This window comes from Mucilaginibacter sp. KACC 22773, assembly GCF_028736215.1.
GTDB lineage: Bacteria > Bacteroidota > Bacteroidia > Sphingobacteriales > Sphingobacteriaceae > Mucilaginibacter.
In genome coordinates this window covers 4,729,065-4,844,407 of sequence record NZ_CP117883.1, presented here as the reverse complement: position 1 = coordinate 4,844,407, position 115,343 = coordinate 4,729,065, and the positions used below count along the sequence as shown (strand labels likewise).

Genomic DNA, 115,343 nt, shown 5'->3' with positions numbered 1-115,343 from the left:
GAGAAACCAGGACGATATTAAAAATTGACCAATCGGATGTTTTAACAATTAAATATATTTTGGCGATTAAAAAGAATGAGATAAAAATGACAAACCCCACCAGGAGTTGAAAAACTAATTTTGATTCTAAAATATCACTCATTTTTATTTAAGATTTAATTTAATTTTTTTGTCCCCGGTGACGTTTCCTTCCCGTCCCCGAAGGGGCTCTCGTAGAGGGGCTGGCGGGTGTACAAAGCCGGTTGTAATCCCAAAGCCGCGTTTATGGAGGGTGTTCGGGTAATTAGTTTAAAAGTTTATCGGTTTCATCAAATTCGTATCTGTCCAAAAGTCGCGATAATCTGTTATCTTCACAAAATCATGCGGTTTTTTTAAAGTAATAGAATAAGAATAGCCGGTGCCTGAATGTTGCCGGTAGCTAAATCGATTTTTAGCTGCTCCTATAATTTACCACGATGTTGTGTTATAACCGTTTTCGCGTTAAGGACTGCAATGGATACCGGCCGCGGGAGAGGGCCTGAGTGTCGGACGCGCCTAATGCCTTGTGCGCGTATGAATGCAAGGCCTGGCCCCAACTTCTACCGGTTGGGGAAACGCCCGTAGTTTTTTTGTATGATTTTTTGCAAAATACTAAGTAAAAAATTGATCTTTTTACCTGTTTTTGTGCAGTAATTTGATGTTTTTACCATCATTCCCGCATAGGAGAATGAAAAAACAAAAGTGTTCGGGGAAGAGATTTGTAGTTGATTTTTTCGCTCCCCGAACACCCGAACAGGCTCGCCCAAAAGCGAACACCTGTACAAGCCGTTTTATTATTTTACACGCTCGATATATTCGCCGGTGCGGGTATCAACTTTTACTTTATCGCCCTGGTTGATGAACAATGGTACTTTTATTTCCACACCATTTTCGGTAGTTGCGGCCTTTAATGCACCCGATGATGTATCGCCTTTAACGGCCGGTTCAGAGTAGGTAATCTCCAGCTCAACAAAGTTGGGCGCCTGGGCCATAATAGGTTCTTCGCTCTCGATAGAAACGATAACATTCATCCCCTCCTTTAAAAACCTTGCCGATGGGCCAAATAACGATTTGGGGATGCTTAGCTGATCGTAAGTGGTATTGTCCATGATCACCATATAATCGCCTTCCTCGTAAAGGTATTGGTAATCATTGGTTTCTACACGGCAAATTTCAACCTGTTCGTCGGTTGCTAAACGGGCCTCTACAATTTTTCCGGTTTTTATGTTACGAAATTTATCTAAGTAGAAAGCTCCGCCTTTACCCGGTGTACGATGCAGTACTTCGGTAACCGTTACCAATTCGCCGTTGTAGCGTAAAATGTTTCCTACTTTAATTTCAGATGCCTTTGCCATGAAAATATAATTATAAAATTTGTGCGCAAAGATATACGCTTTTTTGGGTTTCGCTGTTTCTTAATTTTTGCATAGGTAATTGCGATATATAAAATACCCAATCGCGCCCTTATTACACAATAATAGTAGAAGTATTTCCACAAGCTGTTGCGTAAATAAAATTAAAGTGCTGTTTTATTTATTTTAATCAACATGTAACTTTTGGTACTGTAATTGAGTATAAATTAATATCCTTCTCAAAGGATTGTTTTTCATAGGTAGATGTAGGGCCGATCAAAAAACTGCGAGAGTTTTTCGGCCCTTTTTTATGAAACAAGGTTTTTGAAAAGATATCGGCCGAATTGTTATTAACTATTTGATTGTATCAACGCCGTTACCGCTGCCCGGTAAGCTTCGCCTATAGGAATCTCTTTTTCGTTAATAATAACCGCCGTTTTATTGATAGCTTCAATTTTTTGCGCATTAATAAAAAAAGATTTGTGAATGCGCATAAAATGCGATGGCCATTTTTGTTCTACATTTTTGAAGCTGAGCCGCACAATGGCCGGCTTTTTATGGCCTGTAAAGTATATTTTAACATAATCGCGTAAACCTTCCAGGTATAGCACTTCGTCAAAAGTAATTTTAACAACGGTGTACCCTGCATTTATATAAGTGTAGTTTAAGGCAGGCGGGTTCAGAGCGTATTTTAACGCCTTAAGTTCGGCAAGCTCTTTTGCTTTGTTACAGGCCTGCATAAACCTATCCATGGGTACCGGTTTGGTAAGGTAATCAACCACATTTAACGCAAAACCATCTAAAGCATATTGCTTGTAGGCCGATACAATGATAACCAACGGTTTTTTAATTAGGCTGTTTATAAACTGAAGCCCCGTCATCCCGGGCATCTGGATATCTACAAATATTAAATCGATGTCGTTTTCCTGCATGGCTTTATTGGCCGAAAATCCATCGTCGCAAGCTGCTTGCAGGTTTAAAAACGGAATTTTGCTTATGTTATCGGCAAGTAAACTTAAGGCAAGCGGCTCATCATCAATTGCAATACAATTTATCATGCATCTAATTTTAGTATCAGGTTAACTTCAAAGCAATTGTTTTCGCTTTTGATGCTTAACTGATGTTTGTTTTCATACAACAGGTTTATTCTGCGGCTCACGTTGGCTATGCCTATGCCCGACGATTCGTCTTTCGGCGCGGTATTTAAAGCATTATATTTGTTGATAACCGTAAAATTTAAAAATCGTTCATCGGTAACTAACTCAATGATAATACGCGGGTCATCAATGGAACCAACCCCATGCTTAAAGGCATTTTCAACAAACGGGATTAACAGCATCGGTTCAATCAGCTGGTTTTTATTCAGGATGGTAAATGAAGTCTCTACCTTAACTTTTTTGCCAAACCGCTGCTTTTGCAAATCAATATAATGGTTAAGGTATTCTTCTTCAACCTTAATGTTCACTTTCTCTTCATCGGTATGGTAAAGCATGTATTTCATTAATCCCGAAAGTTTCATTACCGTAGGCTCCAGCTCGGTGCTATTTAACCTTACCAGCGATACGATGTTGTTAAGTACATTAAATATAAAGTGGGGGCTTATTTGCGACCGTAAGAAAGACAACTCGGTTTTTAATTTCTCTTTATCCTTTTCGCGCAGCTTTTCCTGATAGTCAAGCAAGCCGTTTATGGTAGTGTAGGCCAGGCTTGCCGCCATGGTGAGTAAAAACGCGGGCAGCCGCAGCCAGCTGGTGCGCAGCAGCCCATAAGGCAGGTCTATCTCCAGCCAGTTATAAATATGATGGTATACAAACAGGTAAATGGCATAAATTGAAAGTACAGCCAGCACATAGTAAGGGTATTTACCCTTCATGAACAAATGAGGGATAAGAATTAAGCTGTTGAAATAAAAAGCGGCTATCCAATAAATATAACCCACATAATCAAGCTTAATAAACCCGCTCATTTCTTTGCCTGTAAACGTGCGGGAAGGCAATACGTTGATTGAATGCATGATGTATGGTAAAGCCATCAGAACAAGCCAAACGCATACATGCGCCCAAATCCTGAATTTTTTATTGTACAAATTCAAACCTATTATATTGTTTTTATCATGCATGGCTAAAGTACATTTATAAAAGGTTTAATGAAATTATATACATAAATGCAGTATTATTTTTACAATACAAATAGTAACAAACAGGGGACAATCGATTGTTGATGTTTAAACATGTGATTGCCTGGCTGGTACATACTAATTCATTGCGAAATATCCACGCAAAAGCTGTTGTTTTTAAAATTGTCCAGATTTTATACGTGAAACTGGTTTTAAATCGGTTTTATGGCAGTCTTTTAAACTCTTGCTAATATATAATATCCCCGCAAGTTCTGCTATTCCAGCGCGTCAAAAAGCGAAAATATTTTTGTCGCATTATTTACCTGTTTGGTCTTACAATAGGTATGTTTTGTCGATTTATTAAAATCTATAATTCTATTATTTTATTATTTGTGAACAATTATAATAAACCGGGGCATTTACCTGGGGCGCGCAAATCGTGTGGCCTCTTTACATAAGTAAACATTTTTAACAGGCGCCTTTTGTGCTCCTGGTGATCGGGATAAGGAATTAGCGATACACGTGTATTGACGAACTGATTTTACGGTTTTGCGCAGCTAAAACTGTAAATCAACAAGGTTGATAATATCGGTATCTGAAGAGCTTAAATGATTTAGTAAACGTGTCATTTGAGAATTAGTTGATCAATATCACTTGAGAAATGATATTGGATTTGCGTTCCGGGGTGAGATCCGGAACGCATTATTTAACAGCTGATTAATAGGTGATTACACGTTCTGTTTGCAATCAATAAATAACCAAATATATATCAATTAAATCTCAAATTCATGTTTAAAAGTTTACTCCTAAAAGGGAGATTCCTGGGTGTGCTGTTATGCTGCCTGGTTTCTTCGGTGGTAGTTACTGCCCAAACAAAGTACAAGGGAAAGGTTATCGCCAGCGATGACAAATTACCTATCATTGGCGCCTCGGTACGGGTAAAAGGCGCCGCAACCGGTGCCATTACCGACGTTAACGGCGATTTTACCCTCTCGTTAAGTCCGGGTAACACGCTGGTCATATCCTATATAGGCTATGTTACTAAAGAAATAACCGTTGGTGCTGATGTTAATTTGAACATTACCCTGATTGCCGGTAACAATACCTTAAACGAGGTGGTAGTAACAGGTTACGGCAGCCAGCGAAAAAAAGACCTGGTAGGTGCGGTAGCCGTAGTTGATGTAGCCGCCGCCAACAGGCAGCCAACATCATCAGTAGAAAACCAGTTGCAGGGCCAGGCAGCGGGTGTAACCGTTATTGCATCGGGGCAGCCGGGCGAAAACCCTTCAGTAAAAATTCGTGGCGCCAATACGTTTGGCAACAACCAGCCGCTGTATGTTGTTGATGGTGTACCCACTACAAACGTAAGCGACATTAACCCCAATGATGTGGCCAGCATGCAGGTATTAAAAGATGCAAGTTCGGCATCAATATACGGTGCGCGCGCTGCCAATGGTGTAATTGTTATCACCACTAAAAAAGGTACCGGTAAGGTAAGCGTATCTTATGATGCTTATTACGGCACCCAGGTACCTAAAGGCGGCAATGTGTTTAACTTGTTAAATCCGCAGGAAATGACCAGCCTCAGAACGCTGGCCATTCAAAATACCGCTGCTTTAAAAGGAATACCGGTTGATTTAAGCAGCAACCTGTATGGCCCCAACGGCAATGTATTGCCCGATTATATTAGCGCGGGTAGTACAGGCCCTTATGGCGTACATGACGGCGATCCGGCTGTCGATCCATCAAAGTATTACGTTAACCCGTTTTATACCTCCGGCGATCCATCTGGCTTTTACCGTATTACAAAGGCCAACAAAGCAGGCACCGACTGGTATCATGAAATATTTAAATCGGCCCCTATACAAAGCCATAACCTGGCTTTAAGCGGCAGTTCAGACCTGGCCACTTACTTGTTCTCCATGAACTATTACAACCAGAAGGGCACCCTGATAGATACTTATGATAAGCGTTATACCGTAAGGGCAAATACCAGCTTTAATGTATCTAAACACATCAGGGTAGGCGAAAACTTATCATACTCGGTAACAGAAAATCCGCTGATCAATGAAAATGACGAGGGTTCTGGTATTGGTATGGCTTTCCGCGAGCAGCCTATTATTCCTGTATATGATATTGCAGGTAACTATGCCGGCTCAAATACAGCAAACTTAGGTAACGCCCGTAACCCGGTGGCTGTACAACAACGTACCGGCAATAATTATGGAGCTTATAACCGGCTGTTTGGTAATGCCTTTGCCGAGGTTGATTTCCTGAAATACTTTACCTTACGCACCCAGTTTGGCGGCGAGTATTATTCTGATTATAACCACTCGTTTACTTTCCCTGAATACGAGAACTCTGAAAACAACACAACCAACTCATACTCAGAGAACTCATTTAACGGGTACAATTACACCTGGACAAATACTTTAACCTATCACCAAACCATTCGTAAACACGATATTAAATTACTGGTAGGTACAGAGAACTATAAAAACCGGTACGAAACCCTGGGTGCTACCAATACCGGTTACTTTACTTTTGATAAAAATTATACCACTATAACAACAGGTACCGGTACGCCAACTGCTTATAGCACCATCCAAAGAGATAAGCTACAATCGCTGATTGCGCGTTTAGATTATACTTTTAATGATGAGTTCCTGTTAAATGCAACGCTCCGTCGTGATGGTTCATCAAGGTTTTTAACTTACCAATATGGATGGTTCCCGGCAGTAAGTGCAGGCTGGCGCATATCGCAGGAAAGTTTCCTGAAAAAAGCAGCATGGATAAGCGATTTGAAGATCCGCGGTGGATACGGTGTAATGGGTAACCAGATCAATGTGGACCCATCCAACGCATTTACCACATTTGGCGCAATTAAAACCAATTCATATTATGATATTGCCGGTACATCAACCAGTACAGTTGCCGGTTTTACCCAAACCAGGATAGGTAACCCCGATGCTAAATGGGAGCTTGATAAAAACTTAAATATTGGTTTTGATGGTTCGTTTTTTAACCAGAAGTGGGACATATCCGCCGATTATTACAAAAAGATCATCACCGGCTTGCTATTCAATCCAAACCTGCCAGGTACTGCGGGCTCTGCAACAGCGCCATACAGCAACGTTGGAGCTATGAATAATACGGGTTTGGATATTGCCATTGGCACGCATCAAACACTGGGTCATGATCTGAAAATGAATGCTTCATTAACGTTTACTACTTATCATAACGTTATTAAGGCCGTTACTGTAGGGCAGCCTTATTTCGACCAAAACTCGGGCCGTTTTAATGGCAGCTCCATTATACGCAACCAGGTAGGCGGCCCTGTGGGCGGTTTCTTTGGTTACAAAACTGATGGTTTCTGGAATTCGCAGGCCGAAATTGATGCAGCCAATACAAAAGCAGGGGGTACTTATCAAACCGATGCCGCTGTTGGCCGCTTTAAATATGCCGATGTAAACGGCGATGGTAAAGTAGATGCCAGTGACCGTACATTGCTTGGAAACCCTAACCCTAAATTTACCGGCGGTTTAAATCTCGATTTTACCTATAAAAACTTCGATCTGAATATGTTCTGGTATGGCTCGTACGGCAACAAGATTTGGAATGATGTAAGATGGTGGACAGATTTTTACGCCAATTTTGCGGGTGCAAAAAGCAAAACAGCTTTGTATGATTCATGGACGCCTACCCATATGAATGCCAAAGCACCTATCCAGGAAATTGATGGCTCATTTAGTACCAATACTGTACCCAACTCTTATTATGTAGAAAACGGCTCATATCTGCGTTTAAGAAACCTGCAGATAGGTTACAAGTTTGCACCTAACCTGATCAAAGCAATTGGTTTAAGCAGCGCACGTATTTACTTATCAGGAGCTAATTTAATTACCATAACCAAGTACTCCGGCGTTGATCCCGAGATTGTGGGTGGCGGTACCACCAGTAACACCAATAGCAGCACCAACTTTGGTGTTGATAGGGGTAACTACTCGCCAAGCCGTACTTATTTATTAGGTGTACAAGTTAAATTTTAATTAAAGATTTTATGAAAAATATCATACGTTTATCAGTTTGTACTTTAGTTATAGCTGGTATAGTTCAAAGTTCATGCAAAAAGTCGTCTCTTGACCAGCCTGCATTGGGTGCGTTAAGTACGGCGCAAATAACAACGGCGGCAGGTGTAGATGGCCTTTTGATTGGCGCATATTCGGCGCTCGATGGCCAAAAAGGCGGCAACGTTGCTTTTGGTGGCGGTAATCCCTGGGAAGCATCACCCGATAACTGGATATATGGCAGCGTGGCCGGTGGCGATGCTCACAAAGGCAGTTCCGGTATCGATCAGCCTGCTATCAACTCTATAGCAACATTTACGGTTGATGCCAGTAACGGTTTTTTAAATACAAAATGGATCGCCGATTATGAAGGTGTAACAAGGGCAAACAACGTGTTAAAAGCGGTAGCAGCGGTTACAAGCATATCTGCTGCCGATAAAGCAAATATTATTGGGCAGGCCAGGTTTTTACGCGGTCATTATTATTTCGACTTGAAAAAGATGTTTGGCAATGTGCCCTATATCGATGAAACCACAACCAATTTTGTGCAGCCCAATACCACAGATATATGGCCAAAAATAGTTGCCGATTTTGCATTTGCCTACGCAAACTTACCGGCAACGCAAACACAGGTTGGCAGGGTGAACAAATGGGCGGCAGGTGCTTACCTGGCTAAAACCTATCTGTACCAAAAAGACTATACTAATGCCGATAAAACATTTACCGAAGTTATTACCGGCGGAACAAACTCGGCAGGTGTTGCTTATGGTTTAACAGATAATTACGAGGATAACTTTAACGCGGCAACCAAAAACAATAAGGAAACCGTTTTCGCAATTCAGCAGGCAGCAAATGACGGTACAGGGACTATCAGTGAAGCTAATAACGGCGATATGCTGAACTACCCGTACAACAGCCCTTTTGGATGCTGCGGATTTTTTCAGCCTACTGAAGATCTGGCTAACTCTTTCCGTACCGATGCTACCGGCTTACCTTATTTAGATGACTACAACAGCCACGCTGTAGTTAACGACCAGGGCATTGCATCAACTGCTGCTTTTACACTTGATGCCGGCAACCTTGACCCACGTTTAGACTGGACAGTTGGCCGCCGTGGTATTCCGTATCTTGACTGGGGTAATCACCCTGGTCAAAACTGGATTCGCGAACAAAGTTCGGCTGGTCCGTACTCGCCTAAAAAGAATGTTTATTACCAGGCTACGAAGGGTACTTTAGGCGATAGCCATACCTGGGCACCGGGTAATGCAAACCAGGTTAATATTATCCGCTTTGCCGATGTATTGTTAATGGCAGCCGAAGCAAAAGCACAATTAGGCACCGGCGATTTGGGTTTATCATACGTAAACCTAGTACGTGCAAGGGCGGCTAAACCGGCAAGTATCGTGTATACTTATAAAGATGCTGCCAATCCAATGGGTGGTTATACTACCACACCGGCTGCAAAGTATGTAGTAAGCCAGTATCCTGCCGGTTATTTTTCGGGCAAAGCAGTGGCTTTAAAAGCTATTTATTTTGAACGGAAGCTGGAGTTAGGTATGGAAGGCCATCGCTTTTTTGATATCGTTCGCTGGGGTACAGCCCAGCAGTCGTTGGCTACCTATTTTGGCTATGATGGCAAAAACATAACCGATGTTACCGGCGCGCATTTTACAGTGGGTAAAAATGAGGTTTATCCAATTCCGCAGGCACAAATCGACCTGGAATCAACCGGATCATCATCTGCCCTGAAACAAAACCCTGGTTATTAATATTGTTTATTTTTGATAAAACAGAAAGAGGTGGCATTAGCTGCCTCTTTTTGTATGTAAAAATATACTAAGATCTTTAAAAATAACTTAAGCACTTTAAATGTCGGGGCGGCAAATGTTTTGCCGGTCTCGAAGTTAAAGTCTCCCCTACCGGGGGAGATTTAGAGGGGGCTTATATTCATCAACAAACTTTAGCAGCCGGTTATGAGGTTTGGCAAACATTACATTTTAACATCAACCTTATTTTTATTTACAGCAGTAGTTTGCTTCGTCTCTTCTAATTGTAACAGCCCCCAACCGCATGTGGTTGCAACAGATGGGAAAAGTATGTCGGTTACCTATTGCAAAAGCTGCCATCAATATCCCGAACCTCAGCTGCTTGACCAGGAAACCTGGGCAAAACATGTATTGCCCGCAATGGCCCCCCGTTTGGGCATAAAAGTGTATGCCGATGACCAGTATGTAAACGACCTGTCGGCAAAATCGGCGGTATCCTATGACGATTGGTTAAAAATTGTTGATTACTATACCAAAGCATCACCAAAGAAATTGATGCCCGCAAGGGTTCCTGTTACCCCGTTAAAAGATTGGGCCAATTTCAGTTTAATAAAGCCTGCCCATGATGTGCCTTTGGCAACAACTACCATGGTGGCATTTGATACTGCGGGGCAGCGTATTTATTCCAGCGACAGGATGAATAGCAGTATTTTCCAGTGGTCAAACCAGCTAAAGCTGTTGTCAACCGTTAAATACCATTCGCCCGCGGTTGATGTGCAATTTGGTAAAGATGATAAAGGCGGCGAGCAAAGCGTTTTTACTTTCATCGGTTCGATGGATGCCGTTGATATAACCAACGGTTTTGTAAAACAGGTGGATTTAAAATCCATAAACTATCAAAAAGAAATTCAGATTGCCGATAAATTGCCAAGGCCAATACAATCCGTACCGGCCGATATTAATAAAGACGGTTTGCAGGATTGGGTGGTATGCGGATTTGGCCATAATTTGGGGGGCTTGTACTGGTATAAGCAATTGGCCGGAAACCAGTTTGAAAAACACATCATCAGCAACATGCCCGGTGCCGAGCACGCCGTTATTGGCGATTTTAACCACGATGGCTGGCCCGATGTAGCTTGTTTATTTGCCCAGGCCGATGAAGGTGTCTGGTTGTTTTTGAATGACCATAAAGGAGGTTTTACAAGCAGGAACATTTTGAGGTTTCCGCCGATGTATGGCTCAAGCAGTTTTCAGCTGGTTGATTTTAATAACGACGGGCTACCGGATGTTTTATACACCAGCGGCGATAATAGCGACTATTCAAAAATATTGAAGCCCTTCCACGGCGTTTATATATACCTTAACCAGGGCAATTTTAAATTTAAGCAAGCCTATTTTTATCCCGTAAACGGAGCCACCAAAGCCATAGCCGCCGATTTTAACGGTGATGGCAAGCTGGACATAGCGCTGATTGCCTTTTTTTCGGATCTGAAGAGGAATCCCGGCGAAGGCTTTACCTATTTTGAACAGGACAGCCCCATGCATTTTATACCCCACAACCTCCCTATATACAACCAGGGGCGCTGGATTTGTATGGATGTTAACGATTATAATGGCGACGGCAGCCCGGATATTATTTTAGGCAATTTTTCGATGGGTTTTATTAATGATGCAACTGTAAACCCAAGTTGGGATATTCACACACCGTTTATTGTATTAAAAAACAATAATAAATTTTTAAGCAGACATTAGGACAACTTGTCTGCTGTTCTTATATAAAATGATTGATTCTTAAACAGCTTCAATCACCCTAATCCCATCCTCACCGGCAATAATGGCTTTAGTGGCCATCCTATAAAACAAAGAATGCTCAACGATACCCGGTGTCATTTTTACCTTGATGTTTAACTCATCCAGCGGTAAAAGCTCCGCGAAAAATACATCAACCAGCATGTTACCGTTATCTGATACCACCGCGCCATCCTTCTGGCTGCTAATACGCTGATTAATTTTGGCACCCGGAAAATCTGCCGCCAGGCGTTTTAATACGATTTGCAACGCGGCGGGCAAAACTTCAATAACCAGGGGGTAGGTGGTATCCAGCTTATCTGCATATTTTCCAGCATCGCCAATCAGCATAAATTCATCGGCCATTGATGCCAGGATCTTTTCGGTGGTATGGATGCCCCCACCGCTTTTAAGGGCATTCAGTTGTTTATCAAACTGGTCGCATCCGTCAAAATAAATATCAAGCTGATTTAACAATGCAGGCGACATTACCCTTAAACCGTTTTGGGCAAGCGTAGCTGTAGTTTTAAAAGATGACGATGTGAAGGTAACCGACGCTGTAAGTTCATCATCAGCGGCAGCCAGGGTAACCAGGTGGGCAATGGTACTGCCCGCTCCTAAACCTATGGTTTGGTGGGGTTTAATGAATTTTACGGCTGCTTTTGCCGCCTCAAGTTTTAAATCGTTCATAAGTGTAAGCTAAACAGAGATTTTGAATTAAAAAAAATATATTTGGATCGCTTTCCAAAGCTTTAATATATCCTTAAATTTAAATTAATATCATTGGCGTTACTTTACCCCTATAAAAAAGGCTTGTGAAACAGTATTCGGATGCTCAACTTTTATTGGAACTGCAAAGCGGGAATGATAGTGCATTTCAGGAAATTTATGAGCGTTACGCCGATAAACTGATAGCCTTTGCTCTTAAAAAAACGCAGAATGAAGACGAGGCGATGGATATGGTGCAGGAACTCTTCCTATCGGTATGGAAAAACCGCTACACCATACAGGTAAACGGCCCGCTGGAGGCTTACCTGATTGTATCGGTAAATTACATGGCCTACAAGTGGTTCAAAAAGCAAAGTAAACAACCACAATCATTAAATGATTTTATGGAGTTGCCGGATATGGCCGAGGACAGTACCGCCCAAAAATTATCATTTGCCGAACTAAGCTTTTTAATAAACCGCGAAATTGCCGATATGCCCGAAAAAATGCGCCAGGTTTACCTGTGCAGCCGCGAGCAGGATATGAACGGGCAGCAAATAGCTGCAGAATTAGGCATATCGCACCAAACCGTGCGTAACCAGATTAGCAGTGCCCTGGGCCGGTTAAAAAAAGCAGTTCATCATTATTATAACGTCATCCCGCCCGATAAGCTCAGCGAATTTTTGCTGCTGATAATTTTTTTACGGTTGTTATAGTACATAGCCCCTCCTGCAGTCACTTGGTAAGTATAAAGGCTTATAAGTGAAAGAAAAGGAAATAAAAAAACTACTTGATAAATTTAACGAAGGCAAATGCACCGATGAAGAGTTAGCGTATTTGCAAATGCTGATGCAGGATTTAAACCGCCGGCAGGATACGCCGCAACCTGTGGGGCGTTTAAAGCAGGCCCTTTGGGATAAAATACAAGCGCAAACCGTTAACCAGCCCCGCATAAGCCGTTTAAACACTGCCTGGTTAAAAGTAGCCGCGGTTATTCTAATAGCCCTTTTTGCGGGCATTTTGGGTTACCGCATGTTTACAGGCCCTAAACCAGCTGAGGTAATTGCCTACCAGGTGATCACCGCGCCTAAAGGTCAAATGAAAAAAGTATTGCTGCCCGATAATACCCTTGTGCAACTAAACGCGGGCAGCGCCATCAGGTGCCCGGTTAAATTCGGCGCTGCTGTAAGGGAGGTAACTTTGCTAAACGGCGAAGCCTTTTTTGATGTAAAGCACGATGCCACAAAACCTTTCCTGGTTCACACGGCGGGTGTTACCACACAGGTGTTGGGTACCTCATTTAATGTTAAGTTTTACCGCGAGCTGCCAACCATACAAGTGTTTGTAAACAGCGGTAAGGTTGAAGTGCATGACAGACAGCATACCTTAGGGATGTACACACCGCAGCAGCAGGTAACCTACAACAAACAAAACCAAAATTTTTCAAGACAAACCATTATTGGCGACCACGCGCTAAGCTGGATGCATGACGACCTGATTTTAGATAACGTTGAATTTAAGGAGGTGGCTGTTTACCTGCAAAACAGGTACAACGTCAATTTTAAATACGCGGGTAAAAGATTGAGCAGGCAGCATTATTCGGTCAGGTTTTCAAATAAGTTAACCATTAACCAGGTGCTTGATATTTTGCAGTTTATTGATGGCCGTAAATACCGGCTTAACGAAGATGTAGTAACTATTAAATAATAGATATAAAAGAAAACCAATGCCTGCTACTAACAAGCACTGGCTTATTAAGTGTAACTGCCAAAACTAAACCCAGATCGGCGGTTACTAATCACTTTTAAAAACAAATGTATGGAAAAATCTTTATCCCAGATTTCAAGAAAGTTAATGACCGCAATTTTATTGCTCTTAACAATTTTCGCAACGTTGATGCCGGGCCAATCCCTGGCCGAGCGTAAAGCATCATTGATTGACCAGCCGGTAACTGTAAAGTTTGCCGATGAGACGATGGATGCATCGCTCGAAAAATTAAAAAAGGCCATGAACAACGTGGCCTTCAATTACAAATTAGATGATGTGGCGGCAGTTAAAGTAAAAGCGAGCACTTTTATTGGCAAACCTTTAAAGGATGTATTGAATGCTTTAACCATTAATACCCAGCTGGAGTACCGCGAGAAATATAATACTATTATTATTTCGCGTAAAAAAGTGGTAAAAGTGCCGGCAAAAGTAGTGATAACCGGTACCGTGAGCGACAAAGACGGTCCTCTTGCAGGTGTTGCCATCCGCAGCAAAACATCGCAGGCCGGCACCTCAACAGATGTTAACGGTGCTTTTAAAATATCGGTTGAGCAGGGCGAGGTACTGGTTTTTTCTTTTATCGGCTACAAAACCCAGGAGGTAGTTGCCGATCATTCACCGCTTGATGTTATTTTAAGTGCAGATATAACCGGGTTGTCGGCGGTAGTGGTGGTAGGTTATGGTACGCAAAAAAAATCGGATGTAACCGGTGCTATAGGCTCATTAAAAGTATCAAATGTTAAGGATCGTTCGGTAGGTTCGGTTACCGAAATGCTGCAGGGGCAAATAGCCGGTGTTACCGTTTTAAATGAAGGTGGCGACCCAACATCCGGGCCTAGCATCAGGTTACGTGGACGAAGTTCAGTAAATAGCGAAGGTCCTTTGACCGTAGTTGATGGTACCATTTATAACGGTGGACCAATTGATCCTAATGATATCGAATCTATCGATGTTTTGAAAGATTCATATGCCGCTATTTATGGTGCCCAGGCAGCGGGCGGTGTAATTTTAATAACTACCAAACGCGGTAAACAAGGCAAAACCAATCTGGATATTTCGGTAAAAGGAGGCGAACAAAATGCACTTAAAATATTGCAGGCTTTAAATGCTGCCGAGTATGCCGACGCTATAAATACGGCATATGACAATGCTGGTAAAACGCGTCTGCCGGCTTTTGATGCCACTGTAAACCCCGATTCGCGCATTACCCGCACAAACTGGACTGATGCATTGTTCAGGACCGGCCATGTACAGGATTATAGCCTTAATATCAGTGGAGGTAACGAAAAATCAACATTCTTTGTGTCTGGAGGGTATCGTAAAAACGATGCAATTCTTTTAAACACTAATTCGCTTCGCTACAATTTCAGGGTGAATTCTGATCACCAGATAAAAGACTGGCTAAAAATGGGCGAAAGCATGTCGTTCTCCTACAATAACGGCCAGGGGGCCAATACAACAAGCGCTTATACAGGTGCTATATTATCAGCCATATTTTATCCGCCCAACGCCTCAATTTATAATGCCGATGGCAGCTTTGGTGGTGTGCCTGCTGCTTATGCAGGTTCATATGGTGATGTTATAAATCCGGTTGCTTACTTAAAACGCCTGGATAACAGCGATGCGGTTACCAGCTTTACCATAAACCCGTATATAGAAGTAAGCATAATTAAAGGGTTAAAATTCCGCTCGAACCTGGCAGTTACCAAAAACATGGAGACTATCAAAAATTTCAGCACCAGGATACTGGAGCCGGGAAAAAAGTTTTTTGATAACTTCCTTTTCCAGGAACAAAATAATTCAAGGACGATACTTGCCGAGCAAACCTTAAACTTTGACAGGACATTTGGTCGTGATCATCACGTAACTGCTTTGGCAGGTTATACTTACCAGGATGATACGCAGGATTTTTTTAGTGTAAATACTGATAATTATTTGAGCGAAGATCCGGCATACCGGTACATTATAAATGGGACATTGAATCCAACAGGTGTTCCTTTGCAGGGCAATAAAAACGAAACGGCCCTCATCTCTTATTTAGGTAGGGTAGGGTACGATTATAAAGGAAAATACTTTGTGAACGGCATCATAAGGCGTGATGCTACTTCGAAGTTGAGCAGTAAAAACCGTACAGAAACGTACCCTGGAATATCTGCAGGATGGTTGATTAGTAAGGAATCATTTTTTCCGGCCGATGGTTTAGTGTCATTTGCAAAATTGCGGGCAAGTTATGGCCAGTCAGGTAATCTTGCTGGTTTGCCTTACTTTCCTACGTCGGTATCCTTAACCAAAACTGCGGGCTATTTGGGCAGCCCTGCCGCAGCAATAACAGGATCAGCAATTGATGGCCTGGCCAACCTTGACCTCAAATGGGAAAAAGCAACCCAAACAGATATCGGTTTCGATTTAGGTTTGTTAAACGGCCAGCTAAATGTTACCGGCGATGTATTTGTGAAAAAAAACACTCAATTTTTATTTCAACCACCGGTAGCGGCCGTTTTTGGTGTATCTAACCCGCCATTTGTAAACGGCGGCGAAATTCAGAATAAAGGTATCGAGTTATCGGTTAAGTACCAGAACAGTATTGGCCAGTTGCATTATAACTTTGCTGCCAATGGATCATATATAAAGAATAAGATCCAGGATATTTTACCAGGCCAGCAAACAATTTTATCAAGTCCAACGGTGAGGGATAACCTGGTTCCGGTTCAATTGCAGCAGGGATACTCGCTGTACTCTTTCTTCGGTTACAAAACCGCGGGTTTATTCCAAACCCAGGATGAGGTAAACAACTATAAAGGTTCGTCGGGCGCACTTATCCAGCCAAATGCAAAACCGGGCGATATTAAATTTCTTGATTTAAATGGCGATGGTAAGCTTAGCGATGCCGATAAAACCTATTTAGGCACGCCGTTTCCTAAATTCAACTACGGCTTTACAGCCAACTTTAACTATGGCAACTTTGACCTGAGCGTGTTTTTACAGGGTATTGCCGGCAATAAAATTTTCAACGCCGTTAAATACACAGGTTTAAACGCGTCAATCCAAAACTATAACCTGCTGGCCGATGCCAAAAATGCCTGGAGCCCTACACATACCAACACCAGCATACCAAGGCTTTCGGCAAGTGATGCCAATGGCAACTTTGGTAACGTATCTGATTTTTATGTCGAAAATGGCTCTTACATGCGCATCAAAAATGTAACACTTGGTTACACCCTGCCAAAAACATTGATGACCAAAATAGGGGTACGTAGTGCAAGGGTTTTTGCCAACGCGCAAAACCTGGCCACATTTACCAAATACTCGGGCCTTGACCCGGAAGTTGGTATCAACCAAAACGGGGTCGATTTAGGTTTGTACCCACAATCGAGGATCATTTTAATAGGTATTAACGTAGGCTTATAACAACAAGGTATTAGAGAATTAAGGAGACAATTAAGATGAAATTTAAAAATATAGTTAAAGGCTTGTTAGGTGTAATGGTAATTATACTTGCGCAAAGCTGTAAAAAAAGCACGTTAGATAATATTAAGCCTACAGGTACGCCAACAAGCACCAACTTTTGGAAAAATGCAAGTGATGCCCAGGCGGCAGCTAATGGTCTTTACGAAAAACAAAGCAACAGCGAGGATTTGTACGGCCGCGGCTTCTTTTGGTTTATAAACGCCAGTGATGATATGGTAGTTGGCCGTACATCTGCCGATAGGGAAAATATCAAAAACTTTGTTTGTACCGGTAACGAAAGCAGTATTTATGCGCCATGGTCGTTACATTTTGTGGTAATGAAAAGGGCAAATGATGTTATAGCTAATGTGCCCGGCATCACTATGGATCAGGCTACCAAAAACTTTATATTGGGGCAGGCCTACTTTGTACACGCGGTTATGCACCTGGAAATTGCCGATTTATATGGTACCGATAAACAGGGAGCTCCCCTTCAAAACCGGTCTAATCCAATCGCGTTTCCTGTACAATTAGCTTCAGTTAAAGATAATTACGCTTACATAGAAGCCGATTTAAAGAAAGCGGCATCGCTGTTACCTTATTTTGATCAGCTTGCTGCCGCTGATAAGGGTAGGGCGCACAAAACAGCCGCATGGGCATACCTGGCCAAAACCTACCTGCACGCTAAGGATTATGCCAATGCCGAAAAATATGCCGATTCAGTTATTCTAAGTGGCAAACATGCTTTGTTAGCAAATTATGCCGATGTATTTAAAATAGCCAATAACTATAGTTCCGAGTACATTTGGTCGGTAGCCAGCAATTTAAACGGGCAAAGCATTTTGCCTGGTGCTATGCTGGAGAATAAAGGCTGGGGTTTATACAATGGTTTTGGCTACTATCAGCCCACAAAAGAATTGGTTGACGAATTTGAAACCGGCGATAAAAGGCTGGCAACAACTATTCTTAAAAACGGTGATACTTTCCAGTATTTTGGCCAAACGTATACTTACCCAATTGGTGGCAAAAGCAACAGCTTAACCGGTTACCAGTTTAATAAATACATGGAGCCGTTTAGCTATGCCGGCGGCATTCACGTAAGCCCTAATGGCGATGAGCCGTCGACAGATTTAAACGTTCCGTTATTACGCTATGCCGAAATTTTGCTCATTAAAGCCGAGGCTCAAATTATGCAGGGTAAAAACGGAGATGCAGCTTTAAACCTGGTACGTGTAAGGGCTGGGCTGGCACCAAAATCGGGTGCTACCATGGCTGATTTAAAACACGAACGCCGTGTAGAACTGGCAGGTGAGTGGAGCGACCGCAACTTTGACCTGGTGCGTTGGGGCGATGCACAGGCTACTTACGCCAAACCATTGCATGGAGCTAATGGATCTGTAGTGTGGAAAGCGCGTAATTTTGACCCGGCAAGGGATAATGTATGGCCTATACCGCCAAAAGATATCCAGATAAGCCAGGGACAGCTAAAACAAAATGCAGGCTGGTAAATAAATTTATATCTTTAAAACCGGGCAACGCCCGGTTTTTTACATTGAACTAAAAAATGAAAAACAGTACTACAATTATCTTGCTTACCGCTTTGCTGCTGAGTATAAACTTGTGCGTGAGCGCACAAATTAAAGAGTATACCGTTGCCGATGCACACTCCCACAATGATTACAAAAACAACATTCCATTTTATCGGGCCTATGAAAAAGGTTTTGGGTCAATTGAGGCCGATGTGTATGCGGTAAACGGCCAACTGATGGTGGCGCATGATAAAAAGGAGATCAGCGCCAAACGCTCGTTGAAAATCTTCTATATCGATCCGCTAATCGAGAAACTTAACCGCGATCCGCAAAGACACCTGCGGCTGCTTATCGAAATAAAAGAAGATTATAAAGCCATATTACCCTTGGTAATCAGCGAACTTAAACCGTTAGAAAAATATTTTGCCTATGATGGGCATCCCGGCAGGTTATCTATCGTAATGACGGGGGCGGTACCTCCGGCAGCTGTAATGCCAAACTACCCGGATTGGATATCTTTTGATGTTGATCATTTAGATGGGTTTACGCCCGCTCAATGGAAAAAAATTGGATTGGTGAGCTTTCCGTTAAGCAAATATGTGCATTGGAATGGCAAAGGCGTATTTAATGCCGATGAAATTAAAAGAATAAAAGGTGGCATCGACAGCGTTCATCATGCCGGCAAAAAAGTACGTTTTTACGAAACTCCCGATACCAAAAGCAGCTGGCTGGCTATGTTGCGCTTGGGCGTTGATGTTATAGGAACCGATGACATAGAAGGGCTCGGCAATTTTTTAAACAGGAAAGAGAAATCTGAATACATTGCTCCAGAACCTTACGTTATTTATCACCCAACTTATAAATCAGATGGTGAGGTAAAAAAGGTTAAAAATATCATTTTATGTATAGGCGATGGCATGGGCTTATCGCAACTATACGCCACTTATAGTGCCAACAGGGGGCAGCTTAATATATTCCAGATGCTTAACATGGGCTTTTCGGTTACTTACTCGGCCGATGCCTACATCACTGATTCAGCTGCCGGCGCAACAGCTTTTGCGTCGGGACAAAAAACAAATGATAGGGCAGTGGGGGTTGATCCGGAAGGTAAGCCATTAAAATCGTTGGCCGATTACAGCGCCGAAGCAGGAAAAAAAACGGCCGACATTGTGGTATGCGAACTTACCGATGCAACACCCGCAGCCTTTTACGCTCATAATGCCGAAAGGAGTAATGCCACCGATATTGCCGGTCAAATAGTATCATCGCCGGTTGATATATTTTTAGGGTCGGCTTATAAAGATTTTACCCAGCCGGTAAATGGACAAACGCCCATCGATAAAATGAAACAACGCGGGTATACCATTATCCGCACTTTTGATGATTTTATAAATACACCTGCAACAAAGATCCTGGCATTAATGGACGATAGTGTAACCAGGCCCAAAATGGATGGCCGGGGAAACTATTTGCCGCTGGCATTAAAAAAAGTAACCCAAACTTTTAAAAATGCGCCAAACGGATTTTTTATGATGATTGAAGGATCGCAGATTGATCACGGTGGCCACAACAATAATCTTAAACAGGTAATTACCGAGAACAGCGATTTTGACCGGATGGTTGGCGATGCCCTGCGCTTTGCCGACGAAGATGGCGAAACACTGGTTATTGTTACTGCCGATCATGAAACAGGTGGGTTAACGCTGTTGGATGGCAATATCGGCAAAGGATACGTTTGGGGCGATTTTAGTACTAACGACCATACCGGGACACCTGTGCCCTTATTTGCCTACGGCCCGCACTCGCTTGATTTTAGGGGCATTTTTAACAACAACGAAATTTTTAATAAGCTGAAGGCGTTGCTGAAATAGGGGATTAGTTACAAGAAAAAAAGCCGCTGTATATGTTGTTATGCGGCGGCTTTTTTTATGGTTTAAAATTATTTGGCAAATGTTAAACAGTAGCTGTTTGCGTCTGGGTATCACTTTCATTAGTTTCTGCAACAACGTTAACCGGCGGTACTTCACAATTGAAGCCAAATAAGCACCGGTTTTTTATCATGGCGGCTACCTCGTTAGGTACATATTCCTCCCATCCTGCAGAGCCTTGTTTTATGAGCTGGAGCACGTTGTCGGTATCAACATGCAGGTTACCTTCGTTATAGTGCCTGATATCTTCAATCTTGTTGTTGGCAATAAGGTAGCGGTACAAATCGATAAGATGTGGCGGTGGGTAAAATTTAAGGCAGTTCCAGATTACGCCATCGCGCAGGGTAGGGTATATGAACAGTTTTACCTTACGGCTAAATAGCGTAGCGAATGATTCCAGAATACCGCCGGGAAGATCTTTGTAATGTTCTTCCGAAAAGATGTACTCCAAATTAGGGAAGCCCAGCACCATCCCTATTTTTAACCTGGTGATTTTTGAAAGGTAAGCCACCAGTTTATAATACTCATGAAAATTACTAATCATAACCGTTTGCCCAAGCGAGCACAGGATATCTACCCGGTCAAGAAAGTCTTTTTCATCAATATCGGCATTCAGGTCGGCGTTTCGCTCTTTTAAAGCCTGCAGGGTAAGTTCGGTAACTACTACCACTTTGGTGTTATCAACATCGGGTTCCTGTAAAAATTGCTTAACGCCATTATTCAGCATATCCAAATGCACGTTAATAATCGGTCGGAAACGGCCGCGGATCACCACAATGTGTTTTTTATAAAGCGCTTCGGTAGGCTGCATGTTTTTGCCATCGGGCCCAAATACGGCAGCGTCAGAAAAACCATATTTTACAAGGTGCAGGCTCATCAGTCTGTTGTCTACCTTGGTAAAATCGGGCCCTTCAAAGCGGATCATGTCAATTTGAATCCTGTCTCTTGATAGGTTATCCATTAGCGACAACAAAAATACCGGAGGAATTTCGTTGTAGTAAAAGCAGGCATACATCAGGTTTACCCCCAAAATGCCCACAGCCTGCTGCTGCAGGTTAGTATCGTTATCCAGCAGTTTTACGTGAATAACTACATCATTAAACGCGCCGTTTGGCTGTAGCTGAAAGCGTACCCCCATCCAGCCGTGGCCGTCGTTGGTTTTATTGTAATTTAAAGCTGAAACGGTATCAGAGAAAGCGAAAAACGTTGTGGAATCGCCACGTTGTACGGCCAAACGTTCAATCAGCAGCCCGTATTCATGGTCAAGCATTGATATTAAGCGGGCTTCGCTTACGTAGCGCCTTGATTGTTGTACGCCATAAATGGCATCGGAGAAAACCATATCATAAGCCGACATGGTTTTGGCTATAGTGCCCGATGATGCGCCGGCCTTAAAAAAGTTGGCTGCAACATCCTGTCCTGCGCCAATTTCGGCGAATGAACCGTATATTTTAGGATCAAGGTTAATGGCAAGTGCCTTTTGTTTGGTCCCTATATCCTTGTTGTGAATGGCATTCATACCCTTAGTTAATTATAGTTTATTGTTGCCAATATGATGATCTGAAAAGACGCCTTAAAAATACGGTTTTTTAATTTACTTAAGATCATGTATTAGTAAAAAGGCAAGGAAACCGCATTTGTTTTTTGATTTAGATAGTAAGCGTGGCGTAAGGTTTAATAAATTGTTAACAAATGCTAAATTCGCTCATTTGAAGATCATGATATTATTCCCGATGCTTTTTTCGTATTTTATGTTACATAAACGCATCCATCTGTTTTATTTTGGTTAGATACGGCGCCTGTCGAAAGATTGTCCGAAACAAGCGGCTTAAGGAAAAATTATTTTACATGGGCTGTTGGCAGTTCCCCGAAAAAGATTGAAACAGTTGTTCATTTCAGGAATAAATGATTTTTGAAAAGGATTTATCCCTTTGTGTTGATAAACTGTGTGTACCGCTTCGGGGCGAGACAGGGTGAAACGCCCTGAAACACCCTGGTACGGGGTGAAACACCCTGGTACGGGGTGGTACACCTGGCAAATACTAATCCGGCAACTACTTTACTGGTTGGGCCTGTTTTAAAGCTAACCGGGCATATCCAAGCAATATCCCCAGTTTACCGTAAGTACCTGGAAATTTGATGGAGGCATTAATGGCCCGGGTTATTGTTTTATTGCCCGGTGTAAATTTTTCACACTTATTTCGCCTGCTTTTTATAACTTACAGCTTTGTAAATAAACCTCGATGCTTAAGAAAGCAGTAACTTTTTGTGGCAAACCTTATTCATACCTTAAGCTAATCATAAAAGGCTTTTTTAGTACTGTAATTTTGTTTTTATTGCCGGTTGCAGGTTTATATGCCGAGGGCAGTAAAGAACTTACCGCCAATGGCGGATACCGTGCTTATCTGTTTTCGAGCACCGTAATTACCAATACATCCTTCCCGTTCCCCACGTTAGGTACTGTTAAGGTTTACGTTAAAGCCGGCGAAAGTATTTACGTAGGCTCAAGCGCCCAGGGGATTGCCGGCGGTACCATTAACCTTCGGGCGCCCGACGGTAACAATTATACCAGCGGTACAAATGCCAATACCGGTAATATTCATAGCCGCGCCCAGGAAGTTGCAGGCCCGTTGCCTAATGCAGGTGGATTTACGCCGTTTATTAAAACAGTAGGCGCAGGCCAGGATGGGGTTTGGGAAATTGATTTTGTGGCCGAAAACCCCGGAACGGTATTAAACGGTAATCCGCCTACCATTCCGGCCAATGCCAACTGGACACAGCCGCAAGCCGAATATATTACCGCCTTTGATGTATCGGTACGCAATGCTTCAAATTCGGGCTTTATAAATGGCAGGGTGTATACGCAGGTATTTTCGGGAATACTGGGTACGTTTAATGTGGGCTTTAACGCCATATTCCACATCCTGACAAAAGACGGATATCAATACATATTAAACAACAATGGCCAGGCCGGTAATGGCTTTACCTTTTTTGTAAATAACAAGGGCTTTAGGGGCGCGGATGGAAAGGCATCGTACAAAAGTATCGACGGGCTTAGCGCCAGCGTTAACGTTCAGGACCCACGCGTGGCCGATACTCAAACCGATATAACCCAAAAAATATTTTTTAATATTCCGGCTACCGATATGCCGGCTGTAGCCAATACGCCGGGCGCGGCAACAACCTGGCTTTTAAATACTCCGGTAGTACCGGCAATAACTAACGTTACTTTCACAGGCGCCGAAGGAACTATTGGTAAAGCAGGAACCAATCCGCTGGGCGGCAATTTTAATTTTAATATAACGGGCAACGGTAATTATGTAATAGGGATTGATATAAACCAAAACGGTTTGTACACCGACGCTATCGACCGTAAATTAACCGGCCAGGCAACCACAGGAGGTAACCAGGTTTATTGGGATGGACTTGATGGCCTGGGTACCAAAGTAGCCGGCAACAGCAGCTTATCGTTGCAGGTAAATATAACTATAGCCACTACTGCCGGCGAAGTCCATTTTCCGTTTTTTGATGTGGAACGCAATGTAAACGGCCTTTTACTTACGCGCACAAATGGCACCTACGCCCCGGACGATTCCTTGTATTGGGACGATACGCCTATCAGTATAGTAGGCACATCATCAAACCCGGTAAAGAACCTTACGGGATTAAGCAGCGCCATAAACGGGCATAAATGGGGTACCACTACCAGCATATCCACCAATGATGCCGATTTTGGCAACAATAAATCTATCGATACCTGGAGTTATATAAAAAGTAAACCGGTAACTACTTCGCTAAGCTTTGTAATGCAGGAAGCCGATCTTTCTGTTGAAAGTATAACGGCTGCGGCGGCTTGTTCAGGCCAGCCGGTTATATATAAAGTGGTGGTAAAAAATAACGGCCCCGACGATGTTAAGGGAGGCGGTTTCAGCTTTAGTTTTCCTAATGATATCAGCGGGGTGGTAGTAACAAGTGCTGCTACAACCGGCAGTTCGGCAACCTCAGGCGGCGCTGTTGTGGCAAATGCCTACCATGCTAACCTCGATATAGCAAATGGGGCTGTGCGCACATTTACCATTGCAGGGAATGTAGCACTGGCAACAAACGGTAACCTTACGGTTGAGGCCGCTGTGTTAAGGCCGGCGGATGTAACAGACCCGGATGCCACCAATCCGGATGCTGCTGTACCTGCCGACCCAAATAACGAATGTGATGCTTCCCCATCCGGTGCAGGTTGTAATAATGTTAAAACCAACACGGTAAACATTGCGCCGGGCCCAAATGCAGGTGCCGATCAAACCGTATTTGAGTATGCTCCGGCCACTATGGCGGCAACCGGTACCGGTGTATTTACCCAGGTTGCCGGAGATCCGCTGCCGGCGACTATCACTACCCCCGCAAGCAATACAACTACCATAACCGGGTTGGATAAAGTTGGCTTATATCATTTTGTATTTACCAACATTAATGGTTGTGCCGATACGGTGGTGTTGAAAGTGATCCCGGCCGATTTGCAGATCCCCAATGTAATAACACCCAACAATGACGGCAAAAACGATGCTTTTAAAATTGTTGGGTTAGAGAGCTATCCCGGTTCGCAGCTCAGGGTGTTTAACCGATGGGGCAACGAGGTTTACCGTTCTGATAATTACAAAAACGATTGGAGCGGCAGCGGCCTTGCCGAGGCTACCTATTTTTATGTATTGAACCGGAAGGAGCATACAGGCGAATTTACCCCGGTTAAGGGCTGGGTGTTTTTAAAATTGAGTAAATGATGCGGGGCTTTAAACTATATATCCTGGTAGCCGGCCTGGTTTTACTCACCGTAAAATTGCAGGCCCAGCAAAGCATACAATTTAGCCAGTATATGTTCAATGGCCTGGCGGTAAACCCGGCCTATGCAGGCTATAAGCAGGACTGGACACTTAACTTAAGCAGCCGTATCCAATGGGTGGGTATTAATGATGCGCCTAAAACAGGCACGGTATCTGTTGATGGCCTAACCAACAGCACCAACCAGAATATGGGCTTAGGGTTGATAGCTACTTTTGACAAGCTTGGGCCCGAGAGTACATCATCGGTATATGTAAACTATGCCTACAGGCTAAGGCTTGATGAGGATGATACCAAACGGCTGAGTTTTGGCCTCGGCTTTGGCGCCATACAGTATCGCCTGGATGGCACTAAATTTAACGCTACTGATGACGGGGATACTAACATACCCGCCGGAACGCAAAGCAATGTTACGCCCGATTTTCGTTTCGGGGTTTATTATTACTCGCCAACTGTATATGTTGGCGCATCAGTGTTTAACTTGCTTTCGGGTTTGGGTAACACTATCGATCATTTGCAACAGTATAAGCAGGCCCGTACAGTTTACTTAACCGGCGGAGCAATGGTGCCGTTAAATGAAGGCATGGATATTAAACCATCGTTTTTGATAAAAGAGGACTTTAAAGGCCCCACCAACCTTGATGTAAGCAATTACATAGTATTTAACAAAACCATTTGGGTAGGTGCATCATACCGGACCGGGATAAAGCTGTGGAAAAAAAGTAACCTGCAAAGCGGACTTGATAAAACTGACGCCGTAGCGGCGATGGTACAATTTTATGTAAGCGAAAACTTCAGGATTGGCTATTCATATGATTTTACTACAAGCAGGCTGGCAAGTTCGCAAAGTGGGTCGCATGAATTGTCGTTGAGTATAAGTTTTCCGGGCAAAAGCCCAAGAGTGGTTAGTCCGAGATATTTTTAGGCAGATGAAAAAGTTAATATTGATTGGTTTATTGATGACTTTGCTGGCAAAGATTACTTTGGCGCAGGAACAATTGTCGGTACAACAACGGGCCGATAAACTTTTCGATCAGTATGAATATTTCAAAAGCCTTAAATTTTACCTGAAACTGGTTGGCCACAAGCCCGATATTAAATTGGTTGAGCGTATTGCCACCTGTTACCGCTACATTAACCAATACCAGGATGCCGAAGATTGGTATGCCAAAGCCCTGAATGATCCCAAAGCCGCCAAACTCGATCATTATTTTTATGCCGAAGTATTGTTTCGCAACCAAAAGTTTGACCAGGCCAGGCAACAGTACCAACTGTATTTTACCGATGATGCAGGCGCGTTAGCCCTAAAACTGGCCGATGTGGATTCGGCAATGGTGTGGATGAAGCAACCATCGCAATTTAAGGTTAATAACGTTGGCGGCGTAAACACCCCGTCATCTGATTGGGGGGCGGCCTACGGTGGCCAGACAACCATTATATTCACATCTGACCGCGAAACCGAAGATGGCAAAAAAGATAACCGCACCGGCAACGGCTGGTTTAAACTATACACCTACGATTTAAATACTAAAGAAACAAAACAACTGTTTTTAGATCCCGGTACCAGCAACGAGTTTAAAGATGCTTACCATGTAGGCCCTATGGTGTTAAACAACAAAGGAGATACTGCCTATATTACCCTGACTACCGAAGTTGCTGCTAAAAACTTACCCATAGACCAACGTAGCGGCAAAAATAACACCCGGTTTTATACCCGCCGGCTGCAATTGGTTACCGCCGTAAAAAAAGATGGCGGGTGGGTTATTTCGGGTAGTTTTCCGTATAATAACGTGCAGCAGTATTCTGTAGGTAACGCAGCATTATCAAAAGATGGCAGGCTGATCTATTTCAGTTCGGATATGCAGGGCGGGCAGGGCAAAACAGATATCTGGTATTGCGAAAAACAAAGTGACGGAAGCTGGGGTAAACCGGTAAATTGTGGTAAAACCATCAATTCCAAGGAGGAAGAAAGCTTTCCGTTTGTAGATGAAAACGGTGTGTTATACTATGCTTCCAAAGGGATGCCTGGTATGGGAGGGTACGAAATTTATGTTGCCCATGGCCAAAAAAGTAACTGGGATACCCCAAAAAACCTTAAGTATCCTATAAACTCCACCAGTGACGATTTTAACCTGATAACACGCGATGGCCAAAGCGGCTACCTGTCGTCCAATCGCGATAACGGCCAGGGCAGCGATGATATTTATGCTTTTACCCGCATAAAAGATTCCATTTTTGTAAAACCAATAAGTGGTAGTCCGCAAACAATTATTGCAACCGGAAAACCAGCATCCCCAGATTCATCCAACCCTCTTTCGGGGGCATCCCGTCCCGATTTCAATATTAGGCCTATTTATTATGATCTTGATAAATCATTCATACGACCAGATGCAGCCATAGAACTGGATAGGCTGGCTGGTATTTTAAAGCAATATCCGGCGTTAAAAATAGCATTGGCATCCTATTGCGATTCAAGGGCATCGTATTTATACAACCTTGCGCTATCGCAGCGCAGGGCCAAAGCTGCTGTAACTTACCTGGTAAAAAAAGGCATTGTCCCAACCCGCATGGTAGCCAAAGGCTATAGCAAAAGTAACCCCGTAAATCAATGTGCCGATAAGGTTAAATGTTCAGAAGCTGACCATCAGCTAAACAGGAGAACAGAAATTAAAGTAGTTTCGGGCAGCAATTGATTATGATAACGGCAAAAGTGTGTTAACGACATTGAAGAGATACCTAACCTATTTGAACAGGTCTTGTAATACAACATCATTTTGTACAAGCCCTGTTTTATAGTTATTGTCCTGGGTGCCAAAGGTTGTTACCATTACAATAAACAATGTTTTTGAGGTTTTTGTTTTGCTTTTAAACACCTCGCATTTTTGCACCAGCTCGGCCGCGTAGGCTTTATCTATAGTAAAAGCGGTGGTCGAAAATTTTATTTCACAAATGCTGATGCAAAAATCCTGGCGATCAAATAGAAGATCTATTTGCGCCCCGGGCTGGTTTTTGCCGGGGACATGTCTCCATGCCGATTCTTCTGTATAAACCCCGGCTATGCCCAGCGCGGCTTTAATTTCGTGGGTATGTTTTAGGCATACGCTTTCAAAGGCTGTGCCGCTCCAGCTTCTCCATGAGGGCGAGGCCGATAATTTGATCCAGGTGCCTGGACCTGTAGCGCGGCTATTTTCAATAAATTTAAGATAAAACCGGGAGTACTCGTCAGATAGCTTGTAAATACTGTCCCGGGTATTTTTTTCAAAGGGCAGGTAGGCAGATATAAAGCCCGATTCGGTCAGTTCCTGTAGCAGCAAAGTAGTAGTACCCCCTGTTGATAGGCGACAAGCGGCGATAATTTCCTTACGCGTTAAACCTGCCGGCTTGGCGGCAAGGGCCTTTACAATGGCTATATGTTTATCGGCCTCTGAAAATAGCGATTGATATAGGTTATTAAATTCACCTTGCAACACGCCATCTTTGGTAAAGCAAATACGGTCGATGTTTTGGGCGGCGCTTTGGCCAGGTGCAATTTCTTTGAGGTATTGAGGGATGCCCCCCAACGCCATATATAGCTGCGTAATCTGGTACCGATCTAAATTTACGTTGTTGTTGTTCAGGTAATCACTTGTTTCGGCCAGTGTAAAAGGAAGCAGGCGAATTTTTTTAGTGATCCTGTTATGCAATCCACCTTTGTTATTTACCACTTTTTGTATCATCCATGATGCCGCCGAACCGCAGATGGTTACAATAAGGTTATTTTGCTTTGCCGCCCACGAATTCCAAAAAAATTCAAACGCAGACAAAAAACCCGATTTGGCCGAGCTTAGCCAGGGGAATTCATCCAGGAAAATAACACATTTGTTTTTTTTTAATAGCGGTTCCGCATAGTTTTTAAGCACTAAAAATGCCTCTGTCCAATTAAGCGGAATAGCGATCTGAGCGGATAATTTTAAAAGCGGAGCTATCGTATTTCTGAAATTTGTGAGTTGCTCTTTTAATGGCGCGTTATGCACCCCCGAAAATTCGAAGATCAGTTGCTTTTGAAATGTTTTGCGGATGAGGTATGTTTTACCCACACGTCTGCGGCCGTACATGGCAATTAATTCAGCCTCGTCAGATTTTAAGGTTTGCTCCAACAACTGTTTTTCTATTACCCTGCCGATAATTTCCTTCATATGATTGTGCCTCGTTTAGCTAAAGAGTTATTATCAAGTGATTTATATGGTTGTGGCTGATTATAGTTAACGATAATCGGCCACAACCATACAAATATACATAGTTGTGGCTGATTATGAAAATATTTAATCAGCCACAACTGATTAAATTTATGTATTTATGGCTGATTATGGTAATATATAATCAGCCATAAATGTGTTTTAAAAGTGAGTTATGGCTGGATATGATGCGTTGTGTTCTGTTTAATTATCTGGTATTTAGTATTTTATATTGATTTATTTATAGGGCGATAATTCTTTACTTACGCAACGCCGATCTGTATTGTGGCAGCGGATTTTAATCTGTAAAAAAAAAGAACCATTAAAATGGTATTGGCTCGGTACATGTTTTGGCCATGTCCCTATTATAAGTAAAGCGCTATCTGCTATAGTTCACTTTGTTTTTCATTTTGATATTGCTACCCTTTCAAAATGATAGGTTTTTTAAATGCCCAATTGCATCGGCGCTATCAAATTAATCGGTTTAAAATGGTTTTAGCTGCTTTTAAGCATTGCAGGCGGTTTTTGGCATGTGTATAGTATACAGGCTGTAATTGATAATACATAAAAAAATTAAATCATGACATCATTTTATATCGTACTGGAAGTAATAGCATTTATTGCAGTAATTGTAATACCAGTGGCCGGCCCAAAAGCAAAGAAAAATTTACCTGTTGCAACTACCAGCAACCTGGCGGTTAACAACCAGGGGTTCCTGGAACCAATTCCTGCAAACCAACAAGATCATCATCCGGTGCATTAATTTTAAAAACCATTTTAATTAAAAATAAAAGCCTTTCATTTTGACAGGCTTTTTTTATGCAGGTATGCAGCTTTACTTATTACCATAAAATGTTTATCTCTTTTCTGTTTATGGAATTTATAGGATAATATTGCCGGTGAATACTAAACAAGATTTGTATTCGCCGCTTATGATGAATTGGGAAACTTTACTATCGGCCAAGCGCTGGGGATACGAGGATAAATATATTGCAAGCCAGGTTGATGCCCGGTCGGAGTTTCAGCGGGATTATGATCGTATAATATTTTCGTCGCCCTTCAGGAGGCTGCAAAATAAAACCCAGGTATTCCCTTTGCCGGGGAGTATTTTTGTGCATAACAGGCTTACGCACAGTTTAGAGGTAGCCAGTGTTGGCAAATCATTAGGCCGCATCTTTTATAACAAGCTTAAGGAAGAAGACCCCGGGATTGATACCCGCCTGCCACTGATGAGTGATATCGACACCATCATTTCGGCGGCATGCCTTGCGCATGACCTGGGTAACCCGGCATTCGGCCATTCGGGCGAAGCCGCTATTTCACATTATTTTATTGAGGGTGATGGCGCCGGCTATCAAAAAAGTATACCCGCTGAGCAATGGGCCGATTTGATTAATTTTGAAGGTAATGCCAATGCTTTGCGCATACTTACCCATTCTTATTCGGGCAAGGGGAACGGAAGTTTTGCGCTTACTTATGCAACTATAGCGGCTATTGCCAAATACCCCTGTGCTTCCATTATAGGCGGAAATAAAGCGAATATCCACACTAAAAAATACGGGTTCTTCCAATCGGAACAAGCGGGATTTAAGAAAATAGCCGACGAACTGGGACTAAACAAAGTGCAGGACAATCCGCCAATTTACAAGCGCCATCCGCTGGTTTACCTGGTAGAGGCAGCCGACGATATCTGCTATAATATTATCGACATTGAAGATGCTCATCGCCTCAAGATATTATCTTATGATGAAATTGAAGCCCTGTTGCTGCCCCTGTGCAATGATCCTAAAATGAAGGCGCGGCTGGATGATATTGACGATGATGACGCCAAGGTTGGTTACCTGCGTGCCCGCTCAATAAACACACTGATACAGCAATGCTCCAAACTGTTTTACAATCAGCAACAAACTATCCTTGCCGGAGATTTTAATACATCGCTGATAGATATGATAGATGAACCCTATCGCACTATCATGAAAAACATCGAAACCTTGTCGGTAAAAAAGATATACAATTATTCGTCGGTTGTGCAGATAGAAGTTGCCGGTTATAAAGTTATGGGCGGTATCCTGGAAGAATTTATCCCGGCGTACCTGCAAAACACATCCAAGTACCATAAAAAACTGGTAGAGCTTATCCCTAAGCAGTTTTTAACCAAAAACCAGGACGATTACTCCAAAATTCAAACCGTACTCGATTTTGTTTCGGGGATGACAGATTTGTATGCAGTGGAGTTGTTCAGGAAGATCAAGGGGATTTCGTTCCCTACGTTGAGTTAGAAACCCGAAAATGATATTCTATATTTTAACGTACTAAACCCCAATTTTGATAATAATAAAATCAGATAAATGGCTTATTAAAGCCAATTATTACAATATCAGCGTAATAACAAAATTGATAATAGTCAAAACGGAAAAATACCCGGACAAGATTTATCCTGGTTTGAAATTTCATCAAATTATAATCGTTAGTTAATCGATTTATTTCCAAAGCCAACCGGTTAAATTTTTAGTGTTATAAATACAATTAATTATATTGCCCTATATTTGAAATAATAAATAATATAAACGGGTGAGAAAAAAACTATCGATTGTTGATATCGCAAATGCTTTAAACGTATCTAAAACTACCATATCATTTATTTTAAACGGCCACGCACAGGATAAACGGATAAGTGCCGAAGTAATTGAAAAGGTGATGAAATATGTAGCCGAAGTAGGGTATAAGCCAAGCTCGCTGGCCAAAAGTTTACGTACCGGCAAATCAAATACCATAGGGCTCATGGTAGAAGATATTTCGAACCCTTTTTTTGCCAGTATAGCACGTTTAATTGAAGACCGGGCCTACAAAAACGGATATAAAATTATTTATTGCAGTACCGATAATGATACCAATAAAACGCGCGACCTCATTAGCATGTTTCGCGACAGGCATGTGGATGGTTACATTATGGCCCCACCGGAAGGAATTGAACAAGATATTGAATCGCTTAAAAGTGATGGCATGCCCGTGGTTTTGTTTGACCGGCATTTACCCAAGGTTAAAACAGACTATGTGGAGATAGATAATCTTTTCAGTGCTTATAATGCTACCCGGCATTTGGCCGAACAAGGATTTGTAAATATTGCTTTTGTTACTTTTTTATCGCCCCAAACACAGATGGTTGACCGGGTAAAAGGTTACCATGAGGCCATTAAAAATAGTAAACTTAATGGAATTGTTGAGGAGGTAGTATTTAGCCAGGATGATGAACTGATTATGCAGGCGCTGCGCGATTTTTTAACAAAACACACCAGTGTAGATGCCATACTTTTTGGTAATAACCACATAGCTACCTGCGGCTTAAAGGTAATGAGAGAATTTGGTTTAAAATTGCCTGGCGATATTGCCGTGGCGTCTTTTGATGATCACGATGTTTTTAAACTTCATACACCGCCGGTTACGGCCATAGCCCAACCCGTTGAGGATATTGCCAATAACGTGATTACTGTTTTGTTAGCGAAACTGAATGGTGGCTCATCGGCCGCCAAACCTCAATCGATTATTTTGAAAACCGATTTGAAGATCAGGGATTCGTCGAAAAAAAGCAGTTGATTTTTTTTGCATGAGGCGTTGTACAAGCAACTTCAAAGCGAAGTAAAGCAATAAAATGTACCGTGAATAAACGTGAACAAAGAATATCCGAGCGAAAGAGACAACAACGTGTTTCCCGAATAAAAGGCTGGTGGTTACTGTTACTTTACGGAGTTGGTATTTACGCTTTTTTTAAAAGCTTTAGTTTATATCGCGATACCTTTATTGGATACCAGCTGCCGCTTGGCGGAGGGTTGATATTTGGCCTGGTGGTGTCCTTTATCTTTAACAAAGACTACCGTTACTACTTCGCCCCGGTTATACCGCTGATTGGCATCTTTACTACAATAGTCCTATCGGTCAATAGCTTCTTTGCCGATAAAAAGAATGTGATGCTGAAGGAGATAATTATAGAAAAACATCACCAATACCGGCGCAATAGCCCCTATGCTATCATAAAATTTCGTGACTTTGAACGCAATATATTAGCCTCAACAGATGCCGAAGTAGATAGCGTGTCATATGGAGTGCTCACGGTAAACAAGGGTTTGTTTGGTTATTACGTGATAAGAGATAAAAAGTTGGTAAAAGATTAAGCGGCTATTCTGTCTATATCGCGCGATCTGTGTCCTCACAGATCGCAATTCTTTATGCAATACGTCCGTGTGCGACAAACCGATGGCTTATCGGGAAGATGCCCGTGAGGACACAGTCATCGGAGGAGGAGGTTAACCGTCCCCAAGTTTTGGCTCCTGATTCTTAACTCTTGATTCTTTTTAAGAACGATTCTAAATAACACAAACAACCCTTAATAAACATTTTTAGCTGTAGGTTTTGTATTTTTGCAAAACGATTTTTATTTTATAAACCGCAGATGAAAAAAAGTTCAATTTTTGGTCTTGTTGTTATAGCTATAGCTATAGCGGTTATCATAAGTGTATACGCTAACACAAGCACATATGGTTCTTTTGGCGATGCCGAAAAAACCAGCAGCGAGCTGCATATTGTTGGTCACCTTAATAAAGCAAAAGAGTTATATTTTGATGCCACTAAGGATGCCAACTACTTTTCTTTTTACGCGAAGGACAATAACGGCTCGGAGCGCAAGGTAATATTGAAAGGCCCCAAGCCTGAAGATTTTGAGCGCAGCGAGCAGTTAGTGCTTACCGGTAAAATGGTTGGCAGCGAGTTCCATGCATCAAGTATCCTGATGAAATGCCCGTCCAAATACACGCAGGATAAGTTAGAAACTAAAGAAGTTAAGGCCAAATCGGCCAGCATATAAACCCATTTTAATGGATATTCAATTTAAAGGTGAACACCTTTTACCGGGCCAGATAGGCCAGTTCTTTATCGTCCTTTCGTTCGGTGCCGCGCTTTTATCATTTATCAGTTATTATTTTGCCACTACCGACGATGCCGGCAAGCAAAACAGTCTTTGGCAAAAATTGGGCCGCGCGGGCTTCCTGGTAAACTTAGCTTCTATCATCGGTATAGGCGTATGCCTGTTTACACTCATTTATAAGCATTATTTCGAATATCATTACGCCTGGGCTTATACCTCGCGCTCGTTGCCTATTTACTATATCCTTTCGGCCTTTTGGAACGGACAGGAGGGAGGCTTCTTGCTTTGGTTATTCTGGCAGGCTGTTTTAGGTACCTTCCTTATCTTCCGCTCCAAATCATGGGAGCGCCCGGTGATGACGGTGGTGGCCATGTCGCAGGTGGTACTGGCAGCTATGGTTTTAGGTGTCGAAGTTTTTGGTCAGCGGATAGGCAGTTCGCCGTTTTTGCTGTTAAGGCAATCAATGGAAGCGCCCATCTTCTCCAACCCCAATTACCTGGAGTTTATTAAAGACGGGCAGGGCATGGTGCCATCGCTTCAAAATTACTGGATGATTATTCACCCGCCAACCTTGTTCCTGGGCTTTGCATCAATGGTAGTGCCATTTGCTTACGCTGTAGCGGGGCTTTGGCAAAAAAAATATAAAGAGTGGGTAGCCCCTGCAATTCCTTACGCCCTATTTGCCTGTATGATATTGGGCACCGGTGTGGTTATGGGATCTTTCTGGGCGTATGAATCGCTTAACTTTGGCGGCTTCTGGGCCTGGGATCCGGTTGAGAATGCTTCTATCTTCCCCTGGATTGTACTTGTAGCAGGCCTGCACGTATTAATCGTCTTTAAAAACACCGGCCATTCGTATTTTACAGCAACTTTTTTGGTGCTGTTAAGCAATGTGCTTACCTGGTACTCATCATTTCTGAACAGGAGCGGTATTTTGGGCGATACATCAGTACACTCCTTTACCGACCTGGGGATGTTTTGGCAATTGGTAATCAGTATTTTTATATTCCTGGGGATAACTATATGGTTACTGGTATCCCGCTGGAAAGAGCTGCCTATCACCAAAAAGGATGAAGATACTTACAGCCGCGAATTTTGGATGTTTGTAGGCGCCGTATTCATGGGCCTGTCGTGCTTCCATCTGCTGGTGGTTACTTCGGTGCCGGTTTGGAATGCCATTTTCCATACCAAAATGGCGCCGCCATCTGATATTATTAAGCATTACAACGTTATCCAGTCGTCGTTTGTATTTGTTATCGTTTTAGTAACCGGCTTCAGCCAGTTTTTAAAATACAAAAAAACAGATGTTACCAAATTCTTTGTAATAACAGGTTCATACCTGCTTATCGCCGCCGCGCTCACAGCGCTGATTGCTTATACATCGGGTGTGTACAAACTCAATTTTGTATTTGTGCTGGCTATGTGGGGTTCGGTTTATTCGGTATTGGTTAATGGCAAAGTTTTGGCCGATGCTTTCAAAGGCAAGTTTAAACTGGCCGGCTCGGCAGTGGCGCATATTGGTTTTGGTTTGCTGATGATAGGCGCGCTTATTTCGGCCGGTACCAGCAAAGTAATATCTATAAACAACACCGGCGAGGCTTATAACGCCGAATTTGCTAAAGAAGAAAACCCGCGCGAAAACGTAACGGTTTACCGCAACCAGCCAACAAAACTGGGCGATTATACCGTTACCTACATCGGCGACTCGATATCATCTCCAAACCACTGGTTTAAAATCAACTACAAAAAGATGGATGCCGGCGGTAAAATTACCGAGGAGTTTACATTGAAACCTAAGGTACAGGTAAGTAAAGGTACCATGTCGGCTTCGCCGGATACGCGCCATTACCTGTTTAGCGATATCTATACACACATTACCCTAACGAACGCTATTACGCCTACCGAAGCAGGTACCGAAAGTGCTGAGGCTGCCCACGATGCCGATAACGACGATAAAAATTACGATGCACCTGTGAGCCACGAAGTAAAAACCGGCGACACCATCAGGTACCGCGATGGATATATTGTATTAACTGGTTTAAACAAGGAGGCTAAAGTTCAAAACATCCCGCTTAGCGATAGTGATGTAGCTATTGGCGCGCACCTTGAAATTGTATCCAACGGTAATAAATACAGCGCTACCCCGGTTTACATGATCAAGAATGGCAACGTATTTGATTTTGCCCGCAAGGTTGATGATGCCGGTTTAAAACTGCGTTTCAGCAAGGTAATACCCGAGCATAAAACGGTAGAGATTGTTGTTTATCAGCAGCCCGAAAGCAAGAAGAAATTCGTGGTAATGAAGGCCATTCAGTTCCCTTTTATCAATTTCTTTTGGGCGGGTACTATCATTATGGTGATTGGTTTCTTTATGTCGATATTGCGCCGTAAAAGCGAATTAAAAACGGTTTAAACCCGGCCGGCTGTGGTAATAACACAACAGGACAATATTTTAAACGATGGATTTGCCATTGTAAATGATATTTACACCCAGGCCGAGGTTAACAGCATTATAACTGCGATTGAAGCGGCCGACCAATCAAACCCCGCCTATCGTAAAACTGACGATTTGTTTGCCATCAGGCAATTTTTAAAGGAACTGCCGCAGGTGGTTCCTTTAATTTTTAACCCAAAGCTAAAGGAACTCATCCGGGAGCTATTCGGTGAAGGATACTTTGTTACTAAATCCATTTACTTTGATAAACCCGAACTAAGCAACTGGTTTGTAGCCTGGCACCAGGATTTAACCATTGTGGTTGATAAGAGGACCGATACTCCCGGCTACGGCCCCTGGACGGTAAAACAAAACCAGTTTGGCGTACAGCCGCCCTTAACTATCCTGCAAAATAACTTCACCATCCGCATTCATCTCGACGATACCAACGGCGAAAACGGTGCGCTAAAGGTTATGCCCGCATCGCATCAAAAAGGCGTGTATCGCCCCGAAACCATTAACTGGGAGCTGGAAACTGAAACTACCTGCAATGTAAACGCCGGCAGTGTAATGATTATGCGACCCTTGCTGCTCCATGCGTCAAACCGTACTACCAATAATAAAAGAAGACGAGTAGTACATATCGAGTTTAGCCGCGCTGAACTGGATGGTGGATTGAACTGGGCGGAGCGGCTTTCAGTTTAAAGGATTGATCGTCGTTCCACGTCATGCCTTTTTTAATGCCAAATCTGATGTTCAAGCTTTTAAAGTATCTTCTTAGGAGTTCATATTTTTGAGTACACTCGGCACCTACATCTAATTTGTCCGACTTTGAGGAATAGTGTTGGCAGGCAAAGCAAATTTCAAGGTAATCATAAATTTCACCCTTTTTATTAATAAATACAAACGCGTTGCGTGGTTCATAACACGATGCCCCTCCGGTTATGTTATTGCCGGTGTGCTTGAAGTTTGTATTGAAAATGATGTTAGTTAGTTCGCTGATTTGTGGTTTGCTCAGGGTTTTGCATTCCAATATAGTTGACAGGTCAAGCGTATCCGCCCTGATTTTAAAGCCACCACGCAGCAATATATTTTTTGGCGACATGAAGCCAGGTGCTAAACTGTCATTTTTTTTGGGCGATGGTACCTCTAATGAATGATAAGAAATAGCTAATATCTTGGCCGCTTTTGAAAAGGGATATTTTTGCAATCGTTTTTGTACGCTATATCGGTTTGTGAATGTGCAGTCGCTATACCAGGGTTTAAACATCCGCCTGGCTTCTTCGGGCGATTTTGGCGGTAATGGATACGCCGGTTTTTTTAATGAGGTTGCGCTATGTTTGGTGGTATCGATGCCCAACATGTTGTTAGCCGCGGAACAGTGTAAGGTAGTAAGGATCGACAGCAGCACTATCAACTTCAATTTCATGACGATTAGGTTTTGTTGCGATTAATCTAATGGTACTTTGTTATCCGCTCCATATCTTACTCCTGCTTTAATAAAAAACCGGGCAAGCATATCGAATTTTTGAGCGCAGTTTGCCCCTATACTTAAATTCTTTGAAGTGGATTCATAATTGTTACAGTGGAAACAAATGTCAAGATGGTCAAATATTTTCCCGTTTTTATCAAAAAATAAAATCGAATTTCTTGGCTCAAAACACGCTGCAAAACCTGTAACTGTGTAGTTTTTCATACCGGAAAAGTCATAGTTGAAAACGATATTGGTAAGTTCTTCAACCTGTTTACGGTTTAAAACTTTTGTTTCTATCAGTGTCGAGTAATCCAATTTTTTATTCTTGATAACTAAGCCTAAGTAATGCTTGTCCTGCTTGTGAGCTGTTGGTATAGGAGCAGTGAAAGGCGAATCGATTTTAATATCCTGATTTGGTTGTCCGCCACCGTAATATGATACCAACATGATTTTAATTGCCGCCGAGTACGGGTATTTCTTTAGCCGATTAGCTACAATATACTGGTTGGTAAAAATGCAATTATCAAAGCCCGGCCGATAACCTTTAATCGTTTCCCTGGTTATCGTTATGCGTTTTTTAGCCATTCTTCTTGCTTGTGCAATAGTATAGCTGGTATCTTTTTTTAAAGGAGGAGTGTTTGCATAACAACTAAAACTCAGCAATACAAAAATGCACAGTAGTAATTTAGGTTTCATTGGCTCAAGTTAGTTAAAAGCGGAAACTTAAAAAAACGCTATTGAACGCCCGTTATGATTCGCTCGGCACCACTGAGTTTGTCGCCCTGCTTTCAGTTGCAATGTAATAAGGTATCCATCAAATTATTTACCAGCTCCCACATAATGATCATTTGAACCGGAAGGGTTGGTGCCATATTTTACACCAACACTTTTAAAGAACTGCCTTAACATGTCAAACTTCTGGGTACAGTATTCGCCTACATCTAATTTGTTATATTTCGATTCATATTGTTTGCATTCAAAGCATATCTCCAGGTAATCAATTACGCTACCCTTTTTATTTAAAAAAATAATTCCGTTTCTTGGCTCAAAACAGTTATGGCCGATGCTAACGGCATTTGGTAAAACCTTTTTGTAATCGGTATTGTAAATGATGTTTGTAAGCTTATAAATATCAGCAATACTTAACGTTTTAACTTCTATCAGGGTAGAATAATCTAATTTGTTGTTGCTGATAACTAATCCTTTTTGCCATTGAAGTTCTTGATACGACAAAGGCTTGGCTTTTGGAGTATCAGTTTTCAATGGTTCATTGGGCTGGTCTCCCCCGTCAAACGATACAGCCAGAATCCTGGCGGCATTTGTGTAAGGGTACATTTTTAACCTTTGCTTCGCTGAATATTTATTGGTGAAAACACAGTCGTCAAATTGTTTTTTGTACCCCTTTACAGACCGCCGGACAACGACAGCAGGAGGCTCAACTATTAATGGCGCTTTTTTTACCGGCTTAGCCTGATGTCTCCTGAGTGTATCGGTATTGAGGATGCTTCCAAACAGTCGGAGGTTGGTAATCAACAATAAGCAAAGCAATAATTTAAGTTTCATTGATGAAAGTTATCAATAAAACGATTAAGCATCCTTTAAAAACGTAAATATTTAGCGTTCACTAAGGCCGTTGGTTTAAGGCAATCCACTATTCCCTCAAAAATTGATACGATTTAACTAACTATTGATACGTTGATATTCAATAGTTTCCCTGTAAATAAAGTTATTTGCTTGCTTATTAAGCAAACCATCAAGCGCGCTTATAAACACCAATTTATAAACAATAACTATTGCTTAACATCTTATTGAGTTAACCCGAATTTGTTCTACAATACGGATACCGGTCGTTTTCGCTTCTTTATAAAATGAGGGCGGGATGGTTTGGTGTGCCGGTAAAACGACGGTTTGGGTGCCTGACGTTATGATGCGAAGCTGTATTGCATGAATGCTAACCAATAACCTATAATATGAAAAACAAGTTTCTGATCCTATCGGCCATCGCGTCGATGTTATTATTTAACAGTTGCCAAAAAACAAAAGCCAACTTAAAAAGAGCAGCGGCTGCCGATTCAAGTCAATCGTCGAAATCCAAAACCAACAGTTTGTCGGCCATTTTTACCAATGCGCTGCCCTCTATTGATAATGGCAGCTATTATGATCCATGGGTGATACGCATTGGCAGCTATTACTATTACTGCGGATCGGACGGCGGCCGGCTTTGGATAGCCAAATCATCGGCACTGCAAAGCATTCTGCAGCAAACCAAAACGTATATTTTTACACCACCGGCGGGTACCAGCTATTCGAGCGATTTATGGGCACCCGAGCTGCATTTCCTGGGTGGGCGCTGGTATGTATACTTTGCCGCCGATGATGGTAATAACAACAACCACCGCATGCATGTGCTTGAGGGGGGCGCCGATGCCAATGATCCCCTGAACGGTGGGTACAACTACAAAGCCAAACTGGCTGCCACTACCGATAATTGGGCAATTGACGGCTCTCCGTTTGTGTATAACGGGGTAACTTATTTTATATGGTCGGGCTGGGAGGGTACCACCAATGTGTCGCAATACCTGTATATAGCTACCATGAGCAATCCTTATACCATCAACAGCCAAAGGGTCGAGATCTCGCGGCCCGATTATGCCTGGGAAAAGGTGGGCACGCCAACCGTGAACGAAGGCCCCGAAACACTGGTAAGCGGCACAACGGTAAGCGTTATCTATTCGGCAAGCGGCAGCTGGACTAACGATTATTGCCTTGGCCGCCTTACCTGTACCAACGGCAACTTAATGTCAAAAGCATCGTGGACAAAGCAGTCAACCCCGGCATTTGCCAAATTTGGTAATGTATTTGGTCCGGGGCACGCGTCGTTTGTAAAATCGCCCGATAATATCCAGTGGTGGATTGTATACCATGCCGCCAATGCTGATGGCTCGGGCTGGGACAGAAGGATCATGACCCAGCAATTTGCCTGGGATGGCGACGTGCCCTTTTTGGGGTACCCTATTGAAAAAGGTATCCCAATTCCTGCGCCCGCTATTGGTACCAGCTATAGCATGCCCATAGCCAATGGCACCTATCGCATTAAATCAAAAGTTACCGGGCAATGCCTGGATGTGCCGGGCGGTTCAACTACACCAGGTACACAATTACAGGAGTGGACAGATAACGGCAACATAGCGCAAAAATGGGTATTTACCAGTTTGGGTAATGGTTATTATAAAATCAAATCGGCTGCAAGTAATTTGTGTTTGGATGATGCTGGCAACTCGTTAAGCGCCGGTAATATTTTGATAGAATGGAACGATGTGGGCGGCAATGCGCAGGAATGGCGGGTTCAGGATATGGGCAGCGGCTATTTCAAGATCATCAGCCGCCGCAGCTTACTGGCGTTAAACGTGCCCAATAGCAATACCACCCCCGGCACCAAGCTGGAGCAATGGTACGAAAACCAGTACGATGCCGAGTTGTGGAGCCTAGTGCCTTAACGGTTATACTTCAATCATATGATATTAAAAGACCGGTTTTCGATATTGAAGCCGGTCTTTTAATGTTAAACTCACTCTATCGCGGGCTTTGCAACGCCAAACCAATTAACAATCACTATCCCTGTTTTAAAAACGAAACAATTTTTGGGTTTACCAAATCGGGTTTTTCTAAAAAAGGCAAATGCGCGGCATCGGTAACCGGGAAAAAGCTCACTTTCAAAATGTTGCGTATGGTGTCGCTGTAGCCGAAAGGTACGGTTTTATCGTCTTTGCCCCATATAAGTAAAACCGGTTTATTGGCGCCATTAAGGCAAACGTAACTTTGGCGGCCTTGGTTTTCATAATCATAAAGCGTTGAAATCAGCGCATTCCGGAAACCTTTGTACTGCATTTGCGGCAGGTATAATTTTTTCCACCCGGGGTGCTGTTTAGGATATTTAAAATCGGTAACCTGCCCGGCCGCCCGCTCGTCGGAGTTTACAGCTTCGTTATACATGGCTAAATATTTAGGCGCTTTTGGCCTCTGCTGTTCGTATACCGGGTCAATAAGTATAACTTTGTTCACTATATCAGGATGCTGGCAGGTAAAGTCGGTTACAATTTTGCCGCCGAATGATACGCCTGCAAGGTTTACTTTGCCGGCCTGTAACTTTAGCTGGCTTATCAGTTCCAGCAGTTGATTGGTATATAGTTCTTTATTATAAGTAACGTCGGGCCTGTCAGAATAGCCCCGGCCATAGGTATCATATCGTAATACTTTATAGCCTTTATTAATAAGATATTCATAAGTTCCGTCCCATATATAATATGGTACGCTAAAGCCGTGTACAAGCACAATAACTTCGCCATTTTCGGGACCTTTTAATTCATAATGGGTAACGCCCTGGCTTAATTTGATAAAACTGCCGGCAATGTTTTTACGGTCGGCATCGGTTAATATTTTTTTCTCTTTATTATTATATTTATAAAAACCATATAGTATTAAAGTAGCCGCACCGACCAAGAATATTATAATTATTATGCTTGCTTTGAGTATTTTCATGAGGTATTAGGATGATGATTACTAAAATACACAAATATTTAATCGGTAGTTAACCGATTTTTACATTAAATGTAAAATTTATATGCGCTTAACATTTATCGGATCGGGCAACGTAGCAACCCACATGGCTGCGGCATTTAAAAATGCCGGGCATCGTATAGTGCAGGTTTACAGTCCTAACATGCACAATGCGGCCCTGTTGGCTTACCATGTTGGGGCTGCAGCCATAAACCAGCTTACTGAGATCAGTTCCGAAACTGATATTTTTATTATTTCGATAAAGGATGATGCTATTGCCCAAATTGCCGAAGCATTGGCCGTACATCAAAAATTAATTGTACATACATCAGGCTCAACCAGCCTTGATGTTTTATTAAAATACACTAATAAGGCAGGTGTGCTTTATCCCCTGCAAACATTTAGCAAAATCCGCGAAGTTAATTTTTTAACTGTGCCCTTGTGTATTGAAGCCGCAAATGATAGCATATATGCTGATATTAAGGAACTTGCAGCCACCGTTAGCAATAGCATTTATAGCATTAACTCGGCCGGACGCAAAATATTGCACCTGGCAGCAGTATTTGCCTGTAATTTTCCTAATTATTTATACGGTGTGGCCCAACAACTGCTTGCAGGCCATGAAATGGACTTTAATTTGCTGAGACCCTTGATATTAGAAACAGCCCAAAAGGTACAACAGCAACTCCCGGCACCTGTACAAACCGGCCCCGCGGTACGTAACGATCAAACCACCATGGCCGCCCACCTTCAAATGCTTGAGGGGCAGCCGCATTTGCAGGCAATGTATACATTATTAAGTCAGGGTATTATCAAAAACAACAATGGTGGGCATGAGGATAAGTAATTTTGTTACTTTTGCCTAAATGAACATTTTTAAAGTAAAGATAAACTTCGAGGAGAAGGGGCACGAAACGGTTGAGCTGCCAATAGCCGAGGGAGAATCTGTTTTGGACGTATGCCTGGAGAACGGCATTGAACTACAGCACAATTGCGGCGGCGTTTGCGGATGCAGCACCTGCCATGTTTACGTAAACAAAGGGATGGATAACATCCAGGAAATATCAGATAAAGAAGAAGATTTTATCGACAGGGCTGTAAACCCGCGTATAACATCGCGCCTGGGCTGTCAGTGTGTGATCATTGATGGTGATATAGAAGTTACCATACCGGATCAATCGGCATTTATGGGGCATTGATGACCTTTAAAGTTTGTGAGGCTTTACGTGGCACGTTTTACGTTGTACGTGAAGAAGCCATGCAGATAATTATTAAACCAAATAAAAAACGTATCACGTAAAATGTATTACGTACAACCTATAAAAGATGAGCGATAATAAATTTGCCTTACCCATTCACTGGAACGATTACGAAGATATTGCCATGGAGCTTTACGAAAAGTTTGGCGATGATTTTGGCGAATCGAAAATATACCGCATCCGCTTTACCGAACTGTTAGAATGGGTTTTAAGCCTGCCTAACTTTGCCGGTAAACGGGAAGAATCAAACGAAGGTCACCTGGAGCAAATTCAATCGGCCTGGGTATATGAATGGCGGGATAATCAATAGAGTGGTGAGTTGTGAGTAAAGAGTGGTGAGTGGTTATATGTTTTTATCAGTAATCAGTTTACAATTCAACAATCAATCTAATCGGTGTAATCACCTAAAATCAGTGTAATCATAATTAGATGGAATCGTTCCTGAATAAATTAAAAGATATAACCACGTTTATTTTTGATGTGGATGGTGTGCTTACCGATGGATCTGTTTTTGTGACGGATAGCGGCGAGCAAAGCCGTGCCTTTAATATTAAAGATGGTTATGCTTTACAGCTTGCCGTAAAATGTGGATATAATGTTTGCGCCATATCGGGCAGCCGTTCAAAAAGCGCTATTTATCGTTTAAATAGCCTGGGTATCAATGATGTTTATATGGGCACGCATACCAAATCGCAGCGGTTTAAAATTTACCTGGAGGAGAAGGCCATTATTGCTACCAACGTACTGTACATGGGCGATGATATTCCCGACCTGGAAGTAATGAAGCTTGCTGGCCTGCCTGTTTGCCCTGCTGATGCTGTTGAAGAGATAAAAGCTTTAAGCGCCTACGTTTCGCCATACGGCGGCGGCAAAGGCTGTGCCCGTGATATTATTGAAAAAGTGCTTAAAGTACAAGACAGGTGGATGAGCGAAGAGGCGTATAGCTGGTAGGTTTTTAGTTCATGGATCATAGTTTATGGTTCATGGCTGTTTCAAACTGTCTTGAATTTTTAGTTCATGGATCATGGTTGATGGTTCATGGCAGCTTTAATCCTTAAGCGGTAATTTTACTATGAACCATCAACAATGAACTATTAACCATGAACAACAATCCCATTCCAAAAATCATTCTTGCATCCAAATCGCCGCGCAGGCAGGAGCTTTTGCGTTTGATGGATATGGAGTTTGAGGTGGTATTGAAGGATGTGGATGAATCGTACCCAGAAGGTTTAACACCGCCGGAGGTAGCCGTTTACATAGCCCGTAAAAAAGCCGAAGCTTTTGACCAAACCGTGCGGGATGAGGTGGTACTTACTGCCGATACCATTGTTTGTGTTGATGGATTGATATTAGGCAAACCCGAAACTCCGGCACATGCTGTGGAGATGCTGCAAATGTTATCGGGCAAAGTGCACCAGGTGATTACCGGGGTTTGCCTGCTGTATAAGCACCAATACAATGTTTTTTTTGATGTATCCGAAGTGTTTTTTCGTAAGCTTACTTTGGATGAGATAAGTGGTTATGTTACCCGATATAACCCGTTGGATAAGGCCGGTTCATATGGTATCCAGGAACGGATAGGCCTTATCGGCATCGAAAAACTAAGCGGATCTTACACCAATGTGGTTGGTTTACCTACCGAGAAGCTGTATGCCCAGTTAGTTAATTTAAATAAATAATATTTAAATTAAACCTTTCGTTTCTGCATTGTCTAACGGTAAATATATAAGGGAGCAATTTGTCATGAAAACAATTTTTAATACAGGGTTGATACTGTTGCTGGTATCTGCCTTGTCTGCTTGCAGCAGTTACAATTATTACACCGCAGCAAAAAACAAAACTAATCTTACATCCTATCGCACCTTTGCCTGGTTGCCGCCAGATGCGCAGCCAAACAAGGCAGGTGGCGTAGTGAAAAAGGAAATTGCCGACGAGAAGGTTAAAGAAGCTACCATCGAGTCATTGACAGCCAAAGGGTTGAAATTACAGGAAACTGATCCGGATTTATTGGTAAGTTATTCAACCGTAACAGGTAGGGGCGTAAAAAATGAATTTTACCCTGCTTATTATGGTACGCTTTACTCTGGCTGGGGTTGGGGTGGTTTTGGTTGGGGATACCGTCCATTTTATGGGTACGGTGGCTTCGGCTATGGCTGGGGATATCCTTACTATAGTGGTGGTGTTGTAGCCCGTGTGCCTTACAAAGAGGGTACCCTGATTATTGACATTATTGACCGTAACACCAGGCAGCTGGTATGGCGTGGTTTTGGTGTTGGCGAATTACACAACCCAAAAACCACATTAAAAGAACTGCCAAAGGTAGTTAACGGGATATTACAACAACTTAACCTCAATTATACAGGCCATACACCGGTTGCCTTGGACACAAAAAAAGCTTAATACAAATTTATTTCACCTGCAAGCAATAAATTTAAAAATCCCTTCGGACCCATCAGGCCCGGAGGGATTTTTGTTTACGGTGCAAATGGATAACGGTAAATACTCCGGCTGCTGCTACCAACATAATTACCCAGGTATCCAACGGGCAGGCCGTATCAAAAGGGTCAGCATCATAACATGGTAAATCGCCCTGGGCATTGCTAACAAAGGGTATCATCCATAATAAGAATAGTGCAGTTAACACTTTAACATTTAATCTGTACACACAAATCTTCATCTGTTTTAATTGTATTATTTTTTTATAAATTTTGCTTTCCCCAATGAACTGCCGCCATTATCCTTCAATTCAACTATGTAAATACCGGGTTTAAATTGCGAAACGTTTTGGCTAAAGGTGTTGCTGTCAGCTGTTTTTTGCAGCACTAATGAACCTGTTGCATCATAAATATTTAACTTATATCCAACAGACGTAGCATCCGATTTTCCACTGGTAACATTAACGTTCAATGTTTCGGCTATAGGGTTCGGATAAACGCTAAACATATTGCCGTTGCCGCTTTTATCGTAGTAAATACTAACAAGGCCCGAGTATGTGATGTTACCAAACAGATCTACCTGTTTTAGGCGGTAAATATTGTTGCCGGTGTTTGGTGTTTTATCGGTGTACTTATAAATTGTGCCACCATTGCTTTGTATTTGATATAAAGAAGTATAATCGGTACCATTTGCCTGTTGTTTTTCAAGCGTATAAAAATAATTATCACCTTCATTGTAAGCACGCCAGGTAACCAGCACGCCGTCTGTCGCCTTTTGGGCGGTAAAACTTGCCAGTTGATACCTGGCAGTTGGCAATTGCCGGATAGTTAGTTCAAAACGATTGGCGCCAAAAGTGTTGGTGTCACTTTTTAAGATATTGAAAGCGTAAGATTTATAACGTCCTATGTCTAATGAGTCTTTTTTAAAGTGGTCAAGCAGGGTTATTTTGTAATTATTGGTATCAATGTTACGGATTCCTTCAATTTTTAAATTATATAAGCCATCTGTTTTACCATTGGCATAAAATTTAATATTAACGCCTTTTTTATAATCGGGGAAATGCTTTACAGCGGTATGCATCCCATCGGATGACAGGCTGGACAATAATACACTTGAACTGCTTACATCAAGGTCTAAGGCATCTAAATTTTCGTCAAATTTATCTTGCCAGTCGTTTCTAAAATACACGCCGCAGTAATCATATGCCAGGCTATCTTTTTCAATTTTTACATATAAACCGGTAAGTGGGTTGCCCTGTGCATCTACTTCTTTAACAGAAGTAGTTTGGAGCGAAGATATCATGCCGGCACTTTTAAAAGATTTACCGGTGCCATCTATTGTTAATGTTTGGGCTTTTGGTGCCGACATAAGAAGGTTGCTGCCGGTAAGCTGTTGGGTGGCAACTTTATCAGTTTCTTTAAATGTTAACGAGTTGCCCCCGCTTGTTGTACGTACCAGGAAACCCTCGCCGCTTAAGGCGTAACCAATACCGGGCGCCGATGTGCCGTTGGCTGTGTAGGCATAATAAGCCTGGCCGGGGCTATTGGTTTTATTTAGCAAATAAGCGGTACTTATGTTTGAGTTATGGCCCAGCACGGTGGCTATATTGATAGTGCTGGGGTAAGGATTGCCAACCATGTTATAACCAGCACCGCCGGTGAGCGTAGTTAGCGAATAGGATAGTTTACCCGTAGTTGAATTTGATGAGCCGTTTTTTGGGGTATACCATAACGCTACTGTAACATCGCCCTGGTTTACATATCCTACATTGGTAATATAACAATCCAATGGGTTGCCTGTAGTGCCATCGGTACGGCTATTGGGGCCAACATAATAAAGTAGATAGCCATTGCCTACTGGCATGCTTACCGCCCCGACACCATTTAAGGTAACTGTACTGGCGCCGATAGAGGTAACCCCGACGTGTTTGCCCGAACTGAAACTGGTATTACTTACAGCCTTTGTTTCGTCATAAAAATAAATAATGGAGTTGCCATTGGGATTAATATAGCTAAACCCTGTTCCTCCCGATGGACCTGCAGTAAATGCGCCGGGATAGCTTGTATTGGCTGTTAAACTGCTATATACGGTATAACTGTTTTTTAACGTATTTAAAGTGATGTAATTGGTATAAGTAGTGCTGGTAGAGTAGGCGTTTGTAATATTGGTAGGCGAAGAAAAAATTCTGTACCCCCGGTTGGTCGAAAGGTTTCCGCCGCTTACAAAACGTTGAATGTTATATGTGCCTGCAATTGCCACGGTACCTGAGTTATAGCCGGTAGATGATATCTGATCAAAGGCGGCGGAGCCTAAAGCATCAGACATTAAGGTGAAAAACGAATAAGCATTGTTGGTATTGGTTACAACGGGCTGATAACCTGATGAAAGATCGATGATGGAAGTTGAACCAAGATTGAAATAGGCAGATTGTGATGAACTGCCGGTGTTAGTAATAAAACAAGCCTGTGCGCTTAATGTAATTGTACACGGAGAGCCCGAGGTGCCGGCATTGAAAACACCGGTATTGGTAAGTCCGGATTGGTAAGTGCCCAGGTTGATATATGACGTGGAATCGGCCGTAAAGGTGCCACTATTTGTCATCGACATGGTATTGGTGGTTCCGTTGAAAGTTGCCCCCCTGGCAACTACTACAGCGCTTGAACCGGTGTTTTGAAAACTGGAACCATATCCCGACAGGTTGTAAGTAGATCCGTGATCATAATAATTGGCCGTGTTAAGGATATAGGCACTGCTTGTTGATACATTGAATACACAACCGGTTTGTGTGGTGAATGTACCCGAGTTTTTGATATAATTACCGTTGTTAAAATTAAACGTACAGGCAGTTGCTTTAAAAGTTGCTGAATTATCAGTATACGCGCTTGCTCCGGACAAGTTTATTATGCTGCTGCTTGCCGAGAATACCCCCGAACCGGAGTTTTGTAAGTATTCGGAGCTATTACCGAACGTAAGAGTGCATGAGGAGGATATAGTAAAAATATTTGTGTTTTTGAAATATCCGCCGGTACCGCCCGATGTGAAGTTGATACTGCCGCCGGTACTGGTAAAGGAACCAGAATTATTGATAAAGTTATTTGTACCTTGTAGTGTAAAGGCAGTACTTGTTGCTGTTACCGTACCCGAATTGGTAAAGGAACAATTGTTATTAAACGTTACGGTAGCGCTTGAATTAAACTTTAAAACTGCGCTGTTGGTTAATGTTGCGAGTTGACTAAGACTGGAAGATCCGCTGATAGATGCAGTACCCGAACCCGAAAGAGTGAGCGTTGTGGTGCTAAAAGAACCAATCGTTAAGCCCCCTGTCATGGTAAGTGTATAGCCCGAGCCTATATTTATTATGGAAGCATATCCATTGGTAACAGACGAAGCACCCGTGATGGTTACGTTTACGTTATCGGTAAGTGTGCCTGTAAACCCAACATTAAAAGTAGCACCTTTTAAAGTGGCAGAGCCCGTAATTGTAACTGGCCCGTTGATGTTAATAGAACCGGACACGGTTAAATTATTATTTATCGTTAGCGTTACGGTAGCACTGTTTGATAAATATAAATTGGCGCAGGTAATTGCAGTATTAACATTAGGTTGCTGAGAGCCGGAGAAAACGTTAATACCTAATATGGAAACACCGATATAGGCATCGTCACTTGTGGAAGGTGAACCTGAAGTGAGACCAAGAGTTGTGAGATTGTACCAATTACCAGAATTGTTCCAGCTGGTGTTTCCGCCGCTGCCTGTCCAATAGTATGAAGCGGCTGTTGCCGGTTTACTAAATAGTACCAAAAACAATAGTAAAACTCCTAAAAGTATGCGTGTTTTCAAATAATTTAATTAAAGGGCGTTAGAGGAATTTAATCGCATAAAACTATCAAAAATTTCAATAATTACATTATCTAAATAAAAAATCGATAAAAAAACGACTTCTTTTTAAAAAAGTTTCAAAAAGCGTTGCTGGAATGCTGTTGTTATTTTCATCTAAGGAAAAGAATGTTTTCTGGTGCGGAAAGTGGCATTTGGAATTGTATCCTATAAGAAAAAAAAATCGTCTCAGTTACTAAATTAACATATAAGTTAATTATTGAAATTGTTGAAAAATAATGAGTTTGATTTCCAAATCAAGGATAAAACGGATTGAAAAATATAGAAATGAAAGCGATATGCTTATGTGTGTGTTAAATTTAATGGTAAATGGAAATTTCGCCTCTTAAATAAGTAATAGCTTTACCGCTCATTAACACGCGGTCGCCTTTAAGTTCGCACCAAAGTTCGCCGCGGCGGGCCGAGATCTGGTAGGCGTGCAATGTGGTTTTACCTAATTTTTTTGCCCAGTATGGGATCAGGTTGCAATGTGCCGATCCGGTAACCGGATCCTCGGCGATACCTGCACCGGGGGCGAAGAAGCGCGATACAAAATCGCTGTTATCGCCGGGCGCTGTAACTATCACGCCCACAGTATCCATTTTAGACAGGGCGAAAAAATCGGGCGTAATATCTTTGATATCTTGTTCGTTTTCATAAACAAGAAAGTAATCCCTTGAGCGGAAAAAGGCCAGCGGCTGTTTTTCACCTAAAGCTTCGGCCAATCCGTACGGCGGTTCTATGGGGATTGGAGGCCTCGACGGAAAATCCATAGTATACTTGTCGCCATCGCGTTTAATATGTAAAGTACCCGCTTTTATGGTCTCAAAGTGTATTTCGTCGCCCTCGAAGCCCAGCTCGGTAAATAATATATGAGCTGCTGCCAGGGTGGCGTGGCCGCAAAGGTCAATCTCATATTCGGGGGTAAACCAACGCAGTTTGTAGCCACCGACGGTTTTTACAAAAAAAGCGGTTTCGGCCAAGTTGTTTTCAATTGCTATCTTTTGCATTGTAGCATCGGGCAGCCATTCGGCAAGCGGGCAAATAGCTGCCGGGTTGCCGCCAAATAATTTATCAGTAAAGGCATCAGCCTGGTATATGGGAATAGTCATAACAAACGTTTCTGGTAAAGCTAATATACTGATGAGAATTCAAGAATAAGAATCAATGCGTAAGAATCATAGTCAAGCGTTAAGAATCAAGAATTAAGACAGGAAAAGTACTGCTAAGAAACCTACGAATATAACCTTTTTGTACTCGTATAGTTCGCAAGGTCCAACTATACTTTGTCATGTCCTGAAAAAAGTAGACACTTTATTGTTTGTTACTTGAGGTGTTAATAAGTCGGAAACTCGTAGAGTTTTCGACTTATTAACACCCTTTTCTTTTTTTGCTTCTTTTTTTCTTTTAAAATTTCCTGTTGCTTGTTAATAACTTAAGCAGCAATATGCACCTGCTGCGGGGTTGCTAAATTCAGTGACCAGTGTGGCCGGTCCGTATTATACGACCATATCGCTTCTTTTACTGCCTTTACCGCATTGCCCTCAGATGTAAAAGCTTCATCTAAGCCATATTCCTGCTTTAGAATGCCGTTTATCCGCTCGGCTGTAGCATTTTCATAACAATGGTTCGCCTCAGTCATGCTGATCTTTATTTTGGCCTTCTTCAGCAGCTTTACATAATCCTTACTGCAATACTGAATTCCGCGATCTGAATGATGAATCAGGTCTTTGGTATCCGGGCATTGCCTGATGGCCATTTTCAAAGCATTAATAGCTCCTTTTATCTTTAAACTATCCGATAAATGCCAGCCCACGATCTTCCGTGAGTAGGCATCTGTGATCAGGAACAGATACACAAAGTCATCCTTTGTTCGGATATAGGTAATATCCGAAACCCAACCCTGGTGCGCCTTATGCAGCAGTTTATCTTTCAACAAGTTCCTGTATACCCTAAAACGATGGTAAGAATCTGTCGTTGAGATATATTTACGACGCCTCTTTACCAATAAACCGTTCCGCGCCAACAACTCAAAGAACTTATCCCGGCCAAGCTTTATTCCCGCTTGCTTCAGATCACCCTTTAAAACGGAGTACAACTTCTTGCCTCCTATACGCGGGTGACGCCTACGTACATCATGTATAAGCGACAATACCAACTGCTCATTTAACAGTTTCTTATCCGCTGACTCTACGGCTTTATAATAACCACTCCTGCTTACTTCGAAATAGCTACATAGCTCACTTAGCGCGTATCGCTTCCGGAGGAATCCGATGCTGCTGTGCCAAACTTTTTTTTTAAATCTGTCCCGTATAGTTTACCTGCCTGCCTGATCACTTCCTCTGCGCAATCTCTTGACAAATAGGCATCTGCCAAAGCTAATTTTAACTTCTTGACCTCTTTCTCTAACTCCAACAGCCGGTCTTTCTCATCTTTCGTTTCCACTCTAATTACCGTATTTAATAAATGTTGTTTCCCTAATTCTTTAAGCCATTTGTTTATCGTCTCTGCCCCACCTATGCCATAACGACGATTTGCTTCTGAGATCTGCAGACCCTCCTGTTCAATCTCATTGACTACTTTTTGTTTAAAGCTAATACTGTACCGAATTACTTTTCGCTTACTTTTTGTCATTTTTCCTGATTATTTAAGTTAACTATACTGTCAACCTATTTCAGGACAAGACACTTTTTTCTTAAGTCTTGACTCCTGACTCTTGATTGTTAACTCTTTTCCTCACTCCACCCATAAAACAGAATTTCCCGTATTGTATTCGTTTTGCTCGTATAACTTGTTGGCGGGGTCAAGAATCCAGCTGCCGTCTATCAAAAACTTATACCGGTACTTCCCGGTTTTAAGGTAAAGGCTTATCACCCATTCGTCGGCATTGTGTGCCATGGTGAAGCCCGATGGGTCCCAATCATTAAAATTGCCTGCCAGGTGCACGCTTCCGGCGTTTGCGTGGCCCTTGAGCCTGAACGTGTAATTGGGTTTAACGGCAATAAAGGAATTGTTTACGCCGCCCTCAATAGCGTAAAGGTGGTTTTGGGGGTCGGTTATCCAATTTCCGTCAACAATAAATTTGTAGCCGTAGTTACCTGCCGGAATCATTAAAGCTATGGCCCAGCCGGTAGCCGTTTTCCGGAGGCTTATTTCATTGGGTTTCCAGTTATTAAAACTACCGGCAATGTAAACGGCTTTAGCGTCTTTATATCCATCAAGTTTAAAGCTAACCGCTTCGCCCTGGTTTAACACCGAATTAATGTGCCCTTCGTTATCTTTCACTTTCACCGGGTTTGCCGGGTCGGCGTACCATTGGCCATCTACCCAAAAACGATAATTATGGGTGCCATCTCGCAGGTAAAGTTTGGTTTCCCAGCCACCGTTCTTTTTTTGCAGCGGGATATTATCGGTATTCCAGTTATTAAAACTACCGGCTACCGTAACTTTATGGGCACCCGTAAAGCCATTAAGCCTGAAGGTATGGTTAACGCGGTAGTAAACCGAGTTTACATCACTAAACCCATCCGGGTGTTGCTGCAGGTTGTTTTTATCGCGCTGCCAGCGGCCATTTATAATGTATTTATATTCATATATCCCCGGCGCCAGTTTTATATCGCTTACCCAGCCGCTATCGGTTTTTGTCATTACGCCTTTTAGCGTACTCCAATTGTTAAAGTTGCCAGATAATAAAACGCGTTTGGCGCTTAAATAGCCGGGCAGGTAAAAGCGTGTTAAACCCGATGGTAATTCATATACCGTAACCTGCATAAACTTGTTTACTCCGTATAATTCATCGGCAGGATATCCCGGTATACCTGCCGGGGCATCAATATTGCCGTCGAGGTTGGTGGTTATCTGGTATGGTAGGTTTTGTGGGTTCAGGTTTAAATCGGTAAGCGACCTGTCAAACCTAACCATGTTTCTATCGCGCCTGCCAATGTTCCAGCCGTCTTTGGCCAATGACGAGAAATCGCCCTTTAAAATGGCAGCGCCATTTGGCTTTTTTATACCGGCAATTTTTAAAATACTATCCAGTTGTGTTTTTGACGAACGCAAATCGAGCAGCATAATCAAATGATCTTTACCTAACACAAGGGAATTGCGCGTTTGCGCCCTTGCCGCAATAGAGAAGCAGGTAAACAACAAAAAAATAATTAAAACCGATCTGCACTTTTTCATACTACTGGTTGGTGTAAATGTACATTTCAAATTCTTTTTTCACAAAGTTGATGCTAAAGATACCCCGGATAAAAAAATCAAAGCCGAGTATCCCATCAACAGTGTGCCCGTAGGCTTTGCCCATTTTATCAAGGTTGGTTAACAGTACACGGTTTTTTATAAACCGCCGGCTGCCAACTGTTAGGGTATCAAACCTGGCATAAATTACCTCGAATGATGAGCCGCCAATGCCGGTAGTTTTTGTGCGGTTAAGCACCTGCATGCCGGGCAGCATCTTGCGCACCCTGTCATAATCCATCAGGTTTGTTTCGGCGCCGGTATCAAATGCAAACCACAATGGTGTGTTATTGGCAACACCTTTTATAAATATTACATCGTTGGTGTAATTAAACGAGGTAAACATCCACGGTTCGTGAAATACTTTTTCATTTACAGGTATTTCACCGTCGTCATTCAGTTTGTGGATGTACAAGGTATTCCTGAACAAATCAACAGTAATGGCAAACTTTTTAAACAGCCGAGTGCCCAATAGACCGAGTATTTTAACGTTCCTGCCATTTTCAATAGCCGAAAGGTCGGTTACATCGGCTGTAAGGCGGGGGTAATGCAAGTCGAGTATGCTGAAATTGCGCACTTCGGTAGTAAAAGCGCCGGGCGCGTTGCCATTTAAACCCGCCGATTCCTGGTCGGCTATAACGGGCATGTACCTGAAATAGGTAGCGTTTAAAACAAGGTAAGGCGCGCCGGTATCCAACACGAAATTGCCTGCAACAGAGTCAATCTGGGCCTCTACCAGGATGAGGTTGCCAGCCCGTTTTATGGGTACTATAAGTGTATTAAAATCGCCCGATGGGTCAGGGTCTGGTCCGCGTTTGGCGTTTTTGAAGCTGATGCCATTAATAGCGGTATTTGTGCTGCACCCGCCTTTTTGCCAGCAAGCAACAAATAACAAAACTATCAAATATACGTAAGGCCGGGGCATCGTGGTTGTTTAGGTAATAGACAGCGCCGGTTGCTTATATGTTACATGGGGTGGTGTTTAATTAATACGGCTCACATAACCATAAGTAACCAATTCATCCTTATTGCAGATTGGCCTTGTGTAGCCATCGGTAATCAGGATGGTCCTATCGCTTACATCCAGGATATTGTAATATTGGTGATCGGTTACTATGATGCCTTTTATTTTAGCGCATTTCCTGATAATTTCCTTAAAAGCCTCGGCCTGTATGGGCGATATGTGGGTGAAAGGCTCATCAAGCAAAATAAAGTCGGCCTTGCTGTAAATAACCATTAATGTTTCCAGTTGCCGCAGTTCTCCGCCCGATAAGTCGGCTATGGTTTTTTCGGCGTATTTTTCATAGATGGGGTGGGCCGAAAAATCGACCCAAAAGCGCGCGTCGATAATGACTGCCGCCAGCTTTTTTATTTTAATTCCTTTGGGCAGGTAATTGTGTTGGGGCAGGTAGGCCACGCGCATATTTTTGTAGCCCTTTTTAATGTACTCGCCGCTAATGCTTACGTGTTTGTAGGCAGGAGTGAGGGTGCCGAATATGATCCTTAATAAAGATGATTTGCCGCACCCGTTTCGGCCCAGGATGCCCAATACTTCGCCTTGTTTGCACTCGAGGTAAACATCCTGTAATATTTTGCGTCCGCCGAACTCCAGTTGTACGCTATCGGTTTTTAAGATGAGTGGCTCCAAATTTAGCGGATGGTTGAAAGGGATAAAAGGATAATGAAAGCTGTAAAATCACAGGCAAATACGGATAAGTAAAGCAGGTTGATATTATAGCCGGCATTGCGAAAATAGAAATAGGTTTGCACGGCATTAAAATTCAGATACCGTACGCCAAGAATGGCGGCGTAACTAACCAGTTTACATAGCACAACAAATGGTATATTCAATTGGTGCGACATGAGGTAGTATATACAAGCCAGCGAAGCCAGTATGCACCATACCATTATCGGTTTATAAAAGTACCATCCTATTTTTATTGATTTTACCATTGAGCTAACTATGACAAGTTAGCTATGTAACGGCAAATTGAACATTAAATTTTGTGGAGACTAAAATGTTGCAGGCTTGTAATTATGGGGTGCGATGGGATAGGGATGTATGTGACTCGCCTCGCCAAAAAAAAGCCAGGATTTGAGTAGTTTGCTCAATCCTGGCCTTATATTATCTTAATTTTTGATTCTTATCTCTTGACTCTGTGCAATCAACCCAAGTACGATTTCAAAATTTTACTCCTTGAAGTATGGCGCAAACGTTGCAGGGCTTTATCTTTTATCTGGCGAACGCGTTCGCGGGTAAGGTTAAATTTCTCGCCAATTTCCTCTAATGAAAGCGGATGATTGGTGCCCAAACCAAAAAATAGCACAATGATTTCACGCTCGCGCTCGGTTAAAGTTGATAGCGAACGTTTAATTTCTTCGGACAACGACTCATTAATTAGGATCGAATCCGTGTTGGGTTCCTGGTTTTCAAGTACATCCAATAAGGTATTCTCTTCGCCCTGTACAAACGGGGCATCCATAGATACATGGCGGCCAGAATTGCTTAGGGTGTCAGATATTTTATCTACAGTGGTTTCCAAAATGTCGGCAAGTTCTTCGGGCGATGGTTCACGCTCGTACTCCTGCTCCAGTTTGGAGAATGCTTTACTTATTTTACTTAATGAGCCTACCTGGTTTAACGGCAAACGTACAATACGAGATTGCTCGGCAATAGCCTGCAAAATGGATTGACGGATCCACCAAACGGCATAGGATATGAATTTGAAACCCTTGGTTTCATCAAAACGTTTGGCAGCTTTAATTAAACCAAGATTGCCTTCGTTAATTAAATCGCCCAGTGTAAGGCCCTGGTTTTGGTATTGTTTGGCAACAGATACAACAAAGCGCAGGTTGGTTTTGGTTAAACGCTCCAATGCCGCCTGGTCGCCCTCACGGATCTTTTGGGCTAATATTACTTCTTCTTCGGCTGTTATCAGATCAACTTTACCAATCTCGTGAAGATACTTGTCAAGCGATTGCGACTCGCGATTGGTAATGGATTGCGTTATTTTGAGTTGTCTCATCTATTTATAAACCTCTCTGTACTTTTTATTTACTACAGAACGACCAAAGTTATAAAATTGTTGTAAAAAATTACAATTGTACAGTGTATTTTCAAAAAAAATAAGCTATAGGTATTTTTTTTAAAATATTGATTATCAGAATATTAAAATTTTAGTATCGACGGATTACGCAATTTTTGCATAAAAATACCGGAAAGGGGCAAGCGGTATGGTTTTTGTGGTGTTCGTAAAACACTATCTAAATTTAACAGGAAAAGATTAGTATCAAGTAGCGGTTGTCAAGCATCAAGATTTTTTGATTGTTTAGCTTGAATTGACTGCAAATACAATACATAATGGTATCAAGTATCAAGATTTTTTGATTGTTTAGCTTGAATTTCCGACAAATGCAATATTGAAAAAACGCATAATTTTAAGCCTGACAGGCGTAGCTGTCTTGATACTTACACTTGATACTATACCTACAATTCACTTAACTTAAACGTATCCTTCACCCTGATGCCTTTTTCTGTTTGTTGCAGGGTGCAGCATTCATTTACCGGGTCGTGTTCAAAATAAAGTACATAATCTTGCTCCAGGGCTTCTGTAAGGAATAGTTTTTTCTCTTTAAGGGTAGTGAGCGGAAACATGTCATAAGCCATTACATAAGGCAGCGGAAGGTGACCTACTGATGGCAGCAGGTCGGCCATGTAGAGAACTTTTTTACCCTTGTAGTTAATAAGCGGCAGCATCATAGCTTCAGTATGGCCGGAAACAAAACGAATATCAAAACCTTGGGCAAAGCTTATGCCGTCCTGTGCATCTATAAATTGCAGCTGGCCGCTTTCCTGTATGGGAAGTATATTCTCCTTTAAAAAGGACGCCTTTTCACGGTCGTTTGGGTTTGTAGCCCAATCCCAATGCTTGGGGTTGCTCCAGTACCTGGCGTTCCTGAAAACAGGCAATAACTTTTCGCCATCGCGAATAACAGCTCCGCCTACATGGTCAAAATGCAGGTGGGTTAAAAATACATCGGTAATATCATCGCGATGAAAACCAAGTGCAGCAAGCGAACCATCCAGCGTGGCATCACCATGTAAATAGTAATGGCTTAAAAACTTTTGGTCCTGCTTATCACCAATGCCGGTGTCTATCAATATTAAACGGCCTTCATCTTCAACCAGCAAACAACGCATGGCCCAGGTGCACAGGTTGTTGCTGTCGGCAGGGTTGGTTTTGTTCCAGATGGTTTTTGGTACCACCCCGAACATGGCTCCGCCATCTAATTTAAAAAAGCCGGTATCGATAGTGTGTAGTTTCATTGTTGGTCAATAGTCGATGGTCCATGGACCATGGTTGAAAAATAATAGCCACAAAAAAAAGCCGATAGCTCAAAGTTAAAAAAATAACTATGGACTATCGGCTATCGTCTATGGACTTGTTTTACAAGTGTATTACTTCATCGTAAGCAGCGGCGGCAGCTTCCATTACAGCTTCGCTCATGGTTGGGTGCGGGTGAACCGATTTGATGATCTCATGACCGGTAGCTTCCAGCTTGCGGGCGGTAACTACTTCGGCAATCATTTCGGTAACGTTATAGCCCAGCATGTGCGCGCCAAGGAACTCGCCGTATTTGGCATCAAATATTAATTTTACAAAGCCATCTTTAGCGCCGGCAGCACTTGCCTTGCCCGATGCCGAGAAGGGGAATTTGCCCACTTTAATTTCGTAACCAGCTTCTTTAGCTGCCTTTTCGGTATAACCTACGGATGCAACTTCGGGCGAGCAATAGGTACAGCCCGGGATGTTATTATAATCTAAAGGATGCGGGTTTTGGCCTGCAATTTTTTCAACACAGATAATACCTTCGGCAGATGCTACGTGCGCAAGGGCCTGGCCTTTTACAATATCGCCAATGGCGTATACACCATCAATGTTTGTTTTATAATAATCATCAACCAAAACTTTACCGCGCTCGGTTTTCACGCCAACTTCTTCCAGTCCGATGCCTTCGATGTTGGTAGATATACCTACAGCAGATAACACTATTTCGGCTTCGATAACTTCCATCCCTGTAGCGGTTTTCACGTTCACCTTGCAAAGTTCGCCCGTGCTGTCAACCGATTCCACGTTGGCGCCGGTAAGAATGTTGATGCCTTGTTTTTTAAGGATACGCTGTAAATTTCTTGAAATTTCTTCGTCCTCAAGCGGTACAATATTATCTAAATACTCAACAACGGTAACTTTGGTGCCAATAGAGTTATAAAAATAAGCAAACTCGATACCGATAGCGCCCGAACCTACTACAACCATTGACTTTGGTTGTTTTGGCAATATCATGGCCTGGCGGTAACCTATAACTTTAACGCCATCCTGTTTTATATTTGGCAACTCGCGGCTGCGGCCACCGGTTGCAAGAATGATGCTTGTGGCGGTAATTTGTTTAGTGCTGCCATCATTTAATTTTACTTCAACAACGCCCTTTGATTTTAATTTACCAAAACCGTTAATTACTTCGATCTTGTTTTTTTTCATTAAAAACTGAACGCCTTTGCTCATACCATCAGCTACGCCGCGGCTGCGTTTTATAACAGCACCGAAATCAACTTCGCCTGTGCCGTTTATTTTGATACCATAGTCCTGCGAGTGGTTAAGGTATTCAAAAACCTGGGCGCTTTTTAACAAGGCTTTGGTTGGGATACAGCCCCAGTTAAGGCAAATGCCACCTAATGACTCTTTTTCGATAATGGCAGTTTTTAAACCGAGTTGAGAAGCGCGGATAGCTGCTACGTAGCCACCCGGGCCCGACCCTATAACAATTAAATCGTAGTCCATATTTTTATTGATATACTTTGATAACTAAATTTTTGTTTTGAACGGATTTATAGCCGGATGTGTGATGAACGCAGGGGGCTACATTTTAAAGGCGCAAAGCTAAGTAAAAAGGGGCGAAATGAGAAAAGTGTACATTTCATCGCCACGACAAAAAAAATATTTTTACCGGCGTATGGAAGTACAAGATTAAGTAACAAGATAATTACAAATATTACATTAAATCTACCTGTTTACTATGCATTTTATATGATTTTATGACATAATGTTGAAAAATACTCAACGATTGTTAACATAAACTTAACATTGGCAATCAGGGGATTAGTTATCTTTGTCCACAATTAACTCAAAGTATAATTAAAAAAGCAATTTATGAGGAAGCATTTACTTCTTTTATTATTATTAACCGGTTTTACATTCCTTATAAACAGGAATGCGGCTGCCCAGGGTGTTACCACCGCAAGCATTAACGGTATCGTTACCGATGCAAAAGGTGCTATCCCGGGTGCAACTGTAACCATTACACACGTGCCAACCGGTACGGTGTATGCAACTGTTAGCCGTTCGGATGGCCGGTTTAACATTCCCAACTTAAGGGTTGGCGGTCCGTACACCTTTAAAGTAAGCTTTATTGGTTACAAAACTTTTCAGCAGGATAACATTACCTTGTCTATCGGCCAGGATCAAAAGCTTTCTGCAGCGCTTGAGGATAATACAGCTACTTTAGGCGAAGTAAAGGTAACAGCTTCGGGAAGTAAAGTAATTAACTCTTCACGTACCGGCGCCCGCGAAACTATTAGCCGCCAGCAAATTGAAAGCTTGCCTACCATTAACCGTTCATTATCTGATTTTACCAAACTTACACCATCTGCAAACGGTTTAAGTTTTGGCGGCCGTAGCAGCGGTTACAACAACATCACTGTTGATGGTGCGTTGTTTAACAACTCATTCGGTTTATCAGGTACTTTGGGTGGCCAAACAAGTTCACAGCCTATTTCATTAGATGCGATTGACCAAATCCAGGTTGATATTGCTCCTTATGACGTTCGCCAGGGTAACTTTACAGGTGCAGGTGTTAACACTGTAGTAAAATCGGGTACAAACGAGTTTAAAGGTACTGTTTATGATTACATCCGCAGCACCGGTCTTACCGGTTACCATGCAGGTGTAACCGACATTGTTAAAACGCCTTTTAACTATCACCAGGATGGTTTAAGCATTGGTGGCCCAATCATAAAAAATAAATTGTTCTTCTTTTTATCAGGTGAGCAGGAAAGAATCAGCGCACCGGCTACCGCATACGTAGCTGCTGCCCCCGGCGTAAGTGGTGCAACTGTATCACAGGCTGATGCTGCAACGTTAAACTCTATCTCTGATTACCTGAAATCAAAATATAGCTATGATCCGGGTGCTTACCAGGGCTACAGCTATACCACCCACAGCGATAAAATAACCGTTAAATTGGATTGGAACATCAATAAAAATAACACTTTAAGTGCTAAATATTTTTATTTGAAATCGTACAAAGATCAGCCTGCAAGTAACTCAGGTATTGTTGGTATCAGCAATACAACCCGCGCTGCCGGTGTTACTACATTGCCTTTTTACGGATCAGGTTACCGTATCAACAACAACTTTAACATCGGTATTATCGAGTTAGATACCCGTATCAGCAATTCATTCTCAAACAGGTTAACTGCCGGCTACTCTGCCCTGCGCGATTATCGTGCATCATTAGGCGGCGCAGCTATACCAATGGTTGATATAGGCAATGGTGTTTATGATCCATCTACCGGTAAGGAAACTACCGCGTCGGCTGTTACAACCAGTTTTGGTTATGAGTTATTTACCGCAAATAACCTATTAAGTACAAACATCCTTCAGTTTTCCGATGATTTAACCTGGTATAAAGGTAAACATGAGGTTACTATTGGTATTACCGGCCAGGCACAGCGTTATACTAACGGTTTTGCGCCAAATTACAATGGCTTATATACTTATAACTCGGCTTACGATTTCCTGAATGGCTTACCGGCTACTCAGTATTCAACACGTAACTCGGCATTGCCGGATGGTTCGTTCCCTTATGCCAAAATCAACGCTTCTATATATAGCGCTTACATACAGGATAAATGGCATGTTACCGATAACTTAAGAGTGACTTACGGTCTACGTGCTGATTATGACGTATTCCCAACAACATTACAGCAAAATGCTAATGTACCTCCTTTAACATTCCAGGGCGGTATGCATGTTGATCCATCGGTATTGCCTAAAAACAGGGTGCAATTATCACCACGTTTAGGTTTTAACTACGATGTATTTGGCGATGGTACTACACAATTACGTGGCGGAACAGGTTTGTTTGCCGGTACAGTACCATTTGTATGGATATCTAACCAGGCATCAAACAATGGTGTATTATTTGGTTCATACTCTGTAACCAAAGCCGCCACTCCTAACGATCCGCGTTTGATCTTCAATCCTAATGTTAACGCTAATCGCCCGGCTGCCGGCGCTGGTGTAGCAAACACATCATATGAGTTGGATATTGCCGATCCTAAATTGAAATATCCTAAAATCTGGAGATCAAACTTAGCTATCGATCAAAGATTGCCAGGTGGTATCATTGCTACATTAGAAGGTTCATATACAAAAGATGTTAATGCTATTTACCACCAAAACCTGGTACTATCTGATGGCTATTCAACATTAGCCGGTGCTGAAGGTCAAATCCGTTACGATTCAAAAAACACAACTCCTGCCGCTGCTGCTGCAACTGCTGCAAACCCATCTATCACCGGTTTGTATTACATGACCAATACCAGCAAAGGTTATTCATACTTTGTTACTGCCCAGTTACAAAAAAGCTTCAGCAACGGATTATATGCTAACGTAGCTTACACTCACACTGGTTCAAAAGATGTTAACGATGGTGGTTCAACAGCATCAACTATCTGGAGCACCCGTTACGTGGCAGGTAATCCTAATGCCGATAACCTTTCAAATAGCTCATACGTACAGCCAAACAGGGTAATTGCTTCATTCTCATACAAGCATGAGTACTTTAAACACGCTGCAACAACCATAGGTTTAATATTTGAAGCTGCTAACAATGGTGCTGTGTCTTACATTACCTCGGGCGATCCAAACGGTGATGGCGCTACCAACGATTTAATGTTCATCCCTAAAAACAAAGGTGACATCACACTGGTGCCAAATGATGCAAAAGACTTGCGTACAGCAGATCAGCTTTGGAGCCAGTTAAATAACTTCATTAACCAGGATCCATACCTGAGCAAACACAGGGGCGAATATGCTCAAAGGAACGGTGCTATATTGCCAACCTTTAAAAGAGCCGATTTACACATTGCACAGGATTTCTTTGTAACTGCTGGTAAAGTAAAAAACACGATTGAAATATCTTTAGATATCATCAATATTGGTAATTTACTTAACCGTAACTGGGGCGTTTATCAAAACTCATTTACCGGTTTCAGCAACGGTTCATCAGCTGTTACCAAATACATGGGTACTATCACCAATGCAGCCGGTCAAAAACAAGCTACATACTCATTCCCGTATCTTGATGCAACTAACTTAGTTCCGTTGCAATCATCATACAAAGCCGATATCAGCCAGGCTTCACGCTGGCAGGCTCAGTTAGGTTTACGTTATATATTTAACTAATAACATCTAACTATAAAAACAAAAAACCCGGCCAATTTTGGCCGGGTTTTTTGTTTTTATAGCGTATTAAACTATTTGCTTATCCCTTATAAGTTTTAAACAACTTATCCCATATGGTGGTATAAAAGCCATAATTATAATGGATATTTAAATGATGGTTATGATGAAATGATGATGTGCCGAGGTATCGGAAAGGGATAGCTTTCCTGATAGCCGCGGGGATAGGCTCGATTCCTAAATGCCCCATAATGCCAAAAAAAACATTTACTGTAAGGTAGACCAAAATCGCATAAAAATTAAAATTAAACATGGCGATTATGATAAGCCACAATGACCCAAAGCCAACAGTTTCTACCGGATGCAGCACAAAAAGATCAATTGGGATAGGATCGGCGTAATGATGATGGAAACGGTGGATAGCTTTGTAAATAACCGAATGATGGATAACGTAATGGAAAGTAAACATGGCCAGATCCATCAGCATAAACAAAATCATAAAATCAACCAGGATAAACCAGTTAATCTCGAAATTCATCACGATATAACCGTGGTGCCACAGCCAAAAACCGGTGTAAGTGATAATAGTGTTGATTGCATTAGTGAGCAGGCAAATCAGTACCTCGCTGCGCGAAGCTGCTTTTACCGACTTCCCGTTAAGTTTGAGTACAAGGTAACCAAAGGCCAGAGCCATTGCGGTAACCAGCAGGTTTTCGGCCAAAAATATGCCCAATAAGCTAAATGGTGGCTGTGCCGATAGGAACCTGAGCATAAGGAGAGATTTAGGGAGCGCGGTGCGGGCTACCCGGTTCGCGATTTTGGTAATTTATTTGTGTATGATCATCGTGTTTACACTTGCAACAGCCCGTTCTAAGTCACCCGATCCCCGCAACCCGATCCTCGAGCCGGTTTACTCGTACTCAAACACCCCAAACTCCGATGTTACGGTTACCTTTTTAGTGTCGGCCTTTTCTACCCGGCCAATAACCTGTGCGTCAACGCCAAAACTTTTTGAGATGGCTATCAAATCATCAGCTACTTCTGAAGGCACATAAAGCTCCATCCGGTGGCCCATGTTAAATACCTTGTACATTTCCTGCCAGCTGGTTTTTGATTCCTGCTGAATGAGTTTAAATAATGGAGGAACAGGGAAAAGGTTGTCTTTGATAATATGCAGCTCATCAATAAAGTGCAGCACTTTGGTTTGCGCACCGCCACTACAATGTACCATGCCGTTAATCTCACTTCGGTATTTATCAAGTATGGCTTTTATAATAGGTGCATAGGTGCGTGTGGCACTTAATACCAGTTTGCCTGCGGTAATGGTTTGGCCGTTGCCGATATCAACCAGGTCGGTAAGATTTTTACTGCCGCTGAAGATGAGCTGATAGGGGATGGCCGGGTCATAACTTTCGGGATATTTATCGGCGATGGTTTTGTTAAATACATCATGACGGGCAGATGTAAGCCCGTTTGAGCCCATGCCACCGTTGTATTCTTTTTCGTAAGTGGCCTGGCCATATGATGCAAGCCCAACAATAACATCGCCCGGCTGAATGCGGTGGTTTGAGATAACATCGGTACGCGGCATACGGCAGGTAACGGTAGAATCTACAATGATAGTGCGCACCAGGTCGCCTACATCGGCAGTTTCGCCACCGGTTGAGTAAATGCCTATACCGGCATCGCGCAGTTCGCTTAAAATTTCTTCGGTGCCGTTTATAATGGCGGCAATAACTTCGCCGGGTATCAGGTTTTTATTACGGCCAATGGTTGATGATAGCAGGATGTTATCCGTTGCGCCCACACAAAGTAAATCATCAAGGTTCATGATAATTGCATCCTGTGCAATGCCGCGCCATACAGATATATCGCCGGTCTCTTTCCAGTAAGTATACGCTAATGACGATTTGGTGCCCGCGCCATCGGCATGCATAATATTGCAATACGCGTCGTCCTTGGTTAATATATCGGGTACTATTTTGCAGAATGCTTTTGGAAATATGCCCTTATCAATGTTTTTAATGGCATTATGTACATCATCTTTAGAGGCAGATACACCCCTTTGATCATATCTTTGCGAAGAAATCATGGGCAAATATACGCACGAATTACGCGAATTTTATACACCAATTGCACGAATTGAATTGAACAGACACGAATTAATGAAGTCCGGATTTTATAAGTAGAATGAATTTTAACGAATGATTATCAAATTTTATAACTTGCAGTGTGTGGTGGAATTGGTGTTAATTCGACCTAATTGGTGAAATCCGTGTTAAAAACAATCTCTTATAAAATAAACCGCTGGCGCCTGAGGCGTAATAGCCAACGGAACTTTTTAATTTATTGTAGTGTGTTTGTCGGCTTTTTTGGCGGCCTTGCTGCCATTGTCTTAAAATTCCTGGTGCATTTTATAGAGGATGTAAGCCGTAATATTTCATCGCACCTTTATTATCACATAGCCTACGTTTTTTTGCCCGCGCTTGGCATCTTTTTAGCGGTAACCTGGCAGCATCTGGGCAATCGCGATAAAATTCAAAAGGGGATAGGTAGTATCCTGGCCAATATCAAAAAGAACCGGTCGAACATCAGGCTCAATAACATTTACTCACACATTGTAACCAGTTCGTTAACGGTAGGTTTTGGCGGCTCGGCGGGGTTAGAGGCGCCTATTGTAGCTACAGGCGCTGCCATAGGCTCAAACGTGGGCAAGTTTTTTAAGCTTACGCCTTATGAAAAAACAGTATTGCTGGCCGCTGGCGCATCGGCAGGTATCGCGGCCGTATTTAACAGCCCCATTGCGGGGGTGCTGTTTTCGTTAGAAATATTGATAGGCGAAATTACCATCCCAACTTTTATTCCTTTGCTCATTGCATCTGCAACGGGGGTTGTAGTGTCCAAGTTATTATACTCGGGGCAGTTATTCCACCTGGTTACCGAGGGTTGGGTAGTTATGGCTATTCCTTTTTACATTCTGCTGGGCCTGTTTAGCGGCTGGATGGCCATATATATTAATAAAGTTGGGGGTAAGCTGGAGGGCGGTATTCTTAAAAAACAAAACAGGTATGTGCGCGCGCTTTTAGGCGGTTTGTTCCTGGGCCTTATTATTTTGGTGTTTCCGCAATTATTCGGCGAAGGTTACCATTACCTACAGGCTATTTTAAATGGCAATATTGATGCGCTTAAAGACGAATCATTATTTGCGGGCTGGCTGTCAAACCAGTGGTTTATGCTCGTTTTTATCATCGCGCTGGTTTTCATGAAAATAATTGCCAGCGGTATAACCCTTGGCTCGGGCGGCAACGGGGGCTCGTTTGCGCCCACCATGTTTACCGGTGCATTTTTAGGTTTAACGGTGGCTTATGGAGTAAATCTTACCGGGTTGATACATTTAAATACCGTTAATTTTATAGCAGTAGGCATGGCCGGCGCGTTAAGCGGCGTAATGCATGCCCCACTCACCGCCATATTTTTGATTGCCGAAATTACCGGGGGGTATGTGTTGTTTATCCCGCTGATGATTGTATCATCTATATCCTACATCATATCGCGCCTGTCATCGCCCCACAATATTTACTGGCAACACCTCATTCACGAAAAAGATATCCATCCGGGCCAGGATTACAGCATGCTGAACGCGATATCACTTGATAGTATCATCAATAGGAAATATACGGCGGTTGACAAGCAAACTACCGTTAACGATTTTTATAAGATACTTGCGGTAACGGATGCCAATATATTCCCGGTACTTAAAGAGGACGGAAGATTGGAAGGAGTAGTATTGATTGACGATATACGCCGCCGCCTGTTTAACCAGGAGATAGCAGACGAAACCATCGCCGATATTATGACGGTACCACCAACAATAATTGATTACGAACAACCCGCCAGCAGCGTGATGGAAACTTTTGATGCCATTGATGTATGGCAGCTGCCGGTAGCAAAGGATGGCTTATTCATTGGCTTTATATCCAAATCGGCCCTGCTAAGTAAATACCGGGAGGTTATTATTGCACAGCATAAGGCGAGTGATTTGTTTATCTGAAATATACCGGGGTGTAAAATAATTGAAATAGCACAGACAAAACATTTTTTTGCGGTATTAGGGCCTGGCGTTTTGCATTAGCGAACTGTTGAACTTAACAATGAGCCCAAACAGCTCTTTATATTTATTTAAAGGTAGCGTGGCGCTGATATCAAATACGTCATGATAAGCTTTTATGCCGCCCAAGGTGTAAATAAAAAATGCGGGCACCCCTTTCTCGGTAAATAAATAATGATCGCTATTGGCAGCTTTGCCACGTTTGGCTACTTTAACAAAATAGTGGTTATCATCATTTATCCGTTGCATAGCGGCAAATTCTTGTGGATAAACGGTGGCGTTTACCACGGTGATCCCTTCAATACCGGTACCGTTCAAATCAAGGTTAATTAAAAAACGGATCTTCTTTAAATCTATCAAAGGGTTTTCGGTAAAGTATTTTGAGCCAAGCAAGCCAGCTTCCTCGCCCGAAAAAGCTATAAAGGCCATGGTATAGGGCTGTGGGTTTGCCGCGTAATATTTGGCCAGGCTCAGCATTTGCGTTAGGCCGCTGGCATTATCGTTGGCGCCGGGGAAATAGGTACCGCTGCCCATGCCCCCCAAATGATCATAATGAGCGGTAATCACTATCATCGAATCGGGCTTAACCGTTCCCTTTACTACTCCACAAACATTGGCTGTTTTAAAATCGGGGATGAGTTTATTTTCTATAGCTACAGTTAACAAAGAGGGTGCCTGTTTCAGCGCCTTTTTATCAACCTGTATCAATGTAAAATCCAACGCCTTGCCTTCAACCGACCAGGTAAGCTTATCCTCTAAAGATACAATGACACGGTTTTGTTTATCAACAAAATGAGTGCTATCGGTTTGTTCCAGCCTGCCTGTGCCTGTTACCCCACGGCTATCGGGGCTCACAATAAACTCTTTGCCGGGGATAAGCTTAACCCCGTTGATGGCCACATCCATTTTACCGGGGAAAATATTAACCGGGTAACTAAACTCCTGCAGGTAATTTTTGCCCGCCATTGGTTTTACTCCATAGCTTTTAAACTGTGCCGATATAAATACCGCAGCCTTATGCACGCCATCATGGGTATAGCCGCGGCCCCAAAAATAGGGGGAAGTAAGGGTATCAACCAGTTTACGGGCAAGCACGCTGTCCTGTGCAAATGTGGTACCCGATATAAATAGCAGCAGCAGGGTAAGTTTAAATTTCATTTATAGTGATGCAGGTAATGTTATGTGGTAGCAAATTCATAGGAATGCTACATAAAACTGTCGGCCTCCCTGTAAGCTTTTATCAGCGCCAGTTCGCCTTCTTTTCCTTGCCCGGCGGTGCCATGTTCCATGCCTAAAACGCCACGATAGCCCTTGTTATAAATGTGTTTGAATATATTTTTATAATTTACCTCGCCGGTGCCAGGTTCTTTGCGGCCGGGGTTATCGCCAATTTGGTAGTAGCCTATTTCGTCGTAAACCAAATCAAGGGTAGGGATAATGTTGCCCTGGTTGCGCTGTACGTGATACATATCATACAATATTTTGCACGACGGGCTGCCCACGGCCTTGCAAATGGCGTAAGCCTGGTCGGGTGTACGCAGGAAAAGATCGGGGTTATCGCTTAACGGCTCAAGCACCATGATAACGCCGTGGGGCTCTAAAATGGCGGTGCCTTTTTTAATAGCTTCTATCACATTGCCGGTTTGTATTCCAATGGGCAGGTTGCGCACAAAATCGCCGGGTACAACAGTTACCAGTTTGCTGTTGATGCGTTTGGCTATTTCTACCGCCTGTTTGCACGATGCAATAAATTTCTCTACCTGGTCGGCCTTGCCCGATGCCAGCATGTTGCTATCATTACCCAAACCTGGCTGAACAAATACGCCCATGGCCATGCCCAGTTTGGCCAGGGTATCGCCAATTTTTTTCTGCTCATCTTCGGTACGGTGGCTCATGCCATTATCCTCGATGGAGCGAAAGCCTTTATCATACGCAAATTTTATCTGCTCAACAAAATTATCGCCGGCATGGTTTTTAAACATCCCATCGTGAATGCCATAATTAAGGTTGAAAGGCTTATCGGCGGCGGTTGTTGCCACACCAGCCGGATCGGCACAGCCGGTAAGTGTAGCCGCATTTAATACACCGGTACTTAATAATGATGCGCCCGCAAGCATCGAGCTTTGCACAAAGTTTCTGCGTTTCATAGGCCTGAATTGGTTTGAGTTGGCAAGATAGTTTTATTGAAGGCAAAATTCAACAATAAAAAATCAAAAGTGGATGTATAGGCAACCAGGAAGACTCGCAGTTAAAAAAAACGATATGTTTTACAAATTTTATGAAAAAGAATTATCCATTTGTCAAAATCTCAATGCCCTTCCCCGGGTTTTTCCATCCATTGTTTGCCGCCTGGCTAACCAGGCATTAGTAAAAGCAAAAAATATCCCCAATTCACCGGCTTTAATCCGGTGTTTACCGACTAAAACCGGGCCTACATCTAATTGGCCAAAAACAGCTGTAACGTATGGGAAATGGGGGCGTCTTATTGGTGTATTCAAAATAAACAAAACACAATTACTTGACAATCAAAATATTAATATCATGAAAACTACATTATTCACCATCGCTGCTTCATTGCTTTTAGTAGCTGGTTTATCAAATTCAACCTTTGCATCAACAAGAAATACCCAAACTGTTGCCACCGTATTAACCGATGTAAGCAACATCAACAAAATCGAAGTTCGCGGTAACGTTGAACTTTATGTATCGGCCGGCGCAACTAACCAAGTGAAAGTTTACAACAAGTACTACGCCGAGAGCGCCCTGGTACAAAGCTCAAAAGGCGTATTGCGTATTACATCATACAGCAACGAAAAATTAGTGGTTTGGGTAACAGCAAATGACCTGGCGGCTATCAGCGCTTATGACAATGCCGAAGTAAAATCATTCGGCAACCTGTCTGCCATCGAATTGGAAGTTAGCCTGCATAACAACGCTACCGCTAATTTGAAATTGGATGTTTATACCGCCACCGTAAACACAAGCGATAAATCAAAAATTGAATTATCGGGCACTGCCGAAGTTTATACTTTAAACCACAATACCCAATCAAGCGTAAACAATAACAAATTTATTGCCCAGGCCTACACCGATAAAGTAACCAACAGCCCCGCCAAACAAAACAACGACTTAGCGGGTATCTAAATCTCCTAAGACTTTGCAAAAGTCCATCATATACTACTACATGAAGCTATCATTTATATATGATGGCTTCTTTTGTTTTGAGGGGGACTAAGGATAGTATCGGGTATCAAGTCACAAGTATCAAGACCGCTGCAGGCCCCAGGTGATCCGAAAGTCAAAAAATCTTGATACTTGATACTTGCGACTTGATACTATCCTTGATACTCTAAAAATATTTCCTCCATTCACCGATGATTTTACCACGTTCGCCGATGAAAACCGGGTGTACATCTAATTCATCAAAAACGGCTGTAACGTTTTAAAAATGGCGGCGTCTTATTGGTGTATTTAAAAATAACACAATACAATTACTTGACAATCAAAATATTAATATCATGAAAACTACATTATTCACCATCGCCGCTTCATTAGTTTTAGTAGCTGGTTTAACAAACTCAACTTTTGCATCTACAAAAAATACCCAAACTGTTGCTACCGTATTAACCGATGTAAGCAACATCAACAAAATCGAAGTTCGCGGTAATGTTGAGCTTTATGTATCTGCCGGCACTGCCGATCAGGTTAAGGTTTACAACAAATATTACGCATCAGGCGCATTGGTACAAAGCTCAAAAGGTGTACTGCGCATTGCATCATACAGCAACGAAAAATTAGTGGTTTGGGTTACTGCAAATGACCTGCGCGCCATCAGCGCTTATGATAACGCCGAAGTAAAATCATTTGGCAAACTATCTGCCATTGATCTGGATGTTAACCTGAGCAACAACGCTACTGCTAAATTAGATTTGGATACCTATAACACCAATGTAAACGTAAGCAACAATGCTAAAATTGAACTTGCAGGTACTACAGAAGTTTATAGCCTTAACCATAACCTGCAATCAAGCGTTAATAACAACAACTTTACAGCCACTACTTACACCGATAAATTAACCGGTATCACATCTGCCAAAAACGAAAATGAGTTAGCCGGTTTGTAATTATATAAGCATCAGTAACTTTTGCAAAAGTCCATCATATATTCTGAAAAGCTATCATTTAAAATATGGTAGCTTTTTTTAATTTTGATGTAACATCTCTGTCCAAACCAACGTCAAAAAAAATCAAAACACTATGAAAAAATTTAACCTGAATATCGCAGCTCTAATTGCCATTGTTGTATCTGTAAGTATATTTTCATCATGCCGCTTTCATTGCGTGCGTGGTTCTGGTAACATGACCACCGAAAACCGCCAGGCCGAAGAGTTTACCAAGGTAGATATTGCCGGTGCTTTTAAAGTAATTTTAAAACAAGACAGTTCGCTAAAAATCAGCATCACCGGCGATGATAACCTACTTAAATACGTATCAACTTCTGTTGAAAACGGCGAGTTACGTATCAAATCAAAAAAATCTTTTTGCGACGATCATATCGAGATTACCGTTGGTGTTCATAACCTGAAAGAAATAGGCGCATCGGGCGCGGTTGAAGTATCATCAGACGGAAAAATAAATGCCGGTGATTTTAAATTCGATTTATCCGGCGCTACCAAGGTAAACCTTGATCTGAATGCAGCCAACGTAAAAACAGAAAGCAGCGGTATGAGCGAATTAAACCTGAAAGGGCAGGCGGCATCGCATAACGTAGAATCGAGCGGCGCCACCAAGATTAACGGCTTTGAATTTGTGGTTGGCGATTATGAAATTAATACTTCGGGTGTAAGCAACTGCAAAATCAATGTATTAAAAACGTTGAAGGTGCACTCCAGCGGCGCTTCCGAAATTGAGTATAAAGGTTCGCCCGCAACCGTAAATAACGATAAATCTGGTGCATCAAGCATAAAAAAAGTCGACTAATGTCAACATTAAATTGAAATACCTACCATTATCTTATCATGAAAAAGTTTTTAAAGTATACAGCTTACATAGTAATAGCTGTAGTTTTAATTGTTATTGCAGGCGTATCATACATTACGCTTGCGCTGCCCAATGTGGGCAAACCCGAAGACATTAAAGTAGAAGCCACGCCACAACGCATTGAGCGTGGCAAATACCTGGCAAATCATGTAGCCCTGTGTATGGATTGCCACTCTACCCGCGACTGGACAAAATTTGCCGGACCCATGCTGGAGGGCACCCAAGGCAAAGGCGGCGAAAAATTTACCGCCGCTGTTGGTTTCCCGGGTAATGTAGAAGTACCCAACATTACACCATATAATTTGGGCGGATGGACAGATGGCGAACTGTTTCGGGCTATCACCACGGGTGTAAAAAAAGACGGCTCGGCTATATTCCCGCTGATGCCCTGGCCTTATTATTCAAAAATGGATCGGGAGGATCTTTACAGTATCATAGCCTATATCCGCTCACTTAAACCAATAAAAGCAGATTATCCCAAAAGTACACTCGATTTCCCCTTGAATATTTTGGTACACACCATGCCGCAAAAGGCAAGTTTAGGCACGCGCCCAAATGAAAGGGATACCCTTAAATATGGCGAATACCTGGTTACCTCGGCAGCTTGTATGGAATGCCACAGCCAGGTAGATAAAGGTAAAATAATACCGGGTTTGGAATATGCCGGCGGGCGCGAATTTGTAATACCGGGTTATGGCGCCGTAAAATCGTCAAATATTACAGCCGATAAGGAAACAGGCCTGGGCAGCTGGACAAAAGAGCAATTTGTAAACCGATTTAAGGCTTATGCCGATAGTACCAAAGGCCCCATGGGTGTTAAACCACACGAATACCAATCTATTATGCCCTGGTACAAATACGCCGGCTTAAAAACAAGTGACCTGGAAGCTATTTACGCGTATGTTAAAACCATTAAACCGGTTAAAAACCAGTTTGTGAAGTTTGTGGCCAAGTAAGGGGGATTTAAGCGAAGCAAAGTTGCGCAACATATTCAGGCCGAAACGCCCCGCCACATACGGGTTTTTGTGCGGTGGTATACTGATGTTGTAGTTTGGATAAATAAAATAGCACAAATCAAGAATCGTTTTTGAGGATCAAAAGCTTTGCGGGCAGGAGTTTTAATTAAAAATAAATTCATACTTTTGCGCCTCGAAATTTGTATAGTCCGCAAGTTATTTTCGGTCTACATTTCAATGGATCAATTAAAATACCCGGTAAAAAGATGAATATTACACAGGAAAAAGTAGATGCCCTGAATGCAGTTGTTAAGATCAATATCGATCCTGCCGATTATCAGCCACGTGTTGATAAAGCGATAAAAGAAAACGCTAAAAAAGCAAAATTACCAGGTTTTCGCCCGGGCATGGTGCCAGCATCACATATAAAAAGAATGTACGGTAAAAGTATTTTGGTTGATGAGATCAATAACTTATTACAAGATACCTTAACCAAATATATTGAAGAACAGGACCTGCGCGTATTAGGCCAGCCTTTGCCAAAAACTGATAACGAAAAAGAATACAACTGGGATTTTGCCGACAATTTTGAGTTCAATTATGAATTGGGTTTAGCGCCTGAATTTAATATTGATTTTTCATCAACAGATAAAGTTACCCAATACGTAATTAAAGTTGACGACGAAACATTGGCTTCACGTATCAAAAATATTCGCCGTAGCTATGGCAAAATGACAAATCCTGACGTATCGGCAGACGATGACGTTCTTTACAGCGAATTAGTCCAGCTTTCTCCGGATGGTAGTGTTTTTGAGGGTGGTATAAACAATACAGCATCTGTACGTTTAGACCAAATTAAAGACGAAGCCATTAAAGCTTCATTAATTGGTTTAAAAAAGGGCGATGTATTGACGTTTGATATTCAAAAAGCTTATGATAACGACGCAGCCAAGGTTGCCGGTTTATTAAAGATAGAAGAAAACGAAGCGGCCGATTTAAAATCGAACTTCCAGCTAACTGTTAAAAACGTTAACCGTTTGGAAGAAGGCGATTTAAATCAGGAGTTCTTTGACAAATTATTTGGTGAAGGTGTAGTAACAACCGAGGCAGAATTTACAGCTAAAATTACCGAAGAACTTGAAACAATGATGGTGCAGGATAGCGAACGCAAATTGCAGGACGATATCTACAAAGCCGCTATTGCTAAAGTTGACTTTAATTTACCTGACGATTTCCTGAAACGCTGGTTGAAAGCTACCAACGAAAAACTAACTACAGAAGAGTTGGAAGGCGGTTATAATGATTTTGCTCAAAACCTTAAATGGACTTTGATTGAAAACAAAATAATTACCGATAACAAAATCGAAATTAAATACGATGAAGTTTTCGCGCTTGCAAAAGTAAGGTTAGATCAGCAGTTCAGAATGTACAGCCCACAGGCTATCCCTGAAGATCAATTAGCCCAGTACACTGTACAATACCTGCAAAACAAAGAGAATGCTAACAAAATATTCGAAGAAGTAAAAGCATTAAAGGTGTTTGATTATATCAAAAGCGTAATCACTTTAGATAAACAAGACATCCTGTTTACTGATTTTAATAAATTGGTTTCTGAAAAATAAGGAACACAATTTTGAAATATATTTTACCAAAAGCAACTCAAAAGGTTGCTTTTGGTGTATAGATAGAGTTGGAAGCTAGAAAGTCCGGAAGTCAGTAAAGTCTGGAAGTTATTGACTTGTCGGCCTGCTACAAAACAGCATACTTTCTTAACTTTCGGACTTTGCTGACTTTCGGACTTCCCGACTCCATTCACCACACAAATAATTTTTACTTTATACAAACTATCTTCCTAAAATTGTATTCAACTAAAAACTATATTTATCCGCAGGTAAAATGCCTGCATCTAAAAATAAAACATACACAAACACCATGAGTAATAATATCGATAAAAACGAATTCAGAAAATACGCTGTTAAACACCACCGGATAAACAGCCTCTTTGTAGATAAATATCTTGGAAATTTTGATAGCCGCCGCATGCCGCAAGGTATTGCTACCACGGTACCAACCGGCATGACGCCTTACATTATTGAAGAACGCCAGCTTAACGTTGCCCAGATGGACGTGTTCTCGCGTTTAATGATGGACCGCATTATTTTCCTTGGCGATGCGATTTATGAAAATATTGCAAACATTATTCAGGCTCAATTGCTATTCCTGCAATCGGCTGATGCTAAACGCGATATCCAGATTTATATCAATTCACCTGGTGGCTCGGTATATGCCGGTTTAGGTATTTATGATACCATGCAGTTCATTTCAAATGATGTGGCAACTATTTGTACAGGTATGGCCGCTTCAATGGGCGCTGTATTATTAGTAGCTGGTACCGAAGGAAAAAGGGCTGCATTGCCACATGCAAGGGTGATGATACACCAGCCATCGGGAGGTGCGCAGGGTCAGCAATCAGATATTGAGATTACTTACCATGAGATCACTAAACTGAAAAAAGAATTGTACCAGATAATTGCCGATCATAGCGGAGCCTCATTCGAAAAAGTTTGGGATGCATCAGACCGTGATTACTGGATGATTGCCGAAGAAGCCAAAGAATTTGGTATGGTAGATGAAATTTTAAGAGGAAATAAAGGGAAATAAGTCTGAAGACGGAAAGTCCGAAAGTCGGGAAAGTCCGGAAGTATTTAGTCGGGAAGTCCGAAAGTCTGAAAGTGAGTTTTTGCTTTCGGACTTCCCGACTTTTCCGACTTTCGGACTGCTCCTCTTTGTTTTCTCGCTCCAATTAACTAATTTTGATTAAGTAAACGAATCAGATGAATAAAAGCAGTAAGGAAATCAGGTGCTCATTTTGCGGCGCCGGTAAACAGGATTCCCTGATGTTGATTGCAGGGCTCGACGCTCATATCTGCGATAAGTGCGTTAACCAGGCTAATGAAATATTAGCTGAGGAGTTAAAGGTACGTAAAGTAAAGTCGTCGCCACTGGCGCCTGCCTTGCTTAAACCGTACGAAATCAAAACTCACCTCGATCAATATGTTATTGGTCAGGATGATGCCAAAAAGATACTATCAGTAGCCGTATATAACCATTACAAACGCCTTAACCAGCGTATTGATAAGGATGAGGTTGAGATTGAAAAATCAAACATCATTATGGTTGGCGAAACAGGTACAGGTAAAACATTGCTTGCCAAAACCATGGCGAAAATATTAAACGTTCCGTTTTGTATTTGCGATGCCACCGTGCTAACCGAAGCTGGTTACGTAGGCGAAGATGTGGAAAGCATCCTGACCCGTTTATTGCAGGCTGCCGATTATGATGTAACCCTGGCCGAAAAAGGCATTGTATACATTGATGAGGTAGATAAAATTGCCCGCAAAAGCGATAACGCTTCCATAACCCGCGATGTATCCGGCGAAGGTGTACAACAGGCCCTGTTGAAAATACTGGAAGGTACAATGGTTAACGTACCACCCCAGGGCGGCCGTAAACACCCCGATCAAAAAATGATCACGGTGAATACCAGCAACATCCTGTTTATATGTGGTGGCGCATTTGACGGTATAGACCGGAAGATAGCCAACCGCCTGCGTACCCAAACAGTTGGTTATAAATTAAAGCGCGATGATGGCGAGATAGATATGAAAAATCTGTACAAGTACATCACCCCGCAGGATTTAAAATCATTTGGCTTGATACCCGAGCTAATTGGCCGTTTGCCTATATTAACTTACCTGAACCCGCTTGACAGAGCCGCCCTGCGCAATATATTAACCGAACCTAAAAATTCGTTGTTAAAACAATATAAAAAGCTGTTTGAATACGAAGGGGTAAAACTGGACTTTGAAGACGAAGTGCTGGAATTTATTGTTGATAAGGCAATGGAATTTAAGTTGGGGGCAAGGGGACTGCGCTCAATTTGTGAAGCGATTATGATAGATGCGATGTTTGAGTTCCCATCAAAAAAAGATGTGAAACGCTTGCATATCACGCTGGATTACGCCCACGAGAAATTTGAAAAATCGGATCTGAAAAAATTAAAAGTAGCTTAACCTGCAGGTAAATCTCCGAAGCTATCTTTACTAAAATAACACAGACCCTGGTGAAACGCCGGGGTTTGTTGTATAAGAAACATTCTTTTACCAAGGCAGCCCCAACAGGCTGCCATTGCTGGTTAAAACAAAAAATTATTTAATATGAACGAAGAATTAAATGCAAAAAAGAACCCTACCGATGCACCGGTAGTGAAAGAAGTGCAGTCGCCGGTAAAATCAGGACTGAAGACGAAAGAGGCCATTGTGGCCAACTGGCTGCCACGCTATACCGGCCGCCCGCTGGAGGCTTTTGGTGATTATATTATCCTAACCAATTTCTCAAAATACATTCAACTATTTAGCCAGTGGAATGATGACGCGCCAATAATGGGCCTCGAGAAACCCATGCAAAGCGTTACCGCCAATGGCATTACCATTATTAACTTTGGTATGGGCAGCTCTGTTGCGGCAACTGTAATGGATTTGCTTACCGCCATACATCCCAAAGCGGTTATATTTTTGGGCAAATGCGGTGGCCTTAAAAAGAAGAACAATGTAGGCGACCTGATACTGCCGATAGCTGCCATCCGCGGCGAAGGTACATCAAACGATTACCTGCCGCCCGAAGTGCCTGCATTGCCATCATTTGCCTTGCAAAAAGCCATATCAACCACCATTCGTGACTTTAGCCGCGATTACTGGACAGGTACCTGCTATACCACCAACCGCCGCGTTTGGGAGCACGATAAAGTATTTAAAAAATACCTGAAAGATTTACGCGCCATGGCCGTAGATATGGAAACCGCTACCATTTTTACCACCGGCTTTGCTAACAAGATACCTACTGGAGCACTGCTGCTGGTATCAGACCAACCAATGATCCCCGAAGGCGTTAAAACTGCTGAAAGTGATTCTGTTGTAAGCGAGCAATATGTTGAAACCCATTTGAAAATTGGTATTGAATCGTTAAAGCAGTTAATTAATAATGGGTTAACGGTTAAGCACCTGAAGTTTTAGGATGGTTCATTAAAAAAGATCGTCATTGCGAGGTACGAAGCAATCCCGAACTATGTGGGACTTAGCATGTAGGGGATTGCTTCGTGCCTCGCAATGACGGGCGGAAGTCGGGTGTGCTTATTTACCCACAACTACCCGTTTCATCCCTTCCCTGCCATAAAACACCGGGAAATACATCATTTCGGCTTTAGCCGGGTTTAGCGTGTATTTGCCATCATAACGGGGGATAAGGTTTACGGTGAAAGTATATTTGCCCTGCTTAAGCTTGCGGCAAAATATGCTCACCTTTTCTTTAAAGTATTCCCTGTGAACTTCATTGTTACCCCATGGCTGGTCCTTACTTTCATAGGAGCATCCTGCCGGGATAGGAATCTCTATCATTACAAAATCGGCATCGCCTTTAGCGTTTACTTCGGCTTTTAGTTGTACAACGTCGCCGCCTTTCAGGCTGGTGACTTTTTGTTTTTTCCGCTCAAACCAGGTATCTACGATAAATTCCTTGCTTACCTTTTGGGGAGCGTTATTCCAGAATTTTTGCGAACCGGTGATGTACACGGGCAAGCTGCCGGTTTTGCTAACGCTGATGTTTTCCGGCTTAAAGGTGGCAGAGTAAGGGAAGGTATTGATGGTTTGCGTGGTAGCTCCCTTTATAGTGATGGCCGATGGCTTAACCTGTTTATCAGCAACTAACAAATCGGGCAGGATAGTTTCCAGTATCAGGGCCGATTCATAAGTATTGCGCCATTCGCCATGGCTGCGCTGCTCTAAAAAGTAGCCTTGTATTTTGCGCAGTTGCCCGGGGTGTTTGCCGTCCGCTTTGATGATACGATAGGCCAGTATGCTCAGTTGAACGGAATTATCGAAGAAACGATAACTGTCGTCGCCCCAGTATATGTTGCCAAATAGGGTATGATGTTGTTTGTCAAACAAACTATCCAGCTTAACCGGCAAGCCTGCTTCCTGCTTCACCAGCATCAGCCTGAATTTATCATAACCAGATAAGGGGAATCCGGTTTTCTGTTTTAAGACGTTGTTTTCTCGTTCGATGATATCGATGTATTTTTGATAGTCAATTTTAGCTTCCAGCTTGTGTAACAGTTCCAGGCAGGTAAGTTTATCGGCCCCGTGGTAGCTTTCCAATTGATAAACCAGGTAGTCTGTAAGCTTTTGTTTATCCAGTTGAACCGTATAGCCTTCTTTTTGCGCACCCAACAAAGCCTCTACCGCGTGCAGGCTAATCCAAAGCTCTTCGTCGGTATCTTTCCACCAGCCCCAGGTGCCGTTGGTTTTACGGTTTTCCTGTAGCTTTTTAATGGCCTCCTGTATGTTTTTACCGTATTTAAATTCTTCGCCCATGAATTTTTTGATCCGGCGTTCGGCCAGCAGGCCTTTTAATTTTGAGGCCAGTTGTTCGTTGCACAGGTACTTATAATCGCGCAGTTTACGGGTTTCTTCCGCCAGGGTTGGGAGTACCGACGCCTCGGCCCTGAAAGTCACCGGCCCCATCGCAGGGTCGAATTTTAGATTAACGGTAGTGTCGCCGTTTAAGGCTTCAAATACGCCTTTTGTTTCTTCAACGCCTTGTTTTATAACCGGCACTTTGCGACGCTCGCCATCAAAATAACCGTTATCGCGTTTGATGGTGTATTCAAAATTCAAACTGTCGGTAGCCGAAGCGGTTATGCCCAGGGTATCTATTTTAGAGTTTTTAACCTCCAGGTTGTTCTGTTGCAGCTGTTTGCTATTGTAGGTAAATGTGCGGGTAAGCTTTACAGCAGTTGAATTGTAATTCATCACTTTGCCAATCAGTTTCATCTCGTCGCCGGCTACTGCAAACTGCGGCGCTATAAAATTGGCGCTGACAGGTTTAAACGATTTGATACTGTTTTGGGTAAAGCCGGTTTGCTGCTTATCAGATATACCGATAATAAATGTGCGCCAGTTGGTAATATCATCGGGGAAGGTAGCCATAAAGCTTGCCTTGCCCTGCGCATCGGTATTTAGTTTTGGCTGCCAGTAGGCGTAGTCGGAAAAGTTATTGCGTAGGGTCTGTTCGGTTTCGGCCTGGCCGGCGTTGGTTGCTTTATCTGTCGGTGCGCCTGGCTTTGGTTTAGTCCTGATTACAATTACACCGTTGGCGGCTCGGGCGCCGTAAATGCCGGTAGCTGCAGCATTTTTTAACACACTTATCTCTCCAATACTTTCTTTGTCTATACCATCCATACTCTCTACAATTTCGCCATCTACTACAATTAATGGCTTGGCTGATGAGTTGGTCGACATTCCCCGAATCCGAATAGAAACCCCACCACCTGGTGCGCCGTCTGTTACCACCAGCCCGGCAACCTGGCCTTGCAGGTCAGTTATCGTAGTTACTGATCCGGTTAGGTTTTTTCTTAATGCGGTGCCATAACCAATAACCACTACTTCGTTAAGCGCATTACTTGAAGCCTTCAGGTTAATCCTTACCGTAGTTCCCGGCTGAATGCCAACCTCTTTTTGCTCGTAGCCAATAAAACTGATCAATAATTTACCGCTGGCCGGTACCCTAATCTTAAAGCGGCCGTTCACATCGGTTACAGCACCTGTTGAAGTTCCCTTTACTCTTACGCTAACACCAGGTATCGGCAATTTATCATCAACGCTGGTAATAATACCGGTCATCACGTTACTGAAATTATCGGTGTTTAAATACTTATCGTTAAAAGCCTCTTTTATTTTTAAGGCATCATTTTCAATGGCATAATCTTTATAGTTGTACCCTGCGGTCCTGTTATTGATGATAGTGCCAATTTTGATGCTTACCGAATCTTTAGGATGAATGGGCAAAATATCAAACTTATAATAGTTGGTGCCATAAGGCCTGATATTTACTTTTTCTATCAGGTCATATACATCACCTTTTAACAGAAACATAATGCGGTACTCGCCGGCTGCCAGGCGGTAGATATTGGTGGTACTACCCGGGTAAATTTGTATAAAATCCGGATCGTTATACTTGTACACAATCACGTTTTTTACCAGCAGGCGATGGTTTTTAGGCTGATTAACTTCGAAGCTCAGATTGCCCCCTACGCCGTTTGAAAAATCGTTGCTGAACAGTTGCTGCGTGCTGCTGCGCAGATCGAGGTATTGTTGCCAGATGTCCGTCGCCTCATTTTTGCTGAGCACATGCTGGGTGTAATCCGGTTCGCCTGAATAAGATGATAATACCGGGTTAAACGGATAGGTTGTCGGGATGCTTTTTTGCTTGAGCAGGCCCGGCTCAAATAAATAGTTATAGTTAGGTTCAGTTTCAAACAGGCGGTCTTTTTCCCCGGTTACATTAAGGACGGCAAAGTTATTGGCTAATGGCCCGGTAAGGATGCTGTTCCTGTAATCGGTTAACGGGTTTAGCATAAACAGGCGGTCGTTTTGTTGCAGGAGCGCCATTTTAACGCCAAAGTTGTTGGTAACCGTAATCAGGTATTTATTGATCAGGTCCGATTCATAACTGCTCAGCGTATCAGATACCGGGGTCGAATTTGCCTTGGTTGCATTTACGCTGATAATGAGTTTTTTTGATCGTTCCACCATTACACTATCAACCCAAATGTTTTGATGGCTGGTCCTGAAACGCAGCATGTGCCTGCCCGGCGTTACCGCAAAGCTATAACGTTTCAGTTGCTGGGTTTGATCAAAGTAAACCGGCCTGCCATCGATATAAAGGATATGTACCGGCAAAATATCGCCATCTTTAACCACAAAGGGGGCAACCTGTGTAACTGTATCTGCAATGTTTTCTTCTACCCGGTAAAACTTCCCGGGGTGGGTAAACTGAAAGTAGGTAATGCTGTCCAACCCAATTTCACGGCCCCAGCGGTCCCAGTTCAGCTTCAATGCGCCTTCGCTATCTGTTTTCAGGATATTGAACGGCTTTTTAGGTTTCCGGTAGGCGTATGTTTTGCCCATGTAAGGTACAAAGGGTATTTTATAATCGGTAAATTTGCTGGTCATCGACCATGCCGTCAAATCGGCATTGGCAACGGCTTTGCCCTCGTTATCGGTAACCACAATATCTGTTTTAACCCGCTGGCCCGGATATACTGATACCGGCTGCTTAACGTTGATAGTAAGCAGTTTATCCCGGTAAATGATGTCGGTAGCTTCGGTTTGACTTTCGCCGGCCCAAACATAATGAACCAGGAAATTTACATTGTTTTTATCGCTGTAAGCCTTTGCGTAGGTAAGCTTATCGGCCTGTCCGCCGTCTATAAGTTTTTGCCCCGCGAAAACGGAATACCAGAAATGCAGGTGGCGCTCATTTTCAACTTTAACAAACAGCGAATCGGCGGTGCGGTAGCCCGATACGGAAATTCCGCTTTCACTATCCTTCAAATCAAGATCGCTGTATGCGCTATCTGTCTCAATATTATAACTGTAGGCATTGGGGTTGATGATGGTTTTAGATGGCAGCATTACCTTTACTTTAGATATAGTATCGTTTTGGGCATCCAGGGCGCTGATGATGGCGGTAGCTTGCGTTTCCTTACCGTTATCAAGGTAGGTAGCAATTAAAGTATCGCCGTTTAATTTCGATTCTATGTGGTACCTGCTATCGGTATAGGTCATCTGTTGTGCATCAGACTGGCTTTCATTGTTGCTGTTTAAAAATTCGGAACTGATCTCGTAGCTGATATCAGCTTTAGGGAAAATGGAATCCGGGATCATTAATTTGGTTTCGCCGATGGGATCAAGCGGCATTTTATGCGTCCATAAGGTATCGGGTACAAAAAGTTGCTCCGGTTGAAACCGGTTGGTGCCCCGCGAAAGCAATGTTATGGTAACCCGCCCATCGGCAACAGGTAAATTATTTTCGTCAACGGCCTTTAGGTAAAGTGCCGGCGGGTTGCCTGGCGAATGCGCTGTTTTATCAACCCTGGTACTGAATTTAATTGATTTTAATTCGTATTCCTCGTATTTAAAATCGCCCGTTAAATAAACTTTTCTTTTCGCTAGAAAGGCCCTTTCGTCATCGCCGTCGTATTTGTCCAGATCATATTTAAGGCTCGATGGATCTTCCAGCGAAATGGTATAATCCTCATCAAGTGAAAGTTTCAGGCTATCATTTAAAACAAAGCTGTATTCATAGGCTCCATTACGGTAGCCGTTAACCTTGCCAATAACTTTACCGTCGTTGTCATTTCGTTCCTTTAACCGCACCAGTAATTGGGGGACATTTATCGCTTGTTTTGATTTGCGCCCTAATATATAGGCCTTGAATTTTACGGTATCGTTTGGCTTATATATGGCTTTGTTGAATACTATGAAGCCCATGTGGCTATAGGCCGACGATTGCGGATAATTGTAATGCTTTTTGAATAACCTTTTCACTGCGTACCAGTTTCGCTTAAGCCAGTTGTTTTGCCTGCCGTAGCGACGATATTGGTAAGGTTTCTCCTGCTTAACAGAAAAATAGTTGCTAACCCCGGCATAATCAACCTTTAATACGGTGTCTTTTTTTGATTGATTGGCTACATATAAGCCGTTTTTGGCATCATAGGCTACCATTTTATTATTAAACGTTACAACGGCGTTATTAATAGGGCTGCCTTGTTTATCGGTTAATATAAAGCGCAGGTCATAATTATTACGCATCACCTTTAAATAAGCCGAGCGGTTTTCAATAAGTTTATACCACAATTTGTTTTTTTGTACATACACCTTTAAATAATTACCTGCCGGGAGATTGTTTTTCCAGCTATCGTCGGTTTTGAAGGAGTCAACCGGATTATGCAGTATGTTTTCGTCGGGCTGCCGGCTGGGGTACTTGTAAAACCGGAGTACATCGTCAGGCCCAATTTTATAGATGTAGGTGTAAAAACTGCTTTGCCTGCTTGGGGTAAGCAGCTTTTGCCCTAATACATGTCCCACAATAAAGCACGGAACAATGGTTAGCAATAAAATCTTTTTATAAAGTGATAACATAATGGGTTAAGTTAATTGTTTAATGACGGTCTTAAGCTCAAAGTTGGATGTGTCGGGTCATGAATTTTAGGTATGAAGCGCGTAACGGACTTTTTAAAACTCAAAACTCAGAACTCACCACTCATTACTCCCACATGATGCACATCTATTTACTTTTCCATAAAGAAAGTTCAGTTTATAAAAACTATTTTTGAGCCGTAATCCCGCTTAGTACACCGGATTAGTAGATTTTTAATTTTATGTGGTATAACAATATATTAGAAACCATTGGCCACACGCCGCTGGTTAAGTTAAATAAGGTAACCAAAGACATCCCGGCAACGGTTTTGGCCAAAATAGAAACAACCAACCCCGGCAACTCCATTAAGGACCGTATGGCCCTTAAAATGATTGAGGATGCCGAAAAAAGCGGTAAACTAAAGCCCGGCGGTACCATTATTGAAGGTACATCGGGCAATACCGGCATGGGCCTGGCTATTGCGGCGGTGATAAAAGGCTACAAGTGCATTTTTACCAGTACCGATAAACAATCAAAAGAAAAATTTGATGCCCTGCGCGCCTTTGGTGCCGAGGTAATTGTTTGCCCAACCAATGTTGAGCCGGAAGATCCGCGGTCGTATTACTCGGTATCATCGCGTTTGGAGCGCGAGGTGCCTAATTCCTGGAAGCCCAACCAGTACGATAACCTGAGCAACTCGCAGGCGCACTATGAGCAAACCGGCCCCGAAATTTGGGAGCAAACCGAAGGTAAAATTACACACCTTGTAGTAGGGGTGGGCACCGGCGGAACCATTTCGGGTACAGCCCGCTATTTGAAAGAGAAGAACCCAAACATCCAGGTTTTAGGCATTGATACCTACGGCTCGGTATTTAAAAAATACAAGGAAACCGGTATTATGGATAAAAACGAGATTTATCCATACATCACCGAGGGCATTGGTGAAGACTTTTTGCCGCAAAACGTTGATTTTAGTCTGATAGACCACTTTGAAAAAGTAACCGATAAAGATGCAGCCCTCATGACCCGCGAAATTGCCCGTAAGGAAGGCATCTTCGCCGGCAATTCAACAGGATCGGCAGTGGCCGGTACACTGCAAATGAAAGACAGGTTTAAAGAGGGCGATGTGGTAGTGATCATCTTCCCCGATCATGGTACCCGCTACCTGGGTAAAATGTATAATGACGACTGGCTGCGCGACCGCGGTTTCCTGAAAGACGGCAAACTTACCGCCCGCGACATCATCGGCAAAAAAGATGTACAGGAAATTATCACCATCGACTGTGAAAAATCGGTGCTGGAAGCAATCAACACTATCAAATCGCTCAATATCTCGCAAATCCCTGTCACCCAAAAAGGCATGGTAATAGGTAAGATAACCGAAAGTGATATCCTGAATTCGCTGTTAGAGAACCCGTCTATCAAATCGCAGCCGGTTAAAAATATTACCACCGCACCGTTCCCGTTTGTTGATCTGAATACCTCTATCGACCGCATCTCGGGCATGATCAATAAGGAAAACATTGCCGTACTGGTTGAAAGCGAAGACGGCAAAATTGAGATTATTACGCAGTATGATATTATTAATGCAATATCGGCCTAACCTCCTGAGGTAAAAGGCGAAAGGTAAAAAGATAAAGGTGTTGTGCTGGGGCATGGCACCTTTTTTAGTTTATATTTGGGTATGAAATGTCTGCTTATATGCCTTCTATTCGTTCCCATATTTTCTTTTGCTCAACAAAAGGATAAAGAAGTGACTGAGTTTTGGAGAACAGAAATAAAAAAAGCAGTTACCAATAAAAAAAATCAGCGGGTAGTTGATATGATTATCCCGGATTCTGCCACGGCTGTTGCTGTTGCAGAGCCTATTTTATTTAAAGTTTATGGCAAGGATGAGATATTGGGCGAAAAGCCCTACAACGTTGATTTTGTAGATGGCTACTGGGCTTTGACAGGAACTTTACCTAAAGGATATTTCGGCGGTACATTTGTTATAATTATGGCTGCTAAAGATGGCAGGGTGATAAAATTAGTGCATTATAAGTAGACTCATCAGAGGGCGCTGGCATGTTTTTCGTTTACGTCTTTATTGAACAAATATATCCCATTCCCGCTTCGCTAAATTCAGGTCGTAAAAATTAAAGCCGATGTCGACTGTTACCGGTTTGTCATTTACCATGAACTTATAATATCGACCATCTGTATCTATAGTGAACTCCTTTTTTGTACGGTGTTGGTTAGGGGTTAATTGGAAACGTGTTTCAAATTCTGTGTTGCAAATTTTTCCTTTGGCAATATAACATAATAATAAAAAAGTGTCTGATGTGCTGATGAATAAAGCATCCTTATATCTTTTAGTCCCCCGTTCAAGTTTAGAATAAGAAGTATATTGAAGTGCCGACATTGTTCCTTGTGGAGATACGCGATTCAATTTTATGTTCTGGTGCAGATTGATAAATGGTTTATAAGCCCAAAAAAAGGTAGGTGGCGCAAAATAGCCTTTATCTGTAATTGATTTTATGATTTTACCACTTTTAACAAACGTCACAGCGGCGTGATCCTCTTCTATTTTATTTTCTGGATAATAGCTTTCTTTCAAAGTTTTTATCCCGGCATGTTTAAAATTATCGATAAGTTCACTGTATTGTTGTTGTGGCACAATGCCGGTAAATAGTCCGGTTCCTACATCGTTTTCGTCAAGGTTGTATCTATAAATAATGGTTCTATCTTTATTCAATTCAACATCAATATGACTATATATATCTTTATATACGCCATCGCTTTCAAAATTTATCACAATCTTGTCAAAATCGGGAAGCGCCTCTTTTTTTTCCTGGTAACGCGTTAATCTCAATGTATCGCTATTCCAAGTCATCACCAAGCTGTCAGGTGTTACTTTAAAAATTTGATGATAATCCCATTTACTTGTTGCGGGATCAAAGATAAAAAGACTATCGTGTTGAAATTTATATTGTGAAAAGTTACCGACATTGGTAGGAACATCTTTGCCATTACTTGTATAATATCCCTGTTTATTTTCAAAAGTGTTATCGCCGTTAAAGGCAAAGCCTGCGGCAAACTGCTCTGTATGTGGCATTATCCCCTGCCAATTCCCCAAAAGAAGTTTCTTGTTGGCCGATTGTTTATTACATGCTAAAAGATGGATAAAGACAAGAAACAAGGTAATTATGATGGCCAAGCGGTTCATGATAAGCTATGATTAAGGTATTGTTGAACGCAAACATACGTGCGTTATTATGATATAAGCTCCTTTTTCATTAAACCGCCTTTGTCTCTTGATAATCCCTATTTTAAAGCGTTAACAGCCTCCTGTGTGGTAAGCACAGTCAGTTTCATCCAAACGGGTGTGGCAGGGTTGCCGTTCTTGTCAACAGTTACGGCGGTTAGCTGGTTTATCAATTCAATGCCTTTTACTATTTCGCCAAAAACGGTATAGTGTCCATCAAGAAAAGGCGTTCCGCCAATGGTGCGGTAAGTGTTGCGCCGGGCTTCGGTAAAATAGGTATTGTACTTTTTTTCGATGGCATCCAGCTCGTCGTTGGTCCAGGTGCGGCCATCTACCATGTAAAATTGGGTGGTGTAGGATGATTCGGTTTTGTTGGCATCCCGGCCCATCGCTACTACTCCCCGGCGATGGTACAGGTCGGCCACAAATTCGGGCGCTATCCATTTCATTTCGGGTTTTAAGGTGCGCCCTTTATCATATAACGAATCCGGGTCGCCGCCCTGTATCACAAAACCTTTCAGTATCCGGTTAAAGGTGGTGGCATCAAAATAATGGCTTTTAACCAGTTTAATAAAATTATCGCGGTGCACCGGTGTTTGGTTGTACAGTTTTACAATACACCATCCCTGTGGCGTTTCTATTTTTACATACGTGTTTTTGGGCTGGGCAAATGAACCCAGGCAGAAGCATAACAAAGCGGCAAACAGGATTAGCGATTTTTTCAAGTTGGTAAAGTTTACAGAAACCAATAAGTACGGTTTCCTGCTTACTAATTTAACTAAAAAACTGCGCTTCGTTGGCAATTTATTTTGATGCCTTATACTATAAAATGATCCAGTCTTTCAATAGCGCCTAAGCGGCGGTATGGCGTTAAATGTAAATTGTATTTGGTTATATTTACGCATCGGGCAAAGGGGCCGTTAAGCCCATATAACCGGGAACAGGTGGGAGAGGGCTTGTTCCAAATTATCAAAAAATCAGCCTTAAACTGGTTCAGCTATGAAAAAATATGTGTTGTTTTCTATTATGATTGTCTGCGTAATGTTTTGCTGTTTTAACAGTTTTGCCGCCGGAGTAGATACGCTGGATATACAAAGCCAGGTTATGCAAAAAAACATTAAAGCTGCTGTGGTGCTGCCCCAGTCATACAAAACCACGCAACAAAACTACCCGGTGATTTACCTGCTGCACGGCGGCCAGGGCAATTACCGCGACTGGCTATCAAAAACCGACGATAAGCTGCTGCTGCACAAACTTGCCGACCAGTATAATTTTATCATAGTTACCCCCGATGCCGGGCTAATGAGCTATTATTTTGATAGTCCCCTGGATAAAAGCAGCCAGTACGAAACCTTTATAACCAAAGAACTGGTAGAAAAAATAGACGGCACCTACCGCACTATAAAAGATAGGAAGGGGAGGGTCATCGCCGGCCTGTCTATGGGGGGGCACGGCGCCATGTACCTGTCGGCACGCCACCCCGAATTATACTGCGCCGCCGGCAGCATGAGCGGCGTAATGAACATTAATACCGCCACCTGGAACGTTCCGGCAGAATTTGCCCAATTGCGCAATAAAAATTTCGAACATTTGCTTGGCCCGCCAAAAGATACCGCGAATCCATACCGCGAATATTCTGCCGTGGGGCTGGCCGATAAAATGAAAGTCAACGATGTAAAGCTGATTTTTGATTGCGGGTTTGACGACATCATGATTAAACCCAACCGCGAACTATACCAACTGCTATTAGCCAACGGAACACCCCACGAATATACCGAACGCCCCGGCAAACACGAATGGCCCTACTGGAGCAACGCCGTATCCTACCAGTTCCTTTTCTTTCAAAAAGTAATGAGTAGTATCAAGTAATAAGATTTTTTGAGCGGAGAGTATCGGTTAGTAGTGTTCTTCGGGGTAAGGGGCATTACTATATGATTTTGGTGACCTAATGACTGGCTTGCACAGTTCCCGATTGCTGCGCTCGTGACATAGGTTTATGGCTGGATGTATTACCGCAGCTGTCTTGATACTTGATACTTGATACTTGCGACTTGATACTTTTTTATGCAGCTATCTTGATACCTGATACTCGCTACCTGATACTAGATGATGTCCATCAGCTATTCCGGTGACACTGGTCATTTTCTGCAAAGATGGGCTTACCTAAATTGCCGAAATAAAAACCAGGAGAAGCCATGAATGGAATTATTATATATCAGGGTAAATACGGGGCAACAGAGCAGTATGCGCAATGGCTGGCCGGTGCGCTGCACATGCCATTTTTGAAAGCAGACGAGGTTACGCCCACCATACTTGCCGGTTATGACCTGGTGATTTTGGGTAGTTCTGTTTACGTTGGTAAATTAACCATTGGACGATGGCTGAAACGGAACCCTGACTTACTGGCAGGGAAGAAGCTGTTTTTATTTATTGTGTGCGGCACATCGGCCGAAGATAAGGCGGAGCAGCAAAAGTTGCTGCAGACGAACCTGGAACCCGAGGTTATGAAAACGAAGGGGATATTCTTTCTGCCCGGGCGGTGCGCTGTTTCCAGACTGTCGTGGAAAGATCGCTTTGTTTTAAAAATTGGGGCTATGCTGCAAAAAGATCCCCAAAAGAAAGCTGTTATGAACCATGGGTTTGACCATATGGATAAGAAAAATTTGCGGAGCCTGATTTTGGCGGTAGGCCTGGAATGTGAATTGAAAGGGGCGGCGATGCCTAACGCAAACGGGACGCACTGAAATGTTGGGCAAACTGAACGAGACGCAGATTGAAGCACTGCTTAAAAGGCAGGTAACCGGGCGCATAGCGTGTACAGATGCCGGTGTGCCCTACATTGTGCCGGTGAATTATGTTTACGATGGAAAACAGGTTATTGGGCACAGTACAATGGGTAAAAAGATGGAGATAATGCGCAAGAACCCGCGCGTATGTTTCCAGGTAGATGAGATTAAAACCATTTTTAACTGGCAAAGCGTGATTGCCTGGGGACGGTTTGAAGAGATTACCGATATTACAGAAAAGGAGCAGGCCATGATGGCTATTACCCACCGCTTGATGCCTTTTGCCGAAAAAGCGGCACATCATCCTTCCCACGGTTTAGCAGAAAAAGAAGAGGATATCGGCACCAAACTCGACCTCATTTTATACAAAATTGTGCTGGTTAATAAAACCGGCCGGTTTGAACGAAGTTGACGCGGCTGCAGAGGTTTGGTGTCCCAACAGTCGTCTTCAGATATGTCATGAGCTTTCCTCGAAATAATCGCCTGCGAGGACACAAACGGTGGATGTGGAACATAGGTCTTTGTCCTCACAGACCCCGGATATGGTTTTAGCCTATGAACCATCAACCATGATCCATGAACTAAAATCCCTACCAATCACACCTGCTTAATATTTTTTAGCCCCTATTAAACCCCAAAACTTACCTATACTGTATTAACTTTTATATATTTGACCTTACAATCAGCAAATCACAGCTGAATTTATTTTTATGACAGTTCTCGCAAACGGGATAGGTGAAAAGTACGAATTGGTTGTAGGCCTTGAGGTACATGCCCAGCTATCCACTTTAAGTAAGGTTTTCTCGGCCGATTCTGCCGCTTTTGGTGCCGGGCCTAATCAGCACGTCAGTGCCATATCTTTGGGGCACCCCGGTACTTTGCCTTTTTTAAATAAACGCGCGGTGGAGTATGCGGTGAAAATGGGCCTGGCCTGTAACTGCACTATCAACCTGAATAACAGTTTCGCCCGTAAAAATTATTTCTACGCCGATTTGCCCAAAGGTTACCAGATAACGCAGGATCATGCCCCTATATGCCTGGGTGGTTATGTGCCTGTAAAACTGGCCGATGGCACCGAGAAAAACTTAGCCATCCACCACATCCACATGGAAGAGGATGCCGGCAAAAGTATGCACGACCAGCACCATGCTGATTCGCTTATCGACCTGAACCGTGCCGGTGTGCCCCTGCTGGAAATTGTTACCCAGCCCGATATGCGCAGCGCCGAAGAGGCCGGCCAGTTTTTGACCGAAACCCGGAAAATACTGCGTTACCTTGATATTTGTGATGGTAACATGGAAGAGGGCAGCATGCGTTGCGATGCCAATATCTCCGTTCGCCTGCGTGGCGCTACCGAATATGGTAACCGTTGCGAGGTAAAAAACCTCAACTCTATCCGTAACGTGCAGCGTGCCATTGAACACGAGTTTGCCCGCCAGGTAGCCGTGATTGAAGCCGGCGGCCATATTGACCAAAACACGCTTAACTTTAATGCCGATACCGGCGAAACATCGGTATTGCGCAGCAAGGAAATGGCCAACGATTACCGCTATTTCCCCGAACCGGATTTAATGCCGTTGGCGCTTACCGAGCAATACGTTGATAACATCCGCAAAAGTTTGCCGGCACTGCCCAGCCAGCTTTACCATAAATACCTTGAATTGGGCTTGTCGGCCTATGATGCTTCGGTTATTACTGCCGATAAGGATGTGGCCCATTATTTTGAAGAGCTGATAAAAGCTACCGACCATTATAAAGCCGCCGCCAACTGGATTATGGGCGCGGTAAAATCATACCTGAATGATCATGACGTGGCCATTGGTAACTTTGCTGTTACCCCGGCCAACCTTGCCGGCCTCATCAAACTAATTGACGCGGGCGTGATAAATAATTCTGTAGCTTCGCACAAGTTATTCCCCGCCATGATTAAAGAACCGGGCAAAAATGCCGATGAACTGGCTAAGGAGCTTAACCTGTTAATCAGCGCGGATAATGAAGATGTAAACCAGTTTATAAAGGCCGCCATTGCCAAGTTTCCGGATAAGGTAAAAGAGTACCAAAAAGGAAAAAAAGGTGTGTTGGGCTTATTTATGGGCGAGATTATGAAGCTATCGAAAGGTAAAATCGATCCGCAGAAAACAAACCAGTTATTGATCAAGGAATTAGAAGTAAAGTAGTAATGAAATTAAAAAATCTGGCAGTTTACAGTTTGCTGTGTTTAACTGCATTTGTTTATTCATGTAAAGATAATTCGCAGTTTACCATTAACGGTACCATTAAAAACCCCGGCAGTTTAAAGCTGGTTTATTTAATTGAGGCCGATAGCAGCCAGCTTAAAGTGGTAGACTCAACCACGTTGAGCGAAGATGGCAAATTCCAATTCAAACACGTGGCGCCTTATGCCAATTTATATAAGCTGCGGATAGGCGGCGCGGGCGGCGGCGATCAATCGGCGGCAGCAAACAATGTGTACGACCTGATTGCGAAAAACGGCGATGATATTGATTTTGAAACCGACAGTAAAGACGCTTCACATGTCTATACTATCAAAGGCTCTGACGATTCGGACAAGATAAAAGAGTTTAACAAGATCAGTAATTTTTACGGTGAGAAAAATTCAAAGCTTGTGGCCGAGTACCAGGAAAAATCACAGGCCCTGGGCAAACAATCAGATTCATTGCTGAAAGTTTATATGCCTACCTTCCAAAAAAATGTGGCCGAATATGGCGCTGCTGTTTTAAAGTTTGTAAATGATAACAAATCGTCGCTGGCGGCCTTTTATGGCGCAACATCATTAGATGTTTATAAGTTTGAACCGCAACTGGTGGCCTATGCCGATGATATTAAAGATAATTTTAAAGATAACCCGGCGGTGCAGTCGTTCGTCAAACAGATGAATAAAATTAAGCCGGTATCCATTGGTCATAAAGCCCCCGATTTTACCACTACCGGTATAGATGGTAAACAGGTTAGCCTGGCCGACTATAAAGGCAAATATGTAATGATTGATTTTTGGGCATCATGGTGCGCGCCTTGCCGCCAGGAAAACCCTAACGTGGTTAAACAATATGCCGCATTCCATTCAAAAGGCTTTAATATTTTAGGCGTATCCTTAGATAAGGATAAGGCTGCATGGCAAAAAGCTATTAGTGATGATAAGCTGGAGTGGGCTCACGCATCGGATTTAAACAGCTTTGAAGGGCCCACAGAAAGGTTGTACAATATCGAGGCTATCCCCTCAAATTTCATCATCGACCCGGCCGGAAACATCGTTGCCAAAAATATTACCGGCGCCGATTTGGAAGCTTTTTTAACCAAAACGTTCAAGTAGGTTCAATTTATCGTTAAGAAAAAGTAACCATTAACAATTTGTTAATATTTGGATAACTTTGTGATGTTGTAAAGTGTATACTTTTATACAAAAAAATTAACGCATCATGAGCAGCTCTCCAAAACAGAAAATTCTTATTGTTGATGATGAACCGGATATTTTAGAGTTGATAGAATACAACCTTAAAAAAGAAGGCTACCAGGTGTTTTTGGCCCGCAATGGCCAGGAAGCCGTAGCCGAGGCCAAGAAATCACTACCTGATCTTATTGTACTTGACATTATGATGCCTAAAATGGATGGCATCGAGGCTTGCCGCATTATGCGTACCATGCCCGAATTTAAAAATACCTTTATGGTGTTTTTAACCGCCCGCAGCGAAGAATACTCAGAAATTGCAGGCTTTAACGTAGGCGCCGATGATTATATAGCTAAACCGATAAAGCCCCGTGCCCTGGTAAGCCGTATAAACGCCATTTTGCGCCGCAACTCGCCAACCGAAGAAACACCTGACAACAAACTTGAAATTGGCGACCTGGTTATCGACCGCGAAGCCTACCTGGTTTACCAAAAAGGTGTAAAAGTGGTTTTGGCCAAAAAAGAGTTTGAACTGCTATACCTGCTGGCCTCAAAACCCGGCAAAGTTTACACCCGCGAGGTAATCCTGAAAAACATCTGGGAAGACTCGGTAGTGGTAACCAACCGCACCATCGACGTTCACATTCGCAAACTGCGCGAAAAACTTGGTGATGAGGTAGTTGCAACCGTTAAAGGTGTAGGGTATAAGTTTGAAGCGTAAGCCCCTAACTCCCTGAAGGGGGAATTTTTGATTAGCATATTTGAAGCTTTGATTTTCTGAAAGAAAATCGGAGCTTTGTTTTTTGGGGCGTTGCCTGCGGCCGGGCCATCCGTTCATACGCGCACAGGGGCATTAGGCGCGGGCCGGTATCCACTTTTGTCCCTAACGCTATTGTCTGAACCGGAATTTATCGAATTTAAGAATTACCAGAATTTAAGAAGCGAATTCGAGAAATTCTGAAAATTCGTTTAATTCGAGTTCAGATAACCCCTCCCCCAAATCAAAAAATAAAACTAATCGCCGCCCAATTTGTATACCAGTTAACAAAATTTCCCCCGATGAAAAAAATAGCCTGCATAACCATAGCATTTGTGCTGATACTTAGCGTTTGTTTCGCTGCAATAAACAGCCTTACAGGCAAATGGGCAGGGCCGGTTACATTGCCTGGGAACAAGCCCTTTCAGCTCGGGTATAATTTTAAAGTGGATAGCGGCAAACTTACCGGCACCGCACTAACCCCGGCCGGTGAGGTAAATATTACCGATGGCATGATAAACGGCGACGATTTTTCGTTTAACGTGCCTGTGCCTAATGGCAACGCCCCGCATACCGGAAAACTGTATGCCGATAGCATTGCCCTGCATTTTGTGTACGAAGGGCAGCATTTGGCGGCTACGCTGAAAAGAACCAATTAAAAAGGCCCGCAAGTTACCCCGCGGACCTTAACCCCCCTCTGATCGAAAAAAACTATTGTTGTACTACCTGTGCTTTTAAGCTTACAATAATTTTGCCCAGTGAGCCTATTAAGTTTGATGGCAGTTTATTTTTATTAGCGCCTTTAACAACATCGTCAACAAAGGCGTCAAAATCGGCAGCAGTGGCTTTGCCATTCATGCGCGGATTCTTTGCCGGGTCGTGGGCATCAACCATATTGTCGCCTGTGTAAGTGAAGTTTTTTGCGCCTGTGGCAACAGCTACAAAAGTAGTCAGGTTGCCGCTCAATTCGGTAAAGCCCGATAGGTTGCCTTTGGTTACTTCGGATAGCAGCACGGTAAAATGGCCGTTTATCCTGCTATCGCCGGCAATAACAAATATGGTGCTATCTATAACCGAGCGGATACCTAAGCGCCCTTTTTCGATGGTGGTACCTGGTTTTGCCGGGTCCGATACCATTACCGATCCGCCTAACGAATCATATAAAGTAGCTTTTACCGGTGTTACCGATGAATTACTGCTGCAAGCCTGCAGAGCGAACATAGCGCTAACGGATAGCGCGATTAACGTTGAAGTGTTTAGTAGTTTTTTCATGTTTTTTAAAGATTAGATTACCTGGGTTATTAGTTTGTAAATTTTATAGGTGTATGATGATTTGGCAACCGGGCAGCCACTTTTTAAGCTTTGGGCATCGGGCATGTAGCGATCGGCTTTTAGGTCAAGGGCTTTTTTAAGGTTATCAACTACCTGTGTGCCACTGGTTTTAACCGGGAAAAAAGTAAAGATAACGGTGTTCGATTCGGGGTTAACCATTACATGGTCAATTCCCTTTTGCTTGTACATCCAGGCGGCAATGTTATTGGCATCCCTGGTTGTTATGGGCTGCTTAATATCAATGCGGGCCATTACTTTGGTATAGGCATCGGGTGCCGGCCGATAAACAAAATAAATGTGAATGGCCAATACAAAAAACAAGAACACGAAAGTTGATAAACCGTAAATGACGATTTTTTTTACTGTACTTTTTTTCATGAGGATAGGCTTTTGATTTTAATATCTTAATTATGTTTGTTGCGAAATTTTACATTTCTATTATGAAATACGGTGCTTTAATTCTCCCGGTTTTTACATGTCGATAAATAACCTACTTTAATTTAGAGTACTCTGAATAGTGGTAAAAAGATGTTTGGGAAAGTGGCTTAAAAAAGGGAGAATGGTAGCTGCGTATTTTTACAGGGGCCAATTAGGTAGCTGTGAAGATTAGTTTTTAGCGATAAATTTATTAATCGCTTCTATAATGAAGGTGAAATAAAGTGCAGAAACGCCTTAATTCCAAGCTGCTGATCTGCCGCTGATAATTGCCTTTGGCCGGGCCATTTGTTCATAGGTGCTTAAGCGCGGCCAATAACCAATTTGTTCTTAATGCGCTTGTTTGAGGTGGTGTTTGTTTTCTTAAGTTAATAACGGACTTAACGGCCCGCTAATACGATCAATGGATTATTTTTCGTAATCTTATTTTTGCATTATCCGTTACCGTCAACATTTTATTAGTGTTGCTCATATCCAGGTTGTTGCAGCCTAAACAAAAGGTTATGAAACCCGTTATTACATGTTTTTCATTAAATATAACTACGCCAAATTCTGATGTAAAGCAATCTTCAAAGCGGGTCTTTTGATAGGAGTGCTTGCTCAGCAAAATTTCCGTCAGCGTATTTATGTCGGCAACGCTTAGTTTTTTGATCTTATGAAAACAGGAATCAACCTTATTGTTGGCAATAATTGGTGGGCTTTTTGAATCGAGGCAATCATGCGTATTGCGCTGCATTTTATATAAATCAATAAACCTGGCTTGTTTTAAGGTGTTTTCGGCCTTTGTACCCAATTGCTGGCCAGCACAAAAGTTGGCAAAAGAGGAGACGAAGAATATCGCTAATAGATATTTCATTAAACTTTAATGGTTAAGATCGTTGGTTCTTATACGTTAAGGTAGTTTATTTCCTTACGGTCAGCGATGTTAAAATCGCCCTCATCTCTACCGAATCGACGCTACTGCAGGCTACTTTTGACAGGTGTACATTTACAAACAGATCTTTACCTAACATGGCATAGCCATACATATTTTTTTGTGCAAAGTTGGCACCATCCATCACCACATTATTTTGCCGGTACATGAAATCGTCGGTTGGGGCACCCCAGTCCTCATTATTGCGCTCCATGGGTTTTAGTTTGGAGTAGTTTGAAAAATAAGCAAACGGATAGGCCGGGCTGATATCGGGGCCGCCAATGGCTACTTTTAGCGCATCAACCAGTTGCAATTTTTCATCGTCATTAAGTTTGTAATATAAAACAGAACAAATAAAACCGTCCTGTTCTGCGTAATAGTAATAATCGGTACCGCGCCATTCTTTTTTGAATTTTTTAAACCGGCTGCTTGCCAGTGTAAATGTGGTTCCGTTTCTTTTGGGGTAAGCAAATTCAAACAGGGTACTGTCTGCTATTTTAAAAGCAAGTAACCCGATAACAAGAGCGGTTGCTAAATAAAAAATATTTTTTTGTTTCATGGTGTTAAGGCTATAAGTACAGTGCTACAGTCAAATATAGGTTTTATGTTGGATTATGAAATACTGTGCGCTTATTAATGGCCGACTGTGTAATGTTGGATAACCGCCTGCGTTGTAGTTTCCCTGTACCCAGGTAATTTACACGGCGAACTGAAGATTATGCTGTTTTTTTTAACTTTAATCGTCATGGAATTTAATGCCGCACAACTATAACATCACCAGATAATATGAAAGAAGCCAGGATACAAACCTTACACCCCGATAAGGATAAACAAAACAAAATTATCTCGGCCGAAAAGTATGAAGTGATCAAAGCGGCCATCCTGCAAATTTTGCAGGAGCAAAGCCTCACCCATACCCAGCTGATGCAGGCCCTTCATGATAAGGTGCATGTCACATTCGCCGGTAATGCCCACTGGTACGGCGAAACCGTGAAGCTGGACCTTGAAGCGCGTGAAATAATTAAACGGGATACGGCTAAGCCGCCGGTTTACAGCATTCATAAACTCTAAACCCCTCAATAGAAAACAGAAGTGAACATAGCATAATATCAAACACTGAATTTTGAATGTTCAGCACCGAAATGCTTTCCTCATTATTTGATATCTGACAGGCGGGGTTAATATTCACTGTACCCTTGGCATCAACAACAAATGCCTGCTTCCGGAAGAAAGCAGGCATTTGAAAGAGACTTATACTTTTGAACAACTATTTTTTCGTTGTGGTGAAACCGCCGTTGACTGATAATTCCGTCGCTTTGTCGTTCATTTTTGGGAGTTGATAAAATTAAAAACCATACATCCCACCCGAAACGGAAATTTGCTCGCCCGTAATCCACGCTGCATCGTCGGATGCAAGGAAAACGGCAGCTTTCGCAATGTCTTCGGGCTGGCCTCTGCGGCCAAGTGGTGTTTTGTCAACAAACATCTTTTCATACTCACTGCCGGCGGTAACGCCCGCGCTGGCTGCGCCTTCGGTTGCTGTAGCGCCTGGCAAAATAGAATTGATACGAACTTTTTTAATACCCAACTCCTTGGATAAAGCTATGGTGAAGGCATCCAATGCCGCTTTAGTTGAAGAGTACAATGAGGCATTTTGAAGAGGGTATTTACTTGCACCCGAACTGATATTGATAATGTTACCACCCTTGCCGCCGAAAAGTTTCAAAGCCGCCTGGATGGTCAATATTGGACCTAACACATTCACGTTGAAGCTTTGGTGGAAATCTTCTACCGAAATTTGTTCAATAGGTGCATATCCTTGAGATACCGCATTGTTTACCAAAATGTCCAGCGTACCGAAAGCATTCTCAGTTTCTTTAAACAATTTGGTTACATCGGCTTCTTTAGATACATCGGCCTGTACTGCAATGGCTAAGCCTCCATTGTCGGTTATCTCCTTAACCACCTTATCTGCGCCTTCTTTACTTGAGGCATAATTTACAACTACTTTTGCGCCTGCTGCTGCGAAGTGTTTGGCAATAGATGCGCCTATTCCTTTTGAAGCACCGGTAACTACCGCTACTTTGTTTTTTAATTTACTCATCATTTTTGTATTTTAATGTATTCAAATTCTTCCCGATTTTTCCGTTCTGAATCATATCCAAAGATGCTGTATTGTAACGAACCGGGGGTTGATATGAATCATTAAATAGGCTTGATATAGGTCAATTCAAGGTGATGATCTAAATCACATTGGCCTGATAAGTAATTGTAAAATAGTGACTTATGATAGCATATAAAAACAAAGTAGCAGAAAGCCAGGCAGGTTACAACGGCTTATATTCCATTGCCAAGCACTTTTTTTGCATTCAGAGAGATAGATTGACGAGGCTCTATTTAATAGAGTTTTTCTTTAGCCTGCTCAACGTTTCCGGGGATAAACCCAGGTAAGAAGCGATCATGTTTTGCGGGAAACGCTGCAGAAATTGCGGATAATTACTAATCAAATCCTCGTAACGTTCTTCGGCCGTATAGCTCATTGCGGCCTGCATTCTTTTCTGACTTGCAATGGTGTTATTTTGACTTATTACGTTCGCCATTGCTGAAAAGGCAGGTATATCCTTCAAAAACTCCTCAATTTGAGCATTGGTTGATTGCAGAACCTCCAGGTTCTCCAGCGCTTCAATATTAAAGCGACTTGGGGTTAACTTGTAAAAGCTTTCAAAATCGGCCAGCCACCAGTTTTCCAAAGCTAATTTCAGGATATGTTCATGCCCTTTGTCATCTACTGTAAAGGTCCTGGCAGACCCTTTTACAATAAACCCGATATACCTGCATACGTCTCCTTCCTGTAAAAAGTATTGCCGTTTTCGAAGTTTTTTTGGTTTAAAATGGGCCATCAGCAAATGCTTATCATCCTCCGAAAGCAGTTTGCCTGATATTTCCTGAATGTAATCGAAAAACGTTTCAAAACTGGACATCGTTCAAAGATATAATTATCCGCAATTTACTCAAGCCGCCTGATAAAAGACTAAAAAATATAACGAGGTGGGGATTTGCCGCAAGTTCATGCTCAGCAAAAAATCCCTGCTTCGTAAAGAAACAGGGATTTAAGAGACAATTTAATCAAACTATGGTTTCCTTGTCAACGAGGTGGGATCGCATCGAAATTTGCGACTACTATTCATCAGCTGAACTTGACAAGGTCCTGAAATATGAGTTTACCCCAGGTGTTTCCGTGTGCCTGCACAAGCAGTCCGCCCTCCGAAAGCCCGCCAAGTTTGACCGGCGCAAAACCGAGATTTTCCGCAAGCGCAGCAATCTCTGTTGCTGCGCTGTCATCGTCGCTTGCCAGGAACACAACTCTCCGGCCACCATGTACGGCCGGGTCCTGGCCAAGAATGGCGGCTCCCAAATGGTTGAAGCCCTTAACCAGTTTTCCGCCGGTGAAGGCCTGGGCCACTAATTGACCGGAAGGCAGTCCTCCCAGCTTCTCGGGGGGCACACCGTAGGCATTGGTCACATCTACGATGGTTTTCCCCTGCCAGTTGGGCAGCGCCTTCGCAACATCCGGGTGCGACTCAAAACGCACAGCCAAAAAGATGACGTCAGCCTTAACGGCTTCCGCCAGTGTTGCGGGAATGATCTCTGATCCGATCTCAGCCGCGTCGGATGCAAAGCTTTCCGGGTCGCGGGTGGTTGCAACGGATACTTTGATGCCCTTGCGTGCAAATGCCTTAGCCAGGGCCTGGCCTATCTTGCCGAAGCCGATAATTGCGTAGCTTGCTGCTTTATTTTCTGATTTACTCATTTTGAAAATTATTTTAATTATTTAATGGCACGGGTACATCCCCGTGCCGGTGTGAGGTTAATTACTTAGCCAAATAGGTCATACCGCCATCAACAAGGAGTTCGGCGCCAAGCATGAACGAAGAATCGTCGGAGGCCAGGAAAACCGCTGTTTTACCAATGTCGGCTGGTTGCCCAATTCGGCCTATCGGCATTTGATCTGCAAAGTGCTTTTTTACCGCTTCCATTTGTTCTGCCGGAACAAACTTGTCAAATGCCGGCGTATCTGTTGTACCTGGTGTGATCACATTTGCCCTGATCTTTCTATCTAAAAGGTCGCTTGAAAATCCTTTGGCTAAATAGATAACAGCTGCCTTTGCAGCGCCGTAAAGCGTAAAATTTGCATATGCCCGATGTGCAGCGTTCGACCCGATCAAAATAACAGAGCCACCATCATTCATATAGGGCAATGCTTTTTGAACAGTGAAGTAAACACTTTTCAGGTTCAGGTCAATTGCCTTGTCAAAGTCGGCTTCGCTAAAAGTTGCCACGGTTCCTACAGTTCCTGCACCCGCATTGGCTACAATCACATCTATTTTACCAAATTTTTCGGCTGTCTCTTTGAATACCCTTTCCAGGTCGGCAAGGTTGGTTACATCGGCATTTATGGCTATAAAGTTATCTCCAAGCTGGGCCACGGCACTATCTAAAGTTTCCTGGTTTCTGCCCACAATAGCTCCTTTAGCACCTTCACTTTTAAATTCCTGTGCAATGCCAAAGCCAATGCCACTATTACCGCCTGTAATAACTACTACTTTATCTTTTAATCTACTCATTTTTAATTTCTATTTAAATTTGTTTCGCAAAGATATTGCCAATAGTTTATATTTGTAACTATCGACAGTATATTCTGGTTACCATTGGGTAACTACAATTTTAAATGATATGAAGGACGAACGATTTTGCAACTCGAATTGCCCGTTTACAAGGGCTATTGGCACTATTGGTAATAAATGGAAGCCGATAATTATAAATGTAATTGGCACCCGTACCATTCGTTTTGGCCAGCTGGATTCTATAATACCACTCATTTCAAGGAAAGTACTAACCGAACAACTAAAAGAGTTGGAAGAAGACGGACTATTGGAAAGATTGGCCTATAAGGAACTGCCACCCAGGGTGGAATACAAGTTGTCTGAAAAAGGCCTGGCATTTTTGCCGATTTTAGAACACATCAAAGAATGGAATTTAAAATATGAAGTAGCTTTAGTGCCTAAGGAGAATGATAGGGTAACTTATGCCGGATAATGTAAATTGAAACCTGCAATGAAGGGGAAATGGAAGATTGCTATTATCTCGTTGATTCGCCGTCCCCTTCGTCCCCCGCGGGGACAGAAAACCACGTGGTTGGCACGTATGTTTTCGGGTAAATAATCAGGACCAACGGTTGACTTACCTGCACCGTTTGAGCCGGTGATCAAATAAAGCGTGGGCATTACAAACCAAGACGTTTCCGTAAACGGTCACGATCCCTGGCTCCAAGGTTTTTAATAGGGATAAAATCATTTTTGCCCTGAACAAAAGTTACCAGTTGGATGGTTTGATCGGGATACTCCAGGTAACACTGGTTTTTTGGCAAGCCTTCTACATTGATCATGAATGGCTGCCCCGATACCAAAGTTTCAGTCCGTAAACGCCTTACAGCATTAGTAGCTATATTTTCCAGTACTTCAGTCTCACTCATAACAGTATTCTTTTTATCATCTACAGCAACAACAAAAGCTGTGCTATTTCTATATCAAATATAACACATATTGTACTAATTACAGTCATCAAAGTATCTAACTGTTGTATCAATTAACACCTCTGTATCACCATCTCAAGCTGCACTATCATCAGTATTGCATTTTTTAATTGGGACAGCATCAATAAAGAATTATTACCTCTCCACCACCCCGCGCAATTTTTCAAAAGTACTTGTCCAGCCCGCCAAATAGTTGTGGGCCGATGCGGTGCCTACGCCGTTATGCTCAAAATGCATCAGCGTATCCGTGCCGCTTTGCTGCAACCTTACCACAACCTGCGATGTTACCCCAGGCTCGTTTTGCCAGCACCAGGTAAAGCTGAGTTCATGAGGTGGCGTAATCGTTAAATAGGTACCAAAACAAGTATGCTCCATCCCGCTGCTATCCCTGAAACTTACCCGGAACCCTTTGCCGGGCTGTGCGTCTGCTTCGGCGCTAAGGCCCTGGCCATCCGGGTCCGACCCAAACCATTGCAGCATGGTGGCGGCATCCGTCCAGGCATGCCATACGGTGGTTATGGGGGATTGGAAGGTGGTTTGGATGGTGATAGGGGCGGGGGGCATGGTTAGTGAAGTTTAATTTAAGTCTAAAATAATTAAAAGGTTTTTTTATAATTCAGATATTAAAAAACAAAATCACTTTTTTTTGGCATCCCATATTTCCCGCATTAATGGAGTAATTGCAAATCCGTCTTCAGTTTCAACTTCATCATCATAAAGTGTCCAGTAAAATATCGTGGATTTATGAATGTCAAAATCCGCATGTAAAAATGCGGCGGTTTTATAGCTATATAGCTCAAAATCTTCACCTTGAAGTTGATCTAAAGCGTATAAAATTCCTTCCATTAATAGAAACTTCTCATCGTCGTCAAGCAATTTGGGATACTCCTGCAGGCAAAAGCCTAAATCAATGTGTTTAGACACTTCAAGAGGCCAATCCTGCATCCCGCTTTCATAGGGCCACTTGAACTTTTCAATTATTGAAAGGAATGCCTTTCGGGTGTAAAAGCCACGATGCGGTTCGGGAGTATTCATAATAGCCAAAGTTAATATTTAAACGTTATTCGGATATCCTAAATATCGCATAAAGGCGCGGCGTTCCATAAAGTTCCATTTTAAGTTTTGGGAAATAATAGCCCATGCCCCGGTTAGGGATGTAATCTGGATAAACGTTAGTAATATCCCTGTCATAATTCTTTTTATGAGCAATCATTTCAAGTTGTTCGTACATGTTTCCACTAAATCTTTTTACGAAAGTGCCTCTTTTATGAGTCATAAAAATGGTATTTAAACACATCATAATGTTAATATGGTCGGTATCTGAAATTGCCGACAATGTTTCTGTTTGAAGCAATTTAATCGCCCTTTCGACACGGTTGTTAAATTCGGCAAGCGAAATTGTTTGAGAAGAATCCGGGTTAAATCCTCCTTTTGATAATTGGCCGAAGGATTTATTGTTAGCAAATACAAGGCTTGCGGTTATTAAAAGGAATGCAAAACATTTTTTTATTAAATGCATATGACAATGGTTTGACTTAGAATAACTTTTTAAGTTTGAAAATAGTATGTGATAGCAAAAAACATTAATACTGATATACATATTTTTCATTACGTTTGTTAACCTACATTTTAAAAATGCTTAAACCATTCCTTATTACGCTATTAGTATTTCTCTGCTTTGGGGGCGTCTGCAGAGCACAAAAGCTTTACATCTGGTGTCCTCCAGAACAAGAAGTAAAACCACGAACCGGCTTTTTAGAAAACGAGAATATCAACCTTGTCGTGTTTGATGGCCGAAGTATCCCTAAAAATAGTAAGGTTGAATGTGAAAGCCTAAGTGTTGAACAAGGTTTAATGGAATACATTAAAAAAACTTACCCCTCTTGTAAAATAACCACGCTTAGCGAATCCGAATATTACAAAAAATCAGAGCCAGGAAAAATTACCATTAAAATTGGCATTGCGGCTTATCAGGCTGGTTTTGGAACTGACATCAGTATTGGAATTGGTAGTGTAGGTGGAAAATTCTCTTACGGTATTTTCCCAAAAGGAGAATGGAATGCTTTAACAAGTTACTTCGTTCAAATTTTTGATAATCGTAAAACCGATGAAAAAAAATACAGCAGGGAGATTAGTAGTGTAGTATCCAAATCTAACATGTGGGGATATAAAACTGCCCGGACTTGTTTGTTTTCCAGTTATGATAAATCAAATCAAGACTTACTTTCGTTTGTGGAAAGTTCGTTTATGGAATGATTATAGACATAATAATTATCAACTTCGCAAACTATGTTGTAAAGCATGACACAACTGGAATTCATCAGCAGGCAACTTTCAAGGGCAGAAAATAAAACATTTGAACACTATGTGGTTACACGGATTTGGCATCTATTAAATGATACGGAAATAAAATTTGTAACACAACAATATGTTAAAAGACCTACTGGAATTGCTTTGACAGATATGTTTTTTCCACAGTTGAAAGCACACATTGAAATAGACGAATTTCATCACAAATTACAAATTGAAGCCGATAAAGTTAGGGAAGCTGACATACTATCTGCGTTAGATCACAAAATCATCAGAATAGATGTAACGCAACCTTTAATAAAGATTAACGATGCGATAGATTCTATAATAAATGAGCTCAAAGAGATAAAAAATGCTTTAACAGATTTTAAGCCTTGGGACTTTGAGGCTGAACAAGATCCTATGACCTATATAAAAAGAGGGTACATTGACCTTAAAGATGACGTTGCTTTTAAAACTATGGTTGATGCCGCAAATTGCTTTGGAAACAATTATAAACCTAAGGGAATTTGGAAAGGTGCAGCAAAGAATCTGAAAGACCTTAACACTTTTATCTGGTTTCCCAAGCTGTACCCTAATAATGAATGGCATAATAGCATTTCGGCTGATGAGGAGACTATCAGGGAGTATTGTGAAATAGCGGCCAGAAGGCAAAATCATATCCAGGTAGCCTTAAAAGATGCAGTATATAGTAGAATTGTTTTTGCTCGAGTACGCAGTCCGTTGGGAGATATAATGTATAGATTTAAAGGCGAATACAAAATAGATGTCGAAGCAACCAACAAGTTGAACGAAGTAGTCTTAAGGAGAACCAAAACAAGAGTAGATACATTTAATCAAACTTTTAAATAATATGGCGGAGAATATATTTAATAGTATAGAATTCAATCATGAGTTATTTGAAAAATTAAGACGTTCCAAGCATGAGACTTTGAATGTCGATAAATACAAATGGTTTGAATTGTCGTACAATGAATTTAGAAATTCCCCATTAAACAATAAAAAAGATTTAATTCACCTAATAGCATTTGCATATTCATGGATGCCTACCATGGCGCAATTTAAATCCACTCTTCCTGAAAATTTAGATGAATTGATTAATAAAATAAATAGTTTTAACGGAATAAATAGTTCAACCGAATTTGTAAGTAGAGAAACTGAAGTAAAAGAAGTTTTATTATTACTTATCCCGATTGTAAACAATTCAATTGTTGGAACATCAAAAGTTCTTCATTTCGTCAATCCGAGATTGTTTTCAATCTTTGACAGTCGAGTACTAAAGGGACTAAATAACGTACTTGCTCAAGGAGGTGCAAAAAAGATTCCCGAGTACATAATATCCGACAAAATCAAAGCCATTCCGTTGTATGTTGAATACACAAAGCTAATGTTGCGATGGCTTGAGAATATCGGCTACATAGAACCAAATATTACTTTGCGCGATATTGAAGTTTTACTTTACCTAAGCGATACAGTAAAAGCACTGTTTTAACCTACAATAAAATATTTTCAACATGGCTATACCTGATAGCATTATATTTTCTATTCATTTAACAGAACCTAAAGGAATTACCTTTGGCGAAGTCAGAACTATCAAAGATGATGACACTAAACTACTATATTTAAAACGGAGGCTTGAAGATTATCTACTAAATCAAATTGATCCAATATCCAATAGAGAAAAAGTACAAACCCCATTTTCCCTGACAGTTTTAACTTGTGTAGCCGTTGAAACCTTAGGTCGAGTTGTTCAACCCGTTTTATTATTGAAAAGAGATGACAAAAAAAAGAATGAAATATCAAAGGTAGTATCAGTGCATATCTATAGCATGCTTGATAAGAAACTGTCAAGGCAGCTAAGTCAAAATTTTAAGAAATCGATGAAAGCGTTGTGGCCAAAGGAAGACATAAGTAAGATATCCAGCTATGCCGAAATTTTCCATAATTATCTGAGAACCTCTTTTATGCATGGTTACAGAGCAAAAAACGTTTTTCTAAGTGCCGAATTGCAAGAAGGCTGGTCATTTGAAGATGGTTTTTTAGTTATAAACCCGTATTGGTTTTGGGAATCTTACAAGCGAGTATTTCAAGAGCAATTCTTATTGATTTCTGACAAAAAAGAAAAGAATAACCCAATTAGGAGGAATGCATTAGATTATTTCCATTCTTTATTACATGATGATGAAACAGGTTTATAATTCGGATTTAGCCTGGGGTCGGTGTTATCACCGCAGCACTTCCAGTTGGCCTTACGGAAGCCTGGTATTATATAGATGCAACTAAAGCATATGTAAAATACAAGCTCTGGCTGGTGCGGTGATAACGCCGATCAGAAGCTGAATGACGGACTCATTATTTGAATGTAATTATTTAATAACTTGATTTATTGCACATTAAGCGTATATTCAATTAATTAATATAAACCAAACACTTATTAAAATGCAAAAGCCCACTACTGAACTTAATTTTGCAATCATTAGCCATATATTGCAGAGCAACCAGGTTAGAAGCCTTTTAGACGCACGGGATCACGAACCCCATACTACCGGTATTTCGTTGCATTGTGAATTTTTCGAAAGACATCCAACCGATCCACACCGAAGTGCATATAATGTGGAATTCACGTACAGTGTTAACTCAGAACAGTTAGAAAGGAATGACGATGTATCTGTGACGATCGAGGTTATCGAGGGCAATCCCGTAGGTTTTCACATACTTAACATAAGGACGCACTAACTTTTTAGCGCAGGTCTTGTGTTAAGAATGGTGTCAGGGGTGACATGTGCTTTGCGATTTAGTTATTGTCGATAAATCACAAGTCATCCGTCCGTAGGCAGCCACACAAGACTTGCGCTAAAAGGGGAGATTATCTATCGGGATATTTTGTATATTTATAATCACCAAACCTATAGTATGTACAACATTTATCATAATAGCCAAGACCAAGGCCACAATTATTATTCTTTTTCGACAGACTTCTTAAAAATTTGTGAAGAGCATAAAAAGAAGGCAGAGCGCTGGCTTTTGCTTTTATACTGTACGACTTGGAAAATGCACAATTGGCTAAGGTATTAGCTGATCGTGACTATTGGCTCGCCCTAAATGAAATATCTGGTGAAAATTTAACTGTATTTAGCATCCACACCAAAGAACGGAAACGCGTTCGAGCTAGAAGTGATAATTCTAAAGCGAATTACATGGAAATGCTCGTCAGCGTATCAAGTTATGAAAATCCATCGAAAAGTACAGACACATTGATTGGAAAATTTTTTGGTGAAGACGTGAAAATATCTTACCCAGCATTATTGTTTTTTCAAGTTAATGATGAGAAAATAACAGACGCTTTAGTGGTATGCTTGAAAGAAAAATTTATTGAAAAATCGTTTGAGGAAATAAAGAAATATATCACGGCCGCATCTATAACACTAAAAAAAATCAAACCCGAATACCAAGGAAACTATAGTGAAATTTTTGATCAGCTTGAACTGAGTGTTAAAGGAGTAGAACAACTATATACTTTGAAAAGATATTTAAATGTTGCAAATTCGGTTTTTAGCTTTGTTGAAATAATAAAAATGTTTTTTTAATAAATAATTGAAAAGAATATATTGAAACATATCATCAATCTTTGCACATATTACGTGGTGATTCATTGAACTGTCACCCTACCTGAAATATAAATGATTCAACTTACGGTAGGTGTTTTCATTGCACCACCCTGTTGTGGTCTCGCGTAACGGATAGCAGCGAATACTGGATCGAGCCTAATGCCCAAAGTCATATAAGCCAAACAGCCCGACCCGACCAAAGGAGCGTTACCTCGTAATTATTTACCCTTCACCTTCGGCCTCAACGTCAAAAATATCTCCTTCGCCAAAGCCTGCTGAGCATCTGTTAGATTCCGGGTAGCCATCACAATAGCGTTCGCGCTTATCCCCGAAAACATATGGGCTTCCTGTTTACGCATGTAAATCCCTGTTATTCCTTTTAATCCTTTTTTAGGTATTACCAAACGGCGGTAATGGCGCTGTATGGTATCTAATATTACAGTGTGGTTTTTAACCTCCTGCGGGATAAAAATCGGCAATTTAAATTTATAGCTTTTGTAAACGCATGATGCTATTAAATCGCAGCCGCGGGCAAATGTGCTGTCGCTTTTATTGCATGGTTTTGTTTGAGTTACCTGGGTTTTTATCCAGTTAATATCGGGGTGTAACCTTTTGTTTACAAATCTTGTAATTCCCTCATCCTTCCACCATCCCTGCCGGATATATTCCTGCTCGCTCATCACCAGGGTATCGCAAAACCGACCATAGTCAAAAAGAAGGTCGAAATCCTTTCCCTTTAATGAGCCTGGTTGGGAATCAATACCCTTTTCAAATTTGAGGGTAAAGTAATCGGGTACATCAATTACAAATTCATCCAGGTCGATGGTTTTCCATCCGGGTTTTGGAGGTGGGGGCGGGACAGTCTTCTGTTTGGGTTTGATATTACATCCAAATAGCAGGACGATCAGTAAGGCAAGGTAGGCTTTGCTCATGTAAGGTTATATGATTTGCCAATTTACCAGTATTAGCGGACAGTTGAAACTATAGGATGTACTTTTTATCCCCCGCGTAAGGGATAGCAGCGAATACCGGCCCCGCGCCTAAGGCCTTGTGCCGTATAAGCGAATAGCCCGACCCCGCTTCTATCAGCGGGGTTACGCCATAATTATTTGCGTTATCTGCATAGTTCATTTAACCCTTACCTTCCCTTCCCAAAGGAAGGAATTGCACGGGGCTTTGCTTTGGATGGGGAGGGGATGGTGCTTTTATTATGCCCCTGGTTACCGTTAACAAAAAAGGGTTCTGGTATGATGTATACTTAGCATGTGGGGTGCCGAAACAAGTCGGCATGACTTCGGGGGTAAATCGATGTCATTTTCCCTTCGGAATCCGCTGGTTTTACTACTCAGCATGACAAATTCCCCTTTTACATAACCATCGGCTTTGAACGCTGGCTACGACTCACCCCGGCTACGCTGCGCTGGCCGACCCTCTCTCCGGCTGAAGCCGCAAAGAGGGTAAAGCTCATTTTTGTTTTCCCTTTTTCGCCCCTCTATGCGACGCAGTCGGAGAGAGGGGCAGACGGGCGTAGCCTCGTCGGGGTGAGTCGAATAGCCACCATACAAGGCATGGCGTTCTCTTTCCCGTGCTCCATCGAAATGAAAATTTTTTTAGCTTTTAGCTTTAGGCCTTCTGCTTTCAGCTTTTTCCGCCTTCGGCTTTCAGCTCAAATCCCCAGCACCTGCTTCAACTTCACATATCCCGTTTTACTCACCGGGATCTTAGCGCCGCTTTTCAAAATAGCCAAATGCGCGTCCTTTTCATACGGGTCTATCCGGGTTATTTGGGTAATGGCAATAATATAAGAGCGGTGCACGCGGACGAATTGCCGAGGGTCGAGGGTTTGTTCGAAGAAGCTCATGGTTTTGTTTTTGAGGTACGAGCCTTCTTTGGTGATTACGGATACGTAGTCGTCGTCGGCCATCAGGTATTCAACGTCGGCAACGGGGATAATTTTTACTTTGGTGCCGGTTTTTACCACGATGCGCTCGTTTTGGGCGGGCGAATGGGCGGCAACGGCGTCCAGCAGTTCTTCGGTATGTTTGGGCGTATGTTTTTCGGGCGCGGTGGCCAGGAATTTTTCGACCGCCTTGTTAAAACGCTCCTTGCTGAAGGGTTTCATAAGATAGTCGACCGCATGGGCCTCAAAGGCTTTAATGGCGTACTCGTCAAAAGCGGTGGTGAAGATCACGGCGGGCGGGTTTTCTACCAGTTCCAGCATTTCAAAACCGTTGATCTTGGGCATCTGCACGTCTAAAAATATCAGGTCGGGCTGGTGCTGTTGTATGGCTTTCAGGCCTTCAAAGCCGTCGTTACATTCCTGTATCAGCTCAATATCTTTAAAATTTTGCAGGTATTCCATTACAACCATGCGGGCTAATGGCTCGTCGTCAATAATCAGGGCGCGCTTCATACTTGTGGTACTTTTATTATGGTTGTAAATATATTATCATTTGCGTAAGTTTCCATCAGGTCGTTACGGGCAAATAACAAATATAAACGGCGCTGCACCCCGCGCAAGCCAAAACCGGTACCTTTTTTTGGTCGGCTGGTTTGCGGATCGTATGGGTTTTGCACCATCACCACCAGGTAATGATCTTCCATTTCGCCGCGGATGCTCACGGTAACCTCGCCGGTGGTATCGTACAAGCCAAATTTGATAGCATTCTCAACTAATGGCTGTAAAAGCATGGAGGGCAGCAGGGCGGCACCGCATTTACTGTCGCAACTAATTTCGGTTTGCAGGCGGTGGCCAAAGCGTACCTTTTCAATATCCAGGTATAAGTTCAGGTGGGCCAGTTCGTCGCTCAGGGGCACCTGTTGCTGGTCGTCCTTTTTAAGGGTGCCGCGCAAAAAGTCGGATAGTTGGTGAATCATGGTACGGGCCAGGTCGGGTTTAAAGCCGATGAGCGCGTTGATGGAGTTAAGGCTGTTGAACAAAAAGTGCGGCTGCAGTTGCTGGCGCAGGTTGTACAGTTCGGCATCGCGGGCCAGCTGCTCGGCCTCGGTTTTGCGTTTCAGGGTTTCGCGCTGGTCAAGCTGCGAGTACCACAACAGGCTGATCATGGCCATCCAGCCCACGGCCAAAAAGTTGATAAAAAAGCGGATAGTTAGGGATTGAATAACAAAATTAACGAAGATAGGGTCGGTATTAAGTAGCGGCAGCAAATACCGGCAGCCCGCGGCGCAAATGCCCGCAAGCGCCACCACCCATATAAACAGGTTAATATAGCTGCCTTTGCCCGGCTGGTAGTAGCGCAGGTTATTGTTAATAAGCCAGCAGGCACCCGATAGCAGCACCGCGCTAAGCAAACCATCAATAGTTGAGGTGAACCACAAAAAACCAAAACTATGGATAATATACGTTTGCAGCGCCGCCCAGCCGAAGCCGCAGCCCACAAACGCACCGTATAATCTGGAAGCTTTTAAATTTGGTATGGCCAATGTTTTTTGTCGTTTTGTTATTGATTCATTTTTTTAGGTAGTCCGAAGTCCTAAGTCGGAAGTTTTAAGTCTTAAGTTAGATAGCGCTTTGACTTTAAACTTAGGACTTTCGACTTTCGACTTAAGACTCAATTCCTCACCCCCAGCAACGCTGCCTTGTGATGCGCCCAGGCGATGTACAGGTCGGCGTCGGGAGTTTCGTGTATGTTGTAATACAGTTCGGTACCGTCGGTGGGTTCGCTGATGGGATTTAGTTCGGCCACATCAATAAATTGCCATTTAACGGTTTGGCGCTCAATATTTTTAAAGCTATCCTGGTTGGCATGGCCAATCTTGTTAGCTTTTTCAAAGGCATTCAGTTCGGTTTCGGCGCTGATTAACCGCAACTGCTCATCAAACTGCGCCTGATGATCGCCATCGCCGCTTATTACCCTGAAAACTAATTTCGCTACGTACCAGTTCATAAAAAAGGCCTCCAGCCCCCTCTAAATCTCCCCCTGAAGGGGGAGACTTTTTGTTTTGTTTATAGATAAAATATTTTACTGTCATTTCGCTGCACAATGTTAAAATCAACACCGGTTTTGAACGCTGGCTAATACTCACCCGGCGAGGCTACGCCCGCCACCCTCTCTCTTCACCTGCGGTGGAAAGAGGGGCTTGAACGGTGAATCTTTCAATCATTCAAAACCCAATTTCAACTTTTCAAGCCCCTCTTTCCGGCGAAGCCGAAGAGAGGGTGGCCAGCGAAGCGTAGCCGGGTGAGTCTTCTCCGCTACGCATCTGCTCCTTTTATATTAAAAGTCTTGACTCTTAATTCTCTTCTCAATAACTCCTGATATCTACCCCTGCAAATATCGATACCCCTTTTAGCACCAGTATTTTGCCGTTAACGTTTGACGCCGTGCTGCGGATGCGTTTATCATCTACACTGGCAAATACGGCGGCCAAATCCGATACTACCTGCCAGTTGGATGGCACGATGATTTTGGTGCCGCCGAAAATCTGGGTAATATCAAGGTAAACGCGGCCATCAATATCGGCCTGGGTAAAGTCGAGCTCGGCTCCGCCGAAAATGTTAACGATGTCGCCGCCCTTAAAATTTTTGCTCAGGATGGTTTTATTAACCCCGCCGAAGATGGAAACGGTATCCAGGTAATCGTCGCCGTTATGGTGGCCAAAAGGAGGCGTATCCTTTGGCGGCGTGTTAGCATCGGCCGCAGCCGGTTCGCCGGATGGTGGTATTTCGCCGCCATCTTTTACGGTGTAGTCAACAATCGGGTCTTCCATTTTACCAAAGTCGAACTTAGGTTTTTCGGTTCTTTTGCCCCAGTTGGCAGGGTCGGCATAGTCTTTTTCCCATTTGGTTTTGTATTTACCGGTAACAGGATCATGGCTTTTGCCGCGCCTTACAATAAGCCACATACCAAAGGCTATGATAGCGATGGGCCATACAATGCGATCGGAATCATGAATGTTGTTGATGATGAACAACACCACGCCGATAGCTATCAGCATAGGGCCTGATGATTTTTGAAAATTATGTTTGGCGCCTACATACAGGCCCCAGGCCACCAACCACAGCGGCCAAAGTTCCAATGACTCCGGGAGAAAGAAAAGGCTAAATTGTTTCAGTAATAATATTGCTCCTACAACAAGCAATATTATCCCGGCCATGGCTTTGCCTCGGTTAGGGTTTTGCGGAGAATTTATATCGTTGTTCATTTGTTCTGTTGCATTTTAAATCATATCCCAAAACTAAGGTAACATTATACATGTGCCAAACAAATACTGGCGATATATTTAAAGTAATCGGTAAGGGGGGAAGTTTTGTCGGTGAAAAAGTTTGCCGGTGTTTAAACGACGCAATGGTCAGGATTCAGCGCCTTTCGTTAAGTGAAATATTTTCCTTTCGTGAAAATTCCGGACAGGCAAATAACATCCGGAAAACTGGGGGTAAAACAAAGGGGCCGGAGGGGGTGTGAGGATGTGCGGCAGGTATATTGAAAGGTTGCGGCGGGTTGTTGACAGGTGGTTTACCGGTTGTCGAAAAATGTGTTACCAAAATGTATTTTTCTTGCTCAAAACCTGGTATCTGTTACACATTATTTGAATTTTTTTGCT

99 protein-coding genes (1 of these 99 only partly in view) are annotated in these 115,343 nt (G+C 42.5%); 51 read left to right on the top strand and 48 right to left on the bottom strand.

Features of this window, described 5'->3' with window-relative positions; all coding sequences use genetic code 11:
- The 4 genes from PQ469_RS19790 to PQ469_RS19775 form a co-directional block, all read right to left on the bottom strand.
- Positions 1–142, bottom strand: the 5' portion of a protein-coding gene (locus tag PQ469_RS19790; protein ID WP_274209229.1) for a hypothetical protein. The gene continues 137 nt to the left of window position 1, outside the view; only the first 142 of its 279 coding nucleotides appear in the window; its start codon is at positions 140–142; its stop codon lies beyond the left edge, outside the window.
- Between the two features lie 670 nt (positions 143–812).
- Complete coding sequence (gene efp / locus PQ469_RS19785; protein ID WP_090648241.1) at positions 813–1,373, bottom strand: elongation factor P; 561 nt, start codon at positions 1,371–1,373, stop codon at positions 813–815.
- Positions 1,374–1,720: 347 nt separating this feature from the next.
- The gene (locus PQ469_RS19780) at positions 1,721–2,428 is read right to left on the bottom strand and encodes a LytR/AlgR family response regulator transcription factor (RefSeq protein ID WP_090648247.1); all 708 of its coding nucleotides are present in this window, start codon (positions 2,426–2,428) and stop codon (positions 1,721–1,723) included.
- Positions 2,425–3,384 carry a sensor histidine kinase gene (locus PQ469_RS19775; protein WP_274209228.1) on the bottom strand — a complete coding sequence of 320 codons (960 nt, stop codon included), beginning with the start codon at positions 3,382–3,384 and terminating at the stop codon, positions 2,425–2,427. The genes PQ469_RS19780 and PQ469_RS19775 overlap by 4 nt, the downstream gene beginning before the upstream one ends.
- Positions 3,385–4,274: 890 nt before the next feature.
- Here PQ469_RS19775 and PQ469_RS19770 point away from each other — a divergent pair.
- From PQ469_RS19770 to PQ469_RS19760, 3 genes are all read left to right on the top strand, one after another.
- Complete coding sequence (locus tag PQ469_RS19770; protein ID WP_274209227.1) at positions 4,275–7,535, top strand: SusC/RagA family TonB-linked outer membrane protein; 3,261 nt, start codon at positions 4,275–4,277, stop codon at positions 7,533–7,535.
- A gap of 11 nt (positions 7,536–7,546) precedes the next feature.
- Complete coding sequence (locus PQ469_RS19765) at positions 7,547–9,322, top strand: RagB/SusD family nutrient uptake outer membrane protein (protein ID WP_090648261.1); 1,776 nt, start codon at positions 7,547–7,549, stop codon at positions 9,320–9,322.
- A 204-nt stretch (positions 9,323–9,526) separates the two neighbouring features.
- Complete coding sequence (locus PQ469_RS19760) at positions 9,527–11,071, top strand: FG-GAP repeat domain-containing protein (RefSeq protein WP_274209226.1); 1,545 nt, start codon at positions 9,527–9,529, stop codon at positions 11,069–11,071.
- A gap of 39 nt (positions 11,072–11,110) precedes the next feature.
- Here the strand turns inward: PQ469_RS19760 and rpiA are convergent, their stop codons facing one another.
- Positions 11,111–11,797, bottom strand: coding sequence for a ribose 5-phosphate isomerase A (gene rpiA / locus PQ469_RS19755; RefSeq protein ID WP_274209225.1), 687 nt, complete (start codon positions 11,795–11,797; stop codon positions 11,111–11,113).
- Positions 11,798–11,922: 125 nt separating this feature from the next.
- Here rpiA and PQ469_RS19750 point away from each other — a divergent pair, with 125 nt between their 5' ends.
- From PQ469_RS19750 to PQ469_RS19730, 5 genes are all read left to right on the top strand, one after another.
- On the top strand, positions 11,923–12,531 hold the full coding sequence (locus tag PQ469_RS19750) for an RNA polymerase sigma factor (RefSeq protein ID WP_274209224.1): 609 nt from the start codon (positions 11,923–11,925) through the stop codon (positions 12,529–12,531).
- A gap of 46 nt (positions 12,532–12,577) precedes the next feature.
- Positions 12,578–13,522 carry a FecR family protein gene (locus PQ469_RS19745; protein WP_274209223.1) on the top strand — a complete coding sequence of 315 codons (945 nt, stop codon included), beginning with the start codon at positions 12,578–12,580 and terminating at the stop codon, positions 13,520–13,522.
- 111 nt (positions 13,523–13,633) lie between these two features.
- The gene (locus PQ469_RS19740; protein ID WP_274209222.1) at positions 13,634–16,990 is read left to right on the top strand and encodes a SusC/RagA family TonB-linked outer membrane protein; all 3,357 of its coding nucleotides are present in this window, start codon (positions 13,634–13,636) and stop codon (positions 16,988–16,990) included.
- Between the two features lie 35 nt (positions 16,991–17,025).
- On the top strand, positions 17,026–18,537 hold the full coding sequence (locus PQ469_RS19735) for a RagB/SusD family nutrient uptake outer membrane protein (protein WP_274209221.1): 1,512 nt from the start codon (positions 17,026–17,028) through the stop codon (positions 18,535–18,537).
- A gap of 56 nt (positions 18,538–18,593) precedes the next feature.
- On the top strand, positions 18,594–20,429 hold the full coding sequence (locus tag PQ469_RS19730) for an alkaline phosphatase (protein WP_274209220.1): 1,836 nt from the start codon (positions 18,594–18,596) through the stop codon (positions 20,427–20,429).
- An 82-nt stretch (positions 20,430–20,511) separates the two neighbouring features.
- Here PQ469_RS19730 and PQ469_RS19725 read toward each other — a convergent pair whose 3' ends face one another.
- Positions 20,512–22,005: a nicotinate-nucleotide adenylyltransferase gene (locus PQ469_RS19725; RefSeq protein ID WP_090648293.1), complete on the bottom strand. Its 1,494-nt coding sequence runs from the start codon at positions 22,003–22,005 to the stop codon at positions 20,512–20,514.
- A gap of 724 nt (positions 22,006–22,729) precedes the next feature.
- Here PQ469_RS19725 and PQ469_RS19720 point away from each other — a divergent pair.
- The 3 genes from PQ469_RS19720 to PQ469_RS19710 are packed head-to-tail and all read left to right on the top strand — an operon-like array spanning position 22,730 to position 28,012.
- Positions 22,730–25,261, top strand: a complete 2,532-nt coding sequence (locus PQ469_RS19720; protein ID WP_274209219.1) for a T9SS type B sorting domain-containing protein — start codon at positions 22,730–22,732, stop codon at positions 25,259–25,261.
- Positions 25,258–26,244: a PorP/SprF family type IX secretion system membrane protein gene (locus PQ469_RS19715; protein WP_274209218.1), complete on the top strand. Its 987-nt coding sequence runs from the start codon at positions 25,258–25,260 to the stop codon at positions 26,242–26,244. The genes PQ469_RS19720 and PQ469_RS19715 overlap by 4 nt, the downstream gene beginning before the upstream one ends.
- Positions 26,245–26,248: 4 nt before the next feature.
- Positions 26,249–28,012 (top strand): OmpA family protein, encoded by a 1,764-nt coding sequence (locus PQ469_RS19710; RefSeq protein ID WP_274209217.1) that lies wholly within the window; start codon positions 26,249–26,251, stop codon positions 28,010–28,012.
- A 48-nt stretch (positions 28,013–28,060) separates the two neighbouring features.
- On the opposite strand, the gene PQ469_RS19705 is transcribed toward PQ469_RS19710, so the two are convergent.
- Positions 28,061–29,494: an AAA family ATPase gene (locus tag PQ469_RS19705; RefSeq protein WP_274209216.1), complete on the bottom strand. Its 1,434-nt coding sequence runs from the start codon at positions 29,492–29,494 to the stop codon at positions 28,061–28,063.
- 619 nt (positions 29,495–30,113) lie between these two features.
- Between PQ469_RS19705 and PQ469_RS19700 the strand changes: the two genes are divergently transcribed.
- The 7 genes from PQ469_RS19700 (at position 30,114) to PQ469_RS19670 (ending at position 37,590) form a co-directional block, all read left to right on the top strand.
- Positions 30,114–30,296 carry a hypothetical protein gene (locus PQ469_RS19700; RefSeq protein ID WP_090648309.1) on the top strand — a complete coding sequence of 61 codons (183 nt, stop codon included), beginning with the start codon at positions 30,114–30,116 and terminating at the stop codon, positions 30,294–30,296.
- A 172-nt stretch (positions 30,297–30,468) separates the two neighbouring features.
- Positions 30,469–31,812 (top strand): deoxyguanosinetriphosphate triphosphohydrolase, encoded by a 1,344-nt coding sequence (locus PQ469_RS19695; protein WP_218152424.1) that lies wholly within the window; start codon positions 30,469–30,471, stop codon positions 31,810–31,812.
- A 292-nt stretch (positions 31,813–32,104) separates the two neighbouring features.
- Positions 32,105–33,127: a LacI family DNA-binding transcriptional regulator gene (locus PQ469_RS19690; protein ID WP_274209215.1), complete on the top strand. Its 1,023-nt coding sequence runs from the start codon at positions 32,105–32,107 to the stop codon at positions 33,125–33,127.
- Between the two features lie 62 nt (positions 33,128–33,189).
- On the top strand, positions 33,190–33,702 hold the full coding sequence (locus PQ469_RS19685) for a hypothetical protein (protein ID WP_274209214.1): 513 nt from the start codon (positions 33,190–33,192) through the stop codon (positions 33,700–33,702).
- 278 nt (positions 33,703–33,980) lie between these two features.
- The gene (locus tag PQ469_RS19680) at positions 33,981–34,391 is read left to right on the top strand and encodes a cytochrome c maturation protein CcmE domain-containing protein (protein ID WP_274209213.1); all 411 of its coding nucleotides are present in this window, start codon (positions 33,981–33,983) and stop codon (positions 34,389–34,391) included.
- A gap of 10 nt (positions 34,392–34,401) precedes the next feature.
- Positions 34,402–36,864 (top strand): cytochrome c biogenesis protein CcsA, encoded by a 2,463-nt coding sequence (gene ccsA, locus PQ469_RS19675; RefSeq protein WP_274209212.1) that lies wholly within the window; start codon positions 34,402–34,404, stop codon positions 36,862–36,864.
- A gap of 12 nt (positions 36,865–36,876) precedes the next feature.
- Entirely contained in the window at positions 36,877–37,590 is a 714-nt protein-coding gene (locus PQ469_RS19670; protein ID WP_274209211.1) for a phytanoyl-CoA dioxygenase family protein, read from the top strand.
- On the opposite strand, the gene PQ469_RS19665 is transcribed toward PQ469_RS19670, so the two are convergent.
- The 3 genes from PQ469_RS19665 to PQ469_RS19655 form a co-directional block, all read right to left on the bottom strand.
- Positions 37,535–38,314: a hypothetical protein gene (locus tag PQ469_RS19665; protein ID WP_274209210.1), complete on the bottom strand. Its 780-nt coding sequence runs from the start codon at positions 38,312–38,314 to the stop codon at positions 37,535–37,537. The two genes, PQ469_RS19670 and PQ469_RS19665, sit on opposite strands and share 56 nt — an antisense overlap.
- 21 nt (positions 38,315–38,335) lie before the next feature.
- The gene (locus tag PQ469_RS19660) at positions 38,336–39,055 is read right to left on the bottom strand and encodes a hypothetical protein (RefSeq protein ID WP_274209209.1); all 720 of its coding nucleotides are present in this window, start codon (positions 39,053–39,055) and stop codon (positions 38,336–38,338) included.
- 123 nt (positions 39,056–39,178) lie between these two features.
- Positions 39,179–39,922 carry a hypothetical protein gene (locus PQ469_RS19655; RefSeq protein WP_274209208.1) on the bottom strand — a complete coding sequence of 248 codons (744 nt, stop codon included), beginning with the start codon at positions 39,920–39,922 and terminating at the stop codon, positions 39,179–39,181.
- A gap of 407 nt (positions 39,923–40,329) precedes the next feature.
- On the opposite strand from PQ469_RS19655, the gene PQ469_RS19650 reads away from it, so the two are divergent.
- Complete coding sequence (locus tag PQ469_RS19650) at positions 40,330–41,856, top strand: family 43 glycosylhydrolase (protein ID WP_274209207.1); 1,527 nt, start codon at positions 40,330–40,332, stop codon at positions 41,854–41,856.
- A gap of 115 nt (positions 41,857–41,971) precedes the next feature.
- On the opposite strand, the gene PQ469_RS19645 is transcribed toward PQ469_RS19650, so the two are convergent.
- Positions 41,972–42,898, bottom strand: coding sequence for an alpha/beta fold hydrolase (locus PQ469_RS19645; RefSeq protein ID WP_090648354.1), 927 nt, complete (start codon positions 42,896–42,898; stop codon positions 41,972–41,974).
- A gap of 82 nt (positions 42,899–42,980) precedes the next feature.
- Here PQ469_RS19645 and PQ469_RS19640 point away from each other — a divergent pair, with 82 nt between their 5' ends.
- The 6 genes from PQ469_RS19640 (at position 42,981) to PQ469_RS19615 (ending at position 46,575) form a co-directional block, all read left to right on the top strand.
- Positions 42,981–43,763 carry a Rossmann-like and DUF2520 domain-containing protein gene (locus PQ469_RS19640; RefSeq protein WP_274209206.1) on the top strand — a complete coding sequence of 261 codons (783 nt, stop codon included), beginning with the start codon at positions 42,981–42,983 and terminating at the stop codon, positions 43,761–43,763.
- Positions 43,764–43,782: 19 nt separating this feature from the next.
- Positions 43,783–44,115 (top strand): 2Fe-2S iron-sulfur cluster-binding protein, encoded by a 333-nt coding sequence (locus PQ469_RS19635; protein ID WP_274209205.1) that lies wholly within the window; start codon positions 43,783–43,785, stop codon positions 44,113–44,115.
- A 127-nt stretch (positions 44,116–44,242) separates the two neighbouring features.
- Positions 44,243–44,485: a Fe-S cluster assembly protein IscX gene (iscX, locus tag PQ469_RS19630; RefSeq protein WP_090648366.1), complete on the top strand. Its 243-nt coding sequence runs from the start codon at positions 44,243–44,245 to the stop codon at positions 44,483–44,485.
- A gap of 119 nt (positions 44,486–44,604) precedes the next feature.
- Positions 44,605–45,126 (top strand): KdsC family phosphatase, encoded by a 522-nt coding sequence (locus PQ469_RS19625; protein ID WP_090648371.1) that lies wholly within the window; start codon positions 44,605–44,607, stop codon positions 45,124–45,126.
- 149 nt (positions 45,127–45,275) lie between these two features.
- Positions 45,276–45,854: a Maf family protein gene (locus PQ469_RS19620; protein WP_274209204.1), complete on the top strand. Its 579-nt coding sequence runs from the start codon at positions 45,276–45,278 to the stop codon at positions 45,852–45,854.
- Positions 45,855–45,918: 64 nt separating this feature from the next.
- Entirely contained in the window at positions 45,919–46,575 is a 657-nt protein-coding gene (locus tag PQ469_RS19615; protein ID WP_274209203.1) for a DUF4136 domain-containing protein, read from the top strand.
- A 52-nt stretch (positions 46,576–46,627) separates the two neighbouring features.
- Here the strand turns inward: PQ469_RS19615 and PQ469_RS19610 are convergent, their stop codons facing one another.
- The 12 genes from PQ469_RS19610 to lpdA form a co-directional block, all read right to left on the bottom strand.
- Positions 46,628–46,840 (bottom strand): hypothetical protein, encoded by a 213-nt coding sequence (locus PQ469_RS19610; protein ID WP_274209202.1) that lies wholly within the window; start codon positions 46,838–46,840, stop codon positions 46,628–46,630.
- A 26-nt stretch (positions 46,841–46,866) separates the two neighbouring features.
- Positions 46,867–50,451 (bottom strand): T9SS type A sorting domain-containing protein, encoded by a 3,585-nt coding sequence (locus tag PQ469_RS19605; protein WP_274209201.1) that lies wholly within the window; start codon positions 50,449–50,451, stop codon positions 46,867–46,869.
- A 356-nt stretch (positions 50,452–50,807) separates the two neighbouring features.
- Positions 50,808–51,599: a PhzF family phenazine biosynthesis protein gene (locus tag PQ469_RS19600; RefSeq protein WP_274209200.1), complete on the bottom strand. Its 792-nt coding sequence runs from the start codon at positions 51,597–51,599 to the stop codon at positions 50,808–50,810.
- Positions 51,600–51,922: 323 nt separating this feature from the next.
- Complete coding sequence (locus PQ469_RS19595; RefSeq protein ID WP_274213817.1) at positions 51,923–52,762, bottom strand: IS3 family transposase; 840 nt, start codon at positions 52,760–52,762, stop codon at positions 51,923–51,925.
- Positions 52,732–53,121 (bottom strand): transposase, encoded by a 390-nt coding sequence (locus PQ469_RS19590; RefSeq protein ID WP_274209199.1) that lies wholly within the window; start codon positions 53,119–53,121, stop codon positions 52,732–52,734. Before PQ469_RS19590 ends, PQ469_RS19595 begins: the two co-directional genes overlap by 31 nt.
- Before the next feature lie 102 nt (positions 53,122–53,223).
- Positions 53,224–54,669, bottom strand: a complete 1,446-nt coding sequence (locus PQ469_RS19585) for a hypothetical protein (RefSeq protein ID WP_274209198.1) — start codon at positions 54,667–54,669, stop codon at positions 53,224–53,226.
- A 1-nt stretch (position 54,670) separates the two neighbouring features.
- Complete coding sequence (locus PQ469_RS19580) at positions 54,671–55,651, bottom strand: aspartyl protease family protein (protein ID WP_274209197.1); 981 nt, start codon at positions 55,649–55,651, stop codon at positions 54,671–54,673.
- Positions 55,652–55,708: 57 nt separating this feature from the next.
- The gene (locus tag PQ469_RS19575) at positions 55,709–56,374 is read right to left on the bottom strand and encodes an ATP-binding cassette domain-containing protein (RefSeq protein ID WP_274209195.1); all 666 of its coding nucleotides are present in this window, start codon (positions 56,372–56,374) and stop codon (positions 55,709–55,711) included.
- 2 nt (positions 56,375–56,376) lie between these two features.
- Positions 56,377–56,679, bottom strand: a complete 303-nt coding sequence (locus PQ469_RS19570; protein WP_274209194.1) for a hypothetical protein — start codon at positions 56,677–56,679, stop codon at positions 56,377–56,379.
- Between the two features lie 212 nt (positions 56,680–56,891).
- The gene (locus PQ469_RS19565) at positions 56,892–57,752 is read right to left on the bottom strand and encodes a sigma-70 family RNA polymerase sigma factor (RefSeq protein ID WP_090466905.1); all 861 of its coding nucleotides are present in this window, start codon (positions 57,750–57,752) and stop codon (positions 56,892–56,894) included.
- Positions 57,753–58,213: 461 nt separating this feature from the next.
- A complete protein-coding gene (locus PQ469_RS19560) occupies positions 58,214–59,053 on the bottom strand; it encodes an MBL fold metallo-hydrolase (RefSeq protein WP_274209193.1) in 840 nt (279 codons plus the stop codon).
- A 121-nt stretch (positions 59,054–59,174) separates the two neighbouring features.
- A complete protein-coding gene (lpdA, locus tag PQ469_RS19555; protein WP_090648416.1) occupies positions 59,175–60,566 on the bottom strand; it encodes a dihydrolipoyl dehydrogenase in 1,392 nt (463 codons plus the stop codon).
- A 369-nt stretch (positions 60,567–60,935) separates the two neighbouring features.
- Here lpdA and PQ469_RS19550 point away from each other — a divergent pair, with 369 nt between their 5' ends.
- On the top strand, positions 60,936–64,253 hold the full coding sequence (locus PQ469_RS19550; protein ID WP_274209192.1) for a TonB-dependent receptor: 3,318 nt from the start codon (positions 60,936–60,938) through the stop codon (positions 64,251–64,253).
- A 79-nt stretch (positions 64,254–64,332) separates the two neighbouring features.
- Here the strand turns inward: PQ469_RS19550 and PQ469_RS19545 are convergent, their stop codons facing one another.
- Both PQ469_RS19545 and PQ469_RS19540 read right to left on the bottom strand, forming a co-directional pair.
- Complete coding sequence (locus PQ469_RS19545) at positions 64,333–65,022, bottom strand: sterol desaturase family protein (protein ID WP_274209191.1); 690 nt, start codon at positions 65,020–65,022, stop codon at positions 64,333–64,335.
- Positions 65,023–65,160: 138 nt separating this feature from the next.
- Positions 65,161–66,342, bottom strand: coding sequence for an AIR synthase related protein (locus PQ469_RS19540; protein WP_274209190.1), 1,182 nt, complete (start codon positions 66,340–66,342; stop codon positions 65,161–65,163).
- Positions 66,343–66,606: 264 nt separating this feature from the next.
- On the opposite strand from PQ469_RS19540, the gene PQ469_RS19535 reads away from it, so the two are divergent.
- Complete coding sequence (locus PQ469_RS19535; RefSeq protein ID WP_274209189.1) at positions 66,607–68,301, top strand: chloride channel protein; 1,695 nt, start codon at positions 66,607–66,609, stop codon at positions 68,299–68,301.
- A 57-nt stretch (positions 68,302–68,358) separates the two neighbouring features.
- On the opposite strand, the gene PQ469_RS19530 is transcribed toward PQ469_RS19535, so the two are convergent.
- Positions 68,359–69,516 carry a M28 family metallopeptidase gene (locus PQ469_RS19530; RefSeq protein WP_274209188.1) on the bottom strand — a complete coding sequence of 386 codons (1,158 nt, stop codon included), beginning with the start codon at positions 69,514–69,516 and terminating at the stop codon, positions 68,359–68,361.
- A gap of 47 nt (positions 69,517–69,563) precedes the next feature.
- Positions 69,564–70,505 carry a hydroxypyruvate isomerase family protein gene (locus PQ469_RS19525; protein WP_274209187.1) on the bottom strand — a complete coding sequence of 314 codons (942 nt, stop codon included), beginning with the start codon at positions 70,503–70,505 and terminating at the stop codon, positions 69,564–69,566.
- A gap of 394 nt (positions 70,506–70,899) precedes the next feature.
- Between PQ469_RS19525 and PQ469_RS19520 the strand changes: the two genes are divergently transcribed.
- From PQ469_RS19520 to PQ469_RS19485, 8 genes are all read left to right on the top strand, one after another.
- Positions 70,900–71,502: a GIN domain-containing protein gene (locus tag PQ469_RS19520; RefSeq protein WP_274209186.1), complete on the top strand. Its 603-nt coding sequence runs from the start codon at positions 70,900–70,902 to the stop codon at positions 71,500–71,502.
- Between the two features lie 374 nt (positions 71,503–71,876).
- Complete coding sequence (locus PQ469_RS19515) at positions 71,877–72,482, top strand: GIN domain-containing protein (RefSeq protein ID WP_274209185.1); 606 nt, start codon at positions 71,877–71,879, stop codon at positions 72,480–72,482.
- Between the two features lie 133 nt (positions 72,483–72,615).
- A complete protein-coding gene (locus PQ469_RS19510) occupies positions 72,616–73,338 on the top strand; it encodes a head GIN domain-containing protein (protein ID WP_274209184.1) in 723 nt (240 codons plus the stop codon).
- 38 nt (positions 73,339–73,376) lie between these two features.
- A complete protein-coding gene (locus PQ469_RS19505; RefSeq protein WP_274209183.1) occupies positions 73,377–74,354 on the top strand; it encodes a c-type cytochrome in 978 nt (325 codons plus the stop codon).
- A gap of 266 nt (positions 74,355–74,620) precedes the next feature.
- The gene (tig, locus tag PQ469_RS19500; RefSeq protein ID WP_274209182.1) at positions 74,621–75,976 is read left to right on the top strand and encodes a trigger factor; all 1,356 of its coding nucleotides are present in this window, start codon (positions 74,621–74,623) and stop codon (positions 75,974–75,976) included.
- Positions 75,977–76,286: 310 nt separating this feature from the next.
- Complete coding sequence (locus PQ469_RS19495) at positions 76,287–77,015, top strand: ATP-dependent Clp protease proteolytic subunit (RefSeq protein ID WP_090649479.1); 729 nt, start codon at positions 76,287–76,289, stop codon at positions 77,013–77,015.
- 173 nt (positions 77,016–77,188) lie between these two features.
- Positions 77,189–78,427 (top strand): ATP-dependent Clp protease ATP-binding subunit ClpX, encoded by a 1,239-nt coding sequence (clpX, locus tag PQ469_RS19490; protein ID WP_090648477.1) that lies wholly within the window; start codon positions 77,189–77,191, stop codon positions 78,425–78,427.
- Positions 78,428–78,571: 144 nt separating this feature from the next.
- Positions 78,572–79,426, top strand: a complete 855-nt coding sequence (locus PQ469_RS19485; RefSeq protein WP_274209181.1) for an AMP nucleosidase — start codon at positions 78,572–78,574, stop codon at positions 79,424–79,426.
- Between the two features lie 117 nt (positions 79,427–79,543).
- On the opposite strand, the gene PQ469_RS19480 is transcribed toward PQ469_RS19485, so the two are convergent.
- Positions 79,544–85,393 (bottom strand): carboxypeptidase-like regulatory domain-containing protein, encoded by a 5,850-nt coding sequence (locus PQ469_RS19480; RefSeq protein WP_274209180.1) that lies wholly within the window; start codon positions 85,391–85,393, stop codon positions 79,544–79,546.
- Positions 85,394–85,632: 239 nt separating this feature from the next.
- Between PQ469_RS19480 and PQ469_RS19475 the strand changes: the two genes are divergently transcribed.
- Complete coding sequence (locus PQ469_RS19475; protein ID WP_090648493.1) at positions 85,633–86,994, top strand: pyridoxal-phosphate dependent enzyme; 1,362 nt, start codon at positions 85,633–85,635, stop codon at positions 86,992–86,994.
- Positions 86,995–87,144: 150 nt separating this feature from the next.
- Positions 87,145–87,438: an NTF2 fold immunity protein gene (locus PQ469_RS19470; RefSeq protein ID WP_274209179.1), complete on the top strand. Its 294-nt coding sequence runs from the start codon at positions 87,145–87,147 to the stop codon at positions 87,436–87,438.
- Positions 87,439–87,477: 39 nt separating this feature from the next.
- Here PQ469_RS19470 and PQ469_RS19465 read toward each other — a convergent pair whose 3' ends face one another.
- Together PQ469_RS19465 and PQ469_RS19460 are read right to left on the bottom strand one after the other, a co-directional pair.
- The gene (locus PQ469_RS19465; protein ID WP_274209178.1) at positions 87,478–88,599 is read right to left on the bottom strand and encodes a DUF6438 domain-containing protein; all 1,122 of its coding nucleotides are present in this window, start codon (positions 88,597–88,599) and stop codon (positions 87,478–87,480) included.
- Between the two features lie 98 nt (positions 88,600–88,697).
- Positions 88,698–89,363 (bottom strand): peptidylprolyl isomerase, encoded by a 666-nt coding sequence (locus PQ469_RS19460; RefSeq protein WP_274209177.1) that lies wholly within the window; start codon positions 89,361–89,363, stop codon positions 88,698–88,700.
- A gap of 274 nt (positions 89,364–89,637) precedes the next feature.
- Here PQ469_RS19460 and PQ469_RS19455 point away from each other — a divergent pair, with 274 nt between their 5' ends.
- The 7 genes from PQ469_RS19455 to PQ469_RS19425 all read left to right on the top strand — a co-directional run bounded on the left by PQ469_RS19455 (position 89,638) and on the right by PQ469_RS19425 (position 96,246).
- Positions 89,638–90,507: an alpha/beta hydrolase gene (locus PQ469_RS19455; RefSeq protein ID WP_274209176.1), complete on the top strand. Its 870-nt coding sequence runs from the start codon at positions 89,638–89,640 to the stop codon at positions 90,505–90,507.
- Between the two features lie 326 nt (positions 90,508–90,833).
- Entirely contained in the window at positions 90,834–91,382 is a 549-nt protein-coding gene (locus tag PQ469_RS19450) for a flavodoxin domain-containing protein (RefSeq protein WP_274209175.1), read from the top strand.
- 1 nt (position 91,383) lies between these two features.
- Entirely contained in the window at positions 91,384–91,836 is a 453-nt protein-coding gene (locus PQ469_RS19445; protein ID WP_274209174.1) for a pyridoxamine 5'-phosphate oxidase family protein, read from the top strand.
- Positions 91,837–92,134: 298 nt separating this feature from the next.
- Positions 92,135–93,601, top strand: coding sequence for an Asp-tRNA(Asn)/Glu-tRNA(Gln) amidotransferase subunit GatB (gatB, locus tag PQ469_RS19440; protein ID WP_274209173.1), 1,467 nt, complete (start codon positions 92,135–92,137; stop codon positions 93,599–93,601).
- A gap of 2 nt (positions 93,602–93,603) precedes the next feature.
- Positions 93,604–94,755, top strand: a complete 1,152-nt coding sequence (locus PQ469_RS19435; RefSeq protein WP_274209172.1) for a redoxin domain-containing protein — start codon at positions 93,604–93,606, stop codon at positions 94,753–94,755.
- Positions 94,756–94,861: 106 nt separating this feature from the next.
- On the top strand, positions 94,862–95,551 hold the full coding sequence (locus PQ469_RS19430; protein WP_147057003.1) for a response regulator transcription factor: 690 nt from the start codon (positions 94,862–94,864) through the stop codon (positions 95,549–95,551).
- Between the two features lie 338 nt (positions 95,552–95,889).
- Positions 95,890–96,246: a hypothetical protein gene (locus PQ469_RS19425; RefSeq protein ID WP_274209171.1), complete on the top strand. Its 357-nt coding sequence runs from the start codon at positions 95,890–95,892 to the stop codon at positions 96,244–96,246.
- Positions 96,247–96,298: 52 nt separating this feature from the next.
- On the opposite strand, the gene PQ469_RS19420 is transcribed toward PQ469_RS19425, so the two are convergent.
- The 4 genes from PQ469_RS19420 to PQ469_RS19405 form a co-directional block, all read right to left on the bottom strand.
- Positions 96,299–96,859 (bottom strand): globin family protein, encoded by a 561-nt coding sequence (locus PQ469_RS19420; protein WP_143065416.1) that lies wholly within the window; start codon positions 96,857–96,859, stop codon positions 96,299–96,301.
- A gap of 12 nt (positions 96,860–96,871) precedes the next feature.
- Entirely contained in the window at positions 96,872–97,297 is a 426-nt protein-coding gene (locus PQ469_RS19415; protein WP_274209170.1) for a hypothetical protein, read from the bottom strand.
- A 457-nt stretch (positions 97,298–97,754) separates the two neighbouring features.
- On the bottom strand, positions 97,755–98,210 hold the full coding sequence (locus PQ469_RS19410; protein WP_274209169.1) for a hypothetical protein: 456 nt from the start codon (positions 98,208–98,210) through the stop codon (positions 97,755–97,757).
- Positions 98,211–98,256: 46 nt separating this feature from the next.
- A complete protein-coding gene (locus PQ469_RS19405; protein ID WP_274209168.1) occupies positions 98,257–98,826 on the bottom strand; it encodes a hypothetical protein in 570 nt (189 codons plus the stop codon).
- A 227-nt stretch (positions 98,827–99,053) separates the two neighbouring features.
- Here PQ469_RS19405 and PQ469_RS19400 point away from each other — a divergent pair, with 227 nt between their 5' ends.
- Entirely contained in the window at positions 99,054–99,338 is a 285-nt protein-coding gene (locus PQ469_RS19400) for a DUF6958 family protein (protein ID WP_274209167.1), read from the top strand.
- 274 nt (positions 99,339–99,612) lie between these two features.
- Here PQ469_RS19400 and PQ469_RS19395 read toward each other — a convergent pair whose 3' ends face one another.
- The 4 genes from PQ469_RS19395 to PQ469_RS19380 form a co-directional block, all read right to left on the bottom strand.
- Positions 99,613–100,374: an SDR family NAD(P)-dependent oxidoreductase gene (locus tag PQ469_RS19395; RefSeq protein WP_337993741.1), complete on the bottom strand. Its 762-nt coding sequence runs from the start codon at positions 100,372–100,374 to the stop codon at positions 99,613–99,615.
- Positions 100,375–100,660: 286 nt separating this feature from the next.
- On the bottom strand, positions 100,661–101,248 hold the full coding sequence (locus PQ469_RS19390) for a Crp/Fnr family transcriptional regulator (protein WP_274209166.1): 588 nt from the start codon (positions 101,246–101,248) through the stop codon (positions 100,661–100,663).
- Between the two features lie 206 nt (positions 101,249–101,454).
- A complete protein-coding gene (locus tag PQ469_RS19385; protein WP_274209165.1) occupies positions 101,455–102,078 on the bottom strand; it encodes an NADPH-dependent F420 reductase in 624 nt (207 codons plus the stop codon).
- Positions 102,079–102,139: 61 nt separating this feature from the next.
- Positions 102,140–102,892 carry an SDR family NAD(P)-dependent oxidoreductase gene (locus PQ469_RS19380; protein WP_274209164.1) on the bottom strand — a complete coding sequence of 251 codons (753 nt, stop codon included), beginning with the start codon at positions 102,890–102,892 and terminating at the stop codon, positions 102,140–102,142.
- 109 nt (positions 102,893–103,001) lie between these two features.
- Between PQ469_RS19380 and PQ469_RS19375 the strand changes: the two genes are divergently transcribed.
- Complete coding sequence (locus tag PQ469_RS19375) at positions 103,002–103,364, top strand: winged helix-turn-helix transcriptional regulator (protein WP_274209163.1); 363 nt, start codon at positions 103,002–103,004, stop codon at positions 103,362–103,364.
- Between the two features lie 187 nt (positions 103,365–103,551).
- On the opposite strand, the gene PQ469_RS19370 is transcribed toward PQ469_RS19375, so the two are convergent.
- The 4 genes from PQ469_RS19370 to PQ469_RS19355 form a co-directional block, all read right to left on the bottom strand.
- Positions 103,552–103,800: a hypothetical protein gene (locus PQ469_RS19370; RefSeq protein WP_274209162.1), complete on the bottom strand. Its 249-nt coding sequence runs from the start codon at positions 103,798–103,800 to the stop codon at positions 103,552–103,554.
- 195 nt (positions 103,801–103,995) lie between these two features.
- Complete coding sequence (locus tag PQ469_RS19365; protein ID WP_274209161.1) at positions 103,996–104,424, bottom strand: SRPBCC family protein; 429 nt, start codon at positions 104,422–104,424, stop codon at positions 103,996–103,998.
- 72 nt (positions 104,425–104,496) lie between these two features.
- On the bottom strand, positions 104,497–104,895 hold the full coding sequence (locus PQ469_RS19360; RefSeq protein WP_274209160.1) for a hypothetical protein: 399 nt from the start codon (positions 104,893–104,895) through the stop codon (positions 104,497–104,499).
- Between the two features lie 25 nt (positions 104,896–104,920).
- Positions 104,921–105,379 (bottom strand): hypothetical protein, encoded by a 459-nt coding sequence (locus PQ469_RS19355; protein WP_274209159.1) that lies wholly within the window; start codon positions 105,377–105,379, stop codon positions 104,921–104,923.
- Between the two features lie 116 nt (positions 105,380–105,495).
- On the opposite strand from PQ469_RS19355, the gene PQ469_RS19350 reads away from it, so the two are divergent.
- The 5 genes from PQ469_RS19350 to PQ469_RS19330 all read left to right on the top strand — a co-directional run bounded on the left by PQ469_RS19350 (position 105,496) and on the right by PQ469_RS19330 (position 109,757).
- Positions 105,496–106,116 (top strand): hypothetical protein, encoded by a 621-nt coding sequence (locus tag PQ469_RS19350; RefSeq protein WP_274209158.1) that lies wholly within the window; start codon positions 105,496–105,498, stop codon positions 106,114–106,116.
- 45 nt (positions 106,117–106,161) lie between these two features.
- A complete protein-coding gene (locus PQ469_RS19345) occupies positions 106,162–107,022 on the top strand; it encodes an AbaSI family restriction endonuclease (protein ID WP_274209157.1) in 861 nt (286 codons plus the stop codon).
- 1 nt (position 107,023) lies between these two features.
- Positions 107,024–107,662, top strand: a complete 639-nt coding sequence (locus tag PQ469_RS19340; RefSeq protein WP_274209156.1) for a hypothetical protein — start codon at positions 107,024–107,026, stop codon at positions 107,660–107,662.
- A 22-nt stretch (positions 107,663–107,684) separates the two neighbouring features.
- Entirely contained in the window at positions 107,685–108,368 is a 684-nt protein-coding gene (locus PQ469_RS19335) for a hypothetical protein (RefSeq protein WP_274209155.1), read from the top strand.
- A gap of 846 nt (positions 108,369–109,214) precedes the next feature.
- Positions 109,215–109,757 carry a hypothetical protein gene (locus PQ469_RS19330; protein ID WP_274209154.1) on the top strand — a complete coding sequence of 181 codons (543 nt, stop codon included), beginning with the start codon at positions 109,215–109,217 and terminating at the stop codon, positions 109,755–109,757.
- 239 nt (positions 109,758–109,996) lie between these two features.
- Here PQ469_RS19330 and PQ469_RS19325 read toward each other — a convergent pair whose 3' ends face one another.
- From PQ469_RS19325 to PQ469_RS19300, 6 genes are all read right to left on the bottom strand, one after another.
- Positions 109,997–110,710 carry a hypothetical protein gene (locus tag PQ469_RS19325; protein WP_274209153.1) on the bottom strand — a complete coding sequence of 238 codons (714 nt, stop codon included), beginning with the start codon at positions 110,708–110,710 and terminating at the stop codon, positions 109,997–109,999.
- Between the two features lie 49 nt (positions 110,711–110,759).
- Positions 110,760–110,909 (bottom strand): hypothetical protein, encoded by a 150-nt coding sequence (locus tag PQ469_RS19320; protein WP_274209152.1) that lies wholly within the window; start codon positions 110,907–110,909, stop codon positions 110,760–110,762.
- Between the two features lie 535 nt (positions 110,910–111,444).
- Entirely contained in the window at positions 111,445–112,191 is a 747-nt protein-coding gene (locus PQ469_RS19315; protein WP_090644331.1) for a LytR/AlgR family response regulator transcription factor, read from the bottom strand.
- Complete coding sequence (locus PQ469_RS19310) at positions 112,188–113,222, bottom strand: sensor histidine kinase (RefSeq protein ID WP_274209151.1); 1,035 nt, start codon at positions 113,220–113,222, stop codon at positions 112,188–112,190. The genes PQ469_RS19315 and PQ469_RS19310 overlap by 4 nt, the downstream gene beginning before the upstream one ends.
- A 128-nt stretch (positions 113,223–113,350) precedes the next feature.
- Positions 113,351–113,686 (bottom strand): DUF4288 domain-containing protein, encoded by a 336-nt coding sequence (locus PQ469_RS19305; RefSeq protein ID WP_090644334.1) that lies wholly within the window; start codon positions 113,684–113,686, stop codon positions 113,351–113,353.
- Positions 113,687–114,044: 358 nt separating this feature from the next.
- Positions 114,045–114,944, bottom strand: coding sequence for a LiaF transmembrane domain-containing protein (locus PQ469_RS19300; protein WP_274209150.1), 900 nt, complete (start codon positions 114,942–114,944; stop codon positions 114,045–114,047).
- Positions 114,945–115,343: the final 399 nt, after the last annotated feature.

Excerpts from the sequence above, each read along its gene's own strand:
- PQ469_RS19760 (WP_274209226.1), top strand. The coding sequence starts at position 9,527 with ATGAGGTTTGGCAAACATTACATTTTAACATCAACCTTATTTTTATTT.
- PQ469_RS19635 (WP_274209205.1), top strand. The coding sequence starts at position 43,783 with ATGAACATTTTTAAAGTAAAGATAAACTTCGAGGAGAAGGGGCACGAA.
- PQ469_RS19640 (WP_274209206.1), top strand. The coding sequence starts at position 42,981 with ATGCGCTTAACATTTATCGGATCGGGCAACGTAGCAACCCACATGGCT.
- PQ469_RS19540 (WP_274209190.1), bottom strand. The coding sequence starts at position 66,342 with ATGATTTCTTCGCAAAGATATGATCAAAGGGGTGTATCTGCCTCTAAA.
- PQ469_RS19300 (WP_274209150.1), bottom strand. The coding sequence starts at position 114,944 with ATGAACAACGATATAAATTCTCCGCAAAACCCTAACCGAGGCAAAGCC.
- PQ469_RS19515 (WP_274209185.1), top strand. The coding sequence starts at position 71,877 with ATGAAAACTACATTATTCACCATCGCCGCTTCATTAGTTTTAGTAGCT.
- PQ469_RS19590 (WP_274209199.1), bottom strand. The coding sequence starts at position 53,121 with ATGACAAAAAGTAAGCGAAAAGTAATTCGGTACAGTATTAGCTTTAAA.
- PQ469_RS19475 (WP_090648493.1), top strand. The coding sequence starts at position 85,633 with ATGTGGTATAACAATATATTAGAAACCATTGGCCACACGCCGCTGGTT.
- PQ469_RS19345 (WP_274209157.1), top strand. The coding sequence starts at position 106,162 with ATGACACAACTGGAATTCATCAGCAGGCAACTTTCAAGGGCAGAAAAT.
- PQ469_RS19600 (WP_274209200.1), bottom strand. The coding sequence starts at position 51,599 with ATGACTATTCCCATATACCAGGCTGATGCCTTTACTGATAAATTATTT.
- PQ469_RS19740 (WP_274209222.1), top strand. The coding sequence starts at position 13,634 with ATGGAAAAATCTTTATCCCAGATTTCAAGAAAGTTAATGACCGCAATT.
- PQ469_RS19465 (WP_274209178.1), bottom strand. The coding sequence starts at position 88,599 with ATGAACCGCTTGGCCATCATAATTACCTTGTTTCTTGTCTTTATCCAT.
- PQ469_RS19660 (WP_274209209.1), bottom strand. The coding sequence starts at position 39,055 with ATGAAACCTAAATTACTACTGTGCATTTTTGTATTGCTGAGTTTTAGT.
- PQ469_RS19700 (WP_090648309.1), top strand. The coding sequence starts at position 30,114 with ATGACATCATTTTATATCGTACTGGAAGTAATAGCATTTATTGCAGTA.
- PQ469_RS19645 (WP_090648354.1), bottom strand. The coding sequence starts at position 42,898 with ATGAAAATACTCAAAGCAAGCATAATAATTATAATATTCTTGGTCGGT.
- PQ469_RS19335 (WP_274209155.1), top strand. The coding sequence starts at position 107,685 with ATGGCTATACCTGATAGCATTATATTTTCTATTCATTTAACAGAACCT.
- PQ469_RS19430 (WP_147057003.1), top strand. The coding sequence starts at position 94,862 with ATGAGCAGCTCTCCAAAACAGAAAATTCTTATTGTTGATGATGAACCG.
- PQ469_RS19580 (WP_274209197.1), bottom strand. The coding sequence starts at position 55,651 with ATGCCCCGGCCTTACGTATATTTGATAGTTTTGTTATTTGTTGCTTGC.
- PQ469_RS19505 (WP_274209183.1), top strand. The coding sequence starts at position 73,377 with ATGAAAAAGTTTTTAAAGTATACAGCTTACATAGTAATAGCTGTAGTT.
- PQ469_RS19725 (WP_090648293.1), bottom strand. The coding sequence starts at position 22,005 with ATGAATGCCATTCACAACAAGGATATAGGGACCAAACAAAAGGCACTT.
- PQ469_RS19485 (WP_274209181.1), top strand. The coding sequence starts at position 78,572 with ATGAACGAAGAATTAAATGCAAAAAAGAACCCTACCGATGCACCGGTA.
- PQ469_RS19565 (WP_090466905.1), bottom strand. The coding sequence starts at position 57,752 with ATGAGACAACTCAAAATAACGCAATCCATTACCAATCGCGAGTCGCAA.
- PQ469_RS19390 (WP_274209166.1), bottom strand. The coding sequence starts at position 101,248 with ATGTCCAGTTTTGAAACGTTTTTCGATTACATTCAGGAAATATCAGGC.
- PQ469_RS19340 (WP_274209156.1), top strand. The coding sequence starts at position 107,024 with ATGGCGGAGAATATATTTAATAGTATAGAATTCAATCATGAGTTATTT.
- PQ469_RS19705 (WP_274209216.1), bottom strand. The coding sequence starts at position 29,494 with ATGAAGGAAATTATCGGCAGGGTAATAGAAAAACAGTTGTTGGAGCAA.
- PQ469_RS19385 (WP_274209165.1), bottom strand. The coding sequence starts at position 102,078 with ATGAGTAAATCAGAAAATAAAGCAGCAAGCTACGCAATTATCGGCTTC.
- ccsA (WP_274209212.1), top strand. The coding sequence starts at position 34,402 with ATGGATATTCAATTTAAAGGTGAACACCTTTTACCGGGCCAGATAGGC.
- PQ469_RS19710 (WP_274209217.1), top strand. The coding sequence starts at position 26,249 with ATGAAAAAGTTAATATTGATTGGTTTATTGATGACTTTGCTGGCAAAG.
- PQ469_RS19325 (WP_274209153.1), bottom strand. The coding sequence starts at position 110,710 with ATGAGCAAAGCCTACCTTGCCTTACTGATCGTCCTGCTATTTGGATGT.
- PQ469_RS19650 (WP_274209207.1), top strand. The coding sequence starts at position 40,330 with ATGAAAAACAAGTTTCTGATCCTATCGGCCATCGCGTCGATGTTATTA.
- PQ469_RS19770 (WP_274209227.1), top strand. The coding sequence starts at position 4,275 with ATGTTTAAAAGTTTACTCCTAAAAGGGAGATTCCTGGGTGTGCTGTTA.
- PQ469_RS19780 (WP_090648247.1), bottom strand. The coding sequence starts at position 2,428 with ATGATAAATTGTATTGCAATTGATGATGAGCCGCTTGCCTTAAGTTTA.
- rpiA (WP_274209225.1), bottom strand. The coding sequence starts at position 11,797 with ATGAACGATTTAAAACTTGAGGCGGCAAAAGCAGCCGTAAAATTCATT.
- PQ469_RS19450 (WP_274209175.1), top strand. The coding sequence starts at position 90,834 with ATGAATGGAATTATTATATATCAGGGTAAATACGGGGCAACAGAGCAG.
- clpX (WP_090648477.1), top strand. The coding sequence starts at position 77,189 with ATGAATAAAAGCAGTAAGGAAATCAGGTGCTCATTTTGCGGCGCCGGT.
- iscX (WP_090648366.1), top strand. The coding sequence starts at position 44,243 with ATGAGCGATAATAAATTTGCCTTACCCATTCACTGGAACGATTACGAA.
- PQ469_RS19625 (WP_090648371.1), top strand. The coding sequence starts at position 44,605 with ATGGAATCGTTCCTGAATAAATTAAAAGATATAACCACGTTTATTTTT.
- PQ469_RS19380 (WP_274209164.1), bottom strand. The coding sequence starts at position 102,892 with ATGAGTAGATTAAAAGATAAAGTAGTAGTTATTACAGGCGGTAATAGT.
- PQ469_RS19375 (WP_274209163.1), top strand. The coding sequence starts at position 103,002 with ATGAAGGACGAACGATTTTGCAACTCGAATTGCCCGTTTACAAGGGCT.
- PQ469_RS19530 (WP_274209188.1), bottom strand. The coding sequence starts at position 69,516 with ATGAAATTTAAACTTACCCTGCTGCTGCTATTTATATCGGGTACCACA.
- PQ469_RS19365 (WP_274209161.1), bottom strand. The coding sequence starts at position 104,424 with ATGCCCCCCGCCCCTATCACCATCCAAACCACCTTCCAATCCCCCATA.
- gatB (WP_274209173.1), top strand. The coding sequence starts at position 92,135 with ATGACAGTTCTCGCAAACGGGATAGGTGAAAAGTACGAATTGGTTGTA.
- PQ469_RS19315 (WP_090644331.1), bottom strand. The coding sequence starts at position 112,191 with ATGAAGCGCGCCCTGATTATTGACGACGAGCCATTAGCCCGCATGGTT.
- PQ469_RS19425 (WP_274209171.1), top strand. The coding sequence starts at position 95,890 with ATGAAAAAAATAGCCTGCATAACCATAGCATTTGTGCTGATACTTAGC.
- PQ469_RS19305 (WP_090644334.1), bottom strand. The coding sequence starts at position 113,686 with ATGAACTGGTACGTAGCGAAATTAGTTTTCAGGGTAATAAGCGGCGAT.
- PQ469_RS19775 (WP_274209228.1), bottom strand. The coding sequence starts at position 3,384 with ATGCATTCAATCAACGTATTGCCTTCCCGCACGTTTACAGGCAAAGAA.
- PQ469_RS19680 (WP_274209213.1), top strand. The coding sequence starts at position 33,981 with ATGAAAAAAAGTTCAATTTTTGGTCTTGTTGTTATAGCTATAGCTATA.
- PQ469_RS19415 (WP_274209170.1), bottom strand. The coding sequence starts at position 97,297 with ATGAAAAAAAGTACAGTAAAAAAAATCGTCATTTACGGTTTATCAACT.
- PQ469_RS19715 (WP_274209218.1), top strand. The coding sequence starts at position 25,258 with ATGATGCGGGGCTTTAAACTATATATCCTGGTAGCCGGCCTGGTTTTA.
- PQ469_RS19370 (WP_274209162.1), bottom strand. The coding sequence starts at position 103,800 with ATGAGTGAGACTGAAGTACTGGAAAATATAGCTACTAATGCTGTAAGG.
- lpdA (WP_090648416.1), bottom strand. The coding sequence starts at position 60,566 with ATGGACTACGATTTAATTGTTATAGGGTCGGGCCCGGGTGGCTACGTA.
- PQ469_RS19320 (WP_274209152.1), bottom strand. The coding sequence starts at position 110,909 with ATGAACTATGCAGATAACGCAAATAATTATGGCGTAACCCCGCTGATA.
- PQ469_RS19735 (WP_274209221.1), top strand. The coding sequence starts at position 17,026 with ATGAAATTTAAAAATATAGTTAAAGGCTTGTTAGGTGTAATGGTAATT.
- PQ469_RS19480 (WP_274209180.1), bottom strand. The coding sequence starts at position 85,393 with ATGTTATCACTTTATAAAAAGATTTTATTGCTAACCATTGTTCCGTGC.
- PQ469_RS19360 (WP_274209160.1), bottom strand. The coding sequence starts at position 104,895 with ATGAATACTCCCGAACCGCATCGTGGCTTTTACACCCGAAAGGCATTC.
- PQ469_RS19510 (WP_274209184.1), top strand. The coding sequence starts at position 72,616 with ATGAAAAAATTTAACCTGAATATCGCAGCTCTAATTGCCATTGTTGTA.
- PQ469_RS19520 (WP_274209186.1), top strand. The coding sequence starts at position 70,900 with ATGAAAACTACATTATTCACCATCGCTGCTTCATTGCTTTTAGTAGCT.
- efp (WP_090648241.1), bottom strand. The coding sequence starts at position 1,373 with ATGGCAAAGGCATCTGAAATTAAAGTAGGAAACATTTTACGCTACAAC.
- PQ469_RS19695 (WP_218152424.1), top strand. The coding sequence starts at position 30,469 with ATGAATTGGGAAACTTTACTATCGGCCAAGCGCTGGGGATACGAGGAT.
- PQ469_RS19765 (WP_090648261.1), top strand. The coding sequence starts at position 7,547 with ATGAAAAATATCATACGTTTATCAGTTTGTACTTTAGTTATAGCTGGT.
- PQ469_RS19545 (WP_274209191.1), bottom strand. The coding sequence starts at position 65,022 with ATGCTCAGGTTCCTATCGGCACAGCCACCATTTAGCTTATTGGGCATA.
- PQ469_RS19495 (WP_090649479.1), top strand. The coding sequence starts at position 76,287 with ATGAGTAATAATATCGATAAAAACGAATTCAGAAAATACGCTGTTAAA.
- PQ469_RS19585 (WP_274209198.1), bottom strand. The coding sequence starts at position 54,669 with ATGAAAAAGTGCAGATCGGTTTTAATTATTTTTTTGTTGTTTACCTGC.
- PQ469_RS19410 (WP_274209169.1), bottom strand. The coding sequence starts at position 98,210 with ATGAAATATCTATTAGCGATATTCTTCGTCTCCTCTTTTGCCAACTTT.
- PQ469_RS19720 (WP_274209219.1), top strand. The coding sequence starts at position 22,730 with ATGCTTAAGAAAGCAGTAACTTTTTGTGGCAAACCTTATTCATACCTT.
- PQ469_RS19655 (WP_274209208.1), bottom strand. The coding sequence starts at position 39,922 with ATGAAACTTAAATTATTGCTTTGCTTATTGTTGATTACCAACCTCCGA.
- PQ469_RS19435 (WP_274209172.1), top strand. The coding sequence starts at position 93,604 with ATGAAATTAAAAAATCTGGCAGTTTACAGTTTGCTGTGTTTAACTGCA.
- PQ469_RS19355 (WP_274209159.1), bottom strand. The coding sequence starts at position 105,379 with ATGCATTTAATAAAAAAATGTTTTGCATTCCTTTTAATAACCGCAAGC.
- tig (WP_274209182.1), top strand. The coding sequence starts at position 74,621 with ATGAATATTACACAGGAAAAAGTAGATGCCCTGAATGCAGTTGTTAAG.
- PQ469_RS19730 (WP_274209220.1), top strand. The coding sequence starts at position 18,594 with ATGAAAAACAGTACTACAATTATCTTGCTTACCGCTTTGCTGCTGAGT.
- PQ469_RS19560 (WP_274209193.1), bottom strand. The coding sequence starts at position 59,053 with ATGAAACTACACACTATCGATACCGGCTTTTTTAAATTAGATGGCGGA.
- PQ469_RS19400 (WP_274209167.1), top strand. The coding sequence starts at position 99,054 with ATGAAAGAAGCCAGGATACAAACCTTACACCCCGATAAGGATAAACAA.
- PQ469_RS19620 (WP_274209204.1), top strand. The coding sequence starts at position 45,276 with ATGAACAACAATCCCATTCCAAAAATCATTCTTGCATCCAAATCGCCG.
- PQ469_RS19395 (WP_337993741.1), bottom strand. The coding sequence starts at position 100,374 with ATGATGAGTAAATTAAAAAACAAAGTAGCGGTAGTTACCGGTGCTTCA.
- PQ469_RS19550 (WP_274209192.1), top strand. The coding sequence starts at position 60,936 with ATGAGGAAGCATTTACTTCTTTTATTATTATTAACCGGTTTTACATTC.
- PQ469_RS19570 (WP_274209194.1), bottom strand. The coding sequence starts at position 56,679 with ATGGTAAAATCAATAAAAATAGGATGGTACTTTTATAAACCGATAATG.
- PQ469_RS19405 (WP_274209168.1), bottom strand. The coding sequence starts at position 98,826 with ATGAAACAAAAAAATATTTTTTATTTAGCAACCGCTCTTGTTATCGGG.
- PQ469_RS19665 (WP_274209210.1), bottom strand. The coding sequence starts at position 38,314 with ATGAAATTGAAGTTGATAGTGCTGCTGTCGATCCTTACTACCTTACAC.
- PQ469_RS19445 (WP_274209174.1), top strand. The coding sequence starts at position 91,384 with ATGTTGGGCAAACTGAACGAGACGCAGATTGAAGCACTGCTTAAAAGG.
- PQ469_RS19455 (WP_274209176.1), top strand. The coding sequence starts at position 89,638 with ATGAAAAAATATGTGTTGTTTTCTATTATGATTGTCTGCGTAATGTTT.
- PQ469_RS19420 (WP_143065416.1), bottom strand. The coding sequence starts at position 96,859 with ATGAAAAAACTACTAAACACTTCAACGTTAATCGCGCTATCCGTTAGC.
- PQ469_RS19615 (WP_274209203.1), top strand. The coding sequence starts at position 45,919 with ATGAAAACAATTTTTAATACAGGGTTGATACTGTTGCTGGTATCTGCC.
- PQ469_RS19525 (WP_274209187.1), bottom strand. The coding sequence starts at position 70,505 with ATGAAACGCAGAAACTTTGTGCAAAGCTCGATGCTTGCGGGCGCATCA.
- PQ469_RS19350 (WP_274209158.1), top strand. The coding sequence starts at position 105,496 with ATGCTTAAACCATTCCTTATTACGCTATTAGTATTTCTCTGCTTTGGG.